General features: G+C 66.1%; 110 protein-coding genes and 2 tRNA genes (1 of these 112 cut by a window edge). 55 read left to right on the top strand and 57 right to left on the bottom strand.

The window, feature by feature from the left end; genetic code table 11:
• From asd to AC6LJW_RS08415, 8 genes are all read left to right on the top strand, one after another.
• Positions 1–575, top strand: the 3' portion of a protein-coding gene (gene asd, locus AC6LJW_RS08450; RefSeq protein ID WP_056569575.1) for an aspartate-semialdehyde dehydrogenase. It extends 556 nt beyond the left edge of the window; 575 of the gene's 1,131 nt are visible here — the last part of the coding sequence; its start codon lies beyond the left edge, outside the window; it ends in the stop codon at positions 573–575.
• A 327-nt stretch (positions 576–902) separates the two neighbouring features.
• Positions 903–2,954: a FimV/HubP family polar landmark protein gene (locus AC6LJW_RS08445; RefSeq protein ID WP_498086956.1), complete on the top strand. Its 2,052-nt coding sequence runs from the start codon at positions 903–905 to the stop codon at positions 2,952–2,954.
• Positions 2,955–2,957: 3 nt separating this feature from the next.
• Positions 2,958–3,767 (top strand): tRNA pseudouridine(38-40) synthase TruA, encoded by an 810-nt coding sequence (gene truA, locus AC6LJW_RS08440; protein WP_498086955.1) that lies wholly within the window; start codon positions 2,958–2,960, stop codon positions 3,765–3,767.
• A gap of 52 nt (positions 3,768–3,819) precedes the next feature.
• A complete protein-coding gene (locus AC6LJW_RS08435) occupies positions 3,820–4,917 on the top strand; it encodes a TRAP transporter substrate-binding protein (protein WP_498086954.1) in 1,098 nt (365 codons plus the stop codon).
• 93 nt (positions 4,918–5,010) lie between these two features.
• Entirely contained in the window at positions 5,011–5,676 is a 666-nt protein-coding gene (locus AC6LJW_RS08430) for a phosphoribosylanthranilate isomerase (protein WP_498086962.1), read from the top strand.
• A 153-nt stretch (positions 5,677–5,829) separates the two neighbouring features.
• Positions 5,830–5,906: transfer RNA gene (locus AC6LJW_RS08425), tRNA-Val, on the top strand.
• A 155-nt stretch (positions 5,907–6,061) separates the two neighbouring features.
• Positions 6,062–6,775 (top strand): tetratricopeptide repeat protein, encoded by a 714-nt coding sequence (locus AC6LJW_RS08420; protein ID WP_427985491.1) that lies wholly within the window; start codon positions 6,062–6,064, stop codon positions 6,773–6,775.
• A 64-nt stretch (positions 6,776–6,839) separates the two neighbouring features.
• Positions 6,840–7,259, top strand: a complete 420-nt coding sequence (locus tag AC6LJW_RS08415) for a YbaN family protein (RefSeq protein ID WP_427985493.1) — start codon at positions 6,840–6,842, stop codon at positions 7,257–7,259.
• A 19-nt stretch (positions 7,260–7,278) separates the two neighbouring features.
• Here AC6LJW_RS08415 and AC6LJW_RS08410 read toward each other — a convergent pair whose 3' ends face one another.
• From AC6LJW_RS08410 to AC6LJW_RS08395, 4 genes are all read right to left on the bottom strand, one after another.
• Positions 7,279–9,060 carry an IlvD/Edd family dehydratase gene (locus AC6LJW_RS08410; protein WP_498086953.1) on the bottom strand — a complete coding sequence of 594 codons (1,782 nt, stop codon included), beginning with the start codon at positions 9,058–9,060 and terminating at the stop codon, positions 7,279–7,281.
• Between the two features lie 62 nt (positions 9,061–9,122).
• Positions 9,123–10,139 carry a TRAP transporter substrate-binding protein gene (locus AC6LJW_RS08405; protein WP_056569598.1) on the bottom strand — a complete coding sequence of 339 codons (1,017 nt, stop codon included), beginning with the start codon at positions 10,137–10,139 and terminating at the stop codon, positions 9,123–9,125.
• A 31-nt stretch (positions 10,140–10,170) separates the two neighbouring features.
• Positions 10,171–11,451, bottom strand: coding sequence for a TRAP transporter large permease (locus AC6LJW_RS08400; RefSeq protein WP_056569601.1), 1,281 nt, complete (start codon positions 11,449–11,451; stop codon positions 10,171–10,173).
• A gap of 43 nt (positions 11,452–11,494) precedes the next feature.
• Positions 11,495–12,052, bottom strand: a complete 558-nt coding sequence (locus AC6LJW_RS08395; protein ID WP_056569602.1) for a TRAP transporter small permease — start codon at positions 12,050–12,052, stop codon at positions 11,495–11,497.
• Between the two features lie 130 nt (positions 12,053–12,182).
• Between AC6LJW_RS08395 and gntR the strand changes: the two genes are divergently transcribed.
• The gene (gntR, locus tag AC6LJW_RS08390; protein WP_427985498.1) at positions 12,183–13,208 is read left to right on the top strand and encodes an HTH-type transcriptional regulator GntR; all 1,026 of its coding nucleotides are present in this window, start codon (positions 12,183–12,185) and stop codon (positions 13,206–13,208) included.
• Here gntR and AC6LJW_RS08385 read toward each other — a convergent pair.
• Entirely contained in the window at positions 13,205–13,810 is a 606-nt protein-coding gene (locus AC6LJW_RS08385) for a TetR/AcrR family transcriptional regulator (RefSeq protein WP_056569608.1), read from the bottom strand. The two genes, gntR and AC6LJW_RS08385, sit on opposite strands and share 4 nt — an antisense overlap.
• A gap of 140 nt (positions 13,811–13,950) precedes the next feature.
• On the opposite strand from AC6LJW_RS08385, the gene AC6LJW_RS08380 reads away from it, so the two are divergent.
• The 7 genes from AC6LJW_RS08380 (at position 13,951) to AC6LJW_RS08350 (ending at position 23,487) form a co-directional block, all read left to right on the top strand.
• Positions 13,951–15,744: an ABC transporter ATP-binding protein gene (locus AC6LJW_RS08380; RefSeq protein ID WP_498086952.1), complete on the top strand. Its 1,794-nt coding sequence runs from the start codon at positions 13,951–13,953 to the stop codon at positions 15,742–15,744.
• Positions 15,738–17,492 carry an ABC transporter ATP-binding protein gene (locus AC6LJW_RS08375; protein ID WP_498086951.1) on the top strand — a complete coding sequence of 585 codons (1,755 nt, stop codon included), beginning with the start codon at positions 15,738–15,740 and terminating at the stop codon, positions 17,490–17,492. The genes AC6LJW_RS08380 and AC6LJW_RS08375 overlap by 7 nt, the downstream gene beginning before the upstream one ends.
• The gene (locus tag AC6LJW_RS08370; RefSeq protein WP_498086950.1) at positions 17,492–18,433 is read left to right on the top strand and encodes an ABC transporter permease; all 942 of its coding nucleotides are present in this window, start codon (positions 17,492–17,494) and stop codon (positions 18,431–18,433) included. The genes AC6LJW_RS08375 and AC6LJW_RS08370 overlap by 1 nt, the downstream gene beginning before the upstream one ends.
• Positions 18,430–19,380 carry an iron chelate uptake ABC transporter family permease subunit gene (locus AC6LJW_RS08365; protein WP_498086949.1) on the top strand — a complete coding sequence of 317 codons (951 nt, stop codon included), beginning with the start codon at positions 18,430–18,432 and terminating at the stop codon, positions 19,378–19,380. Before AC6LJW_RS08370 ends, AC6LJW_RS08365 begins: the two co-directional genes overlap by 4 nt.
• Positions 19,377–20,153, top strand: coding sequence for an iron ABC transporter ATP-binding protein (locus tag AC6LJW_RS08360; RefSeq protein ID WP_498086948.1), 777 nt, complete (start codon positions 19,377–19,379; stop codon positions 20,151–20,153). The genes AC6LJW_RS08365 and AC6LJW_RS08360 overlap by 4 nt, the downstream gene beginning before the upstream one ends.
• The gene (locus AC6LJW_RS08355) at positions 20,150–21,169 is read left to right on the top strand and encodes a siderophore ABC transporter substrate-binding protein (RefSeq protein WP_498086947.1); all 1,020 of its coding nucleotides are present in this window, start codon (positions 20,150–20,152) and stop codon (positions 21,167–21,169) included. Before AC6LJW_RS08360 ends, AC6LJW_RS08355 begins: the two co-directional genes overlap by 4 nt.
• 101 nt (positions 21,170–21,270) lie before the next feature.
• Positions 21,271–23,487 carry a TonB-dependent receptor gene (locus tag AC6LJW_RS08350; protein WP_056569631.1) on the top strand — a complete coding sequence of 739 codons (2,217 nt, stop codon included), beginning with the start codon at positions 21,271–21,273 and terminating at the stop codon, positions 23,485–23,487.
• Here AC6LJW_RS08350 and AC6LJW_RS08345 read toward each other — a convergent pair.
• The 10 genes from AC6LJW_RS08345 to AC6LJW_RS08300 all read right to left on the bottom strand — a co-directional run bounded on the left by AC6LJW_RS08345 (position 23,459) and on the right by AC6LJW_RS08300 (position 33,651).
• Positions 23,459–24,373: a DMT family transporter gene (locus AC6LJW_RS08345; protein ID WP_498086946.1), complete on the bottom strand. Its 915-nt coding sequence runs from the start codon at positions 24,371–24,373 to the stop codon at positions 23,459–23,461. The genes AC6LJW_RS08350 and AC6LJW_RS08345 overlap by 29 nt on opposite strands.
• A complete protein-coding gene (locus AC6LJW_RS08340) occupies positions 24,336–25,400 on the bottom strand; it encodes a histone deacetylase family protein (RefSeq protein ID WP_056569638.1) in 1,065 nt (354 codons plus the stop codon). Before AC6LJW_RS08340 ends, AC6LJW_RS08345 begins: the two co-directional genes overlap by 38 nt.
• Before the next feature lie 47 nt (positions 25,401–25,447).
• Complete coding sequence (locus AC6LJW_RS08335) at positions 25,448–25,738, bottom strand: cupin domain-containing protein (RefSeq protein WP_498086945.1); 291 nt, start codon at positions 25,736–25,738, stop codon at positions 25,448–25,450.
• Positions 25,739–25,774: 36 nt separating this feature from the next.
• Complete coding sequence (locus AC6LJW_RS08330) at positions 25,775–27,415, bottom strand: ABC transporter ATP-binding protein (protein ID WP_056569645.1); 1,641 nt, start codon at positions 27,413–27,415, stop codon at positions 25,775–25,777.
• Between the two features lie 9 nt (positions 27,416–27,424).
• Positions 27,425–28,264 (bottom strand): ABC transporter permease, encoded by an 840-nt coding sequence (locus AC6LJW_RS08325; RefSeq protein WP_056569649.1) that lies wholly within the window; start codon positions 28,262–28,264, stop codon positions 27,425–27,427.
• Positions 28,261–29,268, bottom strand: a complete 1,008-nt coding sequence (locus tag AC6LJW_RS08320) for an ABC transporter permease (protein WP_056569653.1) — start codon at positions 29,266–29,268, stop codon at positions 28,261–28,263. Before AC6LJW_RS08320 ends, AC6LJW_RS08325 begins: the two co-directional genes overlap by 4 nt.
• A gap of 99 nt (positions 29,269–29,367) precedes the next feature.
• Positions 29,368–30,945 (bottom strand): ABC transporter substrate-binding protein, encoded by a 1,578-nt coding sequence (locus AC6LJW_RS08315; RefSeq protein WP_056569658.1) that lies wholly within the window; start codon positions 30,943–30,945, stop codon positions 29,368–29,370.
• A 315-nt stretch (positions 30,946–31,260) separates the two neighbouring features.
• A complete protein-coding gene (locus tag AC6LJW_RS08310; RefSeq protein WP_498086944.1) occupies positions 31,261–32,505 on the bottom strand; it encodes a Zn-dependent hydrolase in 1,245 nt (414 codons plus the stop codon).
• The gene (locus AC6LJW_RS08305; RefSeq protein WP_056569663.1) at positions 32,502–33,245 is read right to left on the bottom strand and encodes a FadR/GntR family transcriptional regulator; all 744 of its coding nucleotides are present in this window, start codon (positions 33,243–33,245) and stop codon (positions 32,502–32,504) included. Before AC6LJW_RS08305 ends, AC6LJW_RS08310 begins: the two co-directional genes overlap by 4 nt.
• A 142-nt stretch (positions 33,246–33,387) precedes the next feature.
• Positions 33,388–33,651 carry a hypothetical protein gene (locus tag AC6LJW_RS08300; RefSeq protein ID WP_056569666.1) on the bottom strand — a complete coding sequence of 88 codons (264 nt, stop codon included), beginning with the start codon at positions 33,649–33,651 and terminating at the stop codon, positions 33,388–33,390.
• Positions 33,652–33,806: 155 nt separating this feature from the next.
• Here AC6LJW_RS08300 and hemN point away from each other — a divergent pair, with 155 nt between their 5' ends.
• Positions 33,807–35,237 (top strand): oxygen-independent coproporphyrinogen III oxidase, encoded by a 1,431-nt coding sequence (gene hemN / locus AC6LJW_RS08295; protein ID WP_498086943.1) that lies wholly within the window; start codon positions 33,807–33,809, stop codon positions 35,235–35,237.
• A 30-nt stretch (positions 35,238–35,267) separates the two neighbouring features.
• Here hemN and AC6LJW_RS08290 read toward each other — a convergent pair whose 3' ends face one another.
• Positions 35,268–35,981 carry a response regulator transcription factor gene (locus AC6LJW_RS08290; RefSeq protein ID WP_056569674.1) on the bottom strand — a complete coding sequence of 238 codons (714 nt, stop codon included), beginning with the start codon at positions 35,979–35,981 and terminating at the stop codon, positions 35,268–35,270.
• 562 nt (positions 35,982–36,543) lie between these two features.
• Here AC6LJW_RS08290 and thrS point away from each other — a divergent pair.
• From thrS to ptsP, 6 genes are all read left to right on the top strand, one after another.
• Positions 36,544–38,496, top strand: a complete 1,953-nt coding sequence (gene thrS, locus AC6LJW_RS08285) for a threonine--tRNA ligase (protein ID WP_498086942.1) — start codon at positions 36,544–36,546, stop codon at positions 38,494–38,496.
• Between the two features lie 20 nt (positions 38,497–38,516).
• A complete protein-coding gene (infC, locus tag AC6LJW_RS08280; protein WP_082579018.1) occupies positions 38,517–39,068 on the top strand; it encodes a translation initiation factor IF-3 in 552 nt (183 codons plus the stop codon).
• A gap of 165 nt (positions 39,069–39,233) precedes the next feature.
• A complete protein-coding gene (gshB, locus tag AC6LJW_RS08275) occupies positions 39,234–40,220 on the top strand; it encodes a glutathione synthase (protein WP_427985516.1) in 987 nt (328 codons plus the stop codon).
• A 15-nt stretch (positions 40,221–40,235) separates the two neighbouring features.
• Entirely contained in the window at positions 40,236–40,637 is a 402-nt protein-coding gene (locus tag AC6LJW_RS08270; protein ID WP_056569684.1) for a PTS sugar transporter subunit IIA, read from the top strand.
• A 108-nt stretch (positions 40,638–40,745) separates the two neighbouring features.
• A complete protein-coding gene (locus tag AC6LJW_RS08265; protein WP_056569687.1) occupies positions 40,746–41,015 on the top strand; it encodes an HPr family phosphocarrier protein in 270 nt (89 codons plus the stop codon).
• A gap of 97 nt (positions 41,016–41,112) precedes the next feature.
• A complete protein-coding gene (ptsP, locus tag AC6LJW_RS08260) occupies positions 41,113–42,822 on the top strand; it encodes a phosphoenolpyruvate--protein phosphotransferase (protein ID WP_056570544.1) in 1,710 nt (569 codons plus the stop codon).
• Between the two features lie 221 nt (positions 42,823–43,043).
• Here ptsP and amt read toward each other — a convergent pair whose 3' ends face one another.
• Together amt and AC6LJW_RS08250 are read right to left on the bottom strand one after the other, a co-directional pair.
• On the bottom strand, positions 43,044–44,282 hold the full coding sequence (gene amt, locus AC6LJW_RS08255; RefSeq protein WP_056569690.1) for an ammonium transporter: 1,239 nt from the start codon (positions 44,280–44,282) through the stop codon (positions 43,044–43,046).
• Positions 44,283–44,310: 28 nt separating this feature from the next.
• Entirely contained in the window at positions 44,311–44,649 is a 339-nt protein-coding gene (locus AC6LJW_RS08250) for a P-II family nitrogen regulator (RefSeq protein WP_006218735.1), read from the bottom strand.
• Between the two features lie 675 nt (positions 44,650–45,324).
• On the opposite strand from AC6LJW_RS08250, the gene AC6LJW_RS08245 reads away from it, so the two are divergent.
• The 9 genes from AC6LJW_RS08245 to AC6LJW_RS08205 all read left to right on the top strand — a co-directional run bounded on the left by AC6LJW_RS08245 (position 45,325) and on the right by AC6LJW_RS08205 (position 52,782).
• Entirely contained in the window at positions 45,325–45,600 is a 276-nt protein-coding gene (locus AC6LJW_RS08245; RefSeq protein ID WP_056315890.1) for an accessory factor UbiK family protein, read from the top strand.
• A 119-nt stretch (positions 45,601–45,719) separates the two neighbouring features.
• Positions 45,720–47,261, top strand: coding sequence for a YifB family Mg chelatase-like AAA ATPase (locus AC6LJW_RS08240; RefSeq protein ID WP_498086941.1), 1,542 nt, complete (start codon positions 45,720–45,722; stop codon positions 47,259–47,261).
• 263 nt (positions 47,262–47,524) lie between these two features.
• Positions 47,525–47,722: a 50S ribosomal protein L35 gene (gene rpmI, locus AC6LJW_RS08235; RefSeq protein WP_008159912.1), complete on the top strand. Its 198-nt coding sequence runs from the start codon at positions 47,525–47,527 to the stop codon at positions 47,720–47,722.
• Between the two features lie 17 nt (positions 47,723–47,739).
• Entirely contained in the window at positions 47,740–48,099 is a 360-nt protein-coding gene (gene rplT / locus AC6LJW_RS08230) for a 50S ribosomal protein L20 (protein ID WP_006218741.1), read from the top strand.
• A gap of 77 nt (positions 48,100–48,176) precedes the next feature.
• Entirely contained in the window at positions 48,177–49,199 is a 1,023-nt protein-coding gene (gene pheS, locus AC6LJW_RS08225; RefSeq protein WP_498086940.1) for a phenylalanine--tRNA ligase subunit alpha, read from the top strand.
• Positions 49,200–49,212: 13 nt separating this feature from the next.
• Positions 49,213–51,630, top strand: coding sequence for a phenylalanine--tRNA ligase subunit beta (gene pheT / locus AC6LJW_RS08220; protein WP_498086939.1), 2,418 nt, complete (start codon positions 49,213–49,215; stop codon positions 51,628–51,630).
• Positions 51,631–51,632: 2 nt separating this feature from the next.
• Positions 51,633–51,971, top strand: coding sequence for an integration host factor subunit alpha (locus AC6LJW_RS08215; protein ID WP_082579019.1), 339 nt, complete (start codon positions 51,633–51,635; stop codon positions 51,969–51,971).
• A gap of 58 nt (positions 51,972–52,029) precedes the next feature.
• A complete protein-coding gene (locus tag AC6LJW_RS08210) occupies positions 52,030–52,464 on the top strand; it encodes a MerR family transcriptional regulator (protein ID WP_056569705.1) in 435 nt (144 codons plus the stop codon).
• Between the two features lie 241 nt (positions 52,465–52,705).
• Positions 52,706–52,782 (top strand) — tRNA-Pro (locus AC6LJW_RS08205).
• Positions 52,783–53,123: 341 nt separating this feature from the next.
• Here the strand turns inward: AC6LJW_RS08205 and AC6LJW_RS08200 are convergent.
• The 4 genes from AC6LJW_RS08200 to AC6LJW_RS08185 form a co-directional block, all read right to left on the bottom strand.
• The gene (locus AC6LJW_RS08200; protein WP_498086938.1) at positions 53,124–53,471 is read right to left on the bottom strand and encodes a hypothetical protein; all 348 of its coding nucleotides are present in this window, start codon (positions 53,469–53,471) and stop codon (positions 53,124–53,126) included.
• Complete coding sequence (locus tag AC6LJW_RS08195) at positions 53,468–53,692, bottom strand: CrpP-related protein (protein ID WP_156395258.1); 225 nt, start codon at positions 53,690–53,692, stop codon at positions 53,468–53,470. Before AC6LJW_RS08195 ends, AC6LJW_RS08200 begins: the two co-directional genes overlap by 4 nt.
• Positions 53,693–53,819: 127 nt before the next feature.
• Positions 53,820–54,128 carry a hypothetical protein gene (locus AC6LJW_RS08190; RefSeq protein WP_427986767.1) on the bottom strand — a complete coding sequence of 103 codons (309 nt, stop codon included), beginning with the start codon at positions 54,126–54,128 and terminating at the stop codon, positions 53,820–53,822.
• A 134-nt stretch (positions 54,129–54,262) separates the two neighbouring features.
• Entirely contained in the window at positions 54,263–54,505 is a 243-nt protein-coding gene (locus AC6LJW_RS08185) for a CrpP-related protein (protein ID WP_056570549.1), read from the bottom strand.
• A 250-nt stretch (positions 54,506–54,755) separates the two neighbouring features.
• On the opposite strand from AC6LJW_RS08185, the gene AC6LJW_RS08180 reads away from it, so the two are divergent.
• Positions 54,756–55,670, top strand: coding sequence for a PhzF family phenazine biosynthesis protein (locus tag AC6LJW_RS08180; protein ID WP_498086937.1), 915 nt, complete (start codon positions 54,756–54,758; stop codon positions 55,668–55,670).
• 259 nt (positions 55,671–55,929) lie between these two features.
• Positions 55,930–56,364 carry a GNAT family acetyltransferase gene (locus AC6LJW_RS08175; RefSeq protein ID WP_498086936.1) on the top strand — a complete coding sequence of 145 codons (435 nt, stop codon included), beginning with the start codon at positions 55,930–55,932 and terminating at the stop codon, positions 56,362–56,364.
• 39 nt (positions 56,365–56,403) lie between these two features.
• Here the strand turns inward: AC6LJW_RS08175 and AC6LJW_RS08170 are convergent, their stop codons facing one another.
• Complete coding sequence (locus AC6LJW_RS08170) at positions 56,404–57,357, bottom strand: M14 family metallopeptidase (RefSeq protein WP_056569713.1); 954 nt, start codon at positions 57,355–57,357, stop codon at positions 56,404–56,406.
• Positions 57,358–57,564: 207 nt separating this feature from the next.
• Here AC6LJW_RS08170 and AC6LJW_RS08165 point away from each other — a divergent pair, with 207 nt between their 5' ends.
• Both AC6LJW_RS08165 and AC6LJW_RS08160 read left to right on the top strand, forming a co-directional pair.
• A complete protein-coding gene (locus AC6LJW_RS08165; protein ID WP_498086935.1) occupies positions 57,565–57,819 on the top strand; it encodes a hypothetical protein in 255 nt (84 codons plus the stop codon).
• Positions 57,820–57,919: 100 nt separating this feature from the next.
• Positions 57,920–58,516, top strand: coding sequence for a BPSL1445 family SYLF domain-containing lipoprotein (locus AC6LJW_RS08160; RefSeq protein WP_056569718.1), 597 nt, complete (start codon positions 57,920–57,922; stop codon positions 58,514–58,516).
• 97 nt (positions 58,517–58,613) lie between these two features.
• Here AC6LJW_RS08160 and AC6LJW_RS08155 read toward each other — a convergent pair whose 3' ends face one another.
• On the bottom strand, positions 58,614–58,847 hold the full coding sequence (locus AC6LJW_RS08155) for a hypothetical protein (RefSeq protein ID WP_498086934.1): 234 nt from the start codon (positions 58,845–58,847) through the stop codon (positions 58,614–58,616).
• Between the two features lie 126 nt (positions 58,848–58,973).
• Positions 58,974–59,444: an Lrp/AsnC family transcriptional regulator gene (locus AC6LJW_RS08150; protein WP_006226939.1), complete on the bottom strand. Its 471-nt coding sequence runs from the start codon at positions 59,442–59,444 to the stop codon at positions 58,974–58,976.
• Positions 59,445–59,604: 160 nt separating this feature from the next.
• Here AC6LJW_RS08150 and AC6LJW_RS08145 point away from each other — a divergent pair, with 160 nt between their 5' ends.
• From AC6LJW_RS08145 to AC6LJW_RS08090, 12 genes are all read left to right on the top strand, one after another.
• Positions 59,605–60,519, top strand: coding sequence for a DMT family transporter (locus AC6LJW_RS08145; RefSeq protein WP_056569722.1), 915 nt, complete (start codon positions 59,605–59,607; stop codon positions 60,517–60,519).
• Positions 60,520–60,582: 63 nt separating this feature from the next.
• On the top strand, positions 60,583–61,329 hold the full coding sequence (locus AC6LJW_RS08140; protein WP_056570551.1) for a sulfite exporter TauE/SafE family protein: 747 nt from the start codon (positions 60,583–60,585) through the stop codon (positions 61,327–61,329).
• 70 nt (positions 61,330–61,399) lie between these two features.
• Positions 61,400–61,624: a hypothetical protein gene (locus tag AC6LJW_RS08135; protein WP_056569723.1), complete on the top strand. Its 225-nt coding sequence runs from the start codon at positions 61,400–61,402 to the stop codon at positions 61,622–61,624.
• A gap of 326 nt (positions 61,625–61,950) precedes the next feature.
• Positions 61,951–62,163 carry a hypothetical protein gene (locus tag AC6LJW_RS08130; RefSeq protein WP_006218759.1) on the top strand — a complete coding sequence of 71 codons (213 nt, stop codon included), beginning with the start codon at positions 61,951–61,953 and terminating at the stop codon, positions 62,161–62,163.
• A gap of 147 nt (positions 62,164–62,310) precedes the next feature.
• A complete protein-coding gene (locus AC6LJW_RS08125) occupies positions 62,311–63,417 on the top strand; it encodes an AGE family epimerase/isomerase (RefSeq protein WP_498086933.1) in 1,107 nt (368 codons plus the stop codon).
• Positions 63,418–63,516: 99 nt separating this feature from the next.
• The gene (locus AC6LJW_RS08120; protein WP_006388022.1) at positions 63,517–63,732 is read left to right on the top strand and encodes a hypothetical protein; all 216 of its coding nucleotides are present in this window, start codon (positions 63,517–63,519) and stop codon (positions 63,730–63,732) included.
• Positions 63,733–64,042: 310 nt separating this feature from the next.
• On the top strand, positions 64,043–64,369 hold the full coding sequence (locus tag AC6LJW_RS08115; RefSeq protein WP_427986764.1) for a hypothetical protein: 327 nt from the start codon (positions 64,043–64,045) through the stop codon (positions 64,367–64,369).
• A gap of 127 nt (positions 64,370–64,496) precedes the next feature.
• On the top strand, positions 64,497–65,528 hold the full coding sequence (locus AC6LJW_RS08110) for an ABC transporter substrate-binding protein (RefSeq protein WP_056569730.1): 1,032 nt from the start codon (positions 64,497–64,499) through the stop codon (positions 65,526–65,528).
• Positions 65,515–66,531 carry an ABC transporter permease gene (locus tag AC6LJW_RS08105; RefSeq protein ID WP_056569732.1) on the top strand — a complete coding sequence of 339 codons (1,017 nt, stop codon included), beginning with the start codon at positions 65,515–65,517 and terminating at the stop codon, positions 66,529–66,531. The genes AC6LJW_RS08110 and AC6LJW_RS08105 overlap by 14 nt, the downstream gene beginning before the upstream one ends.
• The gene (locus AC6LJW_RS08100; RefSeq protein ID WP_056569734.1) at positions 66,525–67,328 is read left to right on the top strand and encodes an ABC transporter ATP-binding protein; all 804 of its coding nucleotides are present in this window, start codon (positions 66,525–66,527) and stop codon (positions 67,326–67,328) included. Before AC6LJW_RS08105 ends, AC6LJW_RS08100 begins: the two co-directional genes overlap by 7 nt.
• 17 nt (positions 67,329–67,345) lie before the next feature.
• Positions 67,346–68,758, top strand: coding sequence for a c-type cytochrome (locus AC6LJW_RS08095; RefSeq protein WP_498086932.1), 1,413 nt, complete (start codon positions 67,346–67,348; stop codon positions 68,756–68,758).
• A 44-nt stretch (positions 68,759–68,802) separates the two neighbouring features.
• The gene (locus AC6LJW_RS08090; RefSeq protein WP_056569738.1) at positions 68,803–69,336 is read left to right on the top strand and encodes an OsmC family protein; all 534 of its coding nucleotides are present in this window, start codon (positions 68,803–68,805) and stop codon (positions 69,334–69,336) included.
• Positions 69,337–69,343: 7 nt separating this feature from the next.
• Here the strand turns inward: AC6LJW_RS08090 and AC6LJW_RS08085 are convergent, their stop codons facing one another.
• Positions 69,344–70,186, bottom strand: coding sequence for a LysR substrate-binding domain-containing protein (locus tag AC6LJW_RS08085; RefSeq protein WP_427986761.1), 843 nt, complete (start codon positions 70,184–70,186; stop codon positions 69,344–69,346).
• 111 nt (positions 70,187–70,297) lie between these two features.
• Here AC6LJW_RS08085 and AC6LJW_RS08080 point away from each other — a divergent pair, with 111 nt between their 5' ends.
• Positions 70,298–71,281 carry a bile acid:sodium symporter family protein gene (locus AC6LJW_RS08080; RefSeq protein WP_056569741.1) on the top strand — a complete coding sequence of 328 codons (984 nt, stop codon included), beginning with the start codon at positions 70,298–70,300 and terminating at the stop codon, positions 71,279–71,281.
• A 42-nt stretch (positions 71,282–71,323) separates the two neighbouring features.
• On the opposite strand, the gene AC6LJW_RS08075 is transcribed toward AC6LJW_RS08080, so the two are convergent.
• Positions 71,324–71,710 carry a Rieske (2Fe-2S) protein gene (locus AC6LJW_RS08075; protein WP_498086931.1) on the bottom strand — a complete coding sequence of 129 codons (387 nt, stop codon included), beginning with the start codon at positions 71,708–71,710 and terminating at the stop codon, positions 71,324–71,326.
• A gap of 51 nt (positions 71,711–71,761) precedes the next feature.
• On the bottom strand, positions 71,762–73,567 hold the full coding sequence (locus AC6LJW_RS08070; protein ID WP_427986759.1) for an ABCB family ABC transporter ATP-binding protein/permease: 1,806 nt from the start codon (positions 73,565–73,567) through the stop codon (positions 71,762–71,764).
• Between the two features lie 270 nt (positions 73,568–73,837).
• Here AC6LJW_RS08070 and AC6LJW_RS08065 point away from each other — a divergent pair, with 270 nt between their 5' ends.
• The gene (locus AC6LJW_RS08065; protein ID WP_427986758.1) at positions 73,838–74,662 is read left to right on the top strand and encodes an aldo/keto reductase; all 825 of its coding nucleotides are present in this window, start codon (positions 73,838–73,840) and stop codon (positions 74,660–74,662) included.
• 50 nt (positions 74,663–74,712) lie between these two features.
• On the opposite strand, the gene AC6LJW_RS08060 is transcribed toward AC6LJW_RS08065, so the two are convergent.
• Positions 74,713–74,910 (bottom strand): hypothetical protein, encoded by a 198-nt coding sequence (locus AC6LJW_RS08060; protein WP_056569749.1) that lies wholly within the window; start codon positions 74,908–74,910, stop codon positions 74,713–74,715.
• Positions 74,907–76,082 (bottom strand): PepSY-associated TM helix domain-containing protein, encoded by a 1,176-nt coding sequence (locus AC6LJW_RS08055; RefSeq protein WP_056569751.1) that lies wholly within the window; start codon positions 76,080–76,082, stop codon positions 74,907–74,909. The genes AC6LJW_RS08060 and AC6LJW_RS08055 overlap by 4 nt, the downstream gene beginning before the upstream one ends.
• Positions 76,083–76,272: 190 nt before the next feature.
• On the opposite strand from AC6LJW_RS08055, the gene AC6LJW_RS08050 reads away from it, so the two are divergent.
• The gene (locus tag AC6LJW_RS08050) at positions 76,273–76,986 is read left to right on the top strand and encodes a metallophosphoesterase (protein WP_056569753.1); all 714 of its coding nucleotides are present in this window, start codon (positions 76,273–76,275) and stop codon (positions 76,984–76,986) included.
• A 65-nt stretch (positions 76,987–77,051) separates the two neighbouring features.
• On the opposite strand, the gene AC6LJW_RS08045 is transcribed toward AC6LJW_RS08050, so the two are convergent.
• Entirely contained in the window at positions 77,052–79,676 is a 2,625-nt protein-coding gene (locus tag AC6LJW_RS08045; protein ID WP_056569756.1) for a penicillin-binding protein 1A, read from the bottom strand.
• 97 nt (positions 79,677–79,773) lie between these two features.
• Positions 79,774–80,589, bottom strand: coding sequence for an AraC family transcriptional regulator (locus AC6LJW_RS08040; RefSeq protein WP_498086930.1), 816 nt, complete (start codon positions 80,587–80,589; stop codon positions 79,774–79,776).
• Between the two features lie 185 nt (positions 80,590–80,774).
• On the opposite strand from AC6LJW_RS08040, the gene AC6LJW_RS08035 reads away from it, so the two are divergent.
• Positions 80,775–82,037, top strand: coding sequence for an MFS transporter (locus AC6LJW_RS08035; RefSeq protein ID WP_056570554.1), 1,263 nt, complete (start codon positions 80,775–80,777; stop codon positions 82,035–82,037).
• A gap of 54 nt (positions 82,038–82,091) precedes the next feature.
• Here AC6LJW_RS08035 and pgaD read toward each other — a convergent pair whose 3' ends face one another.
• From pgaD to pgaA, 4 genes are read right to left on the bottom strand one after another with little or no spacing between them, the layout of a single operon-like run.
• Positions 82,092–82,538, bottom strand: a complete 447-nt coding sequence (gene pgaD, locus AC6LJW_RS08030) for a poly-beta-1,6-N-acetyl-D-glucosamine biosynthesis protein PgaD (RefSeq protein WP_498086929.1) — start codon at positions 82,536–82,538, stop codon at positions 82,092–82,094.
• A complete protein-coding gene (gene pgaC / locus AC6LJW_RS08025; RefSeq protein WP_427985380.1) occupies positions 82,535–83,872 on the bottom strand; it encodes a poly-beta-1,6-N-acetyl-D-glucosamine synthase in 1,338 nt (445 codons plus the stop codon). The genes pgaD and pgaC overlap by 4 nt, the downstream gene beginning before the upstream one ends.
• Positions 83,869–85,902, bottom strand: a complete 2,034-nt coding sequence (gene pgaB, locus AC6LJW_RS08020) for a poly-beta-1,6-N-acetyl-D-glucosamine N-deacetylase PgaB (protein WP_498086928.1) — start codon at positions 85,900–85,902, stop codon at positions 83,869–83,871. Before pgaB ends, pgaC begins: the two co-directional genes overlap by 4 nt.
• A 21-nt stretch (positions 85,903–85,923) precedes the next feature.
• Entirely contained in the window at positions 85,924–88,257 is a 2,334-nt protein-coding gene (pgaA, locus tag AC6LJW_RS08015) for a poly-beta-1,6 N-acetyl-D-glucosamine export porin PgaA (protein WP_498086927.1), read from the bottom strand.
• Between the two features lie 544 nt (positions 88,258–88,801).
• On the opposite strand from pgaA, the gene AC6LJW_RS08010 reads away from it, so the two are divergent.
• Positions 88,802–90,031, top strand: a complete 1,230-nt coding sequence (locus AC6LJW_RS08010) for a GGDEF domain-containing protein (protein WP_498086926.1) — start codon at positions 88,802–88,804, stop codon at positions 90,029–90,031.
• On the opposite strand, the gene AC6LJW_RS08005 is transcribed toward AC6LJW_RS08010, so the two are convergent.
• Complete coding sequence (locus AC6LJW_RS08005) at positions 90,021–91,937, bottom strand: S9 family peptidase (RefSeq protein WP_427985375.1); 1,917 nt, start codon at positions 91,935–91,937, stop codon at positions 90,021–90,023. The genes AC6LJW_RS08010 and AC6LJW_RS08005 overlap by 11 nt on opposite strands.
• Before the next feature lie 154 nt (positions 91,938–92,091).
• Between AC6LJW_RS08005 and AC6LJW_RS08000 the strand changes: the two genes are divergently transcribed.
• On the top strand, positions 92,092–92,547 hold the full coding sequence (locus AC6LJW_RS08000; protein ID WP_498086925.1) for a BPTD_2524 family lipoprotein: 456 nt from the start codon (positions 92,092–92,094) through the stop codon (positions 92,545–92,547).
• 32 nt (positions 92,548–92,579) lie between these two features.
• On the opposite strand, the gene AC6LJW_RS07995 is transcribed toward AC6LJW_RS08000, so the two are convergent.
• Positions 92,580–93,002, bottom strand: coding sequence for a PaaI family thioesterase (locus tag AC6LJW_RS07995; protein ID WP_498086924.1), 423 nt, complete (start codon positions 93,000–93,002; stop codon positions 92,580–92,582).
• A gap of 75 nt (positions 93,003–93,077) precedes the next feature.
• Between AC6LJW_RS07995 and dinB the strand changes: the two genes are divergently transcribed.
• On the top strand, positions 93,078–94,175 hold the full coding sequence (dinB, locus tag AC6LJW_RS07990) for a DNA polymerase IV (protein ID WP_498086923.1): 1,098 nt from the start codon (positions 93,078–93,080) through the stop codon (positions 94,173–94,175).
• A 2-nt stretch (positions 94,176–94,177) separates the two neighbouring features.
• Here the strand turns inward: dinB and AC6LJW_RS07985 are convergent, their stop codons facing one another.
• From AC6LJW_RS07985 to AC6LJW_RS07895, 19 genes are all read right to left on the bottom strand, one after another.
• Positions 94,178–94,636: a GatB/YqeY domain-containing protein gene (locus AC6LJW_RS07985; protein ID WP_498086922.1), complete on the bottom strand. Its 459-nt coding sequence runs from the start codon at positions 94,634–94,636 to the stop codon at positions 94,178–94,180.
• A 94-nt stretch (positions 94,637–94,730) separates the two neighbouring features.
• A complete protein-coding gene (locus AC6LJW_RS07980; RefSeq protein WP_498086921.1) occupies positions 94,731–95,171 on the bottom strand; it encodes an excinuclease in 441 nt (146 codons plus the stop codon).
• A gap of 65 nt (positions 95,172–95,236) precedes the next feature.
• On the bottom strand, positions 95,237–96,463 hold the full coding sequence (locus tag AC6LJW_RS07975; RefSeq protein ID WP_498086920.1) for a beta-ketoacyl-ACP synthase: 1,227 nt from the start codon (positions 96,461–96,463) through the stop codon (positions 95,237–95,239).
• Positions 96,463–97,194, bottom strand: a complete 732-nt coding sequence (gene fabG, locus AC6LJW_RS07970; RefSeq protein WP_427985371.1) for a 3-oxoacyl-ACP reductase FabG — start codon at positions 97,192–97,194, stop codon at positions 96,463–96,465. The genes AC6LJW_RS07975 and fabG overlap by 1 nt, the downstream gene beginning before the upstream one ends.
• A complete protein-coding gene (locus AC6LJW_RS07965; protein ID WP_056569778.1) occupies positions 97,191–97,646 on the bottom strand; it encodes a hotdog family protein in 456 nt (151 codons plus the stop codon). The genes fabG and AC6LJW_RS07965 overlap by 4 nt, the downstream gene beginning before the upstream one ends.
• Positions 97,643–98,842, bottom strand: a complete 1,200-nt coding sequence (locus AC6LJW_RS07960) for a beta-ketoacyl-[acyl-carrier-protein] synthase family protein (protein WP_498086919.1) — start codon at positions 98,840–98,842, stop codon at positions 97,643–97,645. Before AC6LJW_RS07960 ends, AC6LJW_RS07965 begins: the two co-directional genes overlap by 4 nt.
• Positions 98,839–99,396 (bottom strand): DUF3261 domain-containing protein, encoded by a 558-nt coding sequence (locus AC6LJW_RS07955; RefSeq protein ID WP_056569782.1) that lies wholly within the window; start codon positions 99,394–99,396, stop codon positions 98,839–98,841. The genes AC6LJW_RS07960 and AC6LJW_RS07955 overlap by 4 nt, the downstream gene beginning before the upstream one ends.
• 37 nt (positions 99,397–99,433) lie before the next feature.
• Positions 99,434–100,696 (bottom strand): NAD(P)/FAD-dependent oxidoreductase, encoded by a 1,263-nt coding sequence (locus AC6LJW_RS07950; protein ID WP_056569784.1) that lies wholly within the window; start codon positions 100,694–100,696, stop codon positions 99,434–99,436.
• A 25-nt stretch (positions 100,697–100,721) separates the two neighbouring features.
• Complete coding sequence (locus AC6LJW_RS07945) at positions 100,722–103,064, bottom strand: MMPL family transporter (protein WP_498086918.1); 2,343 nt, start codon at positions 103,062–103,064, stop codon at positions 100,722–100,724.
• Entirely contained in the window at positions 103,048–103,671 is a 624-nt protein-coding gene (locus AC6LJW_RS07940; RefSeq protein ID WP_498086917.1) for an outer membrane lipoprotein carrier protein LolA, read from the bottom strand. The genes AC6LJW_RS07945 and AC6LJW_RS07940 overlap by 17 nt, the downstream gene beginning before the upstream one ends.
• Complete coding sequence (locus tag AC6LJW_RS07935; protein WP_056569787.1) at positions 103,659–104,111, bottom strand: acyl-CoA thioesterase; 453 nt, start codon at positions 104,109–104,111, stop codon at positions 103,659–103,661. The genes AC6LJW_RS07940 and AC6LJW_RS07935 overlap by 13 nt, the downstream gene beginning before the upstream one ends.
• Positions 104,104–105,027 (bottom strand): lysophospholipid acyltransferase family protein, encoded by a 924-nt coding sequence (locus AC6LJW_RS07930; protein WP_498086916.1) that lies wholly within the window; start codon positions 105,025–105,027, stop codon positions 104,104–104,106. Before AC6LJW_RS07930 ends, AC6LJW_RS07935 begins: the two co-directional genes overlap by 8 nt.
• Positions 105,024–105,776, bottom strand: coding sequence for a glycosyltransferase family 2 protein (locus AC6LJW_RS07925; protein ID WP_498086915.1), 753 nt, complete (start codon positions 105,774–105,776; stop codon positions 105,024–105,026). Before AC6LJW_RS07925 ends, AC6LJW_RS07930 begins: the two co-directional genes overlap by 4 nt.
• Entirely contained in the window at positions 105,763–107,469 is a 1,707-nt protein-coding gene (locus AC6LJW_RS07920) for an ApeI family dehydratase (RefSeq protein ID WP_498086914.1), read from the bottom strand. Before AC6LJW_RS07920 ends, AC6LJW_RS07925 begins: the two co-directional genes overlap by 14 nt.
• A 3-nt stretch (positions 107,470–107,472) precedes the next feature.
• Positions 107,473–108,021, bottom strand: a complete 549-nt coding sequence (locus AC6LJW_RS07915; protein WP_498086913.1) for a COG4648 family protein — start codon at positions 108,019–108,021, stop codon at positions 107,473–107,475.
• On the bottom strand, positions 108,018–108,272 hold the full coding sequence (locus tag AC6LJW_RS07910) for an acyl carrier protein (RefSeq protein WP_056569797.1): 255 nt from the start codon (positions 108,270–108,272) through the stop codon (positions 108,018–108,020). The genes AC6LJW_RS07915 and AC6LJW_RS07910 overlap by 4 nt, the downstream gene beginning before the upstream one ends.
• 16 nt (positions 108,273–108,288) lie before the next feature.
• Positions 108,289–108,549 (bottom strand): phosphopantetheine-binding protein, encoded by a 261-nt coding sequence (locus AC6LJW_RS07905; protein ID WP_498086912.1) that lies wholly within the window; start codon positions 108,547–108,549, stop codon positions 108,289–108,291.
• On the bottom strand, positions 108,530–109,393 hold the full coding sequence (locus AC6LJW_RS07900) for a lysophospholipid acyltransferase family protein (protein ID WP_156395259.1): 864 nt from the start codon (positions 109,391–109,393) through the stop codon (positions 108,530–108,532). The genes AC6LJW_RS07905 and AC6LJW_RS07900 overlap by 20 nt, the downstream gene beginning before the upstream one ends.
• On the bottom strand, positions 109,390–109,993 hold a 604-nt coding region (locus AC6LJW_RS07895; protein WP_498086911.1), incomplete at its 5' end, for a beta-ketoacyl synthase chain length factor. The genes AC6LJW_RS07900 and AC6LJW_RS07895, both read right to left, overlap by 4 nt.

Below are 109,993 nucleotides of genomic sequence, written 5' to 3'. Positions count from 1 at the left end.
CGGTCAAGTCCCTGCTGGACGACCCGGCCTCGGCCATCCTGGAAATCGACCGCGGCGTGCTGGCCAAGCAAAAGGACGCTGCGCTGCCCCACGAACACTTTGGCGTGCCGCTCGGCGGCAACCTGATTCCCTGGATCGACAAGGACCTGGGCAACGGGATGTCCAAGGAAGAATGGAAGGGCGAAGTCGAAACCAACAAGATCCTGGGCCGCGGCGCTGCCTTCGGCACGGCGCCGACCCCGATCGACGGTCTGTGCGTTCGCATCGGCGCCATGCGCTGCCACAGCCAGGCGCTGACCATCAAGCTCAAGCGCGACGTGCCGCTGGACGAGATCGAAGCCCTCATCGCGCAGGGCACGCAGTGGGCCAAGGTTGTTCCCAACACCAAGGAAGCCACCGTTTCCGCGCTGACGCCCGTGGCTGTCACCGGCACGCTGGACATCCCGGTGGGCCGCCTGCGCAAGCTGTCGATGGGTTCGCAATACCTGGGCGCCTTTACGGTGGGCGACCAACTGCTGTGGGGCGCGGCCGAGCCGCTGCGCCGCATGCTGCGCATTGCGCTTAACGAAGCCTGATGCCAGGACGGGCTGGTGTTTCAGCCGCCCGTTTCACGCAACGATGCAGTCAGGGCACCTTCGGGTGCCCTTGTTTTTTGGCGCGCAGTGGGCCGGTGGGGAAGGCCGGGGCGCACCATCGTGGCGCAGCGCGGTTGCGCGCGGCGCGCGTCCTGTCCGAAAAAGGCGCCGCGTGTGCCCGCCGGCCAACGTTCGCGCCCCGTTCAGGTTTGTGAAATGCGCTCGATCCATTACACTTTTCGGGTGAATTGAGGCACTTTTTTGCGCTGCAAATGGCGCGAATGGGCCCAGGCCCGTAATTCGATTACAAGAACGGAATTCCAGCTTATGACCCAGCGTTCGCGCCACGTGAAGCATGCCCGCCGTTTGAAAGCCCTTCAGTGGGCAATTGCGCTGGCGATCGGCTCAAGCGTCTGCGGTTCGGCGCTGGCCATGCGCGTCGGGCATTCGCGCGTCGTTTCCGTACCGGGCGCGCCGCTGCAGGCGACCGTTGGTCTGCAGGAATTGACGCCCGAAGAAATCAGTTCACTCAAGGTTTCCATTGCCGACGAAGCCGCCTGGCAGCGCGCGGGCGTCAAGCCGCCGGTGCCGCTTGCCAGCATGGTGGTTCGCGTTGAAGACGGGATAGACCCGACGCGCAAGAATCTGCGGGTGCGGTCCACGCAGGCGCCGGCGGGCGGGGCCGTGGATCTGCTGCTCGACATCAATTCCAGCTCGGGACAGCGGCAGGTGCAGGTCAGCATCCTGGTGCCGCTGCGCGGCACCAGCGCCGATGTCACGCCCGCCGCCGTCGGCGCCCCAGGCCGTACGGGCGGCACGTCGGGCACGGTAACGGTGAAGTCGGGCGACTATCTGTTTGCCATTGCCCAGCGCAATGCGGTGCCCAACGCGTCGGTCTATCAGATGCTGGTCGCGCTGTGGCGCGCCAATCCGCAGGCCTTCATTCAGAACAACATGAATCTGGTGCGTTCCGGCCAGACGCTCAAGATTCCGGACGCCGCCACGGTGCGCGCCATCGATCCGGCCGAAGCCCGCCGCATCTTCAACGAGCATGCCGAGGCCTATGCCAAGTACCGCGGCCGCGTGGGGGCCGCGGCGGGGTCGAATCCCTCGGTGGTCAAGGGGCAGGACGCCGCCTCCGGCACGGTCGCCCCGCCGGCCGATACCGGTGTCGCCACCGCCGCGCCGACGCAAGACCGGGTGCGCCTGTCGACCGGCGAGGTCCAGGACAGCGCAGCCGCGCAGGCCGAGGCGCAGGCAGATGCCAAGACGTCCGCCGACCGTGCGCTGGCGGACACGCAAGGGCGCGTTAACCGGCTTCAAAGCAATGTGGACGAATTGACCAAGGCTGTTGCGCAACAGTCTGGCGCGGCCGGGGCTGGTGCGCCGGGTGCTGCCGGTGCAGCAGGTGCGACGGGTGCTTCGGGGGCAGCAGGCGGTTCGGGTACGGCAGGTGCCCCGGGTTCGGCAGGTGCGCCGGGTTCGGCAGGTGCTCCGGGCTCGGCAGGTGCTTCGGGCTCGGCAGGTGCTTCGGGTGCTGCAGGCACTTCGGGTGCAACTGGGACGCCGGGTGCAGCAGGCACTTCGGGCGCAGCAGGTACTTCGGGCGCAGCAGGCATGCCGGGCGCAGCAGGCACGCCGGGCGCAGCAGGCACGCCGGGCACAGCAGGCACGCCGGGCACAGCAGGCACGCCGGGTGCAGCAGGCACGCCGGGTGCAGCAGGCACGCCGGGCACAGCAGGCACGCCGGGCACAGCAGGCACGCCGGGTGCAGCAGGCACGCCGGGTGCAGCAGGCACGCCGGGTGCAGCAGGCACGCCGGGCGCAGCAGGCACGCCGGGTGCAGCAGGCACGCCGGGTGCAGCAGGCACGCCGGGCGCAGCAGGCACGCCGGGCGCAGCAGGCACTTCGGGCGCAGCAGGCACGCAGGGCGCAGCAGGCACGCCGGGCACAGCAGGCACGCCGGGCACAGCAGGCACGCCGGGCACAGCAGGCACGCCGGGCGCAGCAAGTACCCCCAACGCAGCAAGTTCCTCCAACGCAGCAGGCACCCCCGGCGCGACGGGTTCCACGCCTGCGGACGCCGACAAGCCCGTCGGCACGCTTCCGGATAAAACCGTGCAAACGGGCATGCCCGGCTGGCTGGCCGACAATCTTCTCGTGATCGTTACCGCGGTGCTGGCGCTGGTCGCCTTCGCCATCGCCTGGCTATTGCGCCGGGCTGGCGCGCGGCGCGACGACGATGACGAGGACAACTACACGTACAACGAGCCGGCGCTGGATACGGCAGCGCTGAACCGCAAGCTCGACACCATCAATCTCGACCTGGACGTACCGCCCACGGACGAACCGCGCCGTATCGGCGGTCCTCGGGTTTGAAGCATGTCTAGAGTTGCATTGGGGCTGGCGTATGACGGCTCCGCCTGGCAGGGTTGGCAGACACAGCCGCACCGGCAAACGGTGCAGGACTCGCTGGAGTCCGCCCTGGCCAGTTTCTGTGGCGTCGCCGAGCCGGTGTCCACGATCTGCGCCGGGCGCACCGACACCGGTGTGCATGGCGCGATGCAGGTGGTCCATCTGGACACCGCGCTGAGCCGCAAGACGGAATCCTGGGTGCGTGGCGTCAATGCGTTTCTGCCGCCCAGCATTTCGGTCCAATGGGCCGAGGAAGTCTCCGACGAATTCCACGCGCGCTTTTCGGCGCGCGCTCGCACCTACGTCTATCTGCTCTGGCGAGGCCGGGTGCGTCCGGCGCTGTGGGCGGGACGTGCGGGCTGGTGTTTTCAGCCGCTGGATGTGGACGCCATGCGCGAGGCCGCAAAGGCGCTGGTCGGCGAGCATGATTTTTCCAGCTTCCGTTCCTCGCAATGCCAGGCCAAGCATCCGGTGCGGCACATGCACAGCCTCGAGATCGAAGAGCGCGGGCCGTTCCTCGTCTTCACGCTGAAGGCAAACGCGTTTCTGCATCACATGGTGCGCAACATCATGGGCGCGCTGCTGCAGGTCGGGCAGGGCAGGGAGTCGGTGGACTGGATGACGCAGCTTCTGGCGTGGCGCGACCGTAAACGCGGCGCGCCCACCTTTGCGCCGGACGGCCTGTACCTTGCCGCCATCGACTATCCCGAGGTCTTCGGGCTACGCGAACTCGACGGCGGGGCGTCGCTGCTGGCGCCCTTTACTCAATCCTATTAGGGAAGCCGCCGCGCAGCCGGCGGAAACCCGAGCCTTTCTGGAGGCATGCGCCATGCAACGCCGCGCGTTTCTGAAGCAGACCGCCCTGGGCGCCGCCGCCGGCAGCGCCGTGCTGGCGGCTCCCGCCATTGCGCAGGATGCGCCCAACCTGACATGGCGGCTGGCTTCGGATTTTTCGGCCGACGCGGCCGCGCTGTTCGCGGGGGCTGCCGACGTCGCGCGTTATGTGGCCGAGGTCACGGAGGGGCGCTTCAACATTGAAGTCTTTCCGGCCGGCCAGTTGTTCCAGCCGGGGCAGGCGCTGGAGGCGGTTCAGCACCGCATTGTCGAATGCGGCCATGCGGCGTCGGCCCGGTACTTCGGTACCGATCCCGCGCTTTGCTTTGACGGCGGCGTGCCGTTTGGTCTGAACACGCGCCAGATGAACGCCTGGATGCGTAAAGGTGAGGGCCTGACGCTGACGCGGGAGGCCTTCGCCAAATTCGGCATCCTGAACTTTCCGTGCGGCTATACCGGCGCCCAGATGGGCGGGTGGTTTCGTGGCGAAATCAAGACCGTTGATGACCTGCGCGGCCTGAAGGTGGCGGCGGACGGCTTTACCGGCCACATTCTGTCGCGACTGGGCGCGACGCCCGTCGACATTCCCGCCGGCGAGGTGCATGCCGCGCTGGCGCAAGGTCTGGTGGATGGGGCGGCCACGATCGGTCCGTTCGACGACGAACGGTTCGCGTTGTTCGAGGTCGCGCGGAACTACTACTTTCCGGGCTGGTGGGCCGGCACGCAGCAGTTGTCGCTGTACGTGAATCAGGACGCCTATGGCGAACTGCCCAAGTCCTATCAGACCGCACTATCTTTGGCCTGCGCCGCTGCGTGCAACGACATGATCGCCACGTTTGACGCCAACAATCCGGACGCGTTGCGCCGCTTGGCGTCGCAGGGCGCCCAATTGAAGGCGTATCCGCGGCCGGTGCTGCAAGCCGCGCATGACGCCACGCTGGCGGCCTGCAATGAATTGAGCGCCAACGACGCGACGTTCAAGAAGCTCTACGACAGCATGCTGGCTTTCCGCAACACACAGGTCCCCTGGTTCCGCATGGCCGAGGGCAGCTTCGACAACATGGTGGCGACGCTGGGCGCGCGCGGCGGATAGGGTTTCAGACTCGGGTCTGTGACGCGGGCCCCTTGCGCGGACGGATATACTGACCCAGCCCGTCGCCGCGGGGCGACACTTCCAGAATATGCCATGCGTACACGCATAAAGATCTGCGGGCTGACCCGCGAAGAAGATATTGAAGCCGCCGTTTCAGCCGGCGCCGATGCGATCGGCTTTGTCTTCTATCCCAAGAGCAAGCGCTGCCTCACGCCCACGCGCGCTGCGCAGTTGCGCCGCGGGGTGCCGGCGTTTGTCGACGTCGTCGCGCTTTTCGTGAATGCGCAAGAGGAACAAATCCGCACCGTGCTCGGCGAAGTCGGCCCCGACCTGCTGCAATTTCATGGCGACGAAACGCCGCTGGAATGCGCGCGCTACGGGCATCGCCACCTGCGCGCGTTTCGTGCCGGGGCGCCCGGTCTGGAGACGGCGGAAAACCTCGCCACCACTTGCCGCGCGTACGGCCAGGCGGCGGGATGGTTGTTCGACAGCTACAGCGCCGGTTACGGCGGCAGCGGGCATGGGTTCGACTACGCGTTGCTGAACGATGTGCGTGCCGATCCCATGTCCCGACCGTTGATCCTGTCCGGCGGATTGAATGCGGAAAACGTGGGCGCGGCCATTGAGTCGGTGCGGCCGTGGGCGGTTGATGTGAGTAGTGGCGTCGAAGTCGAGCAAGGAATAAAAAGTTCTGATAGAATCTCGTTCTTCGTTGCTGCGGCACATGACGCAGACACGAAATTGAAGGAAAAGAAGTAGTGCTGTAGCGCATTTAATGCGCGTGTGGAAAGGGCAGTTTGGCAAAGCCGCAAGGCAAATGTTGAATACCTGGAAACGCAATAAACACCGCAAAAAATCATTCAAGACGATTTGCACAGTTTAAAAAAGCACTATATAATTCTTCTTCTTTGCAGGCGGTTAGCTCAGCTGGTTAGAGCGCCACGTTGACATCGTGGAGGTCGTTGGTTCGATTCCAATACCGCCTACCAAATTCCTGCAAAGGTGTGTTCGATAGAGCTAGTCGGACACAGACCTGAAAAGCCGCGTAAGTCTTATGACTTCGCGGCTTTTTGCTTTTCGGCGCGCGTTCTTGCCTCAATACCCACGCAGGTATATTCCCTCTTTCTCAATTCAAAGCCCGCCCATGCAATTCACGTTGAAGGCGTTCATTCTGGCTCAGTTGCTGTGGTTGCCCGGCTGCGTAATCAAGATGCCAGCGCCGGCGCAATCGGCCAGCGCCGAGGCGCCGATGTATGCCGGCGGTGATCGCCGCGCGGCGGCTGCGTTGCGTGCGAGTGATGAGCAGCAGGCTGCCGAGGCCGTGAAGACGTTTGGTTCGTCATCGGCGGCGGCGCAGGCGCGGGTCGAAGAGGGCTATCGCCTTTTTCGTGAAGACCAGCCCGGGTCCGCCATGCGGCGTTTCAATCAGGCCTGGCTGCTCAATCCCGACAACCCCGAGGTATACGCGGGGTTTGCGGTCGTCCTGGAAAGCCAGCGCAAGATCTGCCAGGCGATGAGCATGATGGACCGCGCGATCAGCCTGAATCCGCCGGCGTTTCGCGGCATCCATGCGGACGCGGGCCGAATTGCGGCGCGTTGCGCGGCCGAGGACAAGACGTTGCCGCCCGAGGCGCGCATTGCCGCCACGACGCGTTCCGATGAGTGGTACCGCAAGGGCGAGGCCGTCGAGCCCGACAAGGGCTACCTGTATGCCTCGTGGGCCACGGCCTATTATTGGCGCGGCCAGTATGGCGAGGCGTGGGCCATGGTTCACAAATCGCGCGCCGCGGGAGGCAGCCCCGATGCGGAATTTGTCAGGATGCTGCGCGCCAGGATGCCGGAGCCCGCGGCATCGTGAGCGGCGCGGCGCAGGAAACCGGCCGGCTCCCCGTCAGCCCATTTGCGATATCCTGCACACCATCATGATGAGAGCACTTTGGTTATGCCTGGGCTGCCTGATGCTGGCGCTGGGCGTCATTGGCGCCTTTCTGCCGGTGATGCCGACGACGATCTTCCTGATCCTGGCGGTTGGCTGCTTTTCGCGCTCGTCGCCCCGGCTCGAGAAATGGTTGCTGGACAGCCCCACCTACGGTCCGTCGCTGCGCGCCTGGCGTGAACAGGGCGCGGTGTCGCGCAAGGGCAAGACGTACGCCAGCCTGGGCATGGCCGCGGGCTATGTGCTGTTTTACTGGAGCGCGAATCCGTCGCCATTGCTGGCCATCGGCGTGGGCATCTTCTTCTTGGCCAGCGCGGCCTACGTGCTCAGCCGGCCCAGCCCGCATGCCGATGGCGGGGGCAATGGCCAGGCCACCGGCCCGGCCGACACGCCTACGCGTAAATAGCCCGCACCCGCCGCACCCTTCAATGCGAATGCCGCGGATCCCCGCGCGTCTCCACCACCTTTAAATACAGCGTCGCCGCCTCCAGGCATCCGCCCGTGGATAGTTGTCCCACGGTCTGCCGGTAGAGCTCCTGCCAAGGCGTCTGCGACGGCGGCGCTTCGTACGCCGGTTCCTGGCGGCGCCGTTCCAGTTCTGATTCGTCGACCTGCAAGATGACCGAACGCTGGTTCAGGTCCACGCGGATCCGGTCGCCCGTGCGCAGGAGGGCAAGCCCGCCGCCAACCGCGGCTTCCGGCGACATGTTCAGGATGGAAGGGCTGGCCGACGTGCCGCTCTGGCGGCCGTCGCCCATGCAGGGCAACGAGTCGATGCCGCGCTTGATGAGGTGCGCCGGCGGCGCCATGTTCACGACTTCCGCGCTGCCGGGGTATCCCACGGTGCCCGCGCCGCGGATGACCAGGATGCAGTGTTCGTCGATGTTGAGGGCCGGGTCTTCAATGCGGGCGTGATAATCCTCAGGGCCTTCGAACACGATGGCGCGCGCGTCGAAGGCGTTTTCCGAGCCGGGCTCCGACAGGTACGCGCGGCGGAACGCCTCGCCCACGACCGACATCTTGATGATGGCGCTGTCAAAGAAGTTGCCCGACAGCACGATGAAGCCGGCGCGGTGCTTGAGCGGCGTGCCGCAGCTTCGGATCACCTGCGCATCGTGCGTCTTCGACGCCGCGGCGATGTCGCCGATGGTCTTGCCGGACACGGTCCCGCAGTCAGGATGCAGACGGCCCGCCGCCAGCAGTTCGTGCAGCACGGCCGGCACGCCGCCCGCGCGGTGAAAGCCTTCGCCCAGGTATTCGCCTGCCGGCACGCAGTTGACCAGCAGCGGCACGTCTTCGCCCAGCCGCTGCCAGTCGTCCAGGCTCAGGTCGACGCCCATGTGGCGCGCAATCGCGATCAGGTGGGGCGGGCAGTTGCTGGACGCGCCCAGCGCCGAGGCGACGACGATGGCGTTCTCGAACGCCTGCCGCGTCATGATGTGCGACGGCCGCAGGTCCTCGCGCACCATGTCGCAGATGCGCATGCCGGTGGCATAGGCCATCTGGCCGCGCTCGCGATACGGTGCGGGAATGCTGGCACAGGTGGGCAGCGACATGCCCAGCGCTTCGGCCAGCGAATTCATGGAAAGGGCGGTGCCCATGGTGTTGCAGTGGCCAATTGACGGCGACGATGCCGTGGCCAGGGTCATGAAGCCTTCGTAGTCCAGCTTGCCCGCGGCCATCAGGTTGCGTGCGTGCCAGATGACGGTGCCCGATCCCACGCGCTGCCCCTCATGCCAGCCATCCAACATGGGCCCACCGGATAGCACGATAGCCGGGATGTCCACGGTGGCCGCGGCCATCAGGCATGCGGGCGTGGTCTTGTCGCAGCCCGTGGTCAGCACCACGCCATCCAGCGGATAGCCGTGCAGGATTTCCACCAGCCCCAGATACGCCAGATTGCGGTCCAGCGCCGCGGTGGGCCGCCGGCCCTGTTCGGCCAGCGGGTGCACCGGGAACTCCATCGGAATGCCGCCGGCGTCCCGGATGCCTGCCTTGATGCGCTCGGCCAGCGCCAGATGATGGCGATTGCAGGGCGCCAGGTCGCTGCCCGTCTGTGCGATGCCGATGATCGGCCGTCCCGATTGCAGTTCCTGGCGCGTCAGGCCGTAATTGAGATAGCGCTCGACGTAGATCGCCGTCATGTCGGCGTGCGAGGGATCGTCGAACCATTTCTGGCTGCGCAGTCGGCGGGGTGTCTGGGACATGGCTGTCTCGCTTCGGTTGCATACGGGCCCGGACCAAAAGCGGATCCGGGCCACCAAAAGCGCTAGTTGCGCGCCTTCTGGATTTCGTCGTTCAGCTGCTTGACCAGTTCGGGGCCGAGCTCCTGGGTGTACTTGTCGACCACGGGCTGCACCTTCTGGCGCATGCGGGCCACTTCTTCCGGCGTGACCGTGTTGATCTTCATGCCGTTCTTTTCAAGCGTGCCCATGGCCTTGGTGGAATCGGCGCGGCTGTCCTGCCGTTCGAAGTCGCGCGACGACGCGGCGGCCTGGCGGATCAGCTTTTGCTCGTCGGGCGACAGCGTGTCCCACCACTTTTTGGAAGCCAGCACGACCCACGGCGTGTAGACGTGGCGCGTGATGGTCAGGTAGGGCTGCACCTCGTAGAACTTGCTGCTCTGGATCGTGGTGATGGGGTTTTCCTGCCCGTCCACCGTGCGCGTTTCCAGCGCGGTGAACAATTCCGAGAACGGCATCGGCACCGCGTTGGCGCCCAGCGTGTTGAACACGCCCAGCGCGATCTGGTTCTGCATGACGCGAAGCTTGATGCCCTGCAAATCTTCGGCGCGCGTGATCGGGCGCTTGGAATTGGTCATGTTGCGGAAACCGTTTTCCCAGTACACCAGGCCGACGATGCCCTTGGCCTCAAGCTTCTTCAGCAGGTCCTGCCCGAGCGGGCCGTCCAGCACCGCGTCGGCTTCCTTTTCGCTGTTGAACAGGAACGGCAGGTCGAACACGCCGAACTCCTTGACCATGCCCGCCAGCGGCGCGGTCGACCCCACCATCATTTCCTGCGCGCCGCCCACCAGCGCGCTCTGCATCTGTTCGTCGGAACCCAGGTTCGCCGAGCCGAAGGTCCGCATCTTGAGCTTGCCGCCACTGACCTTTTCCAGTTCCTGCGCCAGATGGCGGGCCGCGCGGCCCTGCACGCTTTCCTCGTTCAGGCCGTAGCCGAAGCGGATGAGGCGCGGTTTGACGTCCGCGGCCGCGGCCACCCCGGCGACGGTGCAGGACAGCACCGTCGCCAGGACAAGAATGCGGGTCTTGAATTGCTTGATCATGGTGTTTCTCCTCGGGGGGTTTCAAGTGCCGCTAGTGCATCCAGCGTGCGGGTACGGTGATCAGTTCGGGGAAGATCACCAGCAGGACCAGCAGCAGCGTGTAGGCCACGACGTAGCGCCACACCCCTCTGCAGATGGTTTCCATATTGATGCGGGCCACGCCGCAAACCACGTTGAGTACGGTGCCCACCGGGGGCGTCAGCAGGCCTACGCTGCCAACCATGACGAACATGACGCCGAAGTAGACGGGGTCGATGCCCGCCTTGATGACGACGGGCATGAGCACCGGGGCGAGAATCAGGATGGTCGGCGTCAGATCCATCACCGTGCCCACCAGCGTCAGCAGGATCAGCAGCGCGAACATGAGCAGCTTGGGCTGATCCATGACTGGTTCCAGCAGCGCGATCAGGTCCTGCGGCAGGTCGGCCAGCGTGATCATGTAGGACGAGACCATGGCGGCCGCCACCAGGAACATGACCACCGCCGTGGTGCGCGCGGCGTTGATGAAGAGCGGCCCCAGATCGCGCCAGCCGATCTCGCGGTAGACGAAAAGACTGACCAGCAGCGCATACACGGCGGCGACAACGGCCGCTTCCGTGGGGGTGAAGATGCCGCCCCGCAGGCCGCCGATGATGATGACCGGCAGAAAGAGCGCCCACAGCGAGCCGCGCAGCGCCTTCAGGCGGTTGCGCCAGGGTTCGCGTGGCGCGGGGTTGATGCTGCCATGCTTGCGCGCCACCCAGGTCCAGACGGCCACCAGCGTGAGCCCCATCATGAGGCCCGGCGCGATGCCGGCGAAGAACAGCTTGGTGATCGACACATTGGTGGCGACGCCGAAGATGATGAACGAGATCGACGGCGGGATGATGGGCGCGATGATGCCACCGGCGGCGATCAGGCCCGACGCCTGGCCGGCCTCATAACCCTTTTCGCGCAGCATCGGGATCAGCAGCGATCCCAGCGCCGCGGCGTCGGCCACGGCTGAGCCCGACAGCGATGCCAGCAGCACGCTGGCGAAAATGGCCACGTAACCCAGGCCGCCCTGGATGTGGCCCACGAACGTGTTGGCCAAATGAACGATGCGGCGCGAAATGCCGCCGGCGTTCATCAGTTCGCCGGCCAGCATGAAAAGCGGCACGGCCATCAGCGTGAAGCTGTTGGCGCCGGACAGCATGTTCTGGGCGAGGAGCTGGGTGTCGTAGAAGTCCAGCTGGAACATCATGACGATTGCGCTGATGATGAGCGCGAAGGCGATCGGCATGCCCAGGGCGATCAGCCCCAGCAGCACGACTAGGAAGACGGTCAGGATCATTGCGGATATCCAGGCGGATGGTTGGGGGCGGGGAGGGGCCGGTTCAGACCGCCGGGTCTTCCGGACTGGATTCCGCCGGCAGCGGTCCGCCCGCAATCACGCGGACCAGGTCGATGAGCGTCAGGATGCCCATCGCCACGGCGGCATACAGCCCCGCCGCGTTGAACACGGCCAGCGGCATGCCGGTGACGGGCAGCACGGTGTCCATGCCGATCACTGTCTGGACCCAGCCGCCCTCGGCCATCAGCCACAGCACCCACAGGATCATCAACTGGCAGGCAATGTGCGACACGCGGCGGGCGCCCGGGCCGAAGCGTTCGACCATCATGGTGACCCCGATGTGCTGGTGTTCGCGCAGCGCGATCACCGCGCCCAGGAAGATCATCCAGACAAAGGCCAGCCGCGAGACCTCGTCGGAAGCATTGATACCGGAGTTGAAGAGATAGCGCAGCGCCACGTTGCCGAACAGCAGCACGACCATCACGATCAGACAGGCCACCATCAGCCACGTCTGCAGCACAAAACACCAGTCCGCGGCGCGGGCCAGCGGCGACCGGCCGGGACGCGATGGCCCCGGCCGCCCCAGGGGGGAAGCTTGCATGGTTGTCTCCTCTCCGTTTCCCGGAGTTTTTTTAGTCGTTTGATGTGGATCATGTTAGCGCTAACATTTTTGCTTTGGCAAGCGTCTTTTTTTCGGTCAGACTACGCGCTTGCACTTACCGCGAGGGTCCATGTCCGTTCGTAAACCCCGAAGCTCGCGCGCTGGCCGCGTCACCATGCAAGACGTTGCGCGGCGCGTCGGCGTCAGCGCCATCACGGTCTCGCGGGCGCTGCGCACGCCGGACAAAGTGGGGCAAGAACTGCGCCAGCAGATCGCGCGGGTGTGCCAGGAACTGGGCTACGTGCCGAACCACGCCGCCAGCGCACTCGCGTCTGCGCGGTCGCAGACCATCGTGGTCCTGATTCCGTCGCTGAGCAACGTGGTCTTCGTGGACATCATCACGGGCATCAAGGACGTGCTGGACCAGCACGGCTATCACATGCTGATCGGCGTGACGGGTTACTCGCCGGACGAGGAAGAAGCGCTGCTGCGCAAGTATCTGCAGCACTCGCCCGACGGGCTGGTGCTGACCGGCATCGACCACAATCCGGGCGTCTGGGAATTGCTGCGCGCGCAGGGGATCCCCACGGTGCACACGATCGAGACGCTGGATGGCGACGACGACATGAGCGTCGGGTTCTCGCAATTCGACTCGGGCTACGCCGCCGGCCGCCATCTGGTGGAGCGCGGCTACCGCCGCATCGGCATCATAGGCGCGCAGCTGGATCCCCGTTCGCTGCGCCGCTGCGAAGGGTGCCGGCAGGCGCTGCGCGACGCGGGCCTGTACGATTCGACGCTGGAAATCATGACGCCGGAAAAATCATCGATCAGCCTGGGGGCCGCGCTGATGCAGGACCAGCATGCGCGCCATCCCGATTGCGACGCCGTGTTCTTCTGCAACGACGACCTGGCGCAGGGGGCGGTGTTCCAATGCGGCCGGGATGGGTTGCAAGTGCCGGCGCAGATGGCCATCGTCGGGTTTCATGACCTGGCGGGCACGGCCTGGACCACGCCGCCGCTGTCCACCATTGCCACGCCGCGCTACCAGATCGGGCTATCTGCCGCGCAACTGCTCATGCAGCATCTGGCGGGCGAACCGGTGCCTGAGCGGCACGTGGATTTGGGTTTCAAGCTGGTCCAGCGCGAAACCAGCTAAGCGCCATCCAGCATGGCCATCAGGCCGATGATCAGCGCCTGCATGCCCTGATCCAGTTCCACTTCCATCTCGGATTCTTCCGCCGCGCGCGCGGCGTCGACGACAGGCTCCAGCCCCGCGACTGAATACACCGTGTCCGCCACCGCCAGGCCGTGAAACGCCACGGTCGCGAGCAGGATCCGAGACTGCTCCTTTGAGATGCCGTAGGCCTGTGCGATATGGCGCTGGTGCCCGTCGATCTTGGCCAGCATGGACGGCGTCGCGGCCAGCCGACGGATCACGAAGGGCGTCACGCCCGGGTGCGCCTTGACGAACTCGCGCACCGACGTCGCGAACACCGTCAGATAGTCCTTGAGATCCCCGCGATCGTTGCTACAGGCCTGTGGAATCTGCCAGCGCTTGAAGATTTCCTCGGCGACCAGGCGTTTGAGCTCTTCAAGGCTGGGCACGTGCTTGTAGAGCGCCATGTGGCTGACACCCAGTGCCGCGGCGACGCCGACGAATGTGATGTTGGGCAAGCCCACGGCGATGCCGGCGTCGGCGATGCGCTCGCGGGTGATGGTGGGAGGGCGTCCCCGCGCGGGGCGGCGCTCTGGCTGCATGTCTGATCCCTGTTTGTCGCGTGGACTATCCCGCACTTTAACCCGTCCCGAAATTATTTAGTTTATTGCCATGCAACTAATTCAAGAATTTAGTTTATAGTGATGCAAATAATTATCAACTCCGTCCTGGTACTTCGTTCATGAGCACTTCCGGAGCCGCGCCGGCCCACCTTCAACAGCCCGGCCCGCTCAATCTGGTGTTGACCCCGATCCGCGGGCAACTCATTGCCGCAGCCGCGCTTGCCGCGGTGGGCACCATGCTTACGCTGGCGCCGCTGGCCGCCATCGCGCACATCGCCCGCCTGGTCCTGGAGGGTCCCGCTTCAACGACGCCCGGGCCGGGAATGGGGTGGGGCGTCGCCGCCGCCATTGCTTGCCTGCTCATCGGCCTGGCGCTGGTGTCCGCCGGCGAACTGACCGCCCACCTGGCAGACAACCGGATCACGCATCACCTGCGCGTGGCCGGCGCCCGGCGGTTGGCCCAAGCGCCACTGGGCTGGTTCACGGATCGGGCGTCGGGCGAGGTCAAGCAGGCCTTGCAGGACGACATCGCGACCCTGCATAGCCTCACCGCGCATTTCTTCACGGCGACGGGGCGCGCCGCGGGCGCGATTCTGGCGTCGGCGGCCTACCTGTTCGCGCAGGATTGGCGCCTTGCCATCGTGGCGCTGCTGCCGTTCGCGGGCTTCTTCCTCTTTCTGCGTCGCGCCATGAAGGCCGGCGGCGCGAACATGCCGGTGTTCATGGAACGCCTTGGCCGTCTGAACGGCGCGACCGTCGAATTCGTCAATGGCATTCCGGTGGTCAAGGCGTTTGGGGATGCCGGCGAGGCGCATCGCGGCTACCGGGACGCCGTGGACGGCTTTGCCGCGGCCTTTGCCGACTTTACCCGGCCGCTGGTCGCGGCGATGGCGCGGGCGCACGCGCTGATCGCGCCGGTCACGGTTTTGGGCGTGGTGCTCGGCGCGGGCGCGCTGTTCGTGGCGCTGGACTGGATGGCGCCGTTGGACGTGCTGCCTTTCGCGCTAGTGGCGCCAGGCATCTGCGCGCCGATGCTCCTGCTGCACACGCTGCTGCACGATCTGGGCAGCGCAAAGGGCGCGGCCCAGCGTGTGCTGGCGCTTATGAATACGCCTGTTCTGGAGACGCCGCCGGCTGGGTGCGGACAACTTCCCGAAGGCCACGAAGTCCGGTTTGAAAACGTGGGCTACCGCTACGGCGATGGCCACGAGGCGGTGTCCGGCATCACGTTCACGCTGGCGCCCGGCACGGTGACCGCCATCGTCGGCCCGTCCGGCGCGGGCAAATCCACGCTTGCCCGTCTGCTGCTGAGGTTCTTCGACCCGGCACAAGGGCGCATCACGCTCGGCGGCGCGGACCTGCGGCAGATCGAGAGCGCCCAGCTTTACCGGCGCATCGGCTTCGTGCTGCAGGAGGTTCGGCTGATCCACGCCAGCGTGCGCGACAACATCGCGCTGGGCCGGCCGGGTGCCAGTCAGCAGGAGGTCGAGGCCGCCGCGCGAGCCGCCAACATCCACGAACGCATCCTGGCATTGCCGCGCGGCTACGACGCCGTTATCGGCGAAGACGCGCAGTTCTCCGGCGGTGAAAGCCAGCGCGTGAGCATCGCGCGCGCCGTCCTGCTCGACCCGCCGGTGCTGGTGCTCGACGAGGCCACGGCGGCGGCCGACGCCGGCAACGAGGCCGCTATCCAGGAAGCGCTGTCGCGCTTTGCCAAGGGGCGCACGCTGCTGGTGATCGCGCACCGGCTGGACACGGTGGTGCATGCGGATCGCATCCTGGTGCTGGAGGACGGGGCTATTGCCGAACAGGGGCGGCACGACGCGCTGTTGGCGCAAGGCGGCAGCTACGCGCGGCTTTGGGAGCAGGGTGGTTATGCGATGGCCACGCCGCAAGAGGAGCCGGCATGCTGAAGACCTTGGTGCGCCTGCTTGGCAATGAGGTTCACGTGCTGCGCCGCTACGCGCGGCTGGCGGTCGCCTACGGGCTGGCCTGCGGGCTGACCATGGCGGCCACGGCGCCGCTCCTCACGCATCTGCTGACCGGCGATGCACGCCAGGCCATCCCGTGGCTGGCCGCGCTGCTCGCCGGGGTGGCGTGTTGCGCGGCGCTGCGCCTGCCGGTCGAGCGGGCGGGGGTGCGCGTGGGCGTCGCGATCCTGCAAGGCGGCCGTCATCGGCTGGGCGACCATGTCGCGCGCCTGCCGGTGGGCTGGTTCACGCCGCACAACACCGCGCGTCTCGGCCATGTCGTCACGCAGGGCATGATGAGCGTGGCCCAGTTGCCCGCGCACGTCTTCACACCGCTGATTGCGGGCGTGGCCGCACCCCTTGTGCTGGGCGGGGCCTTGTTCGCGCAGCATTGGCTGTTGGGACTGATCGCATTGGCGGCGCTGCCGCTGCTGGCGGGCGTGCTGGCACTTACGGCGCGGCTGGCGCGCCGAGCCGACACGGTCTTTCACCAGCGCTTTGCGGAAACCAGCCAGCGCGTGGTGGAGTTTGCCCAGGCGCAGTCGGTCCTGCGCGCGTTCAGCGCGCAGGGCGGCGGCATGCAGCGCTTCGAGCAATCCCTTGATGCGCAACGCCAATCGGGCGTGCGCCTGATCTGGCTGTCGGCGGCCGCGGCCGTGCTCAACGTCTGGGCGGTGCAGTCCGTCTTTGCCGGGTTGCTGTTCGCGGCGGCCTTTTGGCTCAACGGACTGCTGGGCGCTGGCGCTGCAACCGGCGAAGTGGTGGCGGCCATCGTCGCGATGCTGCTGGCTGTCCGCTACATCGACGGCTTGCTTGAGGTTGCCGGCTATGGCGAGGTTCTGCGCGGCGCGCGCGCGCAGCTTGACGCGATCGACGCGCTCTTTGCCGTGGCGCCGCTGCCCGAGCCCGCCGCCCCGCAGACGCCGCGCGACGCGTCCATCGAATTGTGCGATGTGCGCTTTCGCTACGCGCAAGATGCGCCGGACGTGCTGCTCGGCGTGAGCCTGCGTATCGAGCCGGGCACCATGATTGCCCTGATCGGCGCATCCGGGTCCGGCAAAACGACGCTGGCGCGGCTGATCGCGCGATTCTTCGACGTGACGCAAGGCAGCGTGCATGTCGGCGGCGTCGACGTGCGGCAGATCGCCAGCGCGCAGCTGGCCAGCCAGATCAGCCAGATTTTCCAGGACAACTATCTCTTTACCGGCAGCATCGCCGACAACATCCGCGCTGGCCGGCCGGGCAGCAATGATGCCGATGTCCTGCAAGCCGCGCGGGAAGCGGGCGTGGACGAGATCGCCGCGCGCCTGCCGCACGGCATGGACACGCCGGTGGGCGAGGGCGGCACGCGGTTGTCCGGCGGCGAGCGCCAGCGCATCGCCATTGCCCGTGCGCTGATCAGCGACGCGCCCATCCTGCTGGTGGACGAGGCCACCGCAGCGTTGGACGCGGGCAACCAGGCCGTCATTGCCGACACGCTGGCGCGGCTGCGCGGCAAGCGCACCCTGGTGGTCATTGCGCATCAATTGTCGACGGTGGCGATGGCCGATGAAATCGCGGTGCTGGAGGACGGCCGGATCGTCGAAGCGGGCGCGCCGGCGGCGCTGCGCGCAAGCGGCGGGCGGTATGCGCAATTCCTGGAGCAGCGGCAGGCCGCCAAGGGCTGGCGCATCGCGGGAGACCGCGTCTGATGCGTGCCGGGCTGTCGGTGCTGTTCGTCGCACTGTGCGGCGCGTCCCTGCTGGTCGGTGCGCGGCAGCTGGCCTGGACGCAGCTGTTCACGCTGTCGGGCGACGCGTGGCTGACGCTGACCGCGAGCCGCCTGCCTCGGCTGGCCGCGCTGGTGCTGACCGGCGTCGGCCTGTCGGTGTGCGGCGTGATCCTGCAGCACATCGTGCGCAACAAGTTCGTCGAACCGGCCACCTGCGGCGGGCTGGACGCCGCCAAGCTCGGCATCCTGGTTGCGCTGACGGTGGCGCCGTCAATGGGGCCGGGCGGGCGGATGGCGTTTGCGCTGGCGTTCTGCTTTGCCGCCAGCCTGGCCTTCGTCATGATCGTGCGCCGTATCCGGTTCAAGAACACAGTGCTGGTGCCCGTGATGGGTCTTATGTTTGGCGGCGTGCTGAGCGCGCTGGCCGAATTCCATGCCTATCGCAACAACATCCTGCAAAGCATGCAGGGCTGGCTGCTGGGCGACTTCTCCAAGATCGTGCAGGGCAACTACGAGATCATCTTTCTGATCCTGCCGATCGTCGTGCTGACTTACCTGTACGCGCACCGCTTCACGGTGGCCGGCATGGGCGAGGACATGGCCGCAAGCTTGGGACTGAACTATCCGGCCACCGTCGCGCTGGGTCTGATGCTGGTGGCCGTCACGGTGTCGGCCACGGTCATCACGGTTGGGGCTATTCCATTCGTTGGTTTGGTCGTGCCCAATCTGGTCGCGCTCCACTACGGTGACAACCTGAGCCGCACGCTGCCCGTCGTGGCGCTGGGCGGCGCGTCGCTGCTGCTGGTTTGCGACATCCTGGGACGCGTGCTGATTCATCCGTTCGAAGTGCCTATCGGCCTGACGGCGGGGGGCGTGGGCGGCGTCCTGTTCCTGGCGCTGATTATCTGGAAGCACCGATGAGACGCGCCGCTTCCCGAAAGGTCGTGTGGCTGGCGGTCATCGTGCTGGCCATGGTGTTCGTTTTCTTCCGGTCGGGCCTGGACTTCGACTACGTCATCCCCAAACGCCTCGCGCGGCTGGCGGCCATGGTGATCGGCGGCGTCTGCATCGCGTGGTCGTCGATTGTGTTCCAGACCCTGACCGGCAACCGGATCCTCACGCCCGCCATCATGGGTTACGAGGCGGTTTATCTGCTGCTGCAGTCCGTGATGATTCTGGCGCTGGGCACGCAAAGCCTGGTGCTGCTGGGGCCGAACGGCAACTTCCTGGTCTCAGTCTTGGTGATGCTGGCGTATTCGTGGATTCTCCATCGCTGGCTGTTCCGCCACGACAGGCAGAACGTGTATTTCCTGCTGCTGGTGGGACTGGTGCTGACCATGGTGATCGGCACCTTCACGCAGTTCGTGCAACTGAAGACCAGTCCGGGCGAGTTCTCGATCCTGCTCGGCTTTACCCAGGCCTCGTTCGGTAAGGCCGAGCCAGCGCAATTGCTGGTATCCGCTGTCATCGTCGCCGCTATATGCCTGGCCGGACGCAGGCAATTGCCGACGCTGGACGTCCTGTCGCTGGGGCGGGACCAGGCCATGTCGCTGGGCGTGGATCATCCGCGCGCCGTGCAACTGCACCTGGCCTTGATCGCGGTGCTGGTCGCCGTTTCCACCAGCCTGCTGGGACCTACGGCGTTCATGGGCATCTTCGTGGCCAACACCGCATATGCGCTGGCGCGCACGCGCCGGCACCGCGTCACGTTGCCCACCGGCAGCGCCATCGCCGTCGGGATGTTCATCCTGGCTCAGCTCGCGGTCGAGCACATCTTCAACTACAAGACCACCGTCGGCATCCTGGTCAACCTGGTATGCGGCGGCTGGTTTCTCGCGCTGATGGCGCGCACGCGGGGCACGGCATGATCACGACCAGAAATCTCTCCAAAAGCCACGGCGCGAAGGCCGTCCTGCGCGACGTGAGCCTGCAGTTCCCCGAGGGCCGGCTGACGTCGCTGATCGGTCCGAACGGGGCGGGCAAGACCACGCTTTTGATGATGATGGCGCGGTTGCTGGCGCCGACGCAGGGCGGCGTTTTCATCGGCAACCGCAGCGTGGCGGACATGCGCCGCGCCGATTACGCGCGCCGCGTCGCCACGCTGCGCCAATCGCCCGACTTCAACCTGCGGCTCACGGTGGAAGACCTGGTGGCCTTCGGGCGCTTTCCCTACAGCCGTGGCGCGCTGACGCCGCAGGACCGGCAGGCAATCGACGAAGCCATCGCGTTTCTGTCACTGGAGCCCTTGCGCCACGCGTACCTGGACGAGCTGAGCGGCGGCCAGCGTCAGATGGCGTTCATGGCCATGACCATCGCGCAGCAGACCGATTGTCTGCTGCTGGACGAGCCGCTGAACAACCTGGATATCCGGCACGCCGTGCAGATCATGCGCGCGCTGCGCCGCCTGTGCGACGAGCACGGCCGCACGGTGATCCTGGTGGTGCACGACATCAATTTCGCGGCCAGCTATTCGGACTACATCGTGGCGCTGAAGGGCGGGGCGGTGCATTGCGCGGGCGGGGTGCACGAGGTCATGACCGAAGACCGGCTGCGCGAACTGTATGGACTGGACTTCGACATCACGCAGGGCGATCGCGGTCGCCTGTGCAACTACTTCAATCCCCCTGGAGAACTGAAATGACCCTGTCGCACTGGCCGAGGGCGCTGCTGCTTGCCGCTGCAATGGCCACAACGGCGGCGCTGTACGGCTGCGGCCAAGCCACGGACGCGCCCAAGGCCGCCTCGGCGCCGGCTGCCGCACCCGCCGCACCCGCGAATGCACCATCGCAGACTGCCTATGCCCCCATCACCGTCAAGCACAAGCTGGGCGAGACCGTGATCGACCGGCTGCCGCAGCGCGTGGTTGCCTTGGACATGAACGAAGTCGATTTCCTGGACGAGCTGGGCGTTCCCGTCGTGGGAATGCCCAAGGACTTCGTGCCGCACTTTCTGGCCCGCTACCGCGACGCGCCCGAAGTGCAGGACATGGGCGCCATCGTCCAGCCGAATCTGGAGCGCGTATATGCGGCCAAGCCGGACCTCATCCTGATCACCTCGCTGCAGGCGAACCACTATAAAGAGCTGAGCCAGATCGCGCCCACCATCCATTTCGACGTGGACTACCGCGACAGCCAGGCCGATCACATCGAGATCGTGAAGGACCATCTGCTGACGCTGGGTCGCATCTTCGGCAAGGAAGACCTTGCGCGCCAGAAGGCCGCCGGTCTGGATGCCAAGGTGGAGGAGGCGCGCGCGCTGATCCGCGACCGTCGGGAGACGGCGCTCGTCGTGCTGCACAACAACGGCGCCTTCAGCTCGTTCGGCGTGCAATCCCGCTACGGCTTCATCTTCAACGCGCTGGGCGTAAAGCCCGCCAGTCCGTTGGCCGATGGCGGCCTGCATGGCCAGCCGATCTCCAGCGAATTCATCCAGCAGGCCAACCCGGACATCGTCTACGTGGTCGACCGCACTGCCGTGATGGAACGCCGCCCGGCCCTGAATGCCGAGACGCTGGGCAACCCGCTGCTGCGCCAGACGTCCGCGTGGCGCGACGGCCGCGTGGTCTTTGCCGACGCCGAAGCCTGGTACGTCACCGCCGCCAGCGTGAAGTCGCTGCATCTGATGATCGACGACGTCATGAGGCCTTACCGGAACTGATTCTTCGCGACGCCCCGCGCGTCATTGCCGATTCAAACGTAAATGATTCCCAGTCGCCCGGATTGCCGGGCGGTTCCCAGCTCAACTGAACGGAGCATTCCATGAGCAAACGTCGCCATAGCGGCCGCGTCGCACGTCCTTCGCCGCTGGCCGGGCAGGCAAAGCCCGCCTTTTCCTTGAACCCTCTCATTGCCGCCGTGTTCGGCCTCACGCTGGGCGTCGTGGCTGCTGCGCCCGCCTGGGCGCAGCAGGAGGCGGGCGTGAAGACCCTGCCCACGGTGACGGTCACCGGCCAGGCCGAATCGCAGGAGGCGCCCGCAACGCCCTACGCCGGCGGTCAGGTCACGTACGGCGGCCGCGTGGGCTTCCTGGGTGACAAGGACTTCATGGACACGCCGTTCTCCGTCATCAACTACACGGAGAAGTACATCGAGGACCTGCAGGCCAAGGACATCACTGATGTCATCGCCCGCACCGACGCGTCGGTCTTCAGCAACGGCGTGTCGGGCGCGTGGAGCGAGAACTACTCGATCCGCGGCTTCGCTTCAGCCACCACCGACATGACGTTCAACGGACTGGCCGGCATGGCGCCGTACTATCGGACCTCGCCCGAGATGTTCGAGCGGATCGAGGTGCTGAAGGGCCCGTCCGCCTTGCTGAACGGAATGCCTCCTGGCGGTTCGGTCGGCGGCACGGTCAATCTGGTGTCCAAGCGGGCCGGCGCCGATCCCCTGACGCGCCTGACCGCCACCTACATGTCGGACTCGCAATTCGGCGGGCACCTGGACATGGGACGGCGCTTCGGCGAGAACCAGCAGTTCGGCATCCGGTTCAATGGCATGTACCGCAACGGCGACGGCCCGGTCGACGACCAGAAAAAGCGCGCGCAACTGGCGTCGCTGGGCTTGGACTGGCGCGGGGAGCGGGTCCGCATTTCCGCGGATCTGTACGACACCGATGAGCGCATCGACGGCGTGACGCGCGGCATCAACCTGGCGCCCGGCATCGGCGTGCCCAAGCCGCCCAAGCCCGAAACCCTGTTGAATCCGGACTGGGCCTATGTGAAGAATCAGGACCGCGGCGCTATGATCCGCGGCGAATTCGACGTCACCGACAAGCTGATGGCGTTCGCGGCCATCGGCACCAGCCGTTCCGAATACACCTACAGCGGCGCCATGTCGGCGCAGGTGTTCAACGATGCCGGTGACTTCCGCACGTCGATGGGGCAGCTCAACATGGAGGTGGACAAGACCTCCGGCGACGCGGGCCTGCGCGGCAAGCTGCAGACCGGCGCGATCAAGCACCAGTGGGTGCTGAACGCCACGTACTACTCCGACGACCAGCACGACTACGGCCGCCGCTCGGTGCCCGGCGCGGACTGGGTCACCAACATCTACAACCCGGTCTGGGGGCCGGCGCCCGCCGGCGTCTTTCCGCCGATCATGCACAGCAAGACGCGCATGATCAGCTATGGCCTGGCCGACACCCTGTCCTTTGCCGAGGACCGGGTGCAACTGACGCTGGGGGCGCGCCGCCAGGAGGTCCGCACCGACAGCTTCAGCGTTGCCACCGGCGCGCGCACCAGCCGCTATGACGCGCACGCAACGACGCCCGCCGCCGCACTGCTCGTCAAGGCCACGGACAACATCTCGGTGTACGCCAACTATATCGAGGGTCTCTCCAAGGGGCAGTCCGCGCCCGCCACCGCGGCCAACGCAGGCGAGCTTTTTGCGCCCTTCAAGACCAAGCAGAAGGAGATCGGCCTGAAGGTCGACCTGGGCGACTTCACCCATACGCTGGCGCTGTTTGAAATCAACCGCCCCAGCAGCTACACCGATCCGGTCACGAACGTGTTCTCGTTCGGCGGCGAGCAGCGCAACCAGGGCGTGGAATGGGGCTTCTTCGGCGAACCGCTGCGAGGCGTGCGCCTGATCGGCGGCGTCGCCTACATCGATCCCAAGGTCACCAAAGCCGCCGTCGCGGCCAATGAGGGCAAGCAGGCCACCGGCATCCCCCGGCTGCAGGGCAAGCTCGGCGTGGAATGGGACGTGCCGGTGGTGCAGGGGCTGACGTTGACCGCCAACGCGACCTCGGTGTCCAAGCAGTACATCAGCGCGGACAACTCGCTGTCGGTGGGCGGCCGCACGACGTACGACGTGGGCGCACGCTATGCCACGCGGGTGGCCGACCGCCCGGTGGTGCTGCGCGCCGCCATCAACAACCTGACGAACAAGGCGTACTGGGGCATGCCTCAGCTGTCGAGCCTGGCGCTGGGCGCACCGCGCACGTTCATGTTGTCGGCGTCGATGGAGTTCTGAGCGGGCGCCGCGCCAGAAAGACCCCGGCCGCGATGATCAACCCCATGCCCGCCAGCGCCAGCGCGTCTGGCGGGCGCTGGAACCAGAACGTGCTGAAGCCCAGCGCCAGCAGCAGCTGGAAGTAGTTCAGGGGCGCAAGCGTCGCGGCCGGCACGCGCTGGAAGGCGGCGATCAGCAGGATCTGCGCCAGGCCGCTGCACGCGCCCAGCGCAAGGATGATGGCGGTGTCCGCCGCGCCGGGCCAGGGGTCGGGCAGGAAGAAGGGCGCGGGCAGCGCGGTCACGATCAGGCAGATGTACGCCGTGTACGCATACTGCACCGGCCCCGGCACCTTGTTCGACAGCTTGCGCGTCAGCACCTGGAAGATCGCGTAGCTGACGGCCGACACCGCCATCAGCAGCGTGCCCAGCAGGGGCAGGTCGCCGCCCGGCCGCACGATCAGCAGCATGCCGGCAAAGCCGGCGGCGACGGCGCCCCACTGCGCCGGACGGACGCGTTCGCCCAGCATCCACGGCGATAGCGCCACCATGATGAGCGGCGCCGTGAAGTAGATGGCGGTGGCTTCGGACAACGGCATCCAGATCAGCGCCGTCATGAAGCAGGTCGCCACCGTGGCCAGCATGACGCCGCGCAGCACCAGCAGCGGCTTTTCCGGCGCGTCGCGCAGCCGCAGGCCGCGCCCGTGGCGCCACAGCATGCCCATCGCCAGCGTCACCACCGCCAGGTAGCGCATCACGTTCAGGAAGGGCGCGGGATAGCGTTCCAGCAACTGCTTGGCGCCCGCGTCGAAGGTGGCAAAGGCCACCAGCGCGGCGAAGAACAGCAGGATGCCGGTCTGGCGCGCGCCTTCATTTGCCGCCACGGCCAAAGCCCTCAAGGAACGCATCCAGCGCCGGCCCGATCGCCTCGACCATGTAGCCGCCTTCCTGCACCACCACCGTCGGCACGCCCAGGCTCGCGACGCGCGCGCCGATGTCGCGGTAGGCGTCGATGTCCAGCCGGAGCACGCTGATGGGATCGTCCTTGTAAGTGTCGAACCCCAGCGGCAAAACCAGCGCCTCTGGCGCATATCCCGCCAGGGCGTCCAGGGCCGTATCCAGTGCCTGAAGGAATTCCGGGTTGCCGCAGCCGTGCGCTAGCGGCAGGTTCAGGTTGAAGCCTTCTCCCGCGCCGTACCCGCGTTCGTGCGCGTAGCCGGTGTAGAAGGGGTAGTAGCCGGCCGGATCGGCATGCAGCGACACGGTCATCACGTCCGGCCGGTGATAGAAGATGTTTTGCGTGCCGTCGCCGTGGTGCGCGTCCACGTCCAGCACCGCCACCTTGGACCACGTCTGCAGCAGCCGGCTCGCTGCGGCGGCGCTGCTGTTCAGGTAGCAGAAGCCGCCCGCGCGGTCGCGATGGGCGTGATGGCCAGACGGCCGGCACAGCGCGTACGCCACGCCGCCGCCGCCCGCCACATGGTCCGCCGCCGCCAGCGCGCTATGGGTGGACCGCAGCGCCGAGCGCCAGGTCTGCGGCCCGATGGGGCAGGACAGATCGCTCAGGTAGTACCCGGTCTGCGCCACGATGGACGGCGAGGGGCAGGGGCCGCGCCCGGCGGCATCGATGCGGCCGTTGTAGTACGGCGACAGGTTGGGCAGCACTTCCGGCCCGGGATCCACGCCCGGCGCCTTCAGGGCCTGCCAGCGCGCAAAGGCCGTCTGCAGATAGTCCAGATAATCCGCGCTGTGGACGTGTTCGAGCGGCTTGCGGCCGTAGTCGGCCGGCGCTTCGACCTTGATGCCGCGCGCCGCCAGCGCCTGCTGCAGGTTCTCGGCGCGCGATGGCAGGTCGGTGGGGGCGCTGATGCGGCCCAGCCGCATGAATTGGCGGGGCGAATGCAGCAGTTGTTCTTCGGAAAAAAACGCCTTCATGGATATCCTCGCTCAGACCGTCCAGGTCAATGCCAGATGCGCGGGGCTCATGCCCGCTTCAGTTCGATCTCGACGAACACGAATTCCGTGTCGCTGGGGTTGATGACGTTGTGCTCGACACCGACCGGCCGGTAGTACGCCACGCCGGTGGTGAGCTGGCTGGTGACTTGGCCGGTGGGCGTGTCCAGCAGCAGCGGGCCGGTGGTCTGCGGCACCACCACATAGTTCATGCCATGGCGGTGCCAACCCGTCTCGCCGCCCGGCGGGAAGCTCCACTCGGTAACGGTGACCTGCTCGTTGTCGATCTGCACGGTGGGGATTGCGGCGGGGCGTTGCATATGGGGTTCTCCTGAATGGCGATGACGGAATTGCGGTCAAGCGGCCTGCGCCTTGGTCGGGTCCCAATGCTGGCCCGGCACCGCGGCGATCAACTGGCGCGTGTACGCGTGCTGCGGGTTGTCGAAGATCTGCGCCGGTGACCCGTACTCGACCACCTTGCCGCGGTGCATGACCAGCACCGAATTGCAGATCTGCGCTGCCACGCGCAGGTCGTGGGTGATGAACACCAGCGCAATCTTCAGCCGCTGCTGCAGGTCGTGCAGCAGTTGCAGCACCTGCGCCTGCACCGACACGTCCAGCGCGGAGACAGATTCGTCGGCCACCAGCACCTTCGGTTCCAGCGCCAGGGCGCGGGCGATGCCGATGCGCTGGCGCTGGCCGCCCGAAAACTGGTTGGGATAGCGATCGAAGGCGGACGGGTCCATGCCCACCAGCGACAGCAGCTCGCGCGCCCGGGCCTCGGCCTGCGCGCGCGCCACGCCGTTGGCGACCGGGCCGTCGCTGATGATGCGGCCCACGGTGTGCCGGGGGTTGAGCGAGGCAAACGGGTCCTGGAAGATCATCTGGATCTCGTGCCGCATCGGCCGAAAGCGCGACTCGGGCAAAGTGGCGATGTCCTGACCGTTGAACAGCAACTGGCCGCCATTGATGCCAACCAGCTTGAGCAGGCATTTTCCGATGGTCGACTTGCCGGATCCGGATTCACCCACGATGCCCAGCGTCTCGCCGCGCCGCACGGCAAAACTCACGCCGTCCACCGCGTGCACTTCGCGCTTGTTGCCCAGCCAGCCGTGGCCGATCACGTAGGTCTTTTTCAGGTCTTTCACTTCCAGCACCGGGCGGTCGTCCGCGATCCCGGCGCGTTCCTCGCCGCGCCGGTGCGGCACCGCCGCGATCAGGCGCTGCGTATAGGGATGACGCGGGCGGTTGAGGACCTCGCTGGCCGGGCCTTGTTCGACCAGGATGCCTTTCTCCATGACGGCCACGCGGTGCGCGATCTCGGCCACCACGCCGAAGTCGTGCGTGACGAACATCACACCCATGCCTTTGGCCTTCTGGATGCGCGCGATCAGCGCCAGGATCTGCGCCTGCGTGGTGACGTCCAGGGCGGTCGTGGGCTCATCGGCGATCAGCAGCGCGGGTTCCAGCGCCAGCGCCATCGCGATCATCACGCGCTGGCGCTGACCGCCGGACAAGCGGAACGGGTACACGTGATAGAGCGTCGCCGGATCCGGCAGGCCTACGAATTCCAGCAGTTCCAGCGTGCGCTTCAAGCGCTCGGCGCCGGGGTAGGCGTCATGCACTCGCATCACCTCGCTGATCTGCTCGCCCACCGTCATCAGCGGGTTCAGGGCCGACAGCGGCTCCTGGAAGATCATCGCCATGTCCTTGCCGCGCATGGCCTGCAGCGCCGGTTCGTCCAGCTGCAGCAGATCCTGGCCGCGGAACAGGATGCGCCCCTGCTGCGGCGTCAGGTAGTCGGGCAGCAGTCCCATGATGGCGTTGGCGCTCATGGACTTGCCCGACCCGGATTCGCCGACGATGCACAGGATTTCACCCGCGCGGATGTCGTACGAGACGTTCTCGACGGCATAGGGGCGGTCGCCGCCCTTGGGCAGCGCGATGGTCAGGTTCTGGATGGACAGCAGCGGCGTCGATTCTGCGGTTTCAGTCATGCCGGCCTCCTATTCGCCGCGCTTGCGCAGTTGCGGGTTGAGGGCGTCGTTCAGGCCTTCGCCGATCAGGTTGATGGCCAGCACGGTCAGCAAAATGGCGACGCCGGGCCACACGCTCATCCACCATGCTTCGCGGATCATCGTGCGCGCCGCGCCGATCATGAAGCCCCAGCTCATCAGATTCCGGTCCCCCAAGCCCAGGAACGACAGGGACGACTCGGTCAGAATGGCAGTTGCCACCATGAACGAGGCCGACACGATGATGGGCGACATGGCGTTGGGCAGGATCTGCGTGCCCACGATGCGCGCTGGCGTCTGACCGATGACGATGGCCGCCTGCACGAATTCGCGCTGCTTGAGCGTCATGAACTCCGACCGCACCAGCCGCGCGGCCGGCGGCCACGACACCACGGCAATCGCGCCCATGATCGAGTACACCGATGGACTCAGGATGGCGACCAGCACCACGGCCATGGCCAGTTGCGGAATGGTCTGGAAGAATTCGGTGAAGCGCATCAGCGCGTCGTCCACGCGGCCGCCGCAATAGCCGGCCACCGAACCCACCAGGATGCCGAACAGCAGCGCCACCGCGGTCGACAGCAGGCCCACCATCAGCGACACGCGCGCGCCCCACACCAGGCCCGCGGTAATGTCGCGGCCCAGCATGTCCGTGCCGAACGGATAGTCCGCATTGGTGAACGGCGGGATCAGCGGATCGGCCACCATCATCCAGGGCGATTCCTCGTACAGCAGGGGGGCCGCCAGGGCCACGGCCACCACGATCAGCATGATGACCAGGCCGGCCACCGCTCCGTAATTGCGCATGTAGCGTTGGGCAAATGACTTCATGCGGATGCTCCTTGCTGCGCACCCGCGCCGATGCGCGGATCGATCAGGCGGTACAGCACGTCGGTCAACAGGTTGAAGACGACGACCATGATGGACGTGACCAGGAAGATGCCCAAGAGGAGCTGGTAGTCGCGTTGCAGCAGCGCGTCGAACATCAAACGGCCGATGCCGGGCCATGCGAAGACGGTTTCGGTCAGGACCGCGCCGCCCGCCATCTGCCCGAGCTGGATGCCGGCAAACGTGATGACCGGCAGCAGCGCGTTGCGCAGCACGTGCGCGCGGATCACGCGGCTGGGGCTCACGCCCTTGGCGCGGGCCGTCTTCACGAAGTCCATGCCGATCACCTCCAGCATCGACGCGCGGGTCAGCCGCACATAGACGGCCATGAAGAAGCAGCCCAGCGTCACCGTCGGCAGGATGAGATGCAGGGCGATGTCGCCCGCGCGCGCCCAGCCGGTCAGGTTGGCGCCCACGGTTTCCATGCCGAACGCCGGCAGCCAGCCCAGCACCACCGAAAACAGCAGGATGCCCATCAGCGACAGCCAGAAGAGCGGCGTGGCGTACAGGAGCAGGGCGCCGGTCATCACCGAGCTGTCGATCCAGCGGCGCTTGTTGCGGTAGCGCGCCTTGGCAGCCACCACGCCCAGCAGCACGCCCAGCACGATGGAAAACACAAAGGCGCACGACATCAGGAGAAAGGTGGCGGGCAGCCGCTCGACGATCAGGTCCAGCACCGGCACGTGGTTGCGGTACGAAAAGCCCAGGTCCAGCTGCACCACGCCCTTCAGATAAAGCAGGAGCTGCGTCAGGATCGGCTTGTCCAGCCCGAAAGCGACACGCAGCTGGTCCACGTAGGCGGCATCGCCCGCGCCGGCCTGGCCGGCGAGCACGGCGGCGGGGTCGCCGGGCGCCAGCCGTATCAGGAAGAAATTGATGATCACCACGCCCAGCACCACCACCAGGGCCTTGCCGATGCGGGAAAGCAGGAAAGACAGGAATCTCATGCTCGGGTCCTTTCAGGACGGGCTTTGCCGGCGGCAAGCGGGCCCATCGCGCAGCCGGGCGCTGCCGCGGACGAACCTGCGGCAGCGCCTTGGCAGCGCTTACTTCTTCTCGATGTAGACGTCGTCGAACGACTCGTTCAGACCGATGGCGGTCTTGACCAGGTTCTTCACGTTTGCGCGAGACAGGGTGGGAAACTCCATGTCGACCAGGAATCCATTGGCGACTTCGTTGACGAGCGTCGTCTGGATCTTGGTGTAGAGCTCCTGGCGCTTGGCCGGATCGACCTCGGAGGCGGCGGCCTCCCACATCTTGTCGGTCTCGGGGTTGCTGTATCCCTGCACGTTGGCAAAGGGCGATCCCTTGACGATGTTCGACGAGATGTACAGCCGCTGCACGCCCAGCGCGGGATCGCCGTACTGGTAGGTGAAGGTGGTCGTCAGGTCGAAGTCCCAGTTGCCGGTGCGGCTGGCCCAGCCGCCCGCGTCGGTCGATTCCACGTTCACCTTGAAGCCCAGCTGCTCCAGCGCCTGCTTGGTGTATTCGCCCAGCCGGTCCCAGGTCGAGCCGTACGGGAAGCTCAGCTGGCGGATCGTGTAGTCGCCCGGCTTGATGCCCGATTCCTTGATGAGCGCGCGCGCCTTCTTCATGTCGAACGGCATCGGCGGCATGTTCTTGTCGTAGAACATCTCGGTCGTCACGAACGGGCTGGTCGACACCTTGCCCAGGCCGAAGAAGATGTTGTTGACCACCATGTTGCGGTTCATCGCCGCCATGACCGCCTGGCGCACCTTCAGATTGTCGAAGGGCGGCTTGCGCATGTTGAAGATCAGGTAGGCCTGCGGCGAGAACATCTCCCAGCCCGCAGTGGTGTATTCCACGTTGGGCAGGCCGCGCAGGCGCTTGATGTCGACGTTGTCCACGTCGCCGCCGCGCAGCACGTCCACGCTGCCGCGCTCAAACGCCACGGCACGCGAGGCCGCATCGGGAATCACGTTGAACACCAGTTCATCCAGGTAGGGCTTGCCCGGCTTCCAGTAGTCCGGATTGCGCGCCAGCTTGATGTATTCGCCGCGCTTCCATTCCTTGAAGACGAACGGGCCCGTGCCCACGGGCTTCTGATTGGCGGGGTTGGTCATGTAGTCCGTGCCGGCATACAGATGCTTGGGCATCATCGGCGCAAAGCCGGGTTCGAACATCAGCATGAAGGCCGGGAACGGCGTCTTCAGCTTGATGACCACGGTCTTGGCGTCCGGCGCCTGCACGGAATCGACGAACTTGTTCAGGATGACGCGGGCGCGGGCATGGGTCTTTGGCAGCATTTCCGCCAGCGAGAACACGACGTCTTCGGACGTGAAGGGCTTGCCGTCGTGCCACTTCACGTTGTCCTGCAGATGGAAGGTGTAGGTCAGCCCATCCGCGGCGGCTTCCCAGGACTTGGCCAGGCCAGGCTGCGGCTTCAAGTCGGTGGAGTAGGTCAGCAGGCTTTCGTAGATCTTGCCCGCGACGAATTGCGTCGGCCCCTGCTGATTGATGGCCGTCACGATGACCGGCGGTTCGGGCTGGACGATCATGTTCAGCGTGCCGCCCTTGGTCTGGGCCAACGCTTGCGTGGCGGGCAGCGCGGCCGCAAGGACCATTGCGCCGATGCTTAGGGAAAACCAGTTTTTCGATTTCACTGCGAGCCTCCGGGCTGGAAAGGGTCGGACAGGCGGCCGCTCGGACGCGGCGAATGCCGTGCCGAATCAAGCAAACCTCATGCCACCTGCGTTTCTCGGGTACTGCGGGTGGAGCTGCTGCAACAATGCTTCGTTCAGGTGCTGGTTAAGGCGCCGCGCACCAATGCGGAGAAATTAGTGGTGCTTCGCCAGAGCGGCGAGGGCGGCGTGGTCGGCGGCGGTGCGGTGAGTGTCCGGCTGCAAGTTTTTCCCCTTTGCATTTTTGTTGGACGAAGCAGGCGTGCTGGCTACGGCTTGGTCAAATCATTCAGGGCGCTAACTGGCGCCATTGGCTCGCGCCGCCATGGCGTCGAGCAAGACGTTGCAACCGGCCTCCAGATGCTCGGGCCGGGCGTCTTCGATTTCGTTGTGGCTGATGCCGTCCTTGCACGGCACGAAGATCATCGCGGTGGGCGCGACGGCGGCCATGTAGACGGCGTCGTGTCCCGCGCCAGTGACGATGTTCATGGCGGGCAGGCCACGGTTCGCGGCGCCCTTGCGCACCTTGTCGACCAGATCCGTATCGAACGGCGTCGGCGGGAAATACTGCACGTCCTTCACGTCGACGTGCACGCCGTGCGCGACGGCGATGTCGTCGCAGACGCGCCGCCAATCCTGGTCCATGCGGGTCAAAGTCGCCTCGTCTTCGTGGCGCAGGTCGGTGGTGAATCGCACCTGGCCCGGGATCACGTTGCGCGAGCCCGGATGGGCGTGGATCTCGCCCACGGTCCCGCGTCCGTGCGGCTGGTGGGAGTTGGCAATGTTCACGACAGCCTGGAGCAAAAAGCTGGTGGCAAAGAGGGCGTCGCGGCGGATCGCCATGGGCGTCGGACCGGCGTGCATTTCCATGCCGGTCACCGTGACGTCGTACCAGCGCAGGCCCAGCGACCCCGTCACCACGCCGACGGTCTTTTCCTCGTGCTCGAGGATCGGGCCCTGTTCGATATGCGCCTCGAAGTACGCATCGACCGGGCGGCCGCCCACGGGATCGGCGCCCGCATACCCGATGGCGGCAAGCTCGTCGCGCACGCTGATGCCCTGAGCGTCGCGGGCCGACAGCGCCGTCTCCAGCGGAAATTTGCCGGCGAATACGCCCGAACCCATCATGACGGGCACGAAGCGCGAGCCTTCCTCGTTGGTCCAGATGGCCACTTCCAGCGGGGCTTCGGTCTGCACGCCCGCGTCGTTCAGGGTGCGGATGACTTCAAGCCCGGCCAGCACCCCGTAACAGCCGTCGAACTTGCCGCCCGTGGGCTGCGTGTCGATGTGGCTGCCCGTCATGACGGGCGGCAGGCTGTCGTCGCGGCCCGCGCGCCGGGCAAAGATGTTGCCCACCTGGTCCACGCGCACCGTCATGCCGGCATCGCGCATCCAGCCGGTCACCAGATCACGCCCCTGGCCATCGAGCGCGGTGAGCGCCAGGCGGCAGTTGCCGCCCTTGGCCGTCGCGCCGATCTGCGCAAGATCCATCAGGGACTGCCATAGCCGGTTGCCGTTGATGGACAGGGTGGGTGTCGTCATAGGTCGCCTCGGGGGTTGGAAACGTCGCCAAAGTCCTCGCGCAGGCGCGCCAGGATGCCAAGCAGGTGTGCGTGCATGGCGTGGCGCGCCCGGATGGGGTCGTGCGCCACGATCGCGGTCAGGATGCGCTGATGTTCGGCGTGGGCAACGGCCCACACCTTGGCGTCGACGAAGTAGTCCTGCATCCGGCGGTACACCGAGCTGGACTGGGTCAGGTTCCACAGATGGCCCACCGCAGCGGCCAGCGCGGCGTTGCCGCAGGCGGCGGCGATCGTCCCGTGGAACTCGCGGTCGTGCCGTCCCGGCGAATCCGTCAGGGACATGCCCTCATGCGCCTCGACGATCGCCGCAAGCTGGGCGGGCGTGGCGTGCTGGGCGGCCATGCCGGCGCATTCGGGTTCGATGATGAGGCGGGCCTCAAGCAGGTCGAACGGCCCGATGTCGTCGGCGGCGCTTTGCGCCGCACTGGCGTTCGGCCCGGCCGCCCACGCGGCGCCGCCGCCTTCCTTGTCGGCCACGAATACGCCGGTGCCGACGCGGACTTCAACGTAGCCCTCGATCTCAAGGGCGATCAGCGCTTCACGGATCGACGCGCGGCTGACCTGCAATTGTTCGGCCAGATCCCGTTCCGACGGCAACCGCCGGCCGCGCGGGAAGTCGCCGGCCCGGATGCGTCCCGCGATCTGGTCGGCGATCATGCGATACAGGCGGGTGACAGCGACGGCTTGGAAGGTGCTCATCGGGCGGTCTGCACAAAGGGTTGGCCTGGTGGTCAGGCCACCAATATAGGCACCTCGCCTTTGAAACAAAAGGGAAAACCGCCGCTTTCAGGGAAAACGATGTGAGGGATACCCCCCGCTGTTCGTCTGGTGGTCAGGCCAGTCAGGCGGCGTCGTCCGGCTCGGGCGTTTGCGTGAATGCGCGCACCAGCCGGGCGATGCCGTCGAGTTCGTCGTGGGCGCCCACCACCCATTCCGGCTTGCCGAATGGACTGTCCGCCGGCGTGTTGTCCAGATTGGTCTTCAGGTCGCCCAGAAGTTCCAGCGCCATGTCGGTGGCCTGGGGGCTGCTGCGGGTGGACAGGGCGATCGCGATCGCCAGCGCCTGGCGCATGGCCAGCAGGCGGCCTTCCAGTTCGGTTTCCATTGCATGATCCTTGTTTGCTGCGGGAATCGCGGCATTTTACGGGGCGGGGTCTGCGGCAGGCACGCATGGGAAGTCTTTGCCCCTCGGCAGACGCGGTGCTCGCCGTTTGCGCAAGATCAATGTGCCGGGGGCGGGGCAGGCGAATAATCCGGGTTATGCAAGCCGCTCTACGCCCTCAATCTTCGGAATCGCCGGCGCCCGCCACCGCCGAGCCGTTTTTTCCTCCCCAACTGCTGGCCCGGTTGGACAAGAACGGGCCGCGATACACCTCGTATCCCACCGCAGACCGTTATCACGGCAGCTTCAGCGAGCAGGACTACCGCCTCGCCCTGCAGCAGCGGCGCGCAACCAGTCCGGCCGAGCCGCTGTCGCTTTACGTACACATTCCCTTCTGCGAATCGGTCTGTTATTACTGCGCCTGTAACAAGGTAGTGACGCGCCACCACGACCGCGCCGCTCGCTACCTGGATGCCCTGTCTCAAGAAATCGCCCTGCACGTGCAGGAGCTCGGGCCCGGCGTGCCGGTGTCGCAGTTGCATTTCGGGGGCGGCACCCCCACGTTCCTGTCCAACGAAGAACTGGCGCGGCTGATGGGCGACCTGCGCGGCGCCTTCCGCTTCGAGCCCGATGCCGAGATTTCCGTCGAAGTCGATCCCCGCACCGCAACGCCCGAGCGCCTGGCTTTCCTGCAGCAATTGGGCTTTAACCGCCTGAGCTTCGGCGTGCAGGATTTCGACGAACGGGTGCAGGTCGCGGTGCATCGGGTCCAATCGTACGAAGACGTTGCCGCGTTGATGCATAGCGCGCGCGCGTTGGGCTATGCGTCGGTCAACGTGGACCTCATCTACGGCCTGCCGCTGCAAACCACCGAATCTTTCGCCCGGACCATCGAGCAAGTCATCTCACTGCGCCCCGACCGCATCGCGCTCTATGCCTACGCGCATTTGCCCGAGCGCTTCAAGCCGCAGCGCCGCATTCAAGAAGCCGACCTGCCGGACCGCGCCACGCGCGTCGGCCTGCTCAGTTCCGCCATCCAGGGCTTCCTGGGGCAGGGCTACACGTATATCGGCATGGACCACTTCGCGCTGAACACCGACGCGCTGGCCATTGCCAAGCAGCGCGGCGAGCTGCACCGCAATTTCCAGGGCTACAGCACGCAGCCGGACCGCGACCTCATCGCCCTGGGCGTGTCGGCCATCGGCCGCATCGGCGACACCTACAGCCAGAACGCCAAGATTCTCGACGAATACTATGCGGCCATCGAATCCGGAAAGTTCGCCGTCGAGCGCGGTCTGGCGCTTAGCCCCGACGATCTGGTCCGCCGCGAAGTCATCATGGACATCATGTGCCAGGGCCGCGTGGACTTCGCCCGCATCGAGGTCAAGCATGGCCTGCGGTTCGGCGACTACTTCAGCCGCGAACTCTCGCAAGTGGCCAGCCTGGCCGAACTGGGCCTGGTGAATCTGCATCTGGGCGAACTGCGGGTCACGGGCCTGGGCTGGTACTTCGTGCGGGCCGTGGCCATGGCCTTCGACAAATACCTGCGCTCGGCCATTCCCACCGCCACGTACTCCCGCATCATCTGATCGCTCGCGCGGCCCTTTGGGGCCGCGCATTCATTCCGCAAATTTGTCGCGCAGGTACAGCGCCAGCGACAAGTCATCGGACAGCCCCAGCTTGCGCATGGCGCGGCGCTTGTGCGTGCTGACTGTCTTCTTGCTGCGCACCAGCCGCCCCGCGATCTGCGTCACCGACAGGCCTTGTCTGATGTGACGCAGCACTTCCACTTCCGACGTCGTCAGCAGCGCGTGCGGGGCCGTCGGCTCCATGCCGCGGATTTCTCCGTCCTCCACCGTCAGGAAAGGCGTTTTGGCCTCGACGACGCCGCGGATCATGTCCGGCAGCAGGACCAGACCCCATTGCTTTGCCAGGTAGCCTGCAGCGCCGGCCCGATAGGCCGCGTACTCGGTCTCCTGGCGGTTGCCGGCCGAAAACGTGATGACCGCCATGTTGGGGTGATAGCGGCGCACCCGCCGCAGGTAATTGACGCCATCGACGGGTTCCAGCGGCAGATAGAAGTCGATCAGCGCGACATCGCAGGGATGCTTCGCCAGTTTTTCGAGCAGCGCGCGCGCCGAGGTTTCGCGGTGAACCACATGAAAGCCCGGGCGGCTTTCCAGGAACGCGCCAATGCCCAGCGCAACCACGGGATGGTCGTCCAGGACCGCGACGCGGATAACCGGTGGCGGCCGCGACAACAACAGGTGCTTTTGGATTTCAAAGCCGTCCGCCGGCGCGATAAGCGGGCCGTGAAGCGAGCCGCCGGTCATCTGGCTTGCAGTCTCTGAAACGCGATTCATCGTTGCTCCACGATCGGATTGGGGTCCAGGGCGATCCGCGCAGCCACGAGGCGGCGGTCGCTGGCGCATTTCCGTGCGCGGCCCTGAAATTCGTGGGCAGATTACGTGTTCGGCGCGCGTTTGGGTCGCAAAACCGGCCAAAATCAGACCGATCCACCAGCGCTAAACATCTCACCGTGGCCCCCCAGGGCTCCCTGCAATCCTCCGTGGCGTTTTCACCACGGGCAGCGCGCAAACGGTGCTACAATCGGCAACGATCCATGCAGCTATTTCGGCTGCATTTGTTTTGCTGCACCTTGATTCGCGCCTCGCATTGCGCGCACCAACAGGCCCAAACATGTTTTTCCCGCCCGCACGAACTACGACCCGGAACTTTCGCCCCATGTCGCGTTAGTTTTTTCGTGCGTCGGGTTTCACCGTGTCAGGTCAGCGGTAGGACTCATCAAGACAATCAAATGAACGCGGCTACGAGGCCGCGTTTTTCGTTTCTGTTTTCGTTTTTCAGTTCCAAGAACCCCAGGAAGCACTCCCGATGGTACAGATCACATTGCCCGATGGTTCGCAGCGCCAATTTCCGGGACCGGTAACGGTCGCCGAAGTGGCGCAATCGATCGGTACGGGCCTGGCGAAGGCTGCGCTGGGCGGCCGCGTGACGTTCGACGGCTCGGATTCCAAGCTCGTCGACACCAGTTTCCGCATCGTGGAAGACGCCCGTCTGGCAATCGTGACGGCCAAGGACGCTGACGGCCTGGACCTGATCCGCCATTCGACAGCCCACCTGCTGGCCTACGCCGTCAAGGAGCTCTTCCCCGACGCCCAGGTCACCATCGGCCCCGTGATCGACAACGGGTTCTACTACGACTTCTCGTACAAGCGCCCCTTCACGCCGGAAGACCTGGCCGCCATCGAAAAGAAGATGGCCGAACTGGCCAAGAAAGACGAAGTCGTCACGCGCGAAGAATGGTCGCGCGACGACGCCGTCGAATTCTTCAAGGGCATCGGCGAAAAGTACAAGGCGGAAATCATCGCCTCGATCCCGTCCAACGAGCCGCTCAGCCTGTACCGCGAAGGCGATTTCATCGACCTGTGCCTCGGCCCGCACGTGCCGTCCACGGGCAAGCTCAAGGTCTTCAAGCTGATGAAGGTGGCCGGCGCCTACTGGCGCGGCGACAGCAAGAACGAGATGCTCCAGCGCATCTACGGCACCGCCTGGGCAACCAAGGAAGAACAGGAAGCCTACCTGCACATGCTCGAAGAGGCCGAGCGCCGCGACCACCGCAAGATCGGCCGCGAACTCGACCTGTTCCACTTCCAGGACGAGGCCCCGGGCCTGATCTTCTGGCATCCCAAGGGCTGGGCCCTGTGGCAGCAGGTCGAGCAATACATGCGCAGCGTGTACCGCGACAACGGCTACCAGGAAGTGAAGGCGCCGCAGATCCTGGACATTTCGCTCTGGAAGAAGACCGGCCACTGGGACAACTACCGTGAAAACATGTTCACGACCGAGTCCGAAAACCGCGTCTATGGCTTGAAGCCCATGAACTGCCCGGGCCACGTGCAGATCTTCAATGCCGGCCTGCATTCCTACCGCGAACTGCCCCTGCGCTACGGCGAATTCGGCCAGTGCCACCGCAACGAGCCCTCCGGCTCGCTGCATGGCATGATGCGCGTGCGCGGTTTCACGCAGGACGACGGCCACATCTTCTGTACCGAAGAACAGCTCCAGGACGAATGCGCCGATTTCACGGCCCTGCTGCAGAAGGTCTACCGCGACTTCGGCTTTACCGAAGTCCTGTACAAGGTCGCCACGCGTCCTGAAAAGCGTATCGGCACGGACGAAGTTTGGGACACGGCCGAAGCCGCCCTGATGGAAAGCCTGCGCCGCACGGGTTGCGAATTTGAAATCTCGCCGGGCGAGGGCGCCTTCTACGGCCCGAAGGTCGAATACACGCTGAAGGACGCCATCGGCCGTCACTGGCAGTGCGGCACGATCCAGGTCGATTTCTCGATGCCCGTGCGCCTGGGCGCCGAGTACGTGGACCCGAACGACCAGCGCCGTCCGCCGGTCATGCTGCACCGTGCGATCCTCGGTTCGCTCGAGCGCTTCATCGGCATGTTGATCGAAAACCACGCCGGCGCCATGCCGCCTTGGCTCGCTCCGGTGCAAGCAGTTGTATGCTGCATTTCCGAACCTTCGGCCGATTATGCAGCCCAAATTACGCAAAGCCTGAAAAAACAAGGCTTTAGAGTAGAGTCCGATTTGCGCGGTGAAAAAATCACTCGTAAAATTCGGGAACACAGCCTGCAAAAGGTGCCGTACATTCTTGTCGTCGGCGACAAGGAAAAGCAAAACGGCACTGTCGCCGTACGTGGACTGGGCGGCCTGGACCTTGGCGCCATCCCCTTCGACGACTTTGTCTCCCGGTTGTCCGAAGACGTTGCCACCCGTCGCGACGTCAATCAACCTGATAGCAGCGCTGCTTAACATTTCTAGGAGCTTTCAACATCGCCACTGAAAAAGCCAATCGCATCAACGGTGAAATCCGCGTCCCCGAGGTGCGCCTGATAGGTCTGGAGGGAGAACAGCTGGGCATCGTCAAGATTGCCGACGCGTTCCGTCTTTCCGAGCAAAACGACGTGGATCTGGTGGAAATCGCGCCGAACGCCGAGCCCCCGGTCTGCCGTTTGATGGACTACGGCAAGTTCAAGTACCAAGAGCAAAAGCGCCAAGCCGAGGCCCGCTCCAAGCAGAAGGTCATCCAGGTCAAGGAAGTCAAATTCCGTCCGGCGACCGACGAGGGCGACTATCAGGTCAAGCTGCGCAACCTGCGCCGCTTCCTCGAGGAAGGCGACAAGGCCAAGGTGACGTTGCGTTTCCGTGGCCGCGAAATGGCTCACCAGGAACTTGGCATGCGCGTTCTCGAGCGCGTGCGCGACGACCTCCTGGAGCTTGCCCAGGTCGAAGCCATGCCCAAGCTCGAAGGCCGTCAGATGGTCATGGTGCTGGCGCCGAAGAAAAAGGCTGTGCCCGCAGGCAAGCCCGAATCGGCAGCCTGAGCGCCCGCCGTATCCGGTTCAGGCAAGGCTTAGCCTTGCTTCCTGCAACCCGCCGTGTCCGTCTCGTGACCGGCGGGTTCGCTTATTGGCCGGCTCTACGCTACGATGTCACAAAGCATAGCCGCCTTCCCAGCAGGGGAGGCGGCGTCCGTTCAGGGTGTCGCGATGCACGTTTTGTTCGTTTTGGATCCCTTGCCGCTGCTCAAGGCGTACAAGGATAGTTCGGTCGCCATGATGCGTGCCCTCGTGGCGCGCGGGCACACGCTCAGCGTGGCCATGCAGGGCGACCTCTACATCGAGGCGGGCGTCGTCAAGGCGCAGACCACCCCGATCGAGCTGGTCGCCGATGCCGACCTGCACGGCCACGACTGGTGGCGCGATTCCGCCTCCCAGGATCTGCCACTGGCGGATTTTGGCGCGGTCGTGATGCGCAAGGACCCCCCGTTCGACATGGAATACGTGTATTCCACGCACCTGCTCGAATACGCCGAGGCGCAGGGCGCCTGCGTGTTCAACGGCGGCGCGGCCATCCGGAACCACCCGGAAAAGCTGGCGATCACCGAAATCAGCGAGTTCACCGCGCCCACGCTGGTCACTCGCAACATGGCCCGTCTCAAGGCGTTCCATGACAAGCACCAGGACGTCATCGTCAAGCCGCTGGACGGCATGGGCGGCACGGGCGTGTTCCGCCTGCAGCCCAAGGACCCCAACCTGAACGCCATCCTGGAAACGCTCACCGACAACGGCGCGCGCACCATCATGGCGCAGCGTTTCATCCCTGACATCGTCAAGGGCGACAAGCGCATCCTGCTGATCGGCGGCGAACCCGTGCCGTATTCCCTGGCCCGCATCCCCCTGGCCGGCGAAACGCGCGGCAACCTGGCCGCTGGCGGCCGTGGCGTCGCGCAGGAGTTGTCCGCCCGCGACCGCGAGATCGCCGAAGCCGTGGCGCCCAAGCTGGCCGCCCGCGGCCTGCTGCTGGTTGGCCTGGACGTCATTGGCGACTTCGTCACCGAAGTCAACGTCACCAGCCCCACCTGTTTCGTGGAAATCGCCGAACAGACCGGCTTCGACGTGGCCGGCATGTTCGTGCAGGCGCTCGAAAAGGCTGTGGCGGCCAAGGCCGCCGGCTCCGCCTCCGTTGCTGCCTGATTTTTCGGAACCGACATGACCACGGGTATTGTGATCGTCGTGCACGCGCCCCTGGGCGCGGCAATGCGCGAATGCGCGAGCCACGTCATGGGCGATCTGGACGGCATGCTGGCGATCCACGACATCCTGCCCGAAGATCTGCCGGACGACCTGGCGCCGGACGTCCTGAAAGACATCCTCGAGCAGGACCACGGCGCGGGCGTTCTGGTGCTGACCGACCTGATCGGCGCCACGCCCGCCAATATTTCCAAGCGCGCGGTCGCCGACGCCCAGGCCCAAGGCATCCAATGCTGTGTGCTCGCGGGACTCAACACCCCGATGCTGCTGCGCGCGTTGACCTACCGCAACCTGCCGTTGGCGGAAACCCGCGAAAAGGCGCTTGCCGGCGGGGTGCAGGGCGTCTTGCGGGTAGACTGACGGGCAGAAAATTGCCCTATTATGTCGGCTATTATTTCAAGCCGAGGATCGGTTCGACGATTGGCTGCGATCAACACTGCGGCATAGCCCGCGGTCACCATCTTTCCTATGCCTACTACTGACATTGTCATCAGCAACAAACTGGGATTGCACGCGCGGGCCGCCGCCAAGCTGACGCAGCTTGCCAGCAAGTTCGCCAGCGAGATCTTCATTTCGCGCGGTGCGCAGCGCGTGAACGCCAAGAGCATCATGGGCGTCATGATGCTGGCGGCCGGGCTGGGCGTCACCGTCAAGCTGGAAGCCTCCGGCAGCGATGCCGAGCAAGCGCTTTCCGAAATCGAAACTCTGTTCGACAGCAAATTCGGTGAGCAGGAATAGACATTCTTCTGAAGCAGCCGGCCCGGCACGGGCCGGTTCGCCCGCGCCCGCGTTCGGCGCGCCCGACGGGGCTGGCTCTGCCAGCCCCGTTGTATGTCTGTACGGCAAGGGCGTCGCCAAGGGCTACGCCATCGGCCGCGCCGTCGTCATGGGGGCCGCAGCCCTTGAAGTGGCGCACTACCGGATCTCGCCGGAAGACGTGCCCGCCGAGACCGACCGTCTGACCCAAGCCCTGGCTTCGGCCCAGCAGGAACTCCTGCAACTGGCCGACACGCTGCCGGCCGACGCGCCGCGCGAGCTGGGCGCAATGCTGAACGTGCACAGCCTGCTTCTGGGCGATCCGCTCCTGGCCGAGCAGACGCTCGCCCTGATCGCCGAGCGCCACTACAACGCCGAATGGGCGCTGACGACGCAGGGCCAGATCCTGGGGCAGCAGTTCGACGCCATGGAAGACGAATACCTGCGCGAGCGCGGGGCGGACGTGCGCCAGGTGATCGAGCGCGTACTGCACGTCCTGGCCGGCACGTCGGCGATCCTGCCCGATATGTCCCACATGGGCGGCGACGACGCCCTGGTCGTGGTCGCGCACGATATCTCTCCCGCCGACATGCTGCGGCTGCGCGGCGGACGTTTCGCCGCCTTCGTCACCGACCTGGGCGGCCCCACGTCGCACACCGCGATCGTGGCGCGCAGCATGGGCGTGCCCGCGGTGGTGGCAATGGGCAACGTGCGCGAACTGGTCCGTGACGGCGACATGCTGATCATCGATGGTTCGGTTGGCGCCGTGGTGGTCAACCCGTCCGACCGCATCCTCCAGGAATACCGCCGCCGCCAGGCCGCTTACGCCGACGAGCGCGCCGAGCTCGGCCTTCTGCGCGACGAACCCTCCGTCACGTTGGACGGGATCGACATCGTGCTGCACGCCAATATCGAGCTGCCGGACGAAGCCGCGCTGGCGCTGGCATCCGGCGCGCACGGCATCGGGCTGTTCCGCAGCGAATTCCTCTTCATGGGCCGGCCGGATCTGCCAGGCGAAGAAGAGCAGTACGAGGCCTATGCCTCGGTCGTCAAAGTGATGGCAGGCCGCCCGGTCACGATCCGAACGCTGGACATCGGCTCGGACAAGACGCTGGACGGCGAGGCCACCGTGGCCACCAATCCCGCCCTGGGGCAGCGCGCCATCCGCTATTGCCTGGCGCGCCCCGAGATGTTCGCGACTCAGTTGCGGGCCATCCTCAGGGCGTCCGCCCATGGACCGGTGCGCCTGCTGATCCCGATGATCGCGCACATGCACGAGGTCGTGGCGACCAAGGCCGCCATCGAGGCCGCCCGCCGCGAACTCGACGCCCGTGGCCAGGCCTATGCGCCGCACATGGAGGTGGGCGCGATGGTCGAAGTCCCCGCCATCGCCATCGCGATCGAACCCTTTGCCCAGGCGCTGGACTTCCTGTCCATTGGCACCAACGACCTGATCCAGTACACACTGGCCATCGATCGTGGCGACCACGACGTGGCGTCGCTGTACGATCCGCTGCACCCTGCGGTGCTGCGCCTGGTTGCCAACACCATCAATGCCGGCGAGCGCGCGGGCAAGCCGGTGGCCGTCTGCGGCGAAATGGCAGGCGATTCGCGCATGACGCGCCTGCTGCTCGGGCTGGGTCTGACCGAATTCTCCATGCACCCGCAGCAGCTTCTGGACGTCAAGCGCGAGGTGCGCCGGGCGCACTCCAACGCGCTTCGCATCAAGGTGGCGTCGGCGCTGAACCGCGCCTTGCCCGTCGATTTGGACGCCCTCGGCCCGGCCTGATTCGTCCTTCGCGGCATTGGCTGATCCAGGTGTCTGACACCGTGGCCAAGATACAAGGTGTCTGACACCCGTTGAGTCGCCGTCACAAGCTGACGATCCTCTCCGCCGGGTGTCTGACACCGTCCCAAGCAAGCAGACATAAAAAAGAGCCCTTCACGATGAAGGGCTCTTTCATTTTTCAATCCGCCCCGCCACAGGTCACGGCGGAGGCGTTGCACCACTTAGCTGTGATAGGCGGACTCGCCGTGGCTCGTGACGTCCAGGCCTTCGCGCTCCTGGTCTTCCGGCACACGCAGGCCGCACAGGGCATTGGCGATCTTGTAGGCAATCCATGCCACCACGCCGGACCAGACGATCGTCAGCAGCACGCCTTCCAGCTGGACCCACAGTTGGTGAGCAATCATGGAGGGCTCGGCCAGGCCGGGGCCGCCGAAGACCTGCGCATTGAACACGCCGGTGAGCAGGGCGCCCACAATGCCGCCCACGCCGTGGATGCCGAACACGTCCAGCGCATCGTCGGCGCGCAGCATGCGCTTCAGGCCATTCACGCCCCAGACGCAGACCACGCCGGCAACCACGCCGATGATCAGTGCGCCCACCGGACCGACCAGGCCGGCGGCAGGGGTGATGCCGACCAGGCCAGCGATGGCGCCCGAAGCGGCGCCCAGCATCGAGGGCTTGCCCTTGATGGCCCATTCCGTGAACAGCCAGGCCAGGACAGCGCCTGCCGTGGCGATCATGGTGTTGAAGAAGGCCAGGGTGGCGTTCTCGTTGGCGGCCAGGGCCGAACCCGCGTTGAAACCGAACCAGCCCACCCACAGCAGCGCGGCGCCCACGAAGGTCATCGGCAGGTTGTGCGGCTGCATGGCTTCGCGGCCGTAGCCCACGCGCTTGCCAACCACATAGGCGCCCACCAGGCCGGCCACGCCGGCGTTGATGTGCACCACGGTGCCGCCGGCAAAGTCCAGCGCGCCTTGGGCGTTCAAGAGACCAGGAGCCGTTTCAGAGGCGAACCACACCATGTGCGCGATGGGGATGTAGGCGAACGTGAACCAGATCACCGTGAACACCAGCACCGCCGAGAACCGGGCGCGCTCGGCGAAGCTGCCGACCACCAGGGCGCAGGTGATGCCGGCGAACGTGGCCTGGAACGAGGCGAACAGCAGCTCGGTCAGCGTGTTCGACATGGCGTACGTGCCGTCCGCCGGGTTGAACATGCCAGAGAAGAAGGCGCGCGAGAGGCCGCCGAAGAAGGCGTTGCCCTCGGTGAACGCCAGGGAGTATCCATAGATGAACCAGAGAACCAGGCCCAGCACGAACGTGCACAACACTTGCAGCAAGACGGACAACACGTTTTTGCTGCGCACCAGGCCGGCGTAGAACATGGCCAGGCCGGGTACGGCCATCATCAATACAAGCAGGGTAGAGACGAGCAACCAGGAGATATCTGCTTTATCCATTTTCAGGCTCCATTGAGTCTTTATTTATTTACAGCGCAGCTTCGCCGGCTTCGCCAGTTCTGATACGGATGACTTGTTCAAGGGGCGCGGCAAAGATCTTGCCGTCACCGATCTTGCCGGTGCGGGCGGCTTGTTCGATCGCTTCGATGACCTGATCGACAAGGTGGTCGGGCACAGCGGCCTCGACTCGCAGCTTGGGCAGGAAGTCCACGGCGTATTCGGCGCCGCGATAGAGTTCGGTGTGGCCCTTCTGGCGGCCAAAGCCTTTGACTTCGGTGACGGTCAGGCCCTGGACCCCGATTCCGGATAGAGCCACCCGCACTTCGTCGAGCTTGAAGGGCTTGATGATGGCGATGATGAGTTTCATGGCATTTCCTCTCTTGGTTGCACGCTCCGTGGTTAAAGCAATATCCATGCCATGTTGGTCTGGGCCGGCGATGCCCGGGAAAGGCGCAAAAGTTGTGCGGATCGGCACCGTTGTGGTGCGTGATGCACCGCAGCGCGGCCTCAATTTGGTGCGCAACAACGCGTAGCAGGCACTTGCAACCACTTGTGTTCCTCGAGAAGGATTTGTAGCCATTTAATGCGGGCTTCGCTGATGCGAAGGCCTGCCTCGGCGTGCGTGTAGTCGCGGTTGCTGAACTCTTTATCGGCCGCTTAGCCTTGCAGGCTGCGGTTCTGTGTTCCAGGACGGCTCTCCGGTCCCAGCCGGGACCGCGTTCAAATTTGCCTAAATTGGGGTGCGACCGTGATACGAGGGTTTACACGGGTCGGCTTGTTGACCGGAGTGGGCTCGAGTTGAATCGGATTCAGGACGTGTATCGGGCATTTGGACGATGCACTGCGCGGTCGGATCGACCGGCGGCAAGGCTAGTGGTGTTGGTAGGGGGTTGCCGTCAGGCAGCCCGGTTTTCTCCTGTGCTTTGAAGGGCGGTCACCGCATGCGGCCCGCCCTTTTTTTTGCGGCGGCACAACCGGCCCCGCCTGAAACCACCCATCCGACGCACTACACTTGAGCCATCAAGCACATTGAGAGGCCTATATGAACAATCGCACCCAGTGGATGGAAGACCTTCAGAAGAACATTTCCGACCTGATCGCGCGCAGCCCCGCGGCAGATGTCGAGCGCAACGTCCGCGCCATGATGACGCAGGCGTTTTCCAAACTGGATCTGGTCACCCGCGAAGAGTTCGACGTGCAGGCCGACCTGCTTGCCCGCACCCGCGCCCGGGTCGATCAACTGGCGGCCCAGGTGCAGCAGATGGAACAGCGCCTGACGGGTCTGGACAAGGGCCCGGCGACGGGACTCGATAAGTAAGCAAACGCCGCGTGCCCGCTCCGCGCGGGCCGTGCGCGAGATCGTTTTGTCACGGCCGCTCTCCGCGGCCGTTTGTTTTTTGCGGATACTGGCGTCTCGAACTCATCCCGGAGACCCCCGTGACGCTTGCCGTACTCGCCAGCAGGGCCCTTAGCGGCATGCACGCCCATGCGGTCCGCGTCGAAACGCACCTGGGGCCTGGCTTGCCGGGATTCAACGTGGTCGGGCTCGTTGACACCGAAGTCCGGGAAAGCCGCGAGCGGGTCAGGGCGGCCATCATCAACAGCGGCTTTGAGTTTCCAGCAGGGCGCATCACCGTCAATCTGTCGCCGGCAGACATGCCCAAGGAGTCCGGCCGATTCGATCTGCCCATTGCGCTGGGGGTGTTGCTGGCCTCGGGTCAATTGGCGGCGCCAGCGCAGGATAGTGCGCAACACCCCGAAGCTCACCCCCGGGCGCCCGACCCCGCGTTGTCTCGCCTGGTGCTGGCCGGCGAACTGTCCTTGACCGGCGCGCTCGTGCCGGTCGCCGCGCCGCTGGTGATCGCGCTGAGCGTCGCCCGCGACGCGCCCGACGCGACGCTCATCCTGCCTGCCGGCAGCGCCGAGCAAGCGGCCTGGGTCCCCGGGTTGCGCGTCCTGTCGGCGCGTTGCCTGGCGGACGTGGCGTCCCATGCGGCGGGCGCATCCTTGCTGCCCAATGCCGTGCCCTCGCCTTGGCCGCCCGCCGCGCCCGTTCCTTGCCTGTCGGACGTGCGCGGTCAGCCGGGCGCACGGCGTGCGCTGGAAGTCGCGGCGGCAGGCGGCCACAGTTTGCTCATGCTGGGCCCGCCTGGCGCGGGCAAGAGCATGCTGGCCGCGCGCCTGCCGGGCCTGCTGCCGCCGCTCGAGCGTGGCCCGGCGCTTGAGGCTGCGGCCGTCGCGGCCATGGCCGGCATTTCCGATACGCTCACTGGTCAGCCACCTTTCCGGGCGCCGCATCATTCGGCGTCGGTGGCGGCGCTGGTGGGCGGGGGCGGGCGGCCGCGTCCCGGTGAAATCAGTCTGGCCCACCACGGTGTCCTGTTCCTGGACGAACTTCCCGAATTCAGCCGCCGCTCGCTCGAGGCGCTGCGAGAGCCGCTGGAGGCGGGCAGGGTGGTCATCTCCCGGGCGCTGCACGCCGCGCAGTTTCCGGCCCGTTTCCAGCTGGTCGCCGCCATGAACCCCTGTCCTTGCGGCTGGCGAGGCCATCCGGCGCGCGCGTGCGCCTGCACGCCAGACCAGGTGGCGCGCTACGCAGGCAAGATCTCGGGGCCGCTGCTGGACAGGATCGACCTGCACGTGGCTCTGCCGCCTTCCGATCCCGCCTGGATGACCGCGCCGCCGGGCGAAGCGTCTCAGGCTGTCCGGGAGCGCGTGATCCATTGCCGCGAGCGCCAGCTTGCCCGGCAGGGCAAGATCAACGCCGCGCTGGCTGGGGCGGAACTGGACGAATTCTGCGTCATGGATGCCGACGCGCAGGCGCTGCTGCATCAGGCCATGCGGCGCCTGACCGGCTCCGCCCGCGCCATGCACCGGGCGCTTCGGGTGGCCCGCACGATCGCAGATCTGGATGGCCAGGCGATGTTGGCGGCCAGCCACGTCGCCCAGGCAGTGCAGTACCGGCGTACGGGGGTATGATCCCGTCCTCCCGTGCCCGTTGTTGCTGAAGCACTCGCCGACTCGACAAAGTTCAGGAAATCACCATATAATCAAAGGCTTTTCCGGATGTGGGTAGCTTTTTGTCCGCCTTCGGGAAAGACTCGCGGAACAACGATGTGCTTTAAAGATCGTTGGTTGCGACCCCCAGAAGTGGCAACAGGTCTACAAGTTTTGGCGTCTTTGGCGTCAAGCACCTGGCGTCATGTAAATCAACAATGCGTGTTTTAGTTTAGGGAATCATCATGCCCAAGATGAAAACCAAGAAAAGCGCTTCGAAGCGCTTTAAGGTGCGCGGCAGCGGCTCCATCAAGCGTGGTCAGGCGTTCAAGCGTCACATCCTGACCAAGAAGACCACCAAGGCCAAGCGTCAATTGCGCGGCTCTGCGGCGGTTCATGACTCCAACGTGGCCTCCGTCAAGGCCATGATGCCTTTCGCTTGATCTAAGGGAGATCTACTATGCCTCGCGTCAAACGCGGCGTAACTGCCCGCGCACGTCACAAGAAAGTCATTGCCGCCGCCAAGGGTTACCGTGGCCGCCGCGGTAATGTGTTCCGTATTGCCAAGCAAGCAGTCATGCGCGCTGGCCAATACGCCTACCGCGACCGCCGTAACAAGAAGCGCACGTTCCGCGCTCTGTGGATCACGCGTATCAACGCGGCCGTCCGCGAGCATGGCGTCAGCTACAGCGTGTTCATCGCTGGCCTGAAGAAGGCTTCGATCGAACTCGACCGTAAGGTCCTGGCCGATCTGGCCGTGCGCGACAAGGCCGGCTTCGCCGCCATCGTGCAGCAAGCCAAGGCTGCCTTGGCTGCCTGATCGCGCGCTTTAACTCATCGCGCATCGCTGCAAACGGGGCTGTAATAGCCCCGTTTGCGTTTTGAAGGCTGGATTTCATGACTCGATTGGTTGACGACCTGGTAGCCCAGGCGCAAGAACGGTTCGCCGCGGCTACCGATGCCGCCGCGCTTGAGAACGCAAAAGCTCGTTTCCTGGGCAAGGAAGGCGCCTTGACGGTGCTGCTCAAAGGCCTGGGCAAGCTCGATCCCGAGCAGAAACGAGAAGCGGGCGCGCGGATCAACCAGGCCAAGCAGAAGATCGAAGAGCTTCTGACCTCGCGCCGCGCCGAACTGGTGCAGGCGGAGCTGGATGCCCGTCTGGCATCCGAAACCATTGACGTCACCCTGCCGGGCCGCGGTCGCGCGCCGGGCGGCATCCATCCGGTGATCCGGACCTGGGAACGCGTGGAAGAGATCTTCCGTTCCATTGGCTTCGACGTGGCCGACGGCCCCGAAGTGGAAAACGACTGGACCAATTTCACCGCCTTGAACAACCCGCTGGATCATCCGGCGCGTTCCATGCAGGACACGTTCTACGTCGACATGAACGACGCGGACGGCCTGCCGCTGCTGCTGCGCACGCACACCAGCCCCATGCAGGTGCGTTATGCCCGCATGAACAAGCCGCCCATCAAGGTCATCGCGCCCGGGCGCACCTATCGCGTCGACAGCGACGCCACGCACTCGCCCATGTTCCACCAGGTGGAAGGGCTCTGGATCGCCGAGGACATCTCGTTTGCCGACCTGAAGGGCGTGTACACCGATTTTCTGCGTTGCTTCTTTGAAAGCGACGATCTGGTCGTGCGCTTCCGTCCGTCGTTCTTCCCGTTCACGGAACCGTCCGCCGAGATCGACATGATGTTCACCTCGGGTCCCAACCGCGGCCGCTGGCTGGAGATCTCCGGATCCGGCCAGGTGCATCCGCAGGTGGTGCGCAACTTCGGGCTGGATCCCGAGCGCTACATCGGCTTTGCCTTCGGCTCCGGGCTCGAGCGCCTGACCATGTTGCGCTACGGCGTCAACGATCTGCGCCAGTTCTACGAAGGCGATTTGCGCTTCCTGCGCCAGTTCAACGAATAACAGACGGCTGATCATGCAATTTCCCGAATCCTGGCTGCGTACGCTGGTCAATCCTCCGATCGCAACCGATGAACTCGCGCACCGGCTCACGATGGCCGGCCTGGAAGTCGAAGAAACCGAGCCCGCCGCGCCCGCATTCACCGGCGTGGTCGTTGCGCATATCGTCGAGATCGCCCCGCACCCCGACGCCGACAAACTGCGCGTCTGCCAGGTTGACGACGGCTCCGGCGAACGCCTGCAGATCGTGTGCGGCGCGCCTAACGCGGCCGCCGGCCTGAAGGTGCCGCTTGCCCGCGTGGGCGCGGAACTGCCCGGCGGCATGAAGATCGGCGTCGCCAAGATGCGCGGCGTCCAGTCTTCCGGCATGCTGTGCTCCGCGCGCGAACTGGGCCTGTCGCAAGACCACGCGGGGCTCCTCGAGCTGCCCGCGGACATGATCCCTGGCCAATCCATCCGTGAAGCGCTGGACCTGGACGACACGCTGTTCACGCTCAAGCTGACGCCCAACCGTGCCGACTGCCTGTCGATCCTTGGCGTTGCGCGCGAAGTGGCGGCGTTGACCGGCGCGCCGCTGTCGGTGCCTACGGCAGCCGCCGTGCCCGTCACGCTCGATGAGCGCCTGCCCGTCAAGATCGAGGCGCCCGACCTCTGCGGCCGTTTCGGCGGCCGCGTCATCCGCGGCGTGAACGCCCGCGCGGCGACGCCCGAATGGATGAAGACGCGCCTGGAGCGCGCCGGCCAGCGCTCGCTGTCCGCGCTGGTCGACATCTCCAACTACGTCATGCTCGAACTGGGCCGCCCGTCGCATGTTTTCGATCTGGACAAGATCGGCGGCGACATCGCCGTGCGGTGGGCGCGTGAAGGCGAAACGCTGGAATTGCTGAACGGCCAGACCGTCAAGCTGGACCCGAAGGTCGGCGTGGTCGTCGCCGGCGAGCAGGTCGAAAGCCTGGCCGGCATCATGGGCGGCGAAGCCACCTCCGTGACGCTGGACACGCAGAACATCTACCTCGAAGCCGCGTTCTGGTGGCCGCAAGCCATTGCCGGCCGCGCGCGCCGCTTCAAGTTCAGCTCCGAAGCCAGCCACCGCTTCGAACGCGGCGTCGACTACGCCAGCATTCCCGAGCACCTGGAATTCATCACCCGCCTCATCGTCGACATCTGCGGCGGCCAGGTGGGGCCCATCGACGACCAGATCGTCAATCTGCCCCAGCGTCCGCCGGTGCGCATGCGCCTCGCGCGTTGCCATCGCGTGCTGGGTGTGCCGGTCACGCGCGAGCAGGTCGCCACGATCTTCGGCAGCCTGGGCCTGGACTACTCGGTCGAGGGCGATGACTTCATCGTCAATCCGCCGTCGTTCCGTTTCGACCTGGAAATCGAAGAAGACCTGATCGAGGAAGTGGCTCGCATCTACGGCTTCGAAAGCATTCCCGACGTGCCGCCGATGGCGCGCGCCAAGATGTTCTCGCAGCCCGAAGTGCGCCGCGGCGCGCATGCGCTGCGCCGCCTGACGGCCGCCCAGGACTACCAGGAAGTCGTCAACTACAGCTTCGTCGAAGCCGACTGGGAACGCGATTTCGCGGGCAACGACAACCCCGTGCGCCTCGTGAATCCGATCGCCAGCCATCTGTCGGTCATGCGTTCCAGCCTGATCGGCGGCCTGGTCGCCAACATCCGCCATAACGCCAACCGCAAGCAATCGCGCGTGCGTTTGTTCGAACTGGGGCGCGTGTTTTTCCGCGATGCCTCGGCCGAGGACGGTCCGCTGCAAGTGGCCGGCGTGCGCCAGCCCATGAAGCTCGCGGGCGCTGCATGGGGCCCGGCCGTGGAAGAGCAGTGGGGCGTGCCCACGCGCCACGTCGATTTCTTCGACGTGAAGATGGACGTCGAGTCGCTGTTCGGCGCACGCGGCCGCCGCCTGCGTTTCGAGGCAGCGGCACATCCCGCCCTGCATCCCGGCCGTGGCGCGCGCGTCATCCTCGACGGCAAGCAGGTCGGTTGGGTCGGCGAACTGCATCCGCGCTGGGCGCAGCAGGCCGACCTGGCGCATGCGCCGGTGGTGTTTGAACTGGACGTGGACGCATTGTCCGAAGGCGAATTGCCGCAGGTGCGCGAGCTGTCGCGTCAGCCCGTGGTGGTGCGCGACCTGGCGCTGTGGGTCGATGAAGACGTGACCGTACAGTCCATGCTCGACACCGTTGCCGCAGCCGTCAAGGCCGACGCACAGCTGGCCGTCGTGCAGGATGCGCGCGTGTTCGACGTGTGGCGTGACAAGGCGCAAGGTAGCGAACCGGTCGCCGAGAAAAGCCTTGCGTTCCGTTTCTGGCTACAGGACACTGAGGTCACTTTGGACGAAGCCCGCGTGGCGGATTGCCTCGCGCGCATCAAGGAAGCCCTGGTTGCCGCGCACGGCGCGCGCCAACGTGGCTGAACATGGGGACCAGTATGCTTGCCGAGCAACGCACCCTCACCAAGGCCGAGCTAGCCGAACTGCTCTTCGAGCGGGTCGGCCTGAATAAGCGCGAAGCCAAGGACATCGTCGATACGTTCTTCGAGGAAATCCGCGACGCTCTGGCGCGCGGTGATTCCGTCAAGCTTTCGGGCTTCGGCAACTTCCAGGTGCGCGACAAACCGCCGCGCCCTGGCCGCAACCCCAAGACCGGAGAGACCATTCCCATCGCGGCGCGGCGCGTGGTCACGTTCCACGCCAGCCAGAAACTCAAGAGTGTGGTGGAGCAGGCCGTCCCCGCAGCACCCGAAGCCGCGGAGTGATACGCTTTGTCGGTAATTGTTATCGGCGCCCTCCGCATCGCGCGCATAAAATCCGCTTATGACACGTACTGAATCCACCGTTACCCTACCGCCCATTCCCGCCAAGCGTTACTTCACCATTGGCGAAGTCAGCGACCTGTGTGGCGTCAAGCCTCATGTGTTGCGGTACTGGGAACAGGAATTCACGCAGCTCAAACCCGTGAAGCGCCGCGGCAACCGCCGCTATTACCAGCATCACGAAGTGCTGCTCATCCGCCGCATCCGTTCGTTGCTTTACGAACAAGGCTTCACGATCAGCGGCGCGCGTAATCGCCTCGGCGACGCGCGCGATGTGCCGCACGACCAGGACGCCGCCGTGCGCCTGTCGGGCACCGAGATGCAATCGCTGCGCACCGAACTCGGCAACGTGTCCGCGATGCTCGCTGATGCATTGGGCACTGCGGCCACCACGCCCGCTGCGGTTAACGCGACGCACACGGCGCCTGCCGCCTGAGCCGCTTTCCCCGCGACTCATCGCTTGAAATCCAACGCTTGATATCAGTACCTGCAGCGCGCGCTGGCCATCTTGGCCACGCACGCTGCTCACCGTAGTGCCTAAGCGCTTCGCGCCGCTGGTCCATCACATGCAGTGTGATGAACAGCGAACGCAGAGCGCAAAATTTTTTGAGTATTCAGCACTTTTTTTGCACCAATGCGTGCAAACATTTTTTAGTTCTGCTATACTCTTTTTCTTTCGGGGCGTAGCGCAGCCTGGTAGCGCACTTGCATGGGGTGCAAGGGGTCGCGAGTTCGAATCCCGCCGTCCCGACCAGCAATACCCTAGGGGGTTAGTGATAATAATCACTAACCCCCTTTCTCATTGGGGCGGGCTTTTGAAGGGACTTCCCATTCAAGCCACCCGACACTTTCAGCATCGTTATAAGCCGCCCGACACTTCAGCATCGTCAGCACCGGACTGCGTGTGCCGCTTGCTGCAATGCGATTTGCATACTCGATCCGCTTAATAAGCGTCACCGCCGAGAATAACGGCACTGTCATTCCTTTGTCGCGCCAAGGCCGCCAACGCTGCGCCGGAGCGCAAGCGCGTGATGCCCGCGTATTGGAATGATCCTATCGTCAGACCGATCACAATTCTCGATATTGACGGGTTGATCAATTGAAAGGGATTTCGTGCGGGCGATCTGGTTGATGGGTGATCGTGTCTATACGGGCCACGTCTGCACCCGTTTCGGCTACAGGATCATCAAGGAATTTTGAAGCGCGCGGGGGTACGAAGCAGAAGGGAGAAGCTGCAGGAAGAAGCAGCAGGAAGAAGCAGCAGGAAGAAGCAGCAGGAAGAAGCAGCAGGAAGAAGCAGCAGGGCCGCAGCGGCAAGAGGGAGGGAGTGTGCGGAACCGCCCTCTGCTTGATCGAAAAAACAACCACGCCGCTGCGGTGACTACCGTGCAGCAAACCGCGTTCCCGACGGTAGCGCACAGGCGGCAGCGAAGGCGTCTTCAATCAAACGATTGTTGCAATAGTCGGCGGCGGTGCAGTTCAGCGAGGCGGGCTTTGGTTTCTTCGTGCCAGCCGGCTTCCCATAGGGCCAATCTGGCGCGCCAGATTGGCAGCGATTCGCCGGTATGGCCGGGCATGTTTGCTTCTTTCATGAGGGGGCAAGCAGAAAGCGGCACGCCATATCTGGCGGCTTCCTGGCCGGCTCTGTGGACGGGGTCATCCATTTCGCGCCTCCTGCAGGGAAAGGTCCTAAGCCAAAAGATGAGCGCGATCACGATTCGTGTCCAGAAAAGTTACGCGAAGAAATAGCGGGATGGATCAGCGCGTCGAGGGCCTGTGGACGCGATGCATTCAGAACTCCACCCATTGCATCCACCAGCCCTGGTAATAGCGCTGACCGTCAATTTCTTCAAAGCCGCACACCATCATTCCGCGGTCCGATCCGAACGTGAGGAGTTCGGGTTCCAGCAGATCGGGGATGGGGCCTTTTTGTGAGGCGCCGAACTTGGCCAAGGTGTCGAGCGTCATGACGCTGATGTAGCGACGCAGGTCGTCGCGCATGATCGAGTACATGCGGACCGTCCCCGTGACCGCGTGCGCCGGGTCGTTGTCGTGGCGTTTGCGGCCAAGGTAGTGGGTTCGGATGACGGTGCATCGCATGGTGAAGCGGAAAATACTGTATGAATATACAGTATATGCCGGCAAAAACGGGGCCGGATCTTCAGGTCAAGCTTTTCTTGTTTGACGAGGGCGTCACCGTCGCCCGTGCAATGCGCCCCGCGCCGTTCACCGCATCAAATGACCAGCCGCGACATAGCGCGCGGCAAGAAGCGTGTTCGTATTCCGGGCGGGGCCTGGCCACCGCCGGTGGCTTCCAACCATCCGGCTTCCCAAGCCTCGACCTTGACGCGCCATTGCGAGATCGATTCGCCGGTGTGTCCCGGCATGGCGGCCGCCCGATAGTACGGGCAGTCCCACAAGCTCAATCCGTCGCGGGCCGCTTGAGCGCCCAGCTTTTGGATGTCTTCGCGTTGCATGGCAATGCCCTCCAAAAGTAGATGCACGGGACGCAAAGTATTCCCCAGCCCCCAGCGATTTTCAATAGTGAGGGCGCACCAGCCGAGGCGGTGCCGGCGTCATGCGTGACCTGGCTCGTGACGGCGGCGTGGGCCTCGCGCCTTGTCTGTTATGCGGACAAATTCGCGGCTCTGTGTCTTTCGCGTCCGGACTGGAGCACGCACAATTTCCGCTTCCCGCCAGCTTCAGGCGGCTCTTGAGGATGCTTGCATGCGCTACCGTTACGTCACCGCGGATGTGTTCACCGGCCATGCCTATCAAGGCAATCCGCTGGCTGTTGTGTTGGATGCGCAGGGTCTGGATACCCGGCAGATGCAGCGGATCGCGCGCGAATTCAATTATTCGGAAACCAGTTTCGTCATGCCGGCGCGGGACCGGGCCCATACGGCGCGCGTGCGTATCTTCACGCCGGACCGTGAGGTGCCGTTTGCCGGTCACCCGAATGTCGGCACTGCGGTCGTGCTGGCGCGCGAGCAGATCGCGGCGGGGCTGCCTGCGCCGCAGGCCTTCGTGTTCGAAGAAGAAGCCGGCCTGGTGCGGATTGCGTTGGCATATGGCGAACACGGGCTGCAGGGCGCGGAGTTGCGCGCGCCGCAGCCGCTGTCGCGCGGCAGCGAGGCGCCGGTGGATGCGGTGGCAAGCGCGCTGCGGCTGGACGCCGCGGACATTGACGTGTCGACGCACGCACCGATGGTGGCGTCGGTGGGCCTGCCGTTTCTGGTGGTGCAGCTTGCCAATCGCGACGCGTTGCGGCGCGCGGTGCCGGACTCGAGCGGTTACGCGGCCCTGATGCCGCAGCTTGGCGCCAAGTCTATCTATATCTACACCACCGACACGGCGGGCGAGGCGATGGACGCGCCCACCGATCTGCAGGCGCGCATGCTCACAGTCCGGATGACCGAGGATCCCGCCACGGGCAGCGCGACGGCTGCGGTCACGGCGCTGCGCGCATTGCTTGCGGGCAAGGGCGTCTTGCGGCTACGGGTGGGACAGGGCGTGGACATGGGACGCGCAAGCTTGTTGCTGGCGCATGCCGAGCCGCGCGAGGATGGCGTATGGGCGAGCGTGGCGGGGCAGGCCGTGGTAGTGATGGAGGGCACGCTGCCTGCTCCCGAGGCGGATTGACCTCGTTGCGCGTTGCCGGCGCAAGCGTGCCTCGTGTATGCTGCTGCGCATGAACACATCGCCTATCGCTGCCGCAACGCGTGCAGATTTCCGACGAATCACTCGACGTCTACGTTGAGTGGCTAGCCGTGTTCGGGCGCCGATTGTCCGGCGCTTATTTCAGAAGGCCACGATACCCTCGTGGCTTTTTTGTTTTCAGGATTTCCCGCGTCCGAGGCGTATCGCAAGGCCTTCGTTCTTTCATCACAAGGAATGAAGCATGTCTCATCAAGACCTCGCCATCCGGCCTTTTCATCCATCCGACGAGACGGCGCTGATCGCGCTGTGGCAAGCCTGCGGGCTGACGCGTCCGTGGAACGATCCGCGCAAGGACATTGCGCGCAAGATGACGGTGCAATCCGATCTGTTTCTGGTGGGCGTGCTGGACGGCGAGATCGTGGCTACGTTGATGGGGGGCTACGACGGTCACCGCGGCTGGATCAATTACCTGGCCGTTTCGCCCGTACATCGGCGGCATCGTTTCGCCACGGCGCTGATGCGGGCCGTTGAGCGCAAGCTGCTGGAGATGGGGTGTCCGAAGATCAACCTGCTGATCCGATCCGACAACATCGCGGTGAAGCGCTTCTACGACAGCCTGGGGTTTCAGGAGGACGCGGTCGTCAGCATGGGCAAGCGCCTGATACCGGATCTTTGAAGACGGCGGGTTCGACTCACCCGCCTCGAATCCTCTACGTCAAATCGCCTGCGTCAGGTACACAGCTTCGCGACCGACGATCGGCATGCGCGTGGGCATGAAGATCGTGCATGCATCGCACGGGGAGCGGATTTCTTCCGTGCCGTTCATCGCGATCAACTCGCCCTTGTCAAAGGTTTCGAAGCCGATGACGGGGCGCGTGAAGGTGAAGTCTTCGGACTTCACCATGTGGACCTCCAGCAGGCGATAGCGTTGCGGCGTGGGCGGGGCCGGCGTGCCGGCCGGCGTGTCGATCAATCCCAGATGCGCCAGAAAGCGCAGGGTGACGTCGGTGGCCAGCTCGGCGGCGGAACGGGCGAAATGCTGGCCGCATTCAACAACGAGCGCGCCGCCGCTGTTCGAGAGCGGATCACCGTGATGCCCGTAGCCCATGACGCCGGTGCCTGGAAACTTGTCTTGCGGCATGACCAGATGGACCTGCGGCGAACCGACGGCCGCGGCCAGCGCGGTGTTGCGGTCCATCTCGTTGTAGACCCAGAACGGTTGCACGGGTGCGCGCGTGGAATGGATGTCCAGCACGAAGTCCGCGGCGTCCAGGATGGGGCGCATTTCGCGGGCGCGGCGCAGTTCGGGGCTGTCTTCAGCGCCGTCGAGCATGGCAGCGGACCAGATGCGGTTCAGGTTGTGGACGAGCTGGCGGTTGTCGTAAGGACGGTCAATGTCGAAAGCCTCGTAGGCCTCGACGTGGGCAAAGCTGACCGTCAGCGTGCCGATCTTCGGACGCACGCCTGTGTCCAGCAGATGCGTGGCGGCGACCATGCCACAGATCTCGTTGCCGTGCGTGATGGCGTTGATGAGCACGTGCGGCCCGGGCTTGCCGGATTCGAAGCGGTGCACGTAGGGAATGCCGGTGTTGCCTTCGCGGTAGGCGGACAGATCACGAGGCAGGACTTCCAGTGGAGCGGTATCGGGTTCGAAGACAGGTGTGGTCATGAGCGTCGGTGGAGGGGTGGAATGTCCGGCGATTGCCGGTTTGAAGGCAGGGTGCGAAAACGGCCGCTTTGGAGCGCATTTTTACGAACTTCAAGATGCCTCGGCACTATGTGGATTAGTACGTTTTTACCCCTGAAAAACACTGCTTTTCAAGCCTTTTTCTTTGGGGCATATTGCGGCCGGGTAGTCGTAATTCATAGGTGCAGCATGAGTGGGTGGCCACAGCGTCATATCGACGGTTTTCAAGTGCAATGCGAAGTCGTCGACTTGAAGAGCGGCGTGCTGGCCATCGAGATACTGGTGTGCCGCAACGGCAGTGAGGCGGCTGCGCGGCGATGGTCGCTGCCCCGGTTCGTGACCTTCAACGATCCCGCCATTGCGCGGCGCCATGCCGAGCTGGTGCTCTCCGGCATCCTGTCGGTGGACGAGCACACCGGTGAACCTCGCTACGGAATTCTCTAGCGCCCGCTAGTGTTTTGTTTCGTTTATCACATTCGTTTGACTTGTCGGATCTGGAATGCCCGGTACAGTTGTCCCTGTATGACAACAAAAGGAGAGCTCCATGTTCGACACTTTTCCTGTTCTGCGCCGCACCGGCATGGCCATCGCCATCGGCGCCGCCGGCTTGGTTTTTGCGGGTTGCACTACGACCACGCCTAGCAAGTCGCCGGCCGCCTCGACGTCCGAACAACGGCAGTCGATGAACAGCGCGGCCAACGCCACGCTCGCCAAGCTGTACGAAGCCGCTCCCCAATCCAAGGATCTGGTGGCGCGCGCCAAGGGCGTGCTGGTATTTCCCGACGTGCTGAGCGGCAGCTTCATCGTCGGCGCCGAACACGGCAAGGGCGTGCTGCGCGTGGGTGGCCAGAATGCGGGCTACTACAGCACGACGGCGGGCTCGATCGGCTTCCAGGCCGGCGCGCAGTCGAAGGCCATGGTTTTGCTCTTCATGACGGATGACGCCTTGAACAAGTTCCGCAACAGCAGCGGCTGGACCGTGGGTGCGGACGCGACGGTGGCGGTGGTCAACATCGGCGCCAATGGCCGCATCGACACCAACACGGCTCAGCAGCCGGTGGTGGGCTTCGTGATGAACAACGGTGGCCTGATGGCCGGCGTGTCGCTCGCGGGCACGAAGATCTCGAAACTCGACCGCTGATCGGGTAAGCGCCCAGTCAAAACGCCGCGGATTCTTCCGCGGCGTTTTGTTTTGCTGTGGGGCGGGATGGACCCGCCGCGCAGGTTGTGCCGGCTGGTCAGCCGATCACGTTGTCGCTGCTATTGCGCAAGGCTGCTTCGCGATCGATCTCGGCTTGCTCGATGTTCGGATCCAGCCCGCGCCAGCGCAGGATGTGGCCGCGCTCTTCTTCGGGCTCCCAGCCCAACATGCCATAGCGCGTGATTTCGGTTTCGCCGGTGGCGAACTCCACTTCAAAGTAACCCTGACGATCGGGTAGCGAATTGCCGGGGAACCATTCGGTTTCGGGCATGGTTTGCTCCTTGCTAAGCGATGGGAGGGATGCTGGCGCCGATCGGGAAAAAGCCGGCGTCAGGCGTTTTCATTGTGGGCTTGCCGCCGCAATCCCGCAAGCGTCGGATGGATACCAGATGCGGCGTCAGGCAAGCGGCACGGCGGTGGTGTAGAGCACCTGCTTGAGGGCAAAGCTGGAACGGATGCTTGCCACCCCGGGGATGCGCGTGATGTGTTCGACGATCAGTCTTTCCAGCGCATCGACATCGGGTACCAGCGCGCGGATCAGGTAGTCCGCGTCGCCGGACATCAGGTAGCACTCCATGATTTCGGGAAGCACTGCGATCTCGCGTTCAAACACGTCCAGCGCGGCCTTGCGCTGCTTGTCCAGCGAGATCTGGATGAAGACGTTGACCTTCAGACCCAGTTTGCGCGCGTTCAGCAGCGTGACCCGCCGATCGATGAGCCCTTCGGTTTCCAGTCGACGCACGCGCGCCAGGCACGGCGATGCGGACAGGTTCACGCGAGCGGCCAGCTCAACGTTCGTGAGCCGCGCATCGCGCTGAAGTTCGTTGAGGATACGGATGTCGGTGGCATCCAGGTTGATTTCCGGCATAAGTCACCTTGTGGCGGCGGGTTGGCAGTGCATCTGTGCCGAGTATGCCGGTTATGAGCGCAGAAAGCGGTGAAAAATGCTGGGGTTTACCCTATAGACTGTTCCGTCCTTCGGTCATATGGCCGAAACGCAGAATAATCAGCGGCAGAGCAGGGTGGTAATGAGTCAGCAAGGCAGTCTTCGCAAGTTCCTCCCGCTCGCGGGGGCGGTTGCCATCTGGGGCGGAAACTGGCCCGTCATGAAGCTGGGCTTGGCGCACATGAGCCCGTTATGGCTTGCAGCCAGCCGATTCGGATCCGCCGCGCTGATCAGCGTGCTGGTGCTTGCGGTGCTGGGACGCCTGCGTCTGCCGACGCGCCAGGAATGGCCGCTGGTGGCGGGCGTGGCCCTGCTGCAGATGGGCGCGTTCACCGCGCTCGCACTGTGGGCGTTGCAGTATGTGGCGCCCGGCCGCGCCTCGGTCATCGCCTACGCGACGTCCATTTGGGTGATCCCGCTGTCATCGCTGATCCTGAAGGAACGCCTGTCGTTAGGCCAATGGCTGGCGACAGCGCTCAGCTACGCCGGCATCGGCGTCATCGTGGCGCCCGCATTCAGTCCGTGGCAGGCGCATACCGTCATCGGTCTCGTGATGCTGCTGGGCGCGTCGTTTGCCTGGGCCTGCAACATCATCCAGTTGCGCGCCAACCGCCACGTGCGCCTGGGCGCCGACATGATTCCGTGGCAAACCGCGATGGCCACGATCCCGCTGGCCGCGCTGGCATGGATGCGCGACGGCGCGCCAACCTTTCTGGGCGATGCGCAGGCTTGGCCGCTGATCCTGTACACCGGACCGCTCGCCACGGCGCTGACGTTCATCGTGGTGCTGGGCATGACGCAGAAGCTGCCGCCCGCCGCGACCTCCATCGCGATGCTGTGCGTGCCGGTGATCGGATTGATCGTGTCGTCGGTCGTGTTCCACGAGCACATCTCGGCGGACCTCGCGCTCGGTCTTGCCCTGATCGCCGCCAGCGTGGCGGCCTCCGCGCTGGCCACGCGTCTGCGGCGTTCGCCGCTTGCGCTGCGTCCTTCCTAGAACGCACTAGAATGGCGTGCGCCGGAAATGGTGCCGGCCGGTGATGCGGAACGCGCTGCAGATATGGACTCGTTATATGTAGTGGTCGTGGTCGGAGCAATGGCCGCGGGCTTTGTGCAAGGCCTGTCGGGCTTTGGCTTCGGCATGGTGGCCATGTCGTTCTGGGCCTGGACCGTGGACCCGCGGCTTGCCGCGGCGATGGCGGTGTTCGGCGCGCTGACCGGGCAGTTGCTGGCGGCCTTCACCGTGCGCCGGGGCTTTGCGATGGCGCATCTGCTGCCGTTCATCGTCGGCGGTTTGTTCGGCATTCCGCTGGGTGTGAAGGTGTTGCCGCATCTCGATCCCTTGGTGTTCAAGGCCTTCATCGGCGGGCTGCTCGCCATCTGGTGCCCGATCATGCTGTTCGCCGCGCGCATTCCGCGCATCACGGTGGGCGGCAAGGTGGCCGATGGCGTGGCCGGCGCCATTGGCGGCGTCATGGGCGGACTGGGCGGCTTTACCGGCGTGATTCCCACGTTGTGGTGCACCTTGCGCGGCTTCGATCGCGACGTGCAGCGCGCAGTGATCCAGAACTTCAACCTGTCGATGCTGATGGTCACGATGGCGAGTTATGTGCTGACCGGTGTGGTCACGCGCGACATGCTGCCGCTGTTCGCGCTGATCGTGCCCGCGATGCTGGTGCCGACACTATGGGGCACGCGCGTTTATGTGGGCATCAGCGATGTCGCGTTTCGCCGCGTTGTACTGGGTCTGTTGACGATATCCGGCGTTGCGCTGCTTGCGTCGTCAGTGCCCCGCCTGCTGGCCTGAGTGCCTGCGATACGCGGCGGCGGGGCTTGACCGGCATGCTATCGTTGAGCAATTCAAGAGAGAACCACGCATGGCATTGCATCGTTTCGAAAAGGGCGAACTGGGACATTGGCTGCGCGTCGTGGCCGACAATAACGAGCCCGGCGCGGTCCAGACCGACGTGCCCGCGCACGTCGCCCAAGCACTGGAGACCTTGCGCTGCATCGAGTCCGGCCCCGACGGCCGCTGGCTCATCACCGACAAGGGCAGGCTCTCGCTTCGCATGGAAGAGCCGGGCGCCATCCATTTGCGCTAGGCCTTTGCGATCATCGCGGCCGTACGGCAATCGCCGCTTTACGCAAGTCACGAGATTCTTCATTCAGACCACTTCAGCCTGATTGCTGCAAGGTTGCGAATGTTTTCGCAGTATTTCGTGCTCGATGCCTTCGCCACTGGGCGGCAAGGCATATCCTGAGACGGAATGTGCGAATTGACATCTTTCGGACGTATCCGGCCCCGCGTCCGGCCAGTAAGATGAACTTTGCGTGACGGTTGCAGGTCTATTGTCTTGCGCGGGAAATTTTGTCCCTTCGCACGTCACGCGTGGTTCGCGCGTTTAGGTAACCGACTGGGAGGTAGCACATGCAGCATCGTGACCAGGAAGTACTGATCGACGTTTCCACAGCGGCCATGGATACCGGCGGATATGGCGTATTGCTGACGGTTACGGCTGAGGGCGGCACCGAAGTGGATGCCGCATTTTCCCACTTGGGCAACTGCGCTTCGTTGGACGAGGCTCGTGATCGCGCGGAAATCTTCGCGCAAAACTGGGTAGAGGAAAATATCTTCCGATAGGGCTTGCACCCTGGACGGAGCTGATCGGCACGACCGGTCTGTGTGTGCATGAGCACGTGGCGGATACTCTCGAGATGGCGACGACGATTTCGGTTATCGTTGCTGCTCCAAAACCTGGGGCCCTCATCGGGTATGCGTCGTTCCAAGATGACTGCCGCACAGACCAATTCCTTTCTTGCGGATGATATCCGCGCGCTGCGGGCGCATTTTGATTCGGTCGTGTTGCCCATGTGGTTGGGCCGCGGATTCAACGAGTCGCTCGGCCTGCCTTACGAATCTCTAAATCCTGCCAGCGGTGAACCGCTGCCCGCGACGCGTTATCGCGCGATGGCCTGTGCGCGCCAGTTGTATGTCTTTGCGCAGGCGCCCGGCGAGGCCGCCGCGCAGCATGCGGACCGGTTGTTCGAATCCCTGCGGCGCGTGTTCCAGGACCAGCACGGCGGCTGGCGCTACAGCGTTGACGCGCAAGGGCAGCCGTTGGACGAAACCCAGGACCTGTATACGCACGCGTTCATTGTGCTGGCCGCTTCCGCGTATTTCAGGCGCAGCCGCAACGCATCGGCGCGCAAGCTGATGCTGGCCACGGCGCGCACGATCGAGGCGCGTTTCAAGACGGACGATTCGCTGTATCACGCGGCGCTGAGCGCGGACTTCTCGCAGCCGCTGAAACCGCCGGCGCAAAATCCGATGATGCACCTGACCGAAGCCTATCTGGCCGCGGCGCAGGTGGCCGAGCCCGCCTGGTTCGCGCAACATCTGCGCGAGCTTGCCCAAGGCATCAGCCAGTTCTTCGTGCATGCGCCGACGCAATGCGTGTCGGAAGCTTTGCAGGGCAGCGCCGGGAACCGGCTGGAGCCCGGCCATCAGTTTGAATGGCTGTCGCTGGTGCATGAATCTGCGCAGGTTTTTGAAGGCCTGGACCTTGCGGAGTCGCTGCCGCGCGCCGTGCAGTGGTCGCGCGATTATGGTGTCGATACCGCAGGCGTGATTGCATCGCTGGATGAGTCCGGCAACGTGGTCGACGCTACGCGCCGGATCTGGGCGCAGACGGAATACTTGCGGGCGCTGGCGGTGATGGGCGATCTGCCCGCGCTGCAGACGGCGTTGGCCGGCTTTCGCAGCCGCTTCCTGCACCCTGGCGGCTGGCATGAGTGTCTGGATACAAATGGAAACGTGACGCGCGCCGATATGCCGTCAACTTCGCCTTATCACCTGGACACATGCCTGACAGCGTTACAAAACGTTGTTTGCTAATCACGTTAACAATTTAGTTCCTGCTATGTCGCCGATTTAATAGAAAGACATTGGTGAAATCCCTTACAATTTGCTAACACTGTTTGTGGGGAAGCATCAATGAGCGTTATGTGTTTGGCTTGCCAACGCATTAATCCAGGACTTGCAGGCGTTGCGCCGCATTCGCACCTGGGACATCAAGGATTTACCAACCCAACGCAGAAGGGCCGGGAGGAAAGCCGCGAAGATCACTTCCGCTGCCTGAATTGCGGCGCGAAATGGCTGCGCGAGACCGACAAGTGGGGCGTGGACCTGGGCTTCAAGCTCGCGCCCTGATCGGATTTCACCGGCACTCGTACGACACGGGCCCCTTCATGGGGCCCGTTGTTTTTTTCGGGCATGGACGAGGCGACGCGCGAACGCAATGCCGGTTTCCAATCGCTGCACGCCAATCTGTCGCACTTCTGGAGCAGGTGGCGGCATGCGTGCGCGTGCGCGCGCAGGCGCTTGCGTCGACAAAATAGAGTCGCTTGCATAACGGTGTGAAGAGCGGGATTTCGCGGCCGTTTCACACTTAAGTTTTCTTGCGGCAGGCCGTTGTGGGACGTGTCGGTGCGCCTGCATGAACGCGCCCAAGGAAACCGCAATGTCCGAGAAGATCATCAATGGATTTTCAGTGGTCGCGTATGCGACCCAGCCCGAGGGGCGCATCCCCCCGCGTGCGTTTCTGGAGACGCGGCGTCTACCCGTGAAGGCCGCCGTGCCTGCGAAAACCACCGCAACTGCGACGTCCGCCGAAGATGCGGAGCCCGCTGCGGAGCAGGCCGCGCCCGAGCCGGAAAGCCTGGCATTCGAGATTTTCGTGAGCCGCCGGTTTCGCAGCACGATCGAAGCGATGTCGGCTGCGCGCAACGCCCTGGACCGCGTGAAGTCCGTCGATGCGGACGGCGTGCCGGACCCGATGCCCGAGTAGACCCGCGCGCGCCGGGAGCGCGCGCCCATATTGTTATCCCGACTTTGTATTTGTCTAACGCCTGAGCCCAGGCCGATGATGCCTCCTGGCAATCGTCGCCATTCTGGGTCTCTCAAAAGGAAGGTTGATGAATACGAAAGTCCATTCGGGCGCCGCCGCGGCGCACGGGATTTCTCGCCGCGCGCTGCTGCGCGCGGCTGGCGCCGCGGGGTTGGCCGCGCCGCTGGGCATGCTGGGCTCGCGCGTGCTGGCGGCCAATGCCGCGCCGCGCACGTTCAAGATCGCGTGGAGCCAGACCGCCGTGTGCCAGTCGCCGGTGTCGGTGGCACTGGAGCGCGGCTTCTTCGACAAATACAACCTCAAGGTCGAACGCATCAATTTCAGCGGGTCCACGGACCAGTTGCTGGAAGCGATTGCAACGGGTCACGCCGATGGCGGCATCGGCATGGCGCTGCGCTGGCTCAAGCCGCTGGAGCAGGGCTTTGACGTGAAGCTGGCGGTGGGCACGCACGGCGGCTGCATGCGGCTGCTCACGGCCGAGGATTCGCCCATCAAGTCCGTCAACGATCTGAAGGGCCGCCGCGTGGCCGTGTCCGATCAGGCCAGCCCCGTGAAGAATTTCTTCGCGATCCGTGTGGCGCAATTGGGCATTGATCCCGAATCGGTGGATTGGCGTCAGTATCCGCAGGACCTGTTTGGCGAGGTGCTGAGAAAGGGTGAGGTGGATGCCATTGCGGGCGACGATCCGCTGATCTACACCCTGCGCGAGGACAACAAGCTGCGCGAGGTGGCCACCAACATCGAGGGCGATTACGAGAACCGCACCTGCTGCGTGCTGGGCCTGCGCGGCGACCTGGTGCGCAAGGATCCCGAGTCGGCGGCGGCCATCGCGCGCGCGGTGATCGACGCGCAGCGCTGGACGGCATCGAATCCCGACGAGACCGCGCGCATCTTTGCGCCGTATGTGCCCGGCAAGGTGCCGCCCGAGCGCGTGGCCGCGATCCTGCGCAGCCATAGCCACGGCCACGCCTCGACCGGCGCGGCGCTGCGCGAGGAGATCGTGGGGTACGCCAAGGACCTGAAGACCATCAAGGTTCTCAGCGCCAGCCTGGACATCAACAAGTACGCGCAAGCGGTGGTGCCCAATGTCCTCGGCTGATGTGTTGACGGTGGGCGCTGCGGGCCATGCGCCCGGCGCCGTGGGTTGGCGGCTATGGAAGACGGGCGTGGCCGCCGCGGCGTTGTGGGCAGCCGTGGGCGGCATCACGCTCGCGTGGCCCAACGTGGAGGTCGGCTTCACGTCGTGGGGATACACGCGGGAGTTCGGCGTGGCGGCTCTGGCGCTGGCCATTCTGTTGCTGCTGGCCGCCGTGTCGGGCGCGGCGCGGCTGCGGCCGATCCGCGCGCTGCACCGGGCCGGGCCGTGGCTGCTGGCGCTGGCGGTGGCGGTGGGCGCATGGGAGGTGGCGACGGCCAAGCTTGCGCTGCTGCCCAGCCCATTCTTCGCGCCGCCGCAGTCGCTGATCGAGGTCTATGTGTCGGACTATAAGCGCCTGGCCGATAGCCTCGTCAATTCGCTGTGGCTGCTGGCAAACGGCTTCGTGCTGGGCGCGGCGGCCGGGTTTCTGACAGGTGTCGCGATCGGCTGGTCGCGCGGGCTGGGGTATTGGGTGCATCCCGTGCTGCGGTTTCTGGGACCCGTGCCGTCGACGGCGCTGCTGCCGATGGCGTTCTTCTTCTTTCCCTCCAGTTGGTCCGCGGCCGTGTTCCTGATTGCGCTGGCGACGTGGTTTCCGGTGACCGTGCTGACGTGGTCCGGCGTGGCGGGTGTGAACCGCGCGTATTACGACGTGGCGCGCACGATGGGCGCCAATGAATGGTTTCTGGTGCTGCGCGTGGCGATCCCGGCGGCTTTGCCGCAGGTGTTCGTGGGCCTGTTCATGGGGCTGGGCGCGTCGTTCTCGGTGCTGGTGGCGGCCGAGATGATGGGCGTGAAGTCGGGACTGGGATGGTATCTGTCCTGGGCGCAGGGCTGGGCCTCGTACGCCAACATGTACGGCGCGCTGATCGTGATGGCGCTGGTGTTCTCCGGGCTGATCACGTTGCTGTTCCTGGGCCGCGACCGTCTCCTGGCCTGGCAGAAGGGAGTCGTGAAATGGTAGCTACTGCAACGGCGCACGCCAGCGCCCCGTCTGCCGGCGCGCGCGGGGCCGCGCTGGCGGTGCGTGGCGTGGATCATCATTTCGATCTGGACGGCGCGGCGCTGCCAGTGCTCGACGGCATCGACCTGGATGTCAAACCCGGCGAATTCGTCGCGTTGCTGGGTCCCAGTGGGTGCGGCAAGTCGACGCTGCTGAGGCTGGTGGCGGGGCTGGAACCGCCGGCGCACGGAGACCTGCTGGCCGACGGCGCGGCGATTGCGGGGCCGTCGCCATCGCGCATCGTGGTCTTCCAGGACCCGACGCTGTATCCGTGGCGCACGGTCTGGAACAACGTGGCGCTGGGCCTGCAGGCGCGGGGCCTGTTGAAGACGCAGCGGCACCGTGTGGACGATGCCCTGCAACGGGTGGGACTGGCGGCGTTCAGCCAGGCCTATCCGCATCAGCTGTCGGGCGGCATGGCGCAGCGCGCGGCGCTGGCGCGCGCGCTGGTGAACGACCCGCGCATCCTGATCCTGGACGAACCCTTGGGCAAGCTGGATTCGCTGACGCGCATCGCCATGCAGTCGGAGCTGGTGGAGCTGTGGCAGCGATCGGGCTTTACCGCCTTGCTGGTCACTCACGACGTCGAGGAGGCCCTGTTCATGGCGTCGCGCATCGTGGTGCTGAGCGAACGGCCCGCGCGCATCAAGGACGAGATCGTCAATGACCTGCCGTACCCGCGCCATCGGGGCGATCCGCGGTTGGCGGCGTTGCGGCATCGCGCGCTGGCCCTCTTGGGGCTGGATGCGACGTGGTGAGCGCGGCGGGGCTTGCGATGGCAGCCGCCGTGGCGGGCGGCGCATTGATGGTGTGGTCGGCGGTGGCGGGCAATGCGGCCGGGGCAGGGCGGGGCGCTGCCCTGCGCCTGCCGTGGGTCGCGGCGGGGGCGCTCGTGGCGTGCGCCGTGCTGCTGGCCTTGGCTTGGCACGCGGTGCCGGGGCTGCCCGGATTGCTGGGTTCGCGCGTGGGACATCTGGCGCTGGGGCTGGCGGCCATCCTGCTCTTGGCAGGCCTGGCCGCGGCATGGCTGCACAGCCGCGCGGGCGAGGTGGCTGCGGCCGCCAGACCGGCGTGGCGGCGCGGCGTCGCGGCCGCGATGGGCGCGTTGGGGCTGCTGGTTTCGCTGCTTGCTCTGTCGATCTGGCGCCAGCCTGCGGAGGCGCTGGCGCTGGTGTCCTGGCCGTTTGCCTGGCGGTACGACCCGGACCTGCCTGTTAGTCCGCACACCTGGAACCGGCTGTGGCAGGCGCTGGCGCAGAGCGCAGTGGCAGTGGCATTGCTGGTGGCCGCCCTGTTCGCGCGGCGATGGCGCCTGGCGCTGCTGGCGGTTGCCGCCGCGCTGGCGCTGGCGACGAGCTGGCCACCGCCGCGCATGCTGCTGACCGAGGCGCGGGACACGTCTTATCAACGTTCGCCGTTGGCGTTTTCTGACGCGAACGTGCTGCAAGGCGGCCGGCTGTACGCGCAGCATTGCGCGTCGTGCCACGGCGCGGCGGCGGATGGGCGTGGGCCGCTCGCGGCCAGTTTGCCCGTGTGGCCGAGCGTGCTGGGCGCGGCGCTGTTCGACAACCGGCTGGAAGGCGAGCTGTATTGGCGGCTGGCCCACGGCGGGTATGCGCCGGGCGAACCCGCCGTGCACGGCTTGGACGCCGCGCTGCGGCCGGACGAGACCTGGCAGGTGCTGGACTTCCTGCGCCTGCATGCCTATGGGACGAGCGGTGGCGCGGGCATGCCGGCGATTTCCGCGCCGGTCGTGGCGCTGACCTGCAGGGACGGCCGCGCGAGCCGGCTCACCGGTCTGCGCGGCTTGCCCGTGCGCGTCGTGGCGCAGGCGGCAGGTGCGCCGGCCGAACCGCAGGATCCGCGCCTGTTGACGGTGGCGCTGACGCGTGGCCGCACGGGCGCAACGGATGCCGATTGCGTGGCGGCGGACCCCGCGGCGTGGGACGCCTATGCCTTGGCTGCGGGCGTGCCGCCGGATGGCCTGGCGGGCGCGCAGTTCCTGGTGGACCGCCGCGGCTGGCTGCGCGCGCGCCTGCTGCCGCACGCCGCGCCGGCGTGGACTAGCGCCGACGACGTCTGCGGGCCGGGCGGGCGCATGGAGGCCGGCAACGCGAGCGGCCTGGGCGAGATTCTGCTGGCGATGGACCGTGCACCCATCGCCATGACCGACCTGCGGCGCCACTGAGCCGCGCGTCCTTCGCACGTTTTCTTCCAAGCGAGGTCTGCAAGATGAGTACGTTGAACGAGTATCTGGACCAGAAGCGCGCCGCCGTATTGCTGCGCAACGGGCGCGATCCGAAGACCGTCGAGCCGGTGAAGCTGCGCGCGCACGTCAGCGCGGAAGGGCGCAGCGGCGTGCGGCGCATCCGCATCCGCGATCATCAGGTGGTGAGCGACAGCCCCGCCGATTTCGCGGGGTACGACCTGGGGCCGAGTTCGCCCGAACTGCTGCTGGGATCACTGGGCAGTTGCCTGACGCACATCTTTCTCATCAAGGCGGCGGAGCTGGAACTGCCGCTGGAATCGCTGGAGGTGTCGATCGAAGGCGACCTGGACCCGCGCGGCGGCAAGCCGGGTTACGAGGCGGTGCCGTTCTTTCCGCACAACATCCGCTACACGGCGCACATCGTGTCGCCGGCGGACGAGCACGCGGTGCGCGCCGTGCACGAGGCGGTGGAGGCGTGGTGCCCGATCCTGAACCTGCTCAAGCAGCCGCAGGCGCTGCACGGCAGCGTCGAGCACACGCGGTCCGCGTCGCAATAGAGGTCCGTCAGGTCAGGGTGCTGCGCATCAGGATCTCGGTCAGCGCGCGAGTGGGTTTGCCCGGCGCGGGGGCCGAGATGACGATGAATTCCACGGGCGGCAGGGCCGGCAGGTTGGCCGCGCCCGCGGGCGCCGACAGGCCTGCGGTGGACAGGTGCGAGGGCTGCACGGTGATGCCCAATCCCGCGCGCGCGGCCGCCTGGCAGCCCGCGTAACTGGTGCTGGTGCAGACGATCTGCCAGCTGCGGCCCGCACGGGCCAGCGCGTCGAGCGCCAGCGTGCGCGTCACGCTGGGCTCGCGCAACAGGATCAACGGAAGGGGCTCGTCGGGAACGACGCGCAGGCCCTCCTTGGCGCGCCACAGCAGCGCTTCCTTGTGCAACGTCTGGCCGCGGCGGTCGCCGCGCCGGCGCTTGCCGATCATCACGTCCAGGCGGTTGTCCTCCAGCAGCTTGTAGAGGTCGCTGGTGACGCCGATGGTCAGGTCCAGCTCGACTTCGGGATGCGCCAGGCGAAACGCCGCCAGGACATCGGGCAGGGGACCCATCGCCAGATCGTCCGAGGTGCCCAGCCGGATCCGGCCGCGCAGGCGGGGCGCGTCGAAGAGGCGCTCGGCCTTTTCGTGCGCGGTTAGGATGATCTCGGCATGCACGAGCAGGCTGCGTCCATCGCTGGTCAGCGCGAGCGAATGGGTATCGCGCTGGAACAGGCGCCGATTCACGGCCTGTTCGAGCTGGCGGATGTGTTCGCTGACGGTGGGCTGGGTCAACCCCAGCCGGCGCGCGGCTTCGGTGAAGCTGGGCGCGCCGGCGGCTGCCGCGAAGGTCTTGAGCCAGAGGGGATTGAGCATGGTTGGGACGCGGTCATAGGAATTTCCGATGACAGTTAAAGTACCCAGTGGCCTTCACGATGGCAAGGGCCGCGCCTATAGTGGGCGAAATTTTCCGGATTTGCCTTTGCCATGCGCCGCTTCCTGCCCGACCAGTTCACGCTCATCCTGATCGCCACCGTGGCGTTCGCCAGCTTTTTCCCGGCCGTGGGCAAGGGCGCCACCTTCATGATGGTGGCGAGCAACGTGGCGATTTCGCTGCTGTTCTTCCTGCACGGCGCGCGGCTGTCCACGGACGCCATCGTGTCCGGCGTGAAGGATGTGCGCCTGCACGGGCTGATCCTGGCCTGCACCTTTCTGCTGTTTCCCGCACTGGGCCTGGGCCTGCGCGCGCTGTTTCCCGGGCTGCTGACACCGTCGCTGTGGATCGGCGTGCTGTTCGTCTGCACGCTGTCGTCCACCGTGCAGTCGTCGATCGCGTTCACGTCCATGGCGCGCGGCAACGTGCCAGGCGCGATCTGCGCGGCGACAGCCTCCAATCTGCTGGGCACCGTGCTGACGCCGCTGCTGGTGGCGGTGCTGCTGCATCGCCAGGGCGGCGGTCATGGGCTGGCCGACGCCGGACGCATCCTGCTGCAGCTTCTGCTGCCGTTCGCGGTGGGCAGCCTGCTGCGGCCGTGGATCGGGGCATGGGCGCTGCGCAACAGCCGCACGCTATCCAAGGTGGATCGCAGCTCGATCCTGCTGGCCGTCTACACCGCGTTCAGCGAGGCCGTCGCGCAGGGCATCTGGCATGCGTTCCCCGCCATCGACCTGGCGACCATGGTGCTGGTGAACGCGGTGTTGCTGGGGGCGGTGTTGGGGATCACGACGTGGGGCAGCCGCAAGCTGGGGCTGAGCAAGGAGAACGAGATTACGCTGGTGTTCTGCGGATCGAAGAAGTCGCTGGCGTCCGGCATTCCGCTTGCGACCGTGCTGTTCGGCACGTCGCAGATGGGCGTGGTGGTGTTGCCGCTGATGATCTTTCACCAGATGCAGCTGATGGTTTGCGCGGTGCTGGCGCGGCGTTATGCCGAGCGGGCAGAGCCGGGGCAGGTGGTGGCGGCGCGGGCGTAACGCCGGGCGCAAATCCGGCGCTTGGCGCCACGCCGGAATCGATCAGGCGTCGGCGTCCGCCGGACGGACCTTGCCCGCGGGCTGCCAGTAGACGCTGCCGTCGCGCTCGGTCACGTCCAGCGCGGTCAGGCGTCCGTTTCTACAGGGGCCACCCACGCACAGGCCCGTGTCGGGCTGGTAGGTGGCGCCGTGGCGGGCGCACATGATGAGGTCGCCGGCGCGCGTGAAGAAGCTGCCTTCCCAGTCCAGTTCGACGCCGACGTGGGCGCAGCGGTTCAGGTAGCCGTGCACCCGGTCCTGGTAGCGCACGAAGAAGGCGGTGGTGCGGCCCGCGCCATCGGTTATGGGCACCTTGACGCCCAGGCCGCCGTTGACCAGGTCGCCGGCCGCGCAGACGCGGACTTCGGGGAGGGTGGGGGAATCCTGCATGGGAGGCCTGGAAATCAAAGGGTGCGATGTTCGGACAGGGGGCGCGGCTTGTCAATCCGCCGGCGCCGACCGGGCGCTTTCCTGCTGGCGGGCCCACATGCCGGCGTAGATGCCGCCTTGGGCCAGCAGTTGCGGATGGCGGCCGCGTTCGACAATGCGGCCATCGGCCAGCACGATGATCTCGTCCGCGTCCGCCACCGTGGACAGGCGGTGCGCGATGATCAGCGTACTACGGCCCTGGCTGACTTCGCGCAGGTTGGCCTGGATCTCGCGTTCCGTGTGGGTGTCGAGCGCGCTGGTGGCCTCGTCGAACAGGAAGATGGCCGGATTCTTGAGGATGGTGCGGGCAATTGCCACGCGCTGCTTTTCGCCGCCCGACAGCTTCAGGCCGCGCTCGCCGACCATCGTGCCGTAGCCGTCCGGCATGGTCAGGATCAGGTCGTGGATGTGCGCGAGCCTGGCCGCGGCCTCGATTTCGGCGTCCGTGGCGCCCGGCCGGCCGTAACCGATGTTGTAGCGGATGGTGTCGTTAAACAGCACGGTGTCCTGCGGCACGACGCCGATGGCAGCCCGCACGCTGGCCTGCGTGACGTCGCGCACGTCCTGGCCGTCGATCAGGATGGCGCCGCTGTCGGTGTCATAGAAGCGGAACAGCAGGCGCGAAATCGTAGACTTGCCCGCGCCCGACGTGCCCACCACGGCCACCGTCTTGCCGGCGGGAATCGAGAAGCTGACGCCCTTCAGGATGGCGCGCCGCGGGTCATAGCCGAAGTGCACGTCGCGGAATTCGACCGCGCCGCCGGAGACCTGCAGCGGCGTGGCGCCGGGACGGTCCGCGACTTCGCGGTCCTGGCCCAGCAGCTCGAACATGCGCTCCATGTCGATCAGCGCCTGCTTGATTTCACGGTAGATGAAGCCGAAGAAACTGAGCGGGGTGTAGAGCTGCAACAGGTAGGTGTTGACCAGCACGAAGTCGCCCAGCGTGTAGCGGCCCTCGGCGATGCCGTTGGCCGCCATCCACATCACCAGCGTCAGCCCCGAGGAAATGATGAGGGCCTGACCGACGTTCAGGATCGACAGGCTCACCTGGCTGCGCACGGCGGCGCGTTCGTACCGGGTGAGTGAGGCGTCGTACCGGCGGGCCTCGTGTTCTTCGTTGCCGAAATACTTGACGGTCTCGTAGTTCAGCAGGCTCTCGATGGCTTTGGTGTTGGCTTCGGAGTCGGTTTCGTTCATCTGGCGCCGGAACTTGGCGCGCCATTCCGTCACGGCAAGCGTGTAGGCCATGTAGAGCACGACGGTGGCGCCGGTGGCCAGCGCCAGCCAGCCGTCGAACATCTTCCACAGCACGATGCAGACCAGGCTGATTTCGAAGAACGTGGGCAGGATGTTGAAGAGCAGGAACGACAGCAGGGTCTGGATGCCCTTGGTGCCGCGTTCGATGGCGCGGTTCAGTCCGCCGGTCTGCCGCGCCAGGTGAAAGCGCAGCGCCAAGCCGTGCAGGTGCCGGAAGATCTGCATGCCGACCGAGCGGATCGCATGCTGGCCGACGCGCGCGAAGATGGCGTCGCGCAGTTCGGAGAACAGCAGCGAGAGCACGCGGGCGGTGCCGTAGGCCAGGATCAGGCCCAGCGGCACGGTCACCGTGCCGGGCGCGCCCTTGCCCAGTTCGTCCACCGCCTGTTTGTACAGCAGGGGCACGTAGACGGTTGCGGCCTTGGCGGCGAACAGGCACAGCAACGCCGCCACGACGCGGACCTTCAGGCCGGTCCTGCCGGGCGGCCACAGGTAGGGAAACAGGGTGCGAAGCGTGGCAAGGCCGCCGCCCTTGCCGGGCCGCGTTTCAGGAGAATTCATGTTCTGGATGCAGTGGTTGAGGCCGGCTCCGCCTGGGGAGCTAAGCCGTTTGCAGGGCATTATGGGGCACCAGCGGTACTATTTGAGGGATAACCCCTGGTTCGGGCGGGCCTGAACCAGGGGCTTCAAGTTGGTTTGGCGATACGGGCGCAGCACGTCGGGCCCGTTTCTTTCTCTTCCAATCGGGGGTCCGGCCGGCTGCTCCCCTGGTTGCGCGACCGGGCACGTTTTCGCCGCGCCGGAGTCGCGTCGCTTGCTACGGAGGGTCTTATGGCGAAGGTACCCGCAGTGAAATTGAACGACGGAGGCAAGATTCCGCAGTTGGGCCTGGGCGTCTGGCAAGTGCCGGACGATCAGGCAGCCTCCAGCGTGAAGGAAGCGCTGGCGGCTGGTTACCGGTCGGTGGACACCGCGGCCATCTATGGCAACGAGGCGGGCGTGGGCGCGGGCTTGCGATCGGCGGGCGTGGCGCGCAAGGACCTGTTCATCACCACCAAGCTCTGGAACGACAAGCACGGCTACGACGACGCGCACAAGGCGATCGACGAAAGCCTGGAGAAGCTGGGGCTGGCGTACGTGGACCTGTACCTCATCCATTGGCCGGTCGCGGGCAGCGAGAAGTTTCTGGACGCCTGGCGGGCGATGATCGAGATGAAGGAAGACGGCCGCGCGCGCGCGATTGGCGTATCGAACTTCACGCAGGCCAACCTGGAACGCCTGATCGACGCGTCCGGCGTCACGCCCGCGGTCAACCAGATCGAGCTGCATCCGGGGTTCACGCAGAACGCGCTGCGGGCATTTCACGCGCGGCATGGCATCGTGACCGAGTCCTGGAGCCCGCTGGCGCAGGGCAACATCACGAAGGAAAAGGTGATCCTGGACCTGGCGCAAAAGCACGGCAAGTCGCCGGCGCAGGTGACGCTGCGCTGGCATTTGCAGCACAACCTGGTCGTGATTCCGAAGTCCGTCACGCCGGAGCGCATCCGCGAGAACATCGACGTGTTCGACTTCGAACTGTCGCCGGCGGACATGGCCGCGATCGACGGCATCAAGGAAGGCCCGCGCCTGGGCCCGGACCCCGAGAAGTTCGCGTAGCGCAGAATGGACGGCGGCCGGCGAGCTGCGGCCGGCCGTGACGTCCCTGGCTAGTGCCTGAGCGGGAACACCCAGTACCGCACGATGACCACGAGCAGGATGCTCAGGGCGGTCCAGGACGCCCAGTGCCACGCGCCGGTGCCCAGCAGGGCCGCCAGCAGGCCAAAGATGCTGAGCGCGCCCAGCAGGATCGGCACGCCCCACACGAACAGGAAGCCGCGACTGCCTTTACCCGTCGAATGGCTCATGCGGGTGTCCTTTGCGGGGCCGCGGCGGCCTGGTGTTTCTTGATGAGTTCGTTGATGCGCGCTTCGGTGGCGCGGCGGCGGGCCAGCCACAGATACAGTCCGCTCACCAGCACGACGATGGTGACGAGGTCCAGCAGCGCCCAGATGATCTTGAGCGGCAGGCCGCCGTAATCGCCGAAATGCAGCGGACGCGAGACTTCCAGCGCGGTCAGGTACCACGGCATTTTCGCCACGGTCGTCAGCGCGCCAGTCCGGCCGTCGATCAGCACGGGCGTGTTCAGCTTGGACGTCAGGGGCGAGTCGCCGCGCATCCAGGCGATGAAGTGTTGCGGGCTGCCGAATGCATTGCCGGGGAAGGAGATGAACGACACTTCGTTGCCGGGCATGGCTTTGCGCGCGGTGTCGGCCACCAATTGCGCCGAGGCGAGTTGCGTGGGGATGGGCTGGCCCTTGTAGGGTTCCAGCACGCGCGGCAATTCGGTGGACTGCCACAGGCGGAAGAGCGGCGTGGACAGCTCGTTGATGACGCCGGTCAAGCCCACGACCAGTGCCCAGACCAGCGTCACGATGCCCAGCAGGTTGTGCAGGTCCAGCCATTTCAGGCGTGTCGAGCGCGTGGCGCGCACCGTGCCGAATTCCAGCTTCTTCATGAAGGGGCCGTACAGCACGACGCCCGACACGATGGCGACACAGAACAGCAGCCCCATGAAACCGAGGAACAACTCGCCGGTCAGGCCCGCGAACAGGTCCACGTGCAGCGCCAGCATGATGCCCATGAACGAAAACTTGTCTTCGGTATAAAGCGGGCCATCGAGCAGCACGTCGCCCGTGCGGGCATCCATGCGGATCGCGTGGCCCGAGGCCAGCCCGTCACCCGGCGTCTTCGCCATGCCGACGAAGACCTGCGGCTCGTCCGGGTCGAAGGACAGGTAGTCTACGACTTCGTTCGGGTACATCGCCTGGGCGTTGGCCACGAGCTTGTCGAGGTTGGCGGGCGGTGTGCCGGCGGGCACCTGCGACAGCGGTTTGCCGTCGTCGAGCCAATGCTCGATCTCGTGATGGAACACGAGCGGCAACCCGGTCAGACAGATGATGAGCAGGAAAATGGTGCAAACCAGACTGGTCCATTTGTGGACCAGATACCAGGTTTTGATGGTGGACGCGGCGGTCATGGTGACGGCGGGAAGCGGCTTGGCGCCGCTCCTTTCAGGGCAGTGCGGGAAAGGAGAAAACATTATCACGAACAAGACCGATTCTCGTAACGCTATTTGACCCTTTCGGTAACGAGGCTGGCCGCGGGGACGGATCAAAGCGGGTTAAAAAGAGGGGTCAGATTTTTCCTTGCGGTATTCCCGAATCATCATGGAGCAGCGTTTTCTCAAGGTCCCGCGCAACGCGTCCGGCCGCGATTTCGCGGTAGGCGATGTACATGGACATTTTTCGCGCTTGCAACAGGCGCTGGATGAATTGGGGTTCGACCCCACCCGCGACCGGCTTTTTTCCGTGGGCGATCTGGTGGATCGCGGGCCCGAGAACGAGGCCGCGCTGGACTGGCTGGCGAAGCCCTGGTTCTATGCGGTGCAAGGCAACCACGAGGACTACGCTATTCGCCACGTGCGCACGGGGCAGGTGGACGTGAAGAACTGGCGGGGCTACGGCGGCGGCTGGTTTCTGGATCTGCCAGCCGAGCGGCAAGAGGTGTTTGCCGAGGCCTTTACGCGGCTGCCGATCGCCATCGAGGTGGAAACGTCGTCGGGCGCGGTCGGGCTGCTGCATGCCGACTGCCCAGTGCTGTTCTGGCCCCGGCTGGAGTCCGCGTTGCAGGACCGCTACAAACGCACCAGCGCGGCATGCCAGTGGTCGCGCGACCGCCTGCGCCAAATGGACCGCACCGGCATTCTGGGCGTGAGGGCGGTGGTGGCGGGACACACCCCGGTGGCGTCGCCGCTGGCGCTGGGCAACGTGTACCACATCGACACCGAAGGCTGGAACGCCGGCTACTTCACCTTTCTGAATCTGGAATCCTTGCAGGCGTGGCCGCGTGAGGTCGTGACCGAGGCTGCGGCCGCCGAGTAGCGCGGGGCCGGACCGAAAAGAAAAACGGGCGCCGTCAGGCGCCCGTTTTACGTGCTGCGTGGCGCTTACAGCGGCCGGGCGGTCACGGCGCCGGGGCTGGTGACGGCGCTGGCGCTTACGCCGGCTGAGTCGGCCGGCGTAGCCGCGGCAGGGACGGCCGGCGTCTGCACGCCGCCCGCGGCGGGCATGGCCTGCGCCTGCGGGACGGGGACCGGCGCGGCGTCGGCACGGGGCACGGGGATCGGCATCAGCGGCGGCTGGATGGGACTGTCTTGGGGGGCCATGGCGCCGCCGGGGGGCAACGGCTTGACCGAGGTGTCGACGCCGTCGGTCGAGCGGTTGTTGTTCAGGAAGTCGGTCAGCGCGTCGCCGGAAGACAGGTCCAGCGAGGCCACCGCCTGGCCGGGCGGGAATTCGGAGAAGTAGTACTCGCCGTTGTCGACCAGCAGGCCGTCGGGACGCGGCGCCGGCTTGGCCTGCGGCACGTCCTTCAAGACCGGCTGCATGTAGTCCAGCCAGGTGGAGAGCGCCAGGCCGCTGCCGAACTCGTTGGTGCCCAGCGACTTGGGCTGGTCAAAGCCCATCCAGACGGTGGTGGCCAGCGTTTGTGTGAAGCCCGAGAACCAGACGTCCACCGCATCGTTCGTGGTGCCGGTCTTGCCGCCGATGTCGTTGCGCTTGAGCACCTGATGCGCGCGGGCGGCGGTGCCGTTGACCGTGACGTCGCGCAGGATGTCGTCCATGACCCAGGCGGTGCGCGGGTCGATGGCGCGTGCCTGCGCGTCGCCCGCAACGACGGGCTGGGTCTTCATCAGCACGTTGCCGGAGCGGTCCGTGACGTGGTCGATGAGGTAGGGCGTGACGCGGTAGCCGCCGTTGGCAAACACGCTATAGCCATTGACGACCTGCAGCGGCGTGGCGCCGCCCGCGCCCAGCGCGAGTGGCAGCACGGCGGGCCAACGCTCTTTGTCGAAACCGAAACGCGTCAGGTAGTCCTGCGCGTACTGCGGCGAAATCGCCTGCAGGATGCGGATCGACACCATGTTCTTGGACCGCATCAGACCCTGGCGCAGGGTGAGCATGGGCTCGTACTTGTTGCCGTCGTTCTTGGGCTGCCAGGCCTTGGAACCGGTTTGCTCGGCCGTCAGCATGAAGGGCTGGTCGGAGATCTGCGTGGCGGGTGTCAGGCCCCGTTCCAGGGCGGCCGCGTAGACGAACGGCTTGATGTTCGAGCCCGGCTGGCGCCATGCCTGCGTGACGCGGTTGAAGTGACCGCGGTTGAAGTCGAAGCCGCCGATCATGGCGCGGATGGCGCCATCCTGCGGCACCATCGACACGAGCGCGGCCTGCAGCGCGGGCATGTTGATGATTTCCCAGTTGTCGCCGTTCTTGTGGATGTAGACCACGGAACCGCGGCGGATGCGCTGGCTGTCGCTGGCCTTGGGATTGAGCGCGCGGGCCACAACCGCCAGGGCTTTCTTGTCCGAAATCGTGATGATGTCGCGCCCGCTGCGCGCCACGGTGACTTCGGTGGGGCTGGCGGCCAGCACGACGGCGGCAAGCAGGTCTTCGCTGTCGGGCGACTTTTCCTGCACGCCGTCCAGGATCTCGTCGAGCGCCTGGGCGTCCTTTTCCACGTCGGCGGGCAGCTCGACCTGGTCTTCCGGGCCCGGATAGACGGCGCGGCGCGTGTAGTCGATGATGCCGTCGCGCACGGCGCGGTAGGCGGCTTCCTGTGCCTTGGAATCGATCGTGGTGTAGACGTCGATGCCGGACGAGTAGGTGTTCTCCTGGAACACGCCGTACATCAGCTGGCGGGCCAGCTCGGCCGGATAGTCGCCATGCACCGCGAACCCGCGCGTGCTGCTGCCGTCCGAGCCGCGGATCGTGAGGCGCTGTTTCAGGGCTTCGTCGGTCTGCTCGGGGGTCAGGTAGCCCAGCGTCTTCATGCGGCCCAGCACGTAATGCTGGCGGATCTCGGCGCGCGGGTAATTGGTGATGGGATTGAACCGCGAGGGCGCCTTCGGAATACCGGCCAGCATGGCGGCCTCGGCGGGCGTGACTTCGGATAGCGGCTTGCCCAGATACGTGCGCGAGGCGGCCGCGAAACCATAGGCGCGATGGCCCAGGTAGATCTGGTTCATGTAGAGCTCGAGGATCTGGTCCTTGGTGAGCTCGGATTCGATCTTGAACGTCAGCAGCAGTTCATAGAACTTGCGCGAATACGTTTTTTCCGACGACAGATAGAAGTTGCGCGCGACCTGCATGGTGATCGTGCTGCCGCCCTGGGACTTGGAGCCCTTGACGATGTTGGTCAGCACGGCGCGTGCGACGCCCATCCAGTCGACGCCGCCGTGGCTGTAGAAACGGTCGTCCTCGGCCGCCAGCACTGCCTGCCGCATCACCGGGGGGATCTCGTCGAAACGCAGCACATTACGGTGCTCTTCGCCGTATTCGCCGATGAGTACCTTGTCCGCGGTGTAGATGCGCAGGGGGACGCGTGGCCGGTAGTCGGTCATCGCGTGCAGATCGGGCAGGCTGGGCCACGCCAGGGCCAGCGCAAGGCCGAGCACGACGGCGCCGCACACGGCTGCGCCGGCGGCGGCGATGCCCGCTTTGACCAGGAGAGGTTTCCAGGAGAGGCCCGATTTGCCGCCCGGGTTGGCGGAGGATTGCTGGGGATTGCTCATTGCAGGCGATTCTAGGGCAGAACGCTATAGACCGCCCAGGGCGCAATAAGGTTTCGGTAACGAAATCTGCCCATGCGAGCGGTTATTCAGCGTTTATTCAGGTGCGTGGAGCGCCGGGGACGGATTCCAGATAGCGCTGGGGCGGGGCGCCAAGCGCGCGGTGGAACATGGCCGAGAAGGCGCTGGCGCTGCGGTAACCAAGGTCCGCCGCGATGCGCGCCACCGGCACGCCCATCGACAGCCGGCATACCGCGTCGGCCAGCCGCACCTGCTGCACCCACTGTCGGTAATTCAGTCCTAGTTCGGATTGAAACAACCGGATCAGCGTGCGCGCGCTGGCGCCGACTTCGCTGCCCCAGTCCTCGATGCCGCGCTGCAGGCCGGGCCGGTCCAGGATGGCCGTGCAGATGGCCTGCAGGCGCCGATCGCGCGGCCACGGAATCTGGATCGGCACGATGCGCGCGGCGGCCAGCTCGGCCAGGATCAACGCCGCGATCTGTTCGACCCGTCCCCCGAGCGGGTAGTCGATGGGCTCGGCCGTCAGCGCCAGGATCAATTCGCGCAGCAGGCCGCTGACCTCGATCACCTGGCACTCGGGCCAATAGTCCCGGGCCGCGTCGGCATGGATGTAAAGGGAACGCATCGAGACCGCGCCCACCATGTCGACGCCGTGCGGCACGCCCGCCGGCACCCACAGCGCGCGCAGCGGCGGCAGGGCCCAGAAGCCGCTGGGCGTGGTGACGCGCATCACGCCTTCGACGGCATAGATGAGCTGGGCGCGCGGGTGGGTATGGGGACCCGTCTGCGCGCCGGCGGAGAATTCCTTGGCCATCGCGGTGACGACGCGAGGACGGTGCTGGTAGTCCTGGGCGTTGATGCTGCGGGCGGGATCGGGGACAGGGCGGACGACCATGGTGTCACTTCCGGCAAAAGGATGAGGGGGCGCCCGAAAGCGCGGTGCGTCTATTTTGTCACTGTGTTGCCACGGTGGTTGTCACTTTCTCGACGAAAATTGGCAGATTGCGCCGGCGCCGGATTCCTACACTGATGCCTGGTTCCGGCGCTTGGCCGGCTTGTCCATTTCCTTCGTGCGACCCCATGAACTCCGCCCAGAATCCCGCTGTCGGCCTGTCTGCCTCGACCTCTGCCGCACCCGGTGCTGCGCCTGCCGCCGCAGCACCGGCCGTTGCCTCCGATCCCTCCACCGCCTTCAAGGTGCTGGGCGCGATCAGCGTGGCGCATCTGATGAACGACATGATCCAGTCGATCCTGCTCGCCATCTATCCCATGCTCAAGGACTCGTTCAGCCTGACGTTCACGCAGATCGGGTTGATCACGCTGGTCTACCAGCTTGCCGCGTCGCTGCTGCAGCCGTTCATCGGCTTTTATACCGACCGCAACCCCAAGCCGTATTCGCTGCCCGTGGGCATGGGCTTCACGCTGGTGGGCCTGTTGATGCTGTCGATGGCGCCGTCGTTTGGCTGGCTGCTGGTGGCGGCGGTGCTGGTGGGCACGGGCTCGTCGGTGTTTCATCCCGAATCGTCGCGCGTGGCGCGCATGGCGTCGGGCGGCCGCCACGGATTGGCGCAGTCGCTGTTCCAGGTGGGCGGCAACGTGGGATCGGCGCTCGGGCCGCTCTTGGCGGCGCTTTTCATCATTCCGCACGGGCAGGGCAGCGTGGCGTGGTTTTCGCTGGCGGCGCTGTTCGGCATCGGGGTGCTAATGTGGATCGGACGCTGGTACAGCGCCAACCGCGTGCTCCTCAAGCCGCGGGTGCGGCGCGAGGGCGCGGGCAACGGGTTGTCGCGCAATCAGGTGCTGGGCGCGCTGGCGGTGCTGGGCGTGCTGGTGTTCTCAAAGTATTTCTACCTGGCCAGCCTGAACAGCTACTTCACCTTCTACCTGATCGACAAGTTCGGGCTGTCGGTGCGCGAGGCGCAGCTGTATCTCTTTCTGTTCCTGGCCGCCGTCGCGGTGGGCACCGTGGTGGGCGGGCCGGTCGGCGACCGCATCGGCCGCAAGATCGTGATCTGGGTGTCGATCCTGGGCGTGGCGCCTTTCACGCTGCTGCTGCCGCACGCGGACCTGTTCTGGACGGGCGTGCTGGTGGTGATCATCGGCATGGTGCTGGCCTCGGCCTTCTCCGCGATCGTGGTCTATGCGCAGGAGCTGGTCCCGGGCAAGGTGGGCATGATCGCGGGGCTGTTCTTCGGCTTTGCCTTCGGCATGGGCGGCCTGGGCGCCGCGGTGCTGGGCCGGGTGGCCGACGCCACCAGCATCGGCTACGTCTACCAGGTGTGCGCCTATCTGCCGCTGTTGGGCGTGGTGGCGATCCTGTTGCCGAAGATGCGTCGGGTGTAGGCGTAGGCGGCACGGGGCGGGACAGGCTTTCCGCTGCCCCGGCCCCCTCTGGCATCAGCCCGCCCGCAGCGATCGCAGGCGCGGCAGGCGGTGTTCGATGCCGTCGATCTGCCCGGCGCTGCCGTGGTGAATGACGGTCACGCGGGTGGCGCGCAGTTGCGCCAATTCCTCGGCGCTGACGCCAAAGCTTTTGGCCAGGCGCTGATCGGTGAGCGGGCGGATCGGCTTGCGGCGGTCCTTGCCGCCGAAGCGGCGATGGTTGTACACGGCCCACGCCACCAGCACCGCGGCGTTGACCACGGCCAGCACGACATAGCCCCACAAGGTCTGCACCGTCGGCAGAAAGACGGGCAGCAGCGGCGCATCCGGGCCGCTGGCGGCCCCGCGCAGGATCGCCAGAATGCCGGCGCCAAAGAGGTAGACGAAAGCGAACCAGCCGAAGGCGGTCAGCGCGAAGTCGAACAGGTAGCCCGCGCGCGAGCGTTGCGTGGTGATGATCATGATGCGTCCGGTGATTTGATGCCGCGGTCGGGGCTGGTCCAGCGGGCGCGCTGGGCCTGCTTGCGCAGCATGACCTTGGGGAAACTGACGAGCGTGGTGAAGAGACTCACCATCCAGTAGGCCAGCGGATACCAGATGACCCAATACAGCGAGCGCGCCAGGCCCGGTTCGTAGCGGCGGTCGATCAGGATGCTGACGGCGAACTGCAGCAGGCAGACGACCGCCAGCATCATGCCGGTGAAGGCCGGCGGCAGCAGGCTGGCGATCTGCATGTTGTTGGGCAGCGCGACGATCTGGCTGACCAGCCACAGCACCACCGACAGCGCGAACGCGAACGCCCAGGCCGTCGACAGGCAGAACTCGGCCATCAGCGGCCACAGCCGGCGGTGGCGCCAGTTCCAGATCGAGCGCAGGTTCTTCAGGAACACCTCCGCGCCGCCCTGCGACCAGCGCAGCCGCTGCTTCCACAATCCGCGCAGCGTCTCGGGCATCAGGATCCAGCACAGCCCGCGCGGTTCATAGAAGATGGACCAGTGGTCGCGCTGCAGCTTCCAGCTGATGTCGATGTCTTCGGTGATCATGTCCAGGCTCCAGTAGCCCGCGCGGTCCAGCGCAACGCGGCGGAAGGCCGCGACGACCCCCGACACCGTGAAGACTTGGCCATACACGCGCTGCGTACGCTTGATGAGCCCGATGATCGAAGAGAACTCCCCGACCTGGATACGCCCGATCAGCGTGGAGCGGGTGCGGATGCGCGGGTTGCCGGTGACGGCGCCCACGCGCGGATTGTCGATCAGCGGCGCCACCAGATACGCGGCGGCGTCGGGGTCGAGCAGGGCGTCGCCGTCGATGCACACCAGGTATTCGCTGCGGGCCGCCAGCGCGCCCATGCGCAGTGCCATGGCCTTGCCCTGGTTCTGCGCCAGATGCACCACGCGCAGGCGCGGATGTTCGGCGGCCATGCGGTCCAGCAGCGCGGCCGTGCCATCGGTCGACCCGTCGTTGATGGCGATGACCTCGATGTGCGGATAGTGCTGGTTCAGGGCGGCCAGCAGGGTTTCTTCTCCGTTGTCGGCTTCGTTGAAGCACGGCACCAGAATCGACACCAGCGGCGAGCCGGCCAGTTCGGGCGGGGTGCGTTCGGCGCCCCATGCCCAGTGGCGCTCCCAATGCCACCAGAAGTAGATGCCGCCCGCCATCCACATGCCGGACATGAACAGCGGATAGAAGAACACGAAGCCCAACAGTGCTTCGCCGGTCAGCATCAGGGTGAAGCCGAACGGCGCGCCGAGCACCGCGCAAAGAATCAGCAGGGCAATCAATCGATCAGTCATTGGAGGGGATACCAGGCTTCGGAGATGGCGGGCCGGATGCCTTGCAACCGGGGCTGGTCTTGCGAGAAATCGTCGGGGTAGTAGCCGAAGCTGCGGGCGCCGCGCAGTTGCAGGCGGCGCATCCAGCCGGCCAGCACGTCGGTGTCCACCGGTGTGGCGTCGGGCCGGCCGGGGCCGGTGCGCCAGTCGCGGCTTTGCAGTTCGAACACGGTCCTGGACAGTGCGCCGGGCCGGCGGGCGACGGTGTCGACCAGCTCGTCCAGCCACGCGTTTTCCTTGCCGGGCGCCACGTTCTCCATCAGCGGCATCGCCATCGGCGCGGTCCAGTCATACGCGGCCAGAAAGTCGTCCAGGTTCTGCGCGAACCAGGTTTCGCTTTCGGGATTCAGGATGGGCTGGGCGTAGATGTTGCGCGCCGTCTTGATCTGCGGCCCGCGCACGGCGCGCACCTTTTCCGCGAGCGCCGCCGTGAAGTCCACCAGATAGCGGCTCTTGTAGCGGGTCCAGCGCTGCATCGTCTCCGGATCCGCGCGCAACGCCGCGATGCTGCCCGGCAACCCCGCCGCGCGGTACGCGGCCAGCGCGCCGGGGCTGGCGTCCTCGAAATCCGACAGCAGCGCGTCGTCGTGGAACAGGATGCCGTCGAAGATCGCTTGGCGAGCCAGATCTTCGTACAGGTCGCCGATGCGCGCGCGCACGGTGGCGTCAAACGGCGACAGGCGGCGGTACTGGTCCGGGTCCGGCTCCACCTGTCCGCTGTCCGGATCCCAGCGCTCAACACGGGGCAAGGCCGGGTCCATGTCGAAGGCCAGCACGGGCATCCATGCGTAGACCATCACGTTGGCGCGGTTGTGCAGTTGCCAGGCCGCGCGGTTGAAGAGGTCGGCGCGCATCGGCAGCCAGCGGTTGGGGAAGTACAGCGACTTCACCAGCCCATCGCCCTGCGGGTCGGAATAGGCCTGCAGGAATACCGTGTTGATCTGCATGTCCAGGATGCGCTGCACCAGCACCCCCAGATTGCGGTCGGTCTGTTCCGGGTCCGGGTCGTAGACGTAATCGAGGTCGATGTGTGCGACGCGCATGAAGGGGTCGGCCTCCATGCCCACCACGCTGTTGGCGAACGACTTGAGCGCCGGATCGCTGGCCAGCAGCATGCGCGGCGTGGACATCAGGCGGGACAGGCGCCCGGGTCCGTCTTCCAGCGTCAGCGCCATCTCGTAGCCGTTCTCGGCGGTGATGCGCAGCGTGGAGCCGCCTTCCGCGCCATACGGCCAGACCCACACGCGGGGTTTCTTGCCGGTGGCCTTGCGGATCTTTTCCGTGATGGCGGCCACGTCGCGGCCCATGCGGGCGTCGAACTGCGCCTCGGTCTCGTACTGGCCGGTGCGCGCATCAAAGGCGCGGATCGCAGCGGCCGGCTCGGTGTTGCCCTGCGGATTGGCCAGCGCGCCGTAGTGCGAAGCGTCCGTGTGGGCGGCGATTTCGACCAGCCCGGAACGCGAGATCTCGCGGACCTCATTCCAGTTCAGGAAGCGTTGGCGGGCCTCGGGCGTGCCGCCGAAATCCACCGGACGGTCGGACGGAGTGTCCATCCACGCGCCCACGGGCGCCAGCAGCGCCGGCCAGCCGTAGGCCTTCAGGATGGGCAACACGCGGGTGTGGAAGCTGCGGTAGCCGTCGTCGAACGACAGCAGCACGGCGCGGTCGGGCAGCGGCTTGCCGCCTTGCCGGGCCGCCAGGATCTGATCCACCGACACGGCCTGATAACCGTTGGCGCGCAGCCAGGCCAGCTGTTCCGTCAGCCGGTCCGTACGCACGCTGAGAAAGGCCTGGTCGGGGTCGTCGTCTTCGACATCGTGATACGCCAGGGCCAGGAACTGGCCATTGACCCAGGGCCGATCGGCGGCCGCGACCGGACGTTCGGCGGGCGGCGTGTAGACGGGGATGTCCTTGGCGCAGGCAGTCAGCGCCAGAATCAAAAGGAACAGCATGCCGGCGAACAACAGCCGGATATGAAGTTTGAGCATCATGTCGTGTCCGAAAAAACCGGGTCAGAAGCGGTAGGCAAGGTCGAAGACGACGCGCAGTTCACGCTCGCGCTCGCCGTCGTAGGGCCGGCTGGTGCCGGTGACCATGAAGCCCATGTCCAGGACGTCGTTGGCGCGGTAGCGCTGGCCATAGCCCAGCGCCAGGACGCCGCCCGTGCCGTAGCCCTGCTGGCTGTAAGTGCCGGCCCCCAGCGTGCCGATCTGCTCCCACGCGGTTTCGTAACGGCGGTGCAGCGTGTGCGTCAGCCGCACGCCGGGCAGGGCCAGGAAGTCGGCGCTGGGGTTGAAGTAGGGCGCATCGTCGCGGTTGTTGCGCTGGGTCGACAGGCCCAGCTCCAGGTCGGCCTTCAGGTGCGGCGCGGTGTAGACGCGCTCGCGGCCGGCCAGCCCGAATGCCCAGCGCGTGTTGCCGTCGCTGAAATGCGACGGGGCGGCCGATAGCGTCCATTCGCGCCGCTCGTCGGCACGCCAGCGCACGTACATTGACAGGCCGTTGGACGAGATGTCGTTGGTCAGCGCGCGTAGCGGCGTGTCGCGCGACAGGATTTCGGCCGAGCCGCCTACCTGCCAGTGGTCGTTCAGGTCGTAGGCGGCGGACAGCCGCGCGCCGGGCTTGATGCCGTGGCCGTAGTCGTTGGTGGAGACTTCGCCTTCCAGCGTCAGGTCGCGCACGCGCCATTCCACGCCGGTGCGCAGCCAGCGGTAGATGCCGCGGCCTTCCTCGAAGTCTCCCGATGCGTAGCCGCCGCCGCCAAAGGCGCGCCAGTCGTAGCCCATGGGCGGCGAATACAGCACGGCGTCGATGCCGAAATCGCCATTGCCCGTGACCGGACTGTCCGAGGCCAGGCCGCGATATCCGGTGATGCGCAGTTCGGGCTTGCGGTGGACCTCCCATTCGCGGGCCAGGCGCCGGCTGGTCAGGTTTTCCGGCGAGCGGGCCAGCGTGTCGGCGGACAGCGCCTCGGCCTGCCGCCATTCCTGCAGGTCCAGGGCGGTGAAGCCTTGGCCGTTCTCCACCGCCAGGTCGCGCGGCGCCAGCGTTTCGGCCAGCTTCAGTTCGATCTCCGAGGCGCGGGGCTGCGAGCGGGCGCGGTGAACGGTAGCCAGGTCGCTGCGCAGCGCGGAATTGTTGGGCGCCTGCCGCACCATCTGCGACAGGCGCTGGTGGGCCTGGACCGTGTCGTCGGCCTGAAGGTGCGTGGCGGCCAGGGTCTGGCGGCTTTCCAGGTTCAGGTCGTTGGGCATGCGCGTGGCCTGGCCCTTGTAGTACAGCCAGGGGGCGTAGCCGGACTGGACGGCGTCCGTGACCGGGGGCGTCTCGTCGAACTGTTCGCCTTCGGCCAGCGCGTAATACAGGCCGGTCTGCGTGGCCAGGCGCTGCGCCGGATCGTCGCCGGGCGCGCTGTCGCTGGCGGCCACCTGCCGGTACAGGTCGCGGGCGCGCTCGGGCTGGCGCAGGTACAGATAGGCGGAGGCCACGTCGCTGAGCACGTAGCGCGGCACATCGACGCCCTCGGCGACCAAAGCCTCGTATTCCTGGATCAGCGCCTGCATCTGCACCCGGGCGTGCAGGGCGTGCAGGCGGTCGATGCGGGCGCGCAGCACGTCGGCGCGGGCCTCGTCGCCCAGTTGGCGCCAATCCGCGATCGCGGCGTCGTAGCCCGCCAGCGCGCGGTCGGCGACGGCAAACCGTTCGGCCTCGCCGCGCGCCGGCATGGCCGCCAGCCGCGTTTCCTGCGCCAACGCGTCGGCCTGCAGGGTGCGCATCTGAGTGGGGGTAAACAGCGTTTCATGACGGCGCGCCCAGTCCAGCGCCACGTCGGCCATGCGCGCGCCCTGAAGCGCCTGGATGTATTCGCGCAGCACGTAGGACGTGGCGGGCGCCAGCGCCAGGGCCTGATCGGCCTGATGCAAGGCTTCAAAGGGCAGGGATTGCCGCGCATAGACGTAGCTGAGCGCGAGCCGGGCGTCGGCGTCGCGCGGGTATCGGGCGATGCGCTTCTCGCCCGCGGCGATGGCGGCCGGGAATTGCCCGGCATCGGCCAGCGTCATGATCTCGCCGGCCGCGAAGGCGGCTTCGCCCGGATGACGGCGCAGGCCCGTGCGGAAGCTGGCGAGCGCCTGCGGCCAGCGCTGCGCGTCGCGGTACGCCCGCGCCTCGGCCAACTGGACGTCGGCCGAAGGTGCGTAGCCGCCGGCGCGGGGCCGCTCGATCGGCGCGTCGTGGTTGCTCGACGGGCCGGCAAGCGCCAGCACGGGCGCCAACATGGCGCCGGCCGCGATCAGGTTCAGTCTGGGTCCAACGGCGTTTGGCCGCCTGGGTCGTTCGATTGGCATCTGTATGACATCCGCAGTGGCAATTCGGGGCGTCCATGGCTCCGCCGCGCCGGACGGGCGCGAGCACCCGGCAAAGGCGGCCGCAGGCGCACAAGGCGCCGGCAGCGCGGAGATGAACGTTTGATTGGGACTTGCGCGGCGCCCGCTACGGGGACCTTCGCACTCGCGTAATCGGAGTGCATGGCTAGTACGCGCCACGCCCGTGGGGCGTGATCGCGACGCTTATGCTGCGCCGTCGACGGGTGGAACTTTACGGAAAATTGCCCAAGTTAACTGTCAATTACTGCAAAGGGGGCGTCACGGCGAAGGCGCCTTGGCGTATTCTCTCGTCGCAGGCCGTGCAATCGTCTTGGCGCGGCGGTAAAGGTTCTGGACGGACGGACGCGCGTTGCCCAACAGGGCAAACGTCATGCGCGTCCTTTCGCCATTCTCGTAACAAAAAGCATCAAGAATGCTGACGTGTAACGCGCGTCTCTAGCGCGAACCCAGTGCAACTGCAGTCCCAACGGCGCGGCAGGCCGACAGGCCTGAGCCGGAGTGAACCATGACGACTAGCCTGTTTTTCCTGATGTGGGGCCTGGCCACGGCGTTGGCGTTGCCGTTGCTGCTGCCCTTTCACGTTCGCGGCGTCGAAGGCGTGCCCGCGTTCATGGCGGCCAACGCGCTGGCCGTGCTGTCCCTGCTGGCCTATGCGTCGGCCGAGATGATCCCGCCCGCCGCCTATGTGATGGTGTCCAACGCCGCCTGGGCCTGTTCCGCCGCGCTGGTGTACATCGGCGTGCGGCAGTTCTTCGGCATGCATCCGCATATCCTGCGCACGACCGTGCTGTGCTCGCTGTGCACATTCGGCTTTGCCCTGCTGCTGTACCGCAGCGACAGCCTGGTGTCGCGCATGGTGCTGTATTCCGTCTACACCTGCGTGCTGATGGCAGCGACGGGCGTCGTCATCTTCAGGCAGCGCAAGCGGATCAAGACGCGGGGCGTCGTGCTGTACCTGCTGCTGGCGTTCTTCGGGGTGGTGGCGCTGCATGCGTTGCGCGGATATGTGTACGGCGCGGGCGTGGAGGCGCCGGTGTCGCTGCTGCAGCCGTCGGCGTGGGGCCTGTTCTTCATTGTTTGCGGCTCCGTCACGGTGCCCGGACTCTTTCTTGCGCTGCTCTTCATGATCCAGAGCAGCCAGGCGGAAAAGATGCAGGCGGCGCTGACGTTCGACAGCCTGACGCAGGCGTATTCGCGGCGCAGCATCATGGATGAACTGGACCACGAGCTGCAGCGCTGCGAGCGCACCGGCGGCAAGCTGGCGGTGCTGGTGCTGGACATCGACCACTTCAAATCCATCAACGACCGCTATGGCCATGCGGGCGGCGACACCGCGCTGCGCCACTTCGCGCGCGTGGTGCAGAACGCGGTGCGGTCGAGCGACCGCTTCGGCCGCCTGGGCGGCGAGGAATTCGTGCTGCTGATGTACGACTGCGATCCCGCGAGCGCGCTGGTGCAGGCGCAGCGCGTCTGTGACGCCCTGCGCGACATGCCGCTCTATCTGCAAGGGCTGGAAGTGCAGATGACCACCAGCGGGGGGCTGGCGTCCTACCAGCCGGGCGACAGCGCCGACGTCATCCTGGCGCGGGCCGACGTGGCGTTGTACCGGGCCAAGGAGCAGGGACGGGACCGCGTGGAAATGGCCTGGAGCGGCCGCGGCGTCGGCAAAACAAGCGGCGGCCTGCCGGCCGCCGCGAATGCTCTGGAAACGGAAACCGCAGGGACTACGGCTTGAGGTGTTCCGTCAGGAACTTCTCCATGGCCTCGTAGAACTCGAACTTGTTCTCGTCGTTGTGGAAGCCGTGGCCTTCGTTGTCCTTGACCATGTATTCCACGTCCACGCCGCGCGCCCTGAGCGCCGACACCATCTGGTCGCTCTCGTCCTTGTTCACGCGCGGATCCTTGGCGCCCTGCGCGACGAACAGCGGCGTCTTGATCTTGTCCGCATGCAGCGCTGGCGAGGTTGCGGTCAGACGGTCGAGATCGCGCACCGGGTCGCCCACCATGTCCTGCATCTTGTCCAGCATGGGCTTCCAGTAGGGCGGAATGGACTTCATGAACGTGAAGAGGTTGGACACGCCCACGTAGTCCACGGCCGCGGCATACAGGTCGGGCGTGAAGGCCACGCCGGCCAGCGTGGCATAGCCGCCGTAGCTGGCGCCGTAGATGCCGATACGCTTGGGGTCGGCGATGCCTTGCTCGACCAGCCATTGCACGCCGTCGGTGATGTCGTCCTGCATCTTCAGGCCCCATTGCCCGAAGCCCGCTTCCCAGAAGTCGCGGCCATAGCCGGTGGACCCGCGGAAGTTCATCTGCAGCACGCAGAAACCGCGGTTGGCCAGGAATTGCACTTCGGGGTTGTAGCCCCAGCCGTCGCGCGCCCACGGGCCGCCGTGCGGATTGACGACGCAGGCCAGGTTCTTGGGCGATCGGCCGGCGGGCAGGGTCAGATAACCGTGGATGGTCCTGCCGTCGCGGCTCTGGTAGCTGATGGGCTGCACCCGCGACATGTCGGCCTCGGGGATGGCCGGATTCAGGTCCGCCAGCTTGGTCAGCGTGCCGGCCACCGCGTCGTAGATGTAGCGCGAGCCGGCCGTGCGGTCGTTGTAGGCCGCCACGATGAACTTGTTCTCGTCGCGGTTGCCGCCCTGGATGACGACGTCATAGCCCGGCAGGCGCTCGGCAAGCGTCTTGTACAGCGCTTCGGTTTCCGCGTCGAAGAACTTGTATTGCGGCTTGTCGGTCTGGTAGGACGCCACGGTCAGCACGCGGCGCTTGCGCGAGAATGCCGCGCCGTCCAGGTCGACGGTGTCGGGCGTGAAGATGACGTCTTCGGCATCCGGCGTGGCCGGGTCGATGACGACCAGCGACAGCTTGTCGCGGCCGCGGTTGCTCAGCGCATAGAACTTCTTGTCGTCGAACGTGAAGAACGCCGGGCTGACGCTGGTGCGGTAGTCGGTGGTGATGAGGGGACGGAAGTCGGACGCTTCGTCGTCGCGGTAGAGCAGGGTGGTGTTCAGCCCGTCGCTGGCGACGGCGGCGCGCACCTTGCCGGCGTGGTCGGTCTGCCAGCCGACGATGTTGCCCGGATTCTGCGCCACCAGCACGGCCGCGCCGGTGTGGACGTTGACGCGGTAGACGTCGAAGACCTCGGGGTTGCGCTGGTTGTGGCTGATCAGCACGTGGTCGGGATCGTCTTCCAGGTCGTCCTCGATACCGGCGCGCACGCCCTCATAGGGTGTCAGGTCGGTGATCGTGCCGGTCTTGGCATTGACGGCCAGGACATGGAAATTCTCGTCGCCGCCAAAGTCCTTCTGGTACAGCACCACGTCCGGGCCTTTCCAGAAATAGCCGCTGATGTCGCGCGCGGTCTCGCTGGTGAGCTGGCGGGGTTCGCCCACGAGCTGGCTGCCTTGCAGCGGCTGCACGTAGATGTTCATGCGGGCGGGGTTGCCGTCCACGCTGGTGGGCTGCATGAACGAGAGCGTCTGGCCGTCGTCCGACAGGCGGAAATAGCCGCGCTCAGGATTGCGGAAGAAATCTTTCAGGGGATAGGCGCGGGGAGGCGGCTGCGTGGCGCAGGCACCCAGGGAGGCGCCGACGATGCCGGCTGCCAGGACGGTGCGCAGAAATGAGAACAAGGGAAACCTCCGTGATGTCGATCCGCGTTGCAAATAGGCTGGTCGATAATGCCATAGCCGCGCGAGGGGTGTCGAACCGGCTCCTCAGATCCGCCACCACTTATGCCGCCGGACGGTTTGCGGGATAATCGCGGCAATTCTTCTGGAGATTTACATGTACAGGAATCTGGTCGCGGCCTCGGCGCTGGCCTTGGGACTGGCCGGCTGCTCGTTCGGCATTTCGCCGGATGGCGCGTCGCCGCACAGCGAATTCAAGGCGCCGGTGGCCTTCAAGGACGCCTATGACGCGGTCATCCGCCAGTCCAACGCGTGCCTGCGCAGCACCGACAACGCCTACCGCGTCGTGTCCGACCTGAACGAGAGCGCGCAAAGCGGCGTCGTGCGCGTGCTGGCGCCGTATTCCGATCGCGAGATGTCGCGCGTCGACCTGAAATCCGAGGGCCCGAAGTCCACGGACGTGCGCATCGTGATGTGGGGCAAGGGCACGTGGGATGCCGCCGCCATGCGCGCAATGCAGGATGCGGTGTATTACGGGCTGGTGTCGTGCAGCACGTACATGCCGCTGGATCCGCGCCCGCCCGTCAAGCCGTCGCGCGACCTGCCGAACTGAGGCAGGACGAAGGAAGGCGGGACGAAAGAAGGTCAGTCGCCGCCCGGGCGGCGGCGGATGATCTTGAACGTGGCGGGGGCGCGCGCCACCAGTTCGCCATCGGCCCGCCGGATGTCGCCCTCACAGAAGGCGATGGACGCGCCGCGGCGCAGGCAGCGCGCTTCGATGACCAGATCGCCCGTGGCGGGAGACAGGAACGTAGTGTTCATGTCGATGGTGGCCATGCCCTCGGTGCCGTCCGCGGACCCGCGCGCGGCGGCCGACAGCGTGAAGTCCAGCACGCTCATCAGCGTGCCGCCGTGCACGTCGCCGCGGCTGTTGGTCAGGTCTTCGCGCCACGGCAGCGTGGTGCGGGCATAGGCGGGCGCGATGCTTTCCGGCACCAGTCCGATGAAACTCATGAAGGGAATGGTCAGGCCGAAGTAGTCGGTTTTGGGGCAAGCAGGTGCAGTCATGGAACCGTCGTGGGCGAGAAGGAATAGCGGATTGCCGCCGGTCATAATATATGTTTTTGCCACGGGATTGAGGCTATGACGGGGCAGGCGTCAGTGCAGTCTGCGCGCAAGATCGTGCATGTGGACATGGATGCGTTCTATGCGTCCGTGGAGCAGCGCGACAATCCCGACCTGCGCGGCAAGCCGGTGGTCGTGGCCTGGACCGGACCGCGCTCGGTCGTGTGCGCGGCGTCCTATGAAGCGCGGCGCTACGGCATCCATTCCGCGATGTCCGCCATCAAGGCAGAGCGCCTCTGTCCGCACGCGATCTACGTGCCGCCCGATTTCAACCGATACCGCGACGTATCGCGCCAGGTCCGGCAGATCTTCGCCCGCCATACCGACCTGATCGAACCCTTGTCGCTCGACGAGGCCTACCTGGATGTGACGGTCAACAAGTGCGGACTGCCTTCGGCCACCGAGGTCGCCCAGGTGATCCGCCAGCAGATCCGAGAGGAAACCGGACTGACCGCTTCGGCCGGCGTGGCCCCGAACAAATTCCTGGCCAAGATCGCGTCGGACTGGAACAAGCCAGACGGCATTTTTGTCGTGCGGCCCGGCAAGGTGCTGGCGTTCCTGGAACCCTTGCCCGTGCGCAAGGTGCCAGGCGTGGGCAAGGTCACGCAGTCACGCCTGGAGCAGCTTGGCATCCAGACGGTGGGCGACCTGGCCACGCACAGCGCGCAGGAACTGGAGCACTATTTCGGCCGCTACGGGCGGCGGCTTTATGAATTGGCGCGGGGCATCGACGAACGCGAGGTGCAAACCGACCAGCCGCTGCAACAGGTGTCGGCCGAAACCACGTTCTCCAACGATGTCCGGCTGGAGGCCGTGGGCGACGCCCTGGACCGCATGGCGGAAAAGGTGTGGGATCAGGCGCTGAAGAAGGGCGCCTTGGGACGCACGGTGGTGCTCAAGCTGAAAACCGACCGTTTCCGCATCCTGACGCGCAGCCAGACCTGCGCCCAGCCGCCCACGTCGGCCATGGAACTGGCCGCCTTGGCCCGGCTGCTATGCGAACGCGTGGAACTGCCGCCGGACACGTTGTACCGGCTGGCGGGCGTGGGCATGAGCAACTTCGCAGATCCGGGCGAGCAGTCGCGCCAGCCGGATCTGTTTGGAGGGGCTTTCTAGCGCTATAGACGCGCTTTTACTTGCTGCGAAAGGGCAGTCATGTCGGCGCGGCCGGCCAGCTTCTGCTTCAGGATCGCCATCACCTTGCCCATCGCGGGCGCGCCCGTCACGCCTTGCGTGGCGACTTCGGCCAGCGCGGCGTCGATGGCGGCGGCGACTTCCTCGGGGGTGGCGGCCTGGGGCAGGAATTCCTGCAGCACGGCCAGTTCGCCCTTTTCCTGCTCGGCGGTTTCCGTGCGGCCGGCCTGCTCGAACGCGGCGATCGACTCGCGGCGCTGCTTGACCTGCTTTTCGATGATGGCGGTGATTTCGGCGTCGGACAGGTCGCGACGTTCGTCAACTTCCTTCTGCTTGACGGCAGCCAGCAGGAAACGCAGCGTGGTCAGGCGCTCGCTGGCCTTGGCGCGCATCGCGTCCTTGACGGCGTCGGACAGGCGGGTCTTGAGCGTAGCAGTGCTCATCGGTAAACCTTTGTGGTGTTGCGGTAATCGGGAAGTGTAAACCGGGCCGGGACGCACCGGGCGCGCGCCGGCCCGGGGATCACATCATCGTGGATCACTTCACCGTGGCGAGGTCGCCGCGCAAGGCGACGCCGGCGACCATGGCGCCCGCGTGGCATTCGTAGTCGGTGGTGCTGCGGTACTCGTTCTTGCGGTAGTAGCTGACGATATTGGTGACGGCATTGGCGCCGGCCTTCTTGGCGGCTTCATGCAGGGAGATCAGGGCGGACTGGGCGACCCACAGGCAAGCCTCTTCGTCCTTCTTGGCGAACGCGTTGGTCTTGCGGTTGGTGACCACGCCGGCCTCCACCACCTTACCCTTGGGACCCGTGCCGGCCAGGTAGAACTTGACGCTGCCGTCGATCTTTCCGGCGTCCTGCGCGGCCTTGATGGCGGCCGCGATGGGCAGGTGGACGGTGCGATCCGCGGCCAGGACCGGGGCGGACAGGGCAAACGACACGGTCAGCGCGCCGGCGAGCTTGCAAGGGAGGTTCATGATTTGCATTCCTTGTTCATACGTTGGAAAAGCGGGAAAGCGCAGATGCGTGGCGCCGGCCGGCATCACGGCCAGCGCTTGAAGATCAGGGAGGTGTTGATGCCGCCGAACGCGAAGTTGTTGTTCATCACGTACTCGTTGCTCATGCGCCGCCCGTCGCCGGCCAGATAATCGAGCTCGCCGCACAGCGGGTCGACATTCTGCAGGTTCAGCGTGGGCGCGTACCAGTCGTTCCTGAGCATTTCGATGCTGAACCAGGACTCCAGCGCGCCGCACGCGCCCAGCGTGTGGCCCAGGTAGCTTTTCTGCGAGCTGATGGGCATGCGGCTGCCAAAGAGGCGGGACGTGGCCTGCGTTTCGGCCACATCGCCCTGTTCGGTCGCGGTACCGTGGCCGTTCACGTAGCCGATTGCCTCGGGCGGCAGGCCGGCGTCGGCCAGCGCCATTTCCATCGCGACGCGCATGGTGGCCGCTTCGGGCCGCGTGATGTGTGTGCCGTCCGAGTTGCTGCCAAAACCAACGATTTCCGCGTGGATGTGCGCGCCGCGGGCCTGGGCGTGTTCCAGCGATTCCAGCACCAGCATGCCGCTGCCTTCGCCGATGACCAGTCCGTCGCGATCGCGGTCGTAGGGGCGGGGCGTCAGTTCGGGCGTGTCGTTCTTCTGGCTGGTCGCGTACAGTGCGTCGAACACCAGCGCCTCGCTGGGACACAGCTCTTCGGCGCCGCCGGCCAGCATCAGGTCCTGCCGGCCGTAGCGGATGGCCTCATAGGCGTAGCCGATCCCCTGGCTGCCGGACGTGCAGGCGCTGGAGGTCGGGATGATGCGGCCCTTCAGTTCGAAGAAGATGCCGATGTTTGCCGCGGTCGTGTGCGGCATCATGCGCACGTAGGAGTTTGCGTTCAGGTCGTCCGTGACGCCGTTGAGCAGCATGTTGCCGAAGGCGCGGATTTCCGCCGTGCTGCCCACGGACGATCCGCACGCCACGCCCATGCGTCCGTCGGTGATGCTGCGCTCCCCCAGCAGGCCGGCATCGTCCAACGCCATTTCCGCGGCCCTCACGGCAAGCTGCGACACGCGTCCCATGCTGCGCAGCTGCTTGCGTGTCCAGTGCGCCGGCGTCTGGAAGTTTTCGACCGGACCGCCCAGGCGGGTATTCAGTTCCACGTAGCGCGCCCAGTCGGGCATGACGCGAATGGCGCTGCGGCCTTCCTGGAAGGCCTGCTGGATGGCCTGCCATTCCGATCCCAGCGCGCTGATGCCGGCCATGCCGGTGACGACAACCCGTTTCATCAGCAAAGCCCTCCGTTCACGGCGATGACCTGGCGCGTGATGTACGCGGCGCCCGGCGACATCAGGAACGCCACGGTGGCGGCGACTTCTTCGGGGCGGCCCATGCGCTGCGCCGGGATGGCCTTCAGGATTTCTTCCACGGGTACTTGCTCGTCAATCATGTCGGTGTCGATCAGGCCGGGGGCCACGCAGTTCACGGTGATGTGGCGCTTGGCCAGTTCCACGGCCAGGGCCTTGGCGGCGCCGATGAGGCCGGCCTTGGACGCGCTGTAATTGACCTGCCCGCGGTTGCCGACCAGTCCGGAGACCGAGGTCATGCACACCACGCGGCCCGCCGCGCGGCGCCGGATCATGGGCATCGCCAGCGGGCTCATCACGTTGTAGAAGCCGTCCAGGTTGGTGCGCAGCACTTGGTCCCAGTCGTCGCCGGTCAGGGCGGGAAACGCGCCGTCGCGGGTCAGCCCGGCGTTCAGCACGACGCCGTAATAGGCGCCATGCGTCTCGACGTCCGCCTGCAGCACGGCGGCGCACTGGGCGCGGTCGGCCACGTCGAATTGCAGAATGCGTGCCTGGCGGCCGCGAGCCTGCACGTCGGCCTGGACGGCCTCGGCCTGCGCGCGCTGCTGGCGGCAATGCAGCACCAGATCGTGGCCGGCGTCGGCCAGGGCCAGCGCGATGGCGCGGCCGATGCCGCGGCTCGAGCCGGTGACAAGAATGGGGTCGGCGCTCATTGGGGGGCTTCTTCCTGCATAAGAATTGTGGGATCGCTGGGCTGATAGACGTTGAGCCGGGCGCGGGCCACGACGCGCGCGTCATCGCGCAGCACGCATTCGAAGACGCTCATGCCGCTGGCGTCGATCAGGCCGCGTTCAACATGGACGGTGAGCTCGGCGCCCGCGGGCAATGAGGCGTCATGGCATTCGTAGCGGCGCGTGCCAAGCAGGAAACCGAGCTTGACGGCTTCGTTCGCCTGGCGCGCCTGGCAGCCTGCCCACGCGCCCACGGCCTGCGCCATCAGTTCCATTCCCAGCCAGGGCGGCAGCGAGCCGTCCGGCAGCGAATAGGGGCCGGGCCGGATGACGGCACGGGCGGTGAGGCTGTCCGCGTCGTAGCGGATCACGGTATCGAGCAGGATCATGTCGCCCGCGTGCGGCAGCAGGCTGGCGATGGGCCACGTCGTCATGACTGGCCTCCCAGCACCAGGCTGGCATTGTTGCCGCCGAAGGCGAACGAGTTGCTCATTGCCAGCCGCCGACGGCCCGTCGCATAGCGGTGCGCGGACGTGCTGAAATCCAGCGCCGGCAGCGCCGGATCCGGCTGGCCGTCCCAGACGTGCGGCATCAGTGCACCGTGGGCGTTCGCCGCGGACAACGTGATCCAGGCCAGGACCGCTTCCAGCGCGCCAGCCGCGCCCAGTGTGTGGCCGGTCAGCGCCTTGGTCGATGCGCAGGGCACGCCCTGCGGAAACACGGCGTGCGTGGCGTGGCTTTCCATGGCGTCGTTGTGCGGGGTGCCGGTGCCGTGCAGATTCAGCCAGCCGATGCTGGCGGCGTCGACGTCCGCCGAGCGCAGCGCGGCCTGCATGGCGCGGCGCGCGCCTTCGCCGGTGGGATCGGGCGCGGACATGTGCCAGGCGTCGGAACTGGCGCCGCCGCCCAGCAGCGCCACGGCGTTGGCATCGGCCGGGTCGCGTTCCATCAGGAACAGGACGCCGGCCTCGCCGATGTTGATGCCGCGGCGATTGGCCGAGAAGGGCGCGCACAGCCCTTCGTCGACCGCTTCAAGGGTGGCGAAGCCGTTGATGGTCAGGCGGCAGAGCGTGTCGGCGCCGCCGCAGACCACCGCGTCGCACAGGCCAAGCTGCAGCAGCCTGCGCGCGGACAGCAGCGCACGGGCGCTGGACGTGCAGGCGGTGGACAGCGTGTAGGCCGGGCCCGTTGCGCCCAGCCATTGCGCCAGGAAGTCGGCGGGCGAGGACAGCGTCTGACGGCGGTAGTCGTAGCCGCCGGGCCAGGCGCCCTGCGCGCGCAGATGGCGGAACGCGGGCGCGTTGTCGTTCACACCCGACGTGCTGGTGCCCAGCACCACAGCGACCCGGCCGGCGCCGTATCGGGCAATCGCGCTGCGCAGGCGGTCTTCGATCTGGAGGGCGGCCGCAAGCAGCAACTGGTTGTTCCGGCTGTGGTGATGCGCGGGCAATTCCTGAGGCAGCGGCGGCAGCGCGCCGGTGCAGGCGCCCAGCGTCAACGTGCGGCCGTTCACCCAGCCATCCTGGGCGCGCATGCCGGAGGTATCGCCGGCGAAGGCGGCGCGGGCAACGTCGTCCACGCCGGCGCCCAGCGCGCATACGACGCCGGGGGTGCCAAGCCAGGTCGTCATGGCTGCTCCTTCAGGGGGGTGATCCGCCACGTCACGTCGCTGTTAGTGCGGATCGACAATGCCTGGCTTTGCGCGTCGGCGGGATACGTGACGGTCCAGCGCACCTGGCCGCCGTCGAGCAGCAGGCGTTGCGCCGCCCCGGCTTGTGATGACGCCGTGCGCCACGACGCCTCGCCATAGGCCGCGTCAAGGTCCGCTGCCGGCGTCCAGGCGAACATCAGCGCGGCAAATAGATCGCGGGCCTGCGCGTTGGGCCGCATGAACCCGTCATTACGCCATGTCCCGCCTTCCAGCATCTGCCGCGCCTGCGGCACGCCCATCGGGTCGAAGAGCGACCACCGCAAGGCGGCGTCTTCGCGCTGGACCACCAGCAGCAGGTCCAGGGCGGGTTGGCCCGGCGCCGTCTGCACCACATGCAACTGGCGCGGCAGCGAAAAAGCGGCGTCGCGCGCGGGCAGGGGCGGCGCGCCGGCGCAGCCGGCCAGGGCCAGCAGCGCCAACGTAGCCACGAGGGCGCGGCGGGTGGACAGGAACGGGGCGGGAATGGCGGTCATGACGGGTTGCTGGGGGTTAATGCCGTTCAGTGCGGGTTCAGGCCGGCTGGGCGACCGCACTGCCGGCGCGGCACAGTTCGCTCAGCACGCGCAGGCGCCGCTGCGGGTTGGCCACGAAGGGATTGCTCGTGTCCCAGGCGTAGCCCGCCAGGATCGAGCTGATCATGCGGCGGATTTCCGGCTGCGCCTGCTGGTAGAAGACGACGTCCTGGAACTCGCCGGTGTACCAGCCCTGCACATACGCGCGGAACGTTTCCACGCCGATCATCAGCGGGTCGGCGAATTCGCTTTGCCAGTCGACCTGGGCGCCGCCGAGCTGCCGGTGCAAGGCGTCCGCAGCCAGCTTGGACGAGCGCAACGCGATGGTGACGCCCGACGAGAACACCGGATCCAGGAACTCCGCGGCGTTGCCCAGCAGGGCGTAGCCGGGACCGTGCAGGCGCGTCACGCTGGCGGAGTAGCCGCCGATCGTGTTGGCGGGGGTGTCCCAGACGGCGTTCTTCAAGACGCGCTTCAGGTTGGGCGCGGCATCGGCCATGGCGCGCAGGGTGGTCATCAGATCCTCGCCGGGACCGCCGAACAGGTCTTCGCCGCCGACCACGCCGAACGAGCAGCGGCCGTTGGAGAAGGGGATCAGCCAATACCAGATGCCGCGCTGTTCGGGATGGACGGTGATCAGGATCTTCTCGCGGTCAAAGCCCGGATCGTCGATGCGGTCTTCGATGTGCGTGAAGATCGCCTTGCGGGGCGGCATCGCCGAGGGGCGTTCCAGGTCCAGCAGGCGGGCCAGCACGCGGCCGTAACCGCTGGCGTCCAGCACGAACTGGCTCTTGACCTGATAGGCGCTGCCGTCGGCGCGGCGCACGTCCAGCAGGGGACCTGCATCGCCGAAGTCGGCGGCGGTGACTTCCTGCTGGTAGCGCACTTCAACGCCTTGGCGGGCCGCGTCGTCGGCCAGCACCTTGTCGAACTGCGCGCGCTGCACCTGGAAGGTCGTTCCCGGGCCGGCGGTGAACTTGTCGCGGAAGTCGAAGTAGGTGTAGGCGTCGCCGCACGCGAACGCGGCGCCGTTCTTGACCTGAAAGCCCGCAGCCTCGACGGCGGGCAGCATGCCGGCCTCTTCCACGAATTCCAGGCAATGCGCCAGCAGGCTTTCCCCGATGGAGAACCGGGGGAACTGCTGGCGCTCCAGCATCAGGACGTCATGTCCTTGCCGCTTCAGCAGCGCGGCAGCAACCGCGCCGGCGGGGCCGGCCCCGATAACCACAACTTCCCGATGTTCCATGCTGGATGTTTCCATGATTCCTTGATGAAAGAGGCTGGTTTCAGGCGCGTCGCGGCGGACCGACCCAGGGCGCCCACAAGAGCGAAAACGCGACGCCCAGCGCCACGGCCAGTCCGAAGTTGGCGATGGCGGGCGTGTGGCTGAGGGCAAGCAGGCCGAACGACAGCAGCGTCGTGACCGCGCCCAGCAGGATGCCGACGAGGCTGGCGGCGGCGCCGGCGACACGCTCGTACATGAAGATGGCGTAGTCCACGCCGATGGCCGACACCAGCAGCAGGCCGAAGAGGCTGAACAGCGTCAACGGCTGGCCCAGATAACCCAGCGCGGCCAGGCTGCAGACGGTGGCCGCAAGCGGTACGGCCAGAATGCGCCAGGTGGCGGCGCGTCCCAGCGTCAGCAGCAGCAGCACGGCCGCGGCCACATAGGACAGGAGCTTGAGTTCGGCGGCCTCGATGCGGGTGGCGGCGAACATGCGATTGAGTTCGCCGCTGCGATCGACGAGCGTGACGCCGGGCGCAGACTGCGCAATGGCTTGCAGCGCGACCGGGTCGCTGAGACCCAGCAGCGAGATCATGCCGGCGTATTCGCCGCCATGCTGGCCCAGCCACAGCGTGCGCCAGCGTTCGGCCTGCGGGCCTTGCAACGCGCCGTCGATGGTGACGACCGGCAACGCCGCGAGCGACCGCAGCTCCGCTGCCACGGCCTCGAACGGAATGCCCAGGTCCGTCATGGGCTTCCACGCCAGCGGTTCGCCGGCCAGTTCGGCCAGGCGGCGGGCCAGCGCCTGCTGGTCGGCGGCGGGGGAGACGAGCTGGCTCAGCGCGTTGTAGGCGGCAAGGCCGCCACGCTGGACCAGCGTGTCGATCTGCTGTGCGACCAACGCCTGGCGCCGCAGCAGTTCATCGGGATCGGGGGCGCGCACCAGGAAAAACTGGCTCGTCGGCACGTAGCCGGTGATCTCGCCGATCTGCCGGGCCTGCTGCATCAGGGGCGCGGGCAGGCTCAGCCATTGGCGCAGATCGTCCTGGATGCCCAGCCGCGCGATGCCGCCAACCGTGACGGCTGCCATGACCACCACGCCGGCCCACAGCACGCCGCGCCGGTTGCCCAGCCGTTCGCGCATCTTGAGCGCGGCTTGCGCAACATGCAGCAGGGGCAGCCACGGACGCGGTTGCCAGCCGCGCATCCATGCCGGCAGTTGGCAGACGGTGCAGGCGTACGCGCCAAGCAGACCCGCCGCCGAGAACACGGCCGTCTGCGTCAGCGCGGGGAACGGGGTGAATGCGAGAGCAACATAACCGACCAGGCTGGCGGCCAGGCTGATCGTGAGGCCGGGCAGAACCCGGCGCAGCGCGGGCCAGGCCTGCCAGTCCGGCATCCCGAAGCTCTTGCCGAGCCAGTGCATGGGAAAGTCGACCGCCACGCCGATGAGGCTGGCGCCGATGACGAGCGTCAACACGTGGATCGAGCCGAACACCGCGACGCACGCGACCGCGCCTGTCACCAGCCCGACAGCCACCGGCACGAACGCCAGCAGCACGCGCCAGCGGCGCAGCGCCAGCAAGAGGACGAGCACGATGCCGATCGTGGCGCCGGATCCGATCCAGCTGCCTTCCGCGTCGGCCTGCGCCTTGCCGGCCGCGGCGTACAGCGCACCGCCCGCGACCAGCATCTGCGCGCCATCGGCCTGCAAGGCCGCCCGATCCTGGTCGATCTGCGCGGCGATGCGTTGCGGCGCGTCCGCATCGAACGCGTCACCACGGGTCTCGGCGCGCACGAGCACCCAGCGGCGGCCGGCCTGCTGCGCCTGCAGGGTGCCCGATCCCATGTCGTACTGCACGCTTCCGCCGGGCCGCAGCGATTGTTCGGCGCGGCGCGTCAGGCCCAGCCAGTCTTGGTCGGCCGGAACCAGGCCCGATGACGAGAAGGGATCGGACAGCTCGCGCGCCCGGCGCTGTGCATACGCGGCAGGGTCCGAGTCCAGCAGCCGGCGGTCCGCCAGCGGCAGCATGGCCAGGCGGCCGGCCAGCAGCTGCTCGCGCACGGCGGCCAGGTCCACGTTCAGTTCCACCTGCACGACGGAAAAGAGCCCGCTGTCCGTCCACCGCTGGGCGAGCAGCCGCGCCGGTTGCGCGGGGTCGGCGCCCTTGGGGGTGGCGCCGTCCTGGGTGGCGACCAGCGCGATGAGCTGGCGCGACAACGGCTCCTGGATGCGATCCTCGGCCAGTTGGCGCGTGGCGTCATTGGCGCTCTGCGGCACCAGTTCCATCAGGTTGGCCGACACCGGCCAGCCATGGCGGCATTGCCAGGCGCCGGCCAGCAGCACAAGCAGCAGCCCCAGCTTGAAAAGGCGGGGCAGCCAGCGTTCAGTCCGCGAATGCACGCTGTTCCTCAGGCGTCAGGGCAACAGCCGCGACCGCGCCGGTCATCTGCAGGACGCTGCGGTCGCCTTGCGTCTCGCGCAGTTCGATGCGGTCGACCAGGGTGCCGCCGTCGATCTGGATGGCGGTGAAGATCTGCTTGAGCAGCGCCGAGCGTGGCGTCAGCGTCAGTTGCCAGGCGTTGGCCTCGCCTGTCAGCGTCAGGTCGAAGTTTTCTTGAAGCCCGCGGGTATCGCCCGCCAGCACCGACAGGAAAAGCTGGTTCTCACGACCCGCGCCGGTGTGCTGCGGCAGCGCTTGCCACGCACCCGATTCGTCGCGGCGCGATATGCCGTCGGCGTTGATGCGCAGGTCCTGCGCGATGGGCGTGCGCAGCAGCCACAACAGGCCCTTGCCGGCCGCGAGCGTGAAGTCGCCCCGGCTGGTGAGCGCTTGGGGCAGCGAACGCAGGAATTTCTGCTGGATGAACTGGCCGCGCACGATCGGCGTGGCGCGCAGTTGTTGCTGCAGGTCGTTCAGGTCGAACGCGCTGGCGGTCAAGGGCAGCAGGGTGAGCGCCAAGAGGCACAGAAAGCGGTTAAAGCGCGAAAAGACGTTCAGGCAGGACATGCGCCAGCCTCCTGGGATTGAAGCGCGCCTTGCACCGCGGCGACGAAGACGGCAGGCGAGGCCAGTTGCATTTCGCGGGTGGCGATGCAGACGGCCACCTGTTCGGACGTGGCCCGCGTGAGCCGTTGGCCGGTTTCCGCATCCTGGATCAGGTAGTTGATCTTGAGCCGATGTTCCCATTCCACCAGTTCGGCGCGCACGATGAGGCGCTGGCCGAACTGCGCGGGCTGGGCATAGCGCAGGTGCAGGTCGATCACCGGCCAGGCGTAGCCGCTGGCGCGCATCGCGTCGTAGTTGTGGCCGATCCGGTCCAGCAGCTCGCAGCGCGCCTGCTCCAGGTATTTCACGTAATGGCCATGCCATACGACGTTGATCGAATCGACATCGAAGAAGGGCACACGGATTTCGACTTCCGCGCCGATCGCGCCACGTTTACGCATCGTCTTTCCAGAATGGGTAGAAGTTGAACCACTGCAGCGGCGCCTCGCGGCAATGCGCGGCCAGGCGGTCGGCATAGCGCTGGGTCCAGGCGGCGATTTGCGTCTGCCGGGTGGCGCGCGTCCATTCGATGCGCGCGGTCAGGCGCTCCATCGACACACGGTAGCGGCCGCCGTGCCGGGTGCACGACAGCAGGTTCACGGGGCAGCCCAGCAGGCCGGCCAGCAGCCACGGGCCTTGCGGAAACAGCGCCGTGGCGCCCAGGAATTGCACGGGCACCGTGCGGTCGCCGCGCAGGGGCACGCGGTCGCCGGCGATGGCCAGCCATTCCCCGCGGTCCAGGCGCTCCGCCAGATCCAGCATGACGGCGGCATCCAGCTCGCTGACCTGGATCATGCGCAGCCCGCCGCCGGCTTCGTCGAGCAGGCGGTTGAAGTGAACGGCGTGCTTGCTGTGGACCAGCACATTGAGCCGCAGCGCGCCCGTCTGTTCGGCAAGCGCGCGGCAGACTTCGATATTGCCCAGATGCGAGCCCACCAGGATCTGGCCGCGGCCATGGCCCATCTGGGCGTGCAGGCCGTCCGGGTCCGCCATGTCCAGGCGCGCCATCGTGATCTTGCCCTGCCATACGTCCAGCTTGTCCAGCATGGCGACGGCAAAGGCCAGGTACTGCCGGTACACGGGAAAGGCGCGGGGCAGGGGCGCGGCAAGGCCGCCGGCGCGGGCCACGCGCGCTTGGTACGCGGCAATCGCGCGGCGCGCGCGCGGGCCGAACGCATAGAAATACAGCACCACCAGCCAGACCACGGGAGCGACCACGCGTCGTCCCAGTGTGCGCGCGGCCCAGGCCGTCAGGCGCATCAGCACGGGACTGCCGCGTTCGCGCTGCCCGGCCCAATGCGGATCGGCCGCGCTCATCGCGGGGCGCTCCGGGCCAGCCTGCGCCACAACAGCACCGGCGATCGGGCCAGCATGCCGAAAAACAGCCGCGCGTGCATGCGGCTGATCAGCACGTTGTCCTGCAGACCCTTGAAATGCGAGATGCCGCCCTCGGGATAGGCCACGCGCGTCGGCAACCATGCCATGCGTACACCCTTCCAATGCAGCCGCACCAGGACGGCGATGTCGAAGTCCATGCGCCGCCCGACGTGCGTCCCGTCGATCACGGGCACGACTTTGGCCAGCGGATAGACGCGAAAGCCGCACATGGCGTCGGGGATGTCGAACGACAGCGTATTGATCCAGACCCAGATGCGGGTCAGCCAGCGGCCATAGAGGCGGCTGCGCGGCACGTCGTCGCCGTACACGGGGGCGCCGCAGATGACGGCATCCGGCTGTTCGCGCGACATCCGCGCAAACATCGGAATGTCGTGCAGCGCATGCTGGCCGTCGGCGTCCACTTGCAGCGCGTGGGTGTAGCCCAGCTTTATCGCGGCGCGCAGGCCGTCCTGCACCGCCGCGCCTTTTCCGCCGTTGACGGCGCGGCGTACCAGTTGCGTATCAGGGTGCGCGGCCAGCTCGTCCAGCACGGCGGCGCAGGCGGGCTCGGAGCCGTCGTCCACCAGCACGCAGGGCAGGCCGTACGCGGCAAGCTGCGCAACGACTGCCGCGACGGTGCCGCCGTGGTTGTACACGGGGATGACGGCGCACAGCTTATGCGGCGTCATGGCTTGCCTCGTGAAGAACGCGTCCGGACGAACACGGCGAATCATTCACCGTGAACGCGAAGTACAGCTTCTGTTTGGCGGCATCCCATTTCAGCGCCAGGACGGCGGTGTCGCCGGGACGCAGCAGGCGCTGGAACTTCAGCGCCTCCATGCCCGCAAAGTGCAGTCCGGGATGCAGGTCGCGCTGCGCAAGCGACATGGCCCAGGTGATCTGCGCCACGCCCGGCACGACCGGCGCCGTGGGGAAGTGGCCGCTGAAATAGGCAAGGTCGTAGGGAATGTCCAACGTGTAGCGCCGCTCGTTGCCGGGCTGCTCGGGCGCGTCGGCCGGGATGGCAGCGGGAGCCACGGGGCGCGGGCCGGCAGCCGCCTCGAAATCCGTTTGCGGCAATTTTCCTTGGGCATTGACGGGCAGATGCCGCAGCAGCCGCCAGGTGCGCGGCACCGCCAGCGATTCCACGCGCGCGGCCAGATGGCCGCGCAGCGCGTCCACGACAGCCTTGCGGCCCTGGTTGCGCAGGGCATGAAGACCGTGTGCCGACAGCGCCACCAGCGCGGCCAGGCGCGGGGCGCCGGCGGCCTTGCCCAGGCGGACGTCCGTTACGTACGCATGTTCCATCAGCGCCCGCTCCACCATGGGCAGCGACACGCGCTTGTCCTCGATCTTCATGATGCGGTCCAGGCGGCCCAGCAGCCTGAAACCGTTCGAGGTGACCTCGGCGCCATCCGCCGTCTGCTGCTCGTCAGCTTGAACCCAGGGCGACGATACGCGCAGGGCGCCTGCTTCATTCAGGTCAACGGCAACGCCCGGCAGCGGCTGCCAGTCGGCGTCGCCGGTGCGCCAGGCGACCGCGCCCGTTTCCGAACTGCCATAGATCTCGGTGGGACGCAGCCCGAGCGACCGTTCGATATCGTCGGAGACCTCGGGCGGCAGCGCGCCGCCCGAGGAATGGATGCGGGTCAGCCGTCCGCGCAATTGCGCCCAGTCCAGGCGCTGGCCCAGACGCCGCAACAGCGCGGGGCTGGCGATCCAGGCAAAGGTGGGATAGCGCAGACTGGCCTGCTGCAGGTCTTCGGGGTAGAGCCGCTGGCGCCGGTCGATCTGACGGCCCGCGCAAAGCGGCCACAGCACGCGAAAGGGCAGGCCGTACATATGCTGCGCTGACACGCTGCCCAGCACGGGCGTGTGCGTGTCCGGCCATTGGTGCTGCAGCGCCTGCACTTCTTGCGCGAGCTGACGCCATTGCTTGACGATGTGCTTTGGCGTGCCGCTGGAGCCGGATGTGCACAGCACCAGCGTCAAGGATTCATCCAGCTCCGCGGCGTCAAGCGCCGGGTGGCCGTGCAGGTCAGCCAGGCGCCACCGCCGCGCCGAAGGCACGGGCAGGTCGGCATCCGTCAGCCACGCGTCGACGGCTGCGTCCAGGCCGTTGCAGGTCTGCGCCTGGTTGTCTCCGGGCAGGACGGCCACGACGCCCGCGCGCCAGCACGCGAACAGCGCGCACGCCAGGTCCACGGCGTCGTCGAACCAGAGCGCGGCGCGCTTCACCGAACGCGCCCGCAAGGCGCCCGCGATGCGCAGGCTGTCCTGTGCGAAAACGTCGCGGACAATCAGCGGGCTATCCGCGATCACGGCGTTCGCTAGCGCGCCGACGGCGGGCAACAGCAGTTGGGGCAGGGGTGTCCAGGCCATGGCTCAGGCCGCCTTTGCCGCGGCGGGGCGCATCAGCCATTCGCCGGCGGCCATCAGGCCCATCAGGACATAGCTGGCGCAGCCGTTATAGGCCACCCACCAGCTCCACGGCGCCCAGGCCGCAAGCGCGGCGGCGATCGTGCCGTTCAGGGCGAAGAACAGGCACCAGGCGCGCGTCACGTTCCGGGTGTAGCGCACGCCCTCGGACGGCAGATCGGGATGGCGCAATCGGGCCAGGCGTTCCACGACGGGCATGCCGGTGCGCAGGCTCATGCCGAAGATGGCCAGCATCATTCCGTTGACCAGCACGGGATACCAGCGCAGCCAGTTCTCGGAATTGGACACGGCCAGGATCAGGCAGAAGACGAGCGCGGCGGCGGGCAACAGTCTGTCGCCCGGCTGCGCGGCGCGCGCGGTCAAACCGCGGGCTAGCCACAAGAGCGCCAGCGGCAAGGCCAGCCACGCGGCGCTTACGTGTTCCAGCGTCGCGTAAACGATGAACGGGTAGGCCACGGCGGCGGCGGCCAAGGCGGCCGCGACGCCACGGCTCATGCGGCCGGATCCTGCTTTTGCATCATGGCTTGCACCACGTCCTCGACGGTGCGGACCGTGCGGAAATCGTTGGCGTCAAGCTTGCGGCCGGTCTGCCGGCGCACGTGGTCGATGAGGTCGATCGCGTCGATGCTGTCGATTTCCAGGTCGGTGTACAAATGCGCGTCGGGCGTGATCCGTTCCGGTTCGATTTCGAACAGTTCGACCAGGGCGCCGCGCAGCGTGTTGAAGATTTCGTCGCGGGTGTGCATGGGGACTCCGTATGCGTCAGTCGCGGCGTTGCGCAGTGACAAATGCCGCCACGCTGGCGATGCTGGCGAAATGCTCGCGCATGTTGCGCGTTTCGGGATCGATGGTGATCGCATAGCGCTTTTGCAGCGCCAGGCCCAGCTCCAGCGCATCGACCGAATCCAGGCCCAGTCCGTCTCCGAACAGCGCGGCTTCGCGGTCAATGTCATCGGGCGTGATGTCTTCGAGCCCAAGGGACTCGATGACGAGCGTTTTCAGCTCAAGTTCCAGTTGATTCATCCTGCTTTGACTCCACTTGCGCCGTCTTGGGCGACAGCGCATTCATTGGTGCGCCGGCCGGCGCGCTGCGCGCCAGCTCGGCTTCGAAATAGGCGTGCAGGTGGGCGTTCATCTTGCGGCCCGCGATGGGCAGCGGATGCACGCGGCTCCACGTGGTTGGGTCGATGTCTTCACCGACCTCGATGACATATCGCATGCGCGAAGGCGGAATCCGGTACCAGGGCTCGCCCTTGGTCAGGCTGCGAGGATTCATCCGGATCACGACCGGCGTCACGACCTGCGCGCCGCGCAGCGCAATGGCGCATGCACCGCGATGGAATTGGGGCATGGCGTCGGGCGGCGTGCGCGTGCCTTCCGGAAAGACGATCAGCGTTTCGCCGTTGCGCAGTACGTCGGCGGCGCGGTCGAACATGTCGAAGCTTTCGTCGTTGGTGATGTAGCCGGCGTTCGCGACGGGACCGCGCGTGAAAGGATTGGTGGCCAGGCCGTGTTTGACGATGCAGTTGGCGTTCTTGACGTGCCCGACCAGAAACACCACGTCCAGCAGCGACGGGTGATTGGCAAGAATCATCTGGCCCGGGCGGCCCAGACGCTCGGCGCCCTTGAATTCCACGGTCAGGATGCCCACGCGCACCATGAAGCGGATGAATAGCCGGAAGGTGCCGTTCAGGGCCCAGCGCGCCCGGCGCTGGCGGTCTTGGCGATCGCCGGGCAGCAGGCGCTGGGGCGGGAACACCATCAGGCGCAGCAGCACCCCGCCCACGCCGAACATGGTGAAGGCCATGCCGGTGGCGAACAGGCGCCACAGCCAGAAATCTTGACGGATTTGAGCCGGAGTCGTCATGCGGTTCGGGTCCAGGTCCATTGGCGGCTGCGGTTGGCATGCCGCCAGCTTTGGGTCTGCAGCGCAAGGTGGCGCACGAGGTTCAAGGGATTGGGCCAGACCTGCGGCGCCGCGTCGTCACCGCCGGCGGGATCCATCGTCAGCGCCCAGTCCGTGCCCGGACGCAGGCGGAAGGCGGCGGCATACGAGAACGGCACGTCGTCCACCCACGGCGCGTAGGGGGCCGGCGGCGATTCTTCGGCCAGCACGACCAGCACGTTGTCGTGCCCTTGATCGAACAGCAGCGCGGCTTCTATGAAGGCGTGTTCCAGGCCGTCGTCCTCGACGGACAACGCAACGGACTCTGCCGTTTCACGGCGTATGATCGACCATTGCGCGGCGATCGAGTTGTGGACCGACAGGCCGAAGGCCGTGGGCGACAGCGGCTCGTCGGCCGCCAGCGAGTCCAGCAGCCCGAAGTTGCGCGTGGTTTCCCCGTGCCGCGAGGCAAACACGAAGGGCATGTCCGGGTAGCCGTCGGCTAATGGCCACGCGCAGGCAAATACGCCGCGAGCCAGGGGGCTGAGGCGGCGTCGTTGCATGGGGGGCAAGAAGTCGAGG

This window comes from Achromobacter sp. 1012554356, from assembly GCF_059760815.1.
Note: the sequence above shows the minus strand (reverse complement) of the source record. Positions and strands in the feature narration are given on the sequence as shown.

What these genes read in the sequence shown, in the direction of transcription:
- AC6LJW_RS08445 (WP_498086956.1), top strand. Translation starts at nt 903, where the DNA reads ATGACCCAGCGTTCGCGCCACGTGAAGCATGCCCGCCGTTTGAAAGCC.
- truA (WP_498086955.1), top strand. Translation starts at nt 2,958, where the DNA reads ATGTCTAGAGTTGCATTGGGGCTGGCGTATGACGGCTCCGCCTGGCAG.
- AC6LJW_RS08435 (WP_498086954.1), top strand. Translation starts at nt 3,820, where the DNA reads ATGCAACGCCGCGCGTTTCTGAAGCAGACCGCCCTGGGCGCCGCCGCC.
- AC6LJW_RS08430 (WP_498086962.1), top strand. Translation starts at nt 5,011, where the DNA reads ATGCGTACACGCATAAAGATCTGCGGGCTGACCCGCGAAGAAGATATT.
- AC6LJW_RS08420 (WP_427985491.1), top strand. Translation starts at nt 6,062, where the DNA reads ATGCAATTCACGTTGAAGGCGTTCATTCTGGCTCAGTTGCTGTGGTTG.
- AC6LJW_RS08415 (WP_427985493.1), top strand. Translation starts at nt 6,840, where the DNA reads ATGATGAGAGCACTTTGGTTATGCCTGGGCTGCCTGATGCTGGCGCTG.
- AC6LJW_RS08410 (WP_498086953.1), bottom strand. Translation starts at nt 9,060, where the DNA reads ATGTCCCAGACACCCCGCCGACTGCGCAGCCAGAAATGGTTCGACGAT.
- AC6LJW_RS08405 (WP_056569598.1), bottom strand. Translation starts at nt 10,139, where the DNA reads ATGATCAAGCAATTCAAGACCCGCATTCTTGTCCTGGCGACGGTGCTG.
- AC6LJW_RS08400 (WP_056569601.1), bottom strand. Translation starts at nt 11,451, where the DNA reads ATGATCCTGACCGTCTTCCTAGTCGTGCTGCTGGGGCTGATCGCCCTG.
- AC6LJW_RS08395 (WP_056569602.1), bottom strand. Translation starts at nt 12,052, where the DNA reads ATGCAAGCTTCCCCCCTGGGGCGGCCGGGGCCATCGCGTCCCGGCCGG.
- gntR (WP_427985498.1), top strand. Translation starts at nt 12,183, where the DNA reads ATGTCCGTTCGTAAACCCCGAAGCTCGCGCGCTGGCCGCGTCACCATG.
- AC6LJW_RS08385 (WP_056569608.1), bottom strand. Translation starts at nt 13,810, where the DNA reads ATGCAGCCAGAGCGCCGCCCCGCGCGGGGACGCCCTCCCACCATCACC.
- AC6LJW_RS08380 (WP_498086952.1), top strand. Translation starts at nt 13,951, where the DNA reads ATGAGCACTTCCGGAGCCGCGCCGGCCCACCTTCAACAGCCCGGCCCG.
- AC6LJW_RS08375 (WP_498086951.1), top strand. Translation starts at nt 15,738, where the DNA reads ATGCTGAAGACCTTGGTGCGCCTGCTTGGCAATGAGGTTCACGTGCTG.
- AC6LJW_RS08370 (WP_498086950.1), top strand. Translation starts at nt 17,492, where the DNA reads ATGCGTGCCGGGCTGTCGGTGCTGTTCGTCGCACTGTGCGGCGCGTCC.
- AC6LJW_RS08365 (WP_498086949.1), top strand. Translation starts at nt 18,430, where the DNA reads ATGAGACGCGCCGCTTCCCGAAAGGTCGTGTGGCTGGCGGTCATCGTG.
- AC6LJW_RS08360 (WP_498086948.1), top strand. Translation starts at nt 19,377, where the DNA reads ATGATCACGACCAGAAATCTCTCCAAAAGCCACGGCGCGAAGGCCGTC.
- AC6LJW_RS08355 (WP_498086947.1), top strand. Translation starts at nt 20,150, where the DNA reads ATGACCCTGTCGCACTGGCCGAGGGCGCTGCTGCTTGCCGCTGCAATG.
- AC6LJW_RS08350 (WP_056569631.1), top strand. Translation starts at nt 21,271, where the DNA reads ATGAGCAAACGTCGCCATAGCGGCCGCGTCGCACGTCCTTCGCCGCTG.
- AC6LJW_RS08345 (WP_498086946.1), bottom strand. Translation starts at nt 24,373, where the DNA reads ATGCGTTCCTTGAGGGCTTTGGCCGTGGCGGCAAATGAAGGCGCGCGC.
- AC6LJW_RS08340 (WP_056569638.1), bottom strand. Translation starts at nt 25,400, where the DNA reads ATGAAGGCGTTTTTTTCCGAAGAACAACTGCTGCATTCGCCCCGCCAA.
- AC6LJW_RS08335 (WP_498086945.1), bottom strand. Translation starts at nt 25,738, where the DNA reads ATGCAACGCCCCGCCGCAATCCCCACCGTGCAGATCGACAACGAGCAG.
- AC6LJW_RS08330 (WP_056569645.1), bottom strand. Translation starts at nt 27,415, where the DNA reads ATGACTGAAACCGCAGAATCGACGCCGCTGCTGTCCATCCAGAACCTG.
- AC6LJW_RS08325 (WP_056569649.1), bottom strand. Translation starts at nt 28,264, where the DNA reads ATGAAGTCATTTGCCCAACGCTACATGCGCAATTACGGAGCGGTGGCC.
- AC6LJW_RS08320 (WP_056569653.1), bottom strand. Translation starts at nt 29,268, where the DNA reads ATGAGATTCCTGTCTTTCCTGCTTTCCCGCATCGGCAAGGCCCTGGTG.
- AC6LJW_RS08310 (WP_498086944.1), bottom strand. Translation starts at nt 32,505, where the DNA reads ATGACGACACCCACCCTGTCCATCAACGGCAACCGGCTATGGCAGTCC.
- AC6LJW_RS08305 (WP_056569663.1), bottom strand. Translation starts at nt 33,245, where the DNA reads ATGAGCACCTTCCAAGCCGTCGCTGTCACCCGCCTGTATCGCATGATC.
- AC6LJW_RS08300 (WP_056569666.1), bottom strand. Translation starts at nt 33,651, where the DNA reads ATGGAAACCGAACTGGAAGGCCGCCTGCTGGCCATGCGCCAGGCGCTG.
- hemN (WP_498086943.1), top strand. Translation starts at nt 33,807, where the DNA reads ATGCAAGCCGCTCTACGCCCTCAATCTTCGGAATCGCCGGCGCCCGCC.
- AC6LJW_RS08290 (WP_056569674.1), bottom strand. Translation starts at nt 35,981, where the DNA reads ATGACCGGCGGCTCGCTTCACGGCCCGCTTATCGCGCCGGCGGACGGC.
- thrS (WP_498086942.1), top strand. Translation starts at nt 36,544, where the DNA reads ATGGTACAGATCACATTGCCCGATGGTTCGCAGCGCCAATTTCCGGGA.
- gshB (WP_427985516.1), top strand. Translation starts at nt 39,234, where the DNA reads ATGCACGTTTTGTTCGTTTTGGATCCCTTGCCGCTGCTCAAGGCGTAC.
- AC6LJW_RS08270 (WP_056569684.1), top strand. Translation starts at nt 40,236, where the DNA reads ATGACCACGGGTATTGTGATCGTCGTGCACGCGCCCCTGGGCGCGGCA.
- AC6LJW_RS08265 (WP_056569687.1), top strand. Translation starts at nt 40,746, where the DNA reads ATGCCTACTACTGACATTGTCATCAGCAACAAACTGGGATTGCACGCG.
- amt (WP_056569690.1), bottom strand. Translation starts at nt 44,282, where the DNA reads ATGGATAAAGCAGATATCTCCTGGTTGCTCGTCTCTACCCTGCTTGTA.
- AC6LJW_RS08250 (WP_006218735.1), bottom strand. Translation starts at nt 44,649, where the DNA reads ATGAAACTCATCATCGCCATCATCAAGCCCTTCAAGCTCGACGAAGTG.
- AC6LJW_RS08245 (WP_056315890.1), top strand. Translation starts at nt 45,325, where the DNA reads ATGAACAATCGCACCCAGTGGATGGAAGACCTTCAGAAGAACATTTCC.
- rpmI (WP_008159912.1), top strand. Translation starts at nt 47,525, where the DNA reads ATGCCCAAGATGAAAACCAAGAAAAGCGCTTCGAAGCGCTTTAAGGTG.
- rplT (WP_006218741.1), top strand. Translation starts at nt 47,740, where the DNA reads ATGCCTCGCGTCAAACGCGGCGTAACTGCCCGCGCACGTCACAAGAAA.
- pheS (WP_498086940.1), top strand. Translation starts at nt 48,177, where the DNA reads ATGACTCGATTGGTTGACGACCTGGTAGCCCAGGCGCAAGAACGGTTC.
- pheT (WP_498086939.1), top strand. Translation starts at nt 49,213, where the DNA reads ATGCAATTTCCCGAATCCTGGCTGCGTACGCTGGTCAATCCTCCGATC.
- AC6LJW_RS08215 (WP_082579019.1), top strand. Translation starts at nt 51,633, where the DNA reads ATGGGGACCAGTATGCTTGCCGAGCAACGCACCCTCACCAAGGCCGAG.
- AC6LJW_RS08210 (WP_056569705.1), top strand. Translation starts at nt 52,030, where the DNA reads ATGACACGTACTGAATCCACCGTTACCCTACCGCCCATTCCCGCCAAG.
- AC6LJW_RS08195 (WP_156395258.1), bottom strand. Translation starts at nt 53,692, where the DNA reads ATGGATGACCCCGTCCACAGAGCCGGCCAGGAAGCCGCCAGATATGGC.
- AC6LJW_RS08190 (WP_427986767.1), bottom strand. Translation starts at nt 54,128, where the DNA reads ATGCGATGCACCGTCATCCGAACCCACTACCTTGGCCGCAAACGCCAC.
- AC6LJW_RS08185 (WP_056570549.1), bottom strand. Translation starts at nt 54,505, where the DNA reads ATGCAACGCGAAGACATCCAAAAGCTGGGCGCTCAAGCGGCCCGCGAC.
- AC6LJW_RS08180 (WP_498086937.1), top strand. Translation starts at nt 54,756, where the DNA reads ATGCGCTACCGTTACGTCACCGCGGATGTGTTCACCGGCCATGCCTAT.
- AC6LJW_RS08175 (WP_498086936.1), top strand. Translation starts at nt 55,930, where the DNA reads ATGTCTCATCAAGACCTCGCCATCCGGCCTTTTCATCCATCCGACGAG.
- AC6LJW_RS08170 (WP_056569713.1), bottom strand. Translation starts at nt 57,357, where the DNA reads ATGACCACACCTGTCTTCGAACCCGATACCGCTCCACTGGAAGTCCTG.
- AC6LJW_RS08165 (WP_498086935.1), top strand. Translation starts at nt 57,565, where the DNA reads ATGAGTGGGTGGCCACAGCGTCATATCGACGGTTTTCAAGTGCAATGC.
- AC6LJW_RS08160 (WP_056569718.1), top strand. Translation starts at nt 57,920, where the DNA reads ATGTTCGACACTTTTCCTGTTCTGCGCCGCACCGGCATGGCCATCGCC.
- AC6LJW_RS08155 (WP_498086934.1), bottom strand. Translation starts at nt 58,847, where the DNA reads ATGCCCGAAACCGAATGGTTCCCCGGCAATTCGCTACCCGATCGTCAG.
- AC6LJW_RS08150 (WP_006226939.1), bottom strand. Translation starts at nt 59,444, where the DNA reads ATGCCGGAAATCAACCTGGATGCCACCGACATCCGTATCCTCAACGAA.
- AC6LJW_RS08145 (WP_056569722.1), top strand. Translation starts at nt 59,605, where the DNA reads ATGAGTCAGCAAGGCAGTCTTCGCAAGTTCCTCCCGCTCGCGGGGGCG.
- AC6LJW_RS08140 (WP_056570551.1), top strand. Translation starts at nt 60,583, where the DNA reads ATGGACTCGTTATATGTAGTGGTCGTGGTCGGAGCAATGGCCGCGGGC.
- AC6LJW_RS08135 (WP_056569723.1), top strand. Translation starts at nt 61,400, where the DNA reads ATGGCATTGCATCGTTTCGAAAAGGGCGAACTGGGACATTGGCTGCGC.
- AC6LJW_RS08130 (WP_006218759.1), top strand. Translation starts at nt 61,951, where the DNA reads ATGCAGCATCGTGACCAGGAAGTACTGATCGACGTTTCCACAGCGGCC.
- AC6LJW_RS08125 (WP_498086933.1), top strand. Translation starts at nt 62,311, where the DNA reads ATGACTGCCGCACAGACCAATTCCTTTCTTGCGGATGATATCCGCGCG.
- AC6LJW_RS08120 (WP_006388022.1), top strand. Translation starts at nt 63,517, where the DNA reads ATGAGCGTTATGTGTTTGGCTTGCCAACGCATTAATCCAGGACTTGCA.
- AC6LJW_RS08115 (WP_427986764.1), top strand. Translation starts at nt 64,043, where the DNA reads ATGTCCGAGAAGATCATCAATGGATTTTCAGTGGTCGCGTATGCGACC.
- AC6LJW_RS08110 (WP_056569730.1), top strand. Translation starts at nt 64,497, where the DNA reads ATGAATACGAAAGTCCATTCGGGCGCCGCCGCGGCGCACGGGATTTCT.
- AC6LJW_RS08105 (WP_056569732.1), top strand. Translation starts at nt 65,515, where the DNA reads ATGTCCTCGGCTGATGTGTTGACGGTGGGCGCTGCGGGCCATGCGCCC.
- AC6LJW_RS08100 (WP_056569734.1), top strand. Translation starts at nt 66,525, where the DNA reads ATGGTAGCTACTGCAACGGCGCACGCCAGCGCCCCGTCTGCCGGCGCG.
- AC6LJW_RS08095 (WP_498086932.1), top strand. Translation starts at nt 67,346, where the DNA reads ATGGCAGCCGCCGTGGCGGGCGGCGCATTGATGGTGTGGTCGGCGGTG.
- AC6LJW_RS08090 (WP_056569738.1), top strand. Translation starts at nt 68,803, where the DNA reads ATGAGTACGTTGAACGAGTATCTGGACCAGAAGCGCGCCGCCGTATTG.
- AC6LJW_RS08085 (WP_427986761.1), bottom strand. Translation starts at nt 70,186, where the DNA reads ATGCTCAATCCCCTCTGGCTCAAGACCTTCGCGGCAGCCGCCGGCGCG.
- AC6LJW_RS08080 (WP_056569741.1), top strand. Translation starts at nt 70,298, where the DNA reads ATGCGCCGCTTCCTGCCCGACCAGTTCACGCTCATCCTGATCGCCACC.
- AC6LJW_RS08075 (WP_498086931.1), bottom strand. Translation starts at nt 71,710, where the DNA reads ATGCAGGATTCCCCCACCCTCCCCGAAGTCCGCGTCTGCGCGGCCGGC.
- AC6LJW_RS08070 (WP_427986759.1), bottom strand. Translation starts at nt 73,567, where the DNA reads ATGAATTCTCCTGAAACGCGGCCCGGCAAGGGCGGCGGCCTTGCCACG.
- AC6LJW_RS08065 (WP_427986758.1), top strand. Translation starts at nt 73,838, where the DNA reads ATGGCGAAGGTACCCGCAGTGAAATTGAACGACGGAGGCAAGATTCCG.
- AC6LJW_RS08060 (WP_056569749.1), bottom strand. Translation starts at nt 74,910, where the DNA reads ATGAGCCATTCGACGGGTAAAGGCAGTCGCGGCTTCCTGTTCGTGTGG.
- AC6LJW_RS08055 (WP_056569751.1), bottom strand. Translation starts at nt 76,082, where the DNA reads ATGACCGCCGCGTCCACCATCAAAACCTGGTATCTGGTCCACAAATGG.
- AC6LJW_RS08050 (WP_056569753.1), top strand. Translation starts at nt 76,273, where the DNA reads ATGGAGCAGCGTTTTCTCAAGGTCCCGCGCAACGCGTCCGGCCGCGAT.
- AC6LJW_RS08045 (WP_056569756.1), bottom strand. Translation starts at nt 79,676, where the DNA reads ATGAGCAATCCCCAGCAATCCTCCGCCAACCCGGGCGGCAAATCGGGC.
- AC6LJW_RS08040 (WP_498086930.1), bottom strand. Translation starts at nt 80,589, where the DNA reads ATGGTCGTCCGCCCTGTCCCCGATCCCGCCCGCAGCATCAACGCCCAG.
- AC6LJW_RS08035 (WP_056570554.1), top strand. Translation starts at nt 80,775, where the DNA reads ATGAACTCCGCCCAGAATCCCGCTGTCGGCCTGTCTGCCTCGACCTCT.
- pgaD (WP_498086929.1), bottom strand. Translation starts at nt 82,538, where the DNA reads ATGATCATCACCACGCAACGCTCGCGCGCGGGCTACCTGTTCGACTTC.
- pgaC (WP_427985380.1), bottom strand. Translation starts at nt 83,872, where the DNA reads ATGACTGATCGATTGATTGCCCTGCTGATTCTTTGCGCGGTGCTCGGC.
- pgaB (WP_498086928.1), bottom strand. Translation starts at nt 85,902, where the DNA reads ATGATGCTCAAACTTCATATCCGGCTGTTGTTCGCCGGCATGCTGTTC.
- pgaA (WP_498086927.1), bottom strand. Translation starts at nt 88,257, where the DNA reads ATGCCAATCGAACGACCCAGGCGGCCAAACGCCGTTGGACCCAGACTG.
- AC6LJW_RS08010 (WP_498086926.1), top strand. Translation starts at nt 88,802, where the DNA reads ATGACGACTAGCCTGTTTTTCCTGATGTGGGGCCTGGCCACGGCGTTG.
- AC6LJW_RS08000 (WP_498086925.1), top strand. Translation starts at nt 92,092, where the DNA reads ATGTACAGGAATCTGGTCGCGGCCTCGGCGCTGGCCTTGGGACTGGCC.
- AC6LJW_RS07995 (WP_498086924.1), bottom strand. Translation starts at nt 93,002, where the DNA reads ATGACTGCACCTGCTTGCCCCAAAACCGACTACTTCGGCCTGACCATT.
- dinB (WP_498086923.1), top strand. Translation starts at nt 93,078, where the DNA reads ATGACGGGGCAGGCGTCAGTGCAGTCTGCGCGCAAGATCGTGCATGTG.
- AC6LJW_RS07985 (WP_498086922.1), bottom strand. Translation starts at nt 94,636, where the DNA reads ATGAGCACTGCTACGCTCAAGACCCGCCTGTCCGACGCCGTCAAGGAC.
- AC6LJW_RS07980 (WP_498086921.1), bottom strand. Translation starts at nt 95,171, where the DNA reads ATGAACCTCCCTTGCAAGCTCGCCGGCGCGCTGACCGTGTCGTTTGCC.
- AC6LJW_RS07975 (WP_498086920.1), bottom strand. Translation starts at nt 96,463, where the DNA reads ATGAAACGGGTTGTCGTCACCGGCATGGCCGGCATCAGCGCGCTGGGA.
- fabG (WP_427985371.1), bottom strand. Translation starts at nt 97,194, where the DNA reads ATGAGCGCCGACCCCATTCTTGTCACCGGCTCGAGCCGCGGCATCGGC.
- AC6LJW_RS07965 (WP_056569778.1), bottom strand. Translation starts at nt 97,646, where the DNA reads ATGACGACGTGGCCCATCGCCAGCCTGCTGCCGCACGCGGGCGACATG.
- AC6LJW_RS07960 (WP_498086919.1), bottom strand. Translation starts at nt 98,842, where the DNA reads ATGACGACCTGGCTTGGCACCCCCGGCGTCGTATGCGCGCTGGGCGCC.
- AC6LJW_RS07955 (WP_056569782.1), bottom strand. Translation starts at nt 99,396, where the DNA reads ATGACCGCCATTCCCGCCCCGTTCCTGTCCACCCGCCGCGCCCTCGTG.
- AC6LJW_RS07950 (WP_056569784.1), bottom strand. Translation starts at nt 100,696, where the DNA reads ATGGAAACATCCAGCATGGAACATCGGGAAGTTGTGGTTATCGGGGCC.
- AC6LJW_RS07940 (WP_498086917.1), bottom strand. Translation starts at nt 103,671, where the DNA reads ATGTCCTGCCTGAACGTCTTTTCGCGCTTTAACCGCTTTCTGTGCCTC.
- AC6LJW_RS07935 (WP_056569787.1), bottom strand. Translation starts at nt 104,111, where the DNA reads ATGCGTAAACGTGGCGCGATCGGCGCGGAAGTCGAAATCCGTGTGCCC.
- AC6LJW_RS07930 (WP_498086916.1), bottom strand. Translation starts at nt 105,027, where the DNA reads ATGAGCGCGGCCGATCCGCATTGGGCCGGGCAGCGCGAACGCGGCAGT.
- AC6LJW_RS07925 (WP_498086915.1), bottom strand. Translation starts at nt 105,776, where the DNA reads ATGACGCCGCATAAGCTGTGCGCCGTCATCCCCGTGTACAACCACGGC.
- AC6LJW_RS07920 (WP_498086914.1), bottom strand. Translation starts at nt 107,469, where the DNA reads ATGGCCTGGACACCCCTGCCCCAACTGCTGTTGCCCGCCGTCGGCGCG.
- AC6LJW_RS07915 (WP_498086913.1), bottom strand. Translation starts at nt 108,021, where the DNA reads ATGAGCCGTGGCGTCGCGGCCGCCTTGGCCGCCGCCGCCGTGGCCTAC.
- AC6LJW_RS07910 (WP_056569797.1), bottom strand. Translation starts at nt 108,272, where the DNA reads ATGCACACCCGCGACGAAATCTTCAACACGCTGCGCGGCGCCCTGGTC.
- AC6LJW_RS07905 (WP_498086912.1), bottom strand. Translation starts at nt 108,549, where the DNA reads ATGAATCAACTGGAACTTGAGCTGAAAACGCTCGTCATCGAGTCCCTT.
- AC6LJW_RS07900 (WP_156395259.1), bottom strand. Translation starts at nt 109,393, where the DNA reads ATGACGACTCCGGCTCAAATCCGTCAAGATTTCTGGCTGTGGCGCCTG.